The sequence below is a fragment of the Mucilaginibacter sp. genome (genome assembly GCF_025359345.1).
In the GTDB taxonomy this organism is placed as follows: Bacteria; Bacteroidota; Bacteroidia; order Sphingobacteriales; family Sphingobacteriaceae; genus Mucilaginibacter.
Window position 1 is genome coordinate 115,344 of sequence record NZ_JANYGQ010000033.1, and the last position, 115,343, is coordinate 230,686.

General features: G+C 43.5%; 101 protein-coding genes (2 of these 101 cut by a window edge). 55 read left to right on the forward strand and 46 right to left on the reverse strand.

The genetic code is table 11. The features are described from left to right. From Q0R52_RS22960 to Q0R52_RS22970, 3 genes are all read left to right on the forward strand, one after another. Positions 1 to 34: the 3' portion of an SGNH/GDSL hydrolase family protein gene (locus Q0R52_RS22960; protein ID WP_295799084.1), read on the forward strand. It extends 326 nt beyond the left edge of the window; 34 of the gene's 360 nt are visible here — the last part of the coding sequence; the start codon falls outside the window, past its left edge; it ends in the stop codon at positions 32 to 34. Between the two features lie 80 nt (positions 35 to 114). Beyond that, positions 115 to 2,388 carry a GH92 family glycosyl hydrolase gene (locus tag Q0R52_RS22965; protein ID WP_295799086.1) on the forward strand — a complete coding sequence of 758 codons (2,274 nt, stop codon included), beginning with the start codon at positions 115 to 117 and terminating at the stop codon, positions 2,386 to 2,388. A 140-nt stretch (positions 2,389 to 2,528) separates the two neighbouring features. Continuing rightward, positions 2,529 to 3,542 (forward strand): substrate-binding domain-containing protein, encoded by a 1,014-nt coding sequence (locus Q0R52_RS22970; protein WP_295799089.1) that lies wholly within the window; start codon positions 2,529 to 2,531, stop codon positions 3,540 to 3,542. 106 nt (positions 3,543 to 3,648) lie between these two features. Here Q0R52_RS22970 and Q0R52_RS22975 read toward each other — a convergent pair whose 3' ends face one another. From Q0R52_RS22975 to Q0R52_RS23000, 6 genes are all read right to left on the reverse strand, one after another. Next, on the reverse strand, positions 3,649 to 6,003 hold the full coding sequence (locus Q0R52_RS22975; protein WP_295799093.1) for an alpha-L-rhamnosidase C-terminal domain-containing protein: 2,355 nt from the start codon (positions 6,001 to 6,003) through the stop codon (positions 3,649 to 3,651). A gap of 157 nt (positions 6,004 to 6,160) precedes the next feature. Then, positions 6,161 to 6,751 (reverse strand): DUF4202 domain-containing protein, encoded by a 591-nt coding sequence (locus Q0R52_RS22980; RefSeq protein WP_295799095.1) that lies wholly within the window; start codon positions 6,749 to 6,751, stop codon positions 6,161 to 6,163. A gap of 12 nt (positions 6,752 to 6,763) precedes the next feature. Further along, a complete protein-coding gene (locus Q0R52_RS22985) occupies positions 6,764 to 8,194 on the reverse strand; it encodes a rubredoxin (RefSeq protein WP_295799098.1) in 1,431 nt (476 codons plus the stop codon). Continuing rightward, positions 8,194 to 11,718, reverse strand: a complete 3,525-nt coding sequence (locus Q0R52_RS22990) for a nitrate reductase (protein ID WP_295799100.1) — start codon at positions 11,716 to 11,718, stop codon at positions 8,194 to 8,196. The genes Q0R52_RS22985 and Q0R52_RS22990 overlap by 1 nt, the downstream gene beginning before the upstream one ends. A gap of 15 nt (positions 11,719 to 11,733) precedes the next feature. After that, the gene (locus tag Q0R52_RS22995) at positions 11,734 to 13,023 is read right to left on the reverse strand and encodes an MFS transporter (RefSeq protein ID WP_295799103.1); all 1,290 of its coding nucleotides are present in this window, start codon (positions 13,021 to 13,023) and stop codon (positions 11,734 to 11,736) included. Between the two features lie 22 nt (positions 13,024 to 13,045). Next, positions 13,046 to 14,584, reverse strand: a complete 1,539-nt coding sequence (locus Q0R52_RS23000) for an alginate export family protein (RefSeq protein ID WP_295799105.1) — start codon at positions 14,582 to 14,584, stop codon at positions 13,046 to 13,048. Between the two features lie 537 nt (positions 14,585 to 15,121). Between Q0R52_RS23000 and Q0R52_RS23005 the strand changes: the two genes are divergently transcribed. Then, positions 15,122 to 15,757, forward strand: a complete 636-nt coding sequence (locus Q0R52_RS23005; RefSeq protein WP_295799108.1) for a Crp/Fnr family transcriptional regulator — start codon at positions 15,122 to 15,124, stop codon at positions 15,755 to 15,757. Between the two features lie 2 nt (positions 15,758 to 15,759). Here Q0R52_RS23005 and nirD read toward each other — a convergent pair whose 3' ends face one another. Together nirD and nirB are read right to left on the reverse strand one after the other, a co-directional pair. Continuing rightward, positions 15,760 to 16,110 (reverse strand): nitrite reductase small subunit NirD, encoded by a 351-nt coding sequence (gene nirD / locus Q0R52_RS23010; RefSeq protein WP_295799110.1) that lies wholly within the window; start codon positions 16,108 to 16,110, stop codon positions 15,760 to 15,762. A gap of 97 nt (positions 16,111 to 16,207) precedes the next feature. After that, positions 16,208 to 18,697 carry a nitrite reductase large subunit NirB gene (nirB, locus tag Q0R52_RS23015; protein WP_295799112.1) on the reverse strand — a complete coding sequence of 830 codons (2,490 nt, stop codon included), beginning with the start codon at positions 18,695 to 18,697 and terminating at the stop codon, positions 16,208 to 16,210. Between the two features lie 307 nt (positions 18,698 to 19,004). Here nirB and cobA point away from each other — a divergent pair, with 307 nt between their 5' ends. Continuing rightward, positions 19,005 to 19,748, forward strand: coding sequence for a uroporphyrinogen-III C-methyltransferase (cobA, locus tag Q0R52_RS23020; RefSeq protein WP_295799118.1), 744 nt, complete (start codon positions 19,005 to 19,007; stop codon positions 19,746 to 19,748). Beyond that, positions 19,745 to 20,104 (forward strand): hypothetical protein, encoded by a 360-nt coding sequence (locus Q0R52_RS23025; RefSeq protein ID WP_295799121.1) that lies wholly within the window; start codon positions 19,745 to 19,747, stop codon positions 20,102 to 20,104. Before cobA ends, Q0R52_RS23025 begins: the two co-directional genes overlap by 4 nt. 55 nt (positions 20,105 to 20,159) lie before the next feature. Here Q0R52_RS23025 and Q0R52_RS23030 read toward each other — a convergent pair whose 3' ends face one another. Further along, positions 20,160 to 20,525, reverse strand: coding sequence for a nuclear transport factor 2 family protein (locus Q0R52_RS23030; RefSeq protein ID WP_295799123.1), 366 nt, complete (start codon positions 20,523 to 20,525; stop codon positions 20,160 to 20,162). 98 nt (positions 20,526 to 20,623) lie between these two features. On the opposite strand from Q0R52_RS23030, the gene Q0R52_RS23035 reads away from it, so the two are divergent. Continuing rightward, a complete protein-coding gene (locus tag Q0R52_RS23035) occupies positions 20,624 to 21,445 on the forward strand; it encodes an alpha/beta hydrolase (protein WP_295799125.1) in 822 nt (273 codons plus the stop codon). Positions 21,446 to 21,505: 60 nt separating this feature from the next. Here Q0R52_RS23035 and Q0R52_RS23040 read toward each other — a convergent pair whose 3' ends face one another. The 3 genes from Q0R52_RS23040 to Q0R52_RS23050 are packed head-to-tail and all read right to left on the reverse strand — an operon-like array spanning position 21,506 to position 24,367. Then, positions 21,506 to 22,057 carry a hypothetical protein gene (locus tag Q0R52_RS23040; protein ID WP_295799127.1) on the reverse strand — a complete coding sequence of 184 codons (552 nt, stop codon included), beginning with the start codon at positions 22,055 to 22,057 and terminating at the stop codon, positions 21,506 to 21,508. Positions 22,058 to 22,071: 14 nt separating this feature from the next. After that, on the reverse strand, positions 22,072 to 22,659 hold the full coding sequence (locus Q0R52_RS23045; protein WP_295799131.1) for a DUF1543 domain-containing protein: 588 nt from the start codon (positions 22,657 to 22,659) through the stop codon (positions 22,072 to 22,074). Then, positions 22,637 to 24,367: an FAD/NAD(P)-binding protein gene (locus tag Q0R52_RS23050; RefSeq protein WP_295799133.1), complete on the reverse strand. Its 1,731-nt coding sequence runs from the start codon at positions 24,365 to 24,367 to the stop codon at positions 22,637 to 22,639. Before Q0R52_RS23050 ends, Q0R52_RS23045 begins: the two co-directional genes overlap by 23 nt. Positions 24,368 to 24,564: 197 nt before the next feature. Between Q0R52_RS23050 and Q0R52_RS23055 the strand changes: the two genes are divergently transcribed. Beyond that, positions 24,565 to 24,720, forward strand: coding sequence for a lmo0937 family membrane protein (locus Q0R52_RS23055; protein WP_295799136.1), 156 nt, complete (start codon positions 24,565 to 24,567; stop codon positions 24,718 to 24,720). A gap of 138 nt (positions 24,721 to 24,858) precedes the next feature. Here the strand turns inward: Q0R52_RS23055 and Q0R52_RS23060 are convergent, their stop codons facing one another. Then, entirely contained in the window at positions 24,859 to 25,539 is a 681-nt protein-coding gene (locus Q0R52_RS23060) for a M24 family metallopeptidase (RefSeq protein WP_295799139.1), read from the reverse strand. 50 nt (positions 25,540 to 25,589) lie between these two features. Continuing rightward, the gene (locus tag Q0R52_RS23065) at positions 25,590 to 26,207 is read right to left on the reverse strand and encodes a cysteine hydrolase family protein (RefSeq protein WP_295799141.1); all 618 of its coding nucleotides are present in this window, start codon (positions 26,205 to 26,207) and stop codon (positions 25,590 to 25,592) included. A gap of 160 nt (positions 26,208 to 26,367) precedes the next feature. Here Q0R52_RS23065 and Q0R52_RS23070 point away from each other — a divergent pair, with 160 nt between their 5' ends. Both Q0R52_RS23070 and Q0R52_RS23075 read left to right on the forward strand, forming a co-directional pair. Further along, positions 26,368 to 27,231, forward strand: a complete 864-nt coding sequence (locus Q0R52_RS23070) for a LysR substrate-binding domain-containing protein (RefSeq protein ID WP_295799609.1) — start codon at positions 26,368 to 26,370, stop codon at positions 27,229 to 27,231. Positions 27,232 to 27,312: 81 nt separating this feature from the next. Continuing rightward, positions 27,313 to 27,858 (forward strand): hypothetical protein, encoded by a 546-nt coding sequence (locus Q0R52_RS23075; RefSeq protein ID WP_295799144.1) that lies wholly within the window; start codon positions 27,313 to 27,315, stop codon positions 27,856 to 27,858. Positions 27,859 to 27,955: 97 nt separating this feature from the next. Here Q0R52_RS23075 and Q0R52_RS23080 read toward each other — a convergent pair whose 3' ends face one another. The 3 genes from Q0R52_RS23080 to Q0R52_RS23090 are packed head-to-tail and all read right to left on the reverse strand — an operon-like array spanning position 27,956 to position 29,157. Beyond that, positions 27,956 to 28,372: a hypothetical protein gene (locus tag Q0R52_RS23080; protein ID WP_295799146.1), complete on the reverse strand. Its 417-nt coding sequence runs from the start codon at positions 28,370 to 28,372 to the stop codon at positions 27,956 to 27,958. Position 28,373: 1 nt separating this feature from the next. Beyond that, complete coding sequence (locus Q0R52_RS23085) at positions 28,374 to 28,847, reverse strand: SRPBCC family protein (protein ID WP_295799149.1); 474 nt, start codon at positions 28,845 to 28,847, stop codon at positions 28,374 to 28,376. Next, entirely contained in the window at positions 28,840 to 29,157 is a 318-nt protein-coding gene (locus tag Q0R52_RS23090; RefSeq protein WP_295799152.1) for a metalloregulator ArsR/SmtB family transcription factor, read from the reverse strand. Before Q0R52_RS23090 ends, Q0R52_RS23085 begins: the two co-directional genes overlap by 8 nt. 289 nt (positions 29,158 to 29,446) lie before the next feature. Here Q0R52_RS23090 and Q0R52_RS23095 point away from each other — a divergent pair, with 289 nt between their 5' ends. The 7 genes from Q0R52_RS23095 (at position 29,447) to Q0R52_RS23125 (ending at position 37,905) form a co-directional block, all read left to right on the forward strand. Then, entirely contained in the window at positions 29,447 to 32,278 is a 2,832-nt protein-coding gene (locus tag Q0R52_RS23095; protein WP_295799156.1) for a TonB-dependent receptor, read from the forward strand. Positions 32,279 to 32,336: 58 nt separating this feature from the next. Then, positions 32,337 to 33,764, forward strand: coding sequence for a hypothetical protein (locus Q0R52_RS23100; protein WP_295799159.1), 1,428 nt, complete (start codon positions 32,337 to 32,339; stop codon positions 33,762 to 33,764). Positions 33,765 to 33,786: 22 nt separating this feature from the next. After that, the gene (locus Q0R52_RS23105; RefSeq protein ID WP_295799162.1) at positions 33,787 to 34,797 is read left to right on the forward strand and encodes a hypothetical protein; all 1,011 of its coding nucleotides are present in this window, start codon (positions 33,787 to 33,789) and stop codon (positions 34,795 to 34,797) included. A 14-nt stretch (positions 34,798 to 34,811) separates the two neighbouring features. After that, on the forward strand, positions 34,812 to 35,987 hold the full coding sequence (locus tag Q0R52_RS23110) for a metallophosphoesterase (RefSeq protein ID WP_295799164.1): 1,176 nt from the start codon (positions 34,812 to 34,814) through the stop codon (positions 35,985 to 35,987). A 262-nt stretch (positions 35,988 to 36,249) separates the two neighbouring features. Next, positions 36,250 to 36,582, forward strand: coding sequence for a metalloregulator ArsR/SmtB family transcription factor (locus Q0R52_RS23115; protein ID WP_295799167.1), 333 nt, complete (start codon positions 36,250 to 36,252; stop codon positions 36,580 to 36,582). Next, positions 36,572 to 37,033 carry an SRPBCC family protein gene (locus tag Q0R52_RS23120; RefSeq protein WP_295799168.1) on the forward strand — a complete coding sequence of 154 codons (462 nt, stop codon included), beginning with the start codon at positions 36,572 to 36,574 and terminating at the stop codon, positions 37,031 to 37,033. The genes Q0R52_RS23115 and Q0R52_RS23120 overlap by 11 nt, the downstream gene beginning before the upstream one ends. 86 nt (positions 37,034 to 37,119) lie before the next feature. Continuing rightward, entirely contained in the window at positions 37,120 to 37,905 is a 786-nt protein-coding gene (locus Q0R52_RS23125; RefSeq protein ID WP_295799171.1) for an alpha/beta hydrolase, read from the forward strand. A gap of 78 nt (positions 37,906 to 37,983) precedes the next feature. Here the strand turns inward: Q0R52_RS23125 and Q0R52_RS23130 are convergent, their stop codons facing one another. Both Q0R52_RS23130 and Q0R52_RS23135 read right to left on the reverse strand, forming a co-directional pair. After that, on the reverse strand, positions 37,984 to 42,012 hold the full coding sequence (locus Q0R52_RS23130; RefSeq protein ID WP_295799174.1) for a cache domain-containing protein: 4,029 nt from the start codon (positions 42,010 to 42,012) through the stop codon (positions 37,984 to 37,986). A 386-nt stretch (positions 42,013 to 42,398) separates the two neighbouring features. Beyond that, a complete protein-coding gene (locus Q0R52_RS23135; RefSeq protein WP_295799176.1) occupies positions 42,399 to 42,902 on the reverse strand; it encodes a DUF2165 domain-containing protein in 504 nt (167 codons plus the stop codon). 272 nt (positions 42,903 to 43,174) lie between these two features. Here Q0R52_RS23135 and Q0R52_RS23140 point away from each other — a divergent pair, with 272 nt between their 5' ends. Further along, a complete protein-coding gene (locus tag Q0R52_RS23140; protein WP_295799179.1) occupies positions 43,175 to 44,629 on the forward strand; it encodes a S41 family peptidase in 1,455 nt (484 codons plus the stop codon). 53 nt (positions 44,630 to 44,682) lie between these two features. On the opposite strand, the gene Q0R52_RS23145 is transcribed toward Q0R52_RS23140, so the two are convergent. Beyond that, positions 44,683 to 44,946: a hypothetical protein gene (locus Q0R52_RS23145; protein WP_252791062.1), complete on the reverse strand. Its 264-nt coding sequence runs from the start codon at positions 44,944 to 44,946 to the stop codon at positions 44,683 to 44,685. 281 nt (positions 44,947 to 45,227) lie between these two features. Between Q0R52_RS23145 and Q0R52_RS23150 the strand changes: the two genes are divergently transcribed. From Q0R52_RS23150 to Q0R52_RS23160, 3 genes are read left to right on the forward strand one after another with little or no spacing between them, the layout of a single operon-like run. Further along, on the forward strand, positions 45,228 to 46,913 hold the full coding sequence (locus Q0R52_RS23150) for a hypothetical protein (RefSeq protein ID WP_295799185.1): 1,686 nt from the start codon (positions 45,228 to 45,230) through the stop codon (positions 46,911 to 46,913). Between the two features lie 12 nt (positions 46,914 to 46,925). After that, on the forward strand, positions 46,926 to 47,702 hold the full coding sequence (xth, locus tag Q0R52_RS23155; RefSeq protein ID WP_295799188.1) for an exodeoxyribonuclease III: 777 nt from the start codon (positions 46,926 to 46,928) through the stop codon (positions 47,700 to 47,702). A gap of 19 nt (positions 47,703 to 47,721) precedes the next feature. Beyond that, the gene (locus tag Q0R52_RS23160; RefSeq protein WP_295799190.1) at positions 47,722 to 48,108 is read left to right on the forward strand and encodes a VOC family protein; all 387 of its coding nucleotides are present in this window, start codon (positions 47,722 to 47,724) and stop codon (positions 48,106 to 48,108) included. On the opposite strand, the gene Q0R52_RS23165 is transcribed toward Q0R52_RS23160, so the two are convergent. Further along, positions 48,094 to 48,582, reverse strand: coding sequence for an AraC family transcriptional regulator (locus tag Q0R52_RS23165; RefSeq protein ID WP_295799193.1), 489 nt, complete (start codon positions 48,580 to 48,582; stop codon positions 48,094 to 48,096). The genes Q0R52_RS23160 and Q0R52_RS23165 overlap by 15 nt on opposite strands. Before the next feature lie 486 nt (positions 48,583 to 49,068). Here Q0R52_RS23165 and Q0R52_RS23170 point away from each other — a divergent pair, with 486 nt between their 5' ends. Next, positions 49,069 to 49,941, forward strand: a complete 873-nt coding sequence (locus tag Q0R52_RS23170; protein WP_295799196.1) for a glutamate--tRNA ligase family protein — start codon at positions 49,069 to 49,071, stop codon at positions 49,939 to 49,941. Positions 49,942 to 49,962: 21 nt separating this feature from the next. On the opposite strand, the gene Q0R52_RS23175 is transcribed toward Q0R52_RS23170, so the two are convergent. Beyond that, entirely contained in the window at positions 49,963 to 50,763 is an 801-nt protein-coding gene (locus tag Q0R52_RS23175) for a hypothetical protein (RefSeq protein ID WP_295799199.1), read from the reverse strand. A gap of 95 nt (positions 50,764 to 50,858) precedes the next feature. Here Q0R52_RS23175 and Q0R52_RS23180 point away from each other — a divergent pair, with 95 nt between their 5' ends. From Q0R52_RS23180 to Q0R52_RS23225, 10 genes are all read left to right on the forward strand, one after another. Further along, complete coding sequence (locus Q0R52_RS23180) at positions 50,859 to 51,224, forward strand: hypothetical protein (protein ID WP_295799201.1); 366 nt, start codon at positions 50,859 to 50,861, stop codon at positions 51,222 to 51,224. 79 nt (positions 51,225 to 51,303) lie between these two features. After that, positions 51,304 to 52,734, forward strand: coding sequence for a glucoamylase family protein (locus Q0R52_RS23185; RefSeq protein ID WP_295799204.1), 1,431 nt, complete (start codon positions 51,304 to 51,306; stop codon positions 52,732 to 52,734). An 87-nt stretch (positions 52,735 to 52,821) separates the two neighbouring features. Continuing rightward, positions 52,822 to 53,130: a type II toxin-antitoxin system HigB family toxin gene (locus Q0R52_RS23190; protein ID WP_295799206.1), complete on the forward strand. Its 309-nt coding sequence runs from the start codon at positions 52,822 to 52,824 to the stop codon at positions 53,128 to 53,130. A gap of 4 nt (positions 53,131 to 53,134) precedes the next feature. After that, complete coding sequence (locus Q0R52_RS23195; protein ID WP_295799208.1) at positions 53,135 to 53,491, forward strand: transcriptional regulator; 357 nt, start codon at positions 53,135 to 53,137, stop codon at positions 53,489 to 53,491. A 227-nt stretch (positions 53,492 to 53,718) separates the two neighbouring features. Next, entirely contained in the window at positions 53,719 to 56,766 is a 3,048-nt protein-coding gene (locus Q0R52_RS23200; protein WP_295799212.1) for a sensor histidine kinase, read from the forward strand. 57 nt (positions 56,767 to 56,823) lie between these two features. After that, entirely contained in the window at positions 56,824 to 57,456 is a 633-nt protein-coding gene (locus tag Q0R52_RS23205; RefSeq protein WP_295799216.1) for a response regulator transcription factor, read from the forward strand. A gap of 166 nt (positions 57,457 to 57,622) precedes the next feature. Next, positions 57,623 to 59,230 (forward strand): hypothetical protein, encoded by a 1,608-nt coding sequence (locus Q0R52_RS23210; RefSeq protein ID WP_295799220.1) that lies wholly within the window; start codon positions 57,623 to 57,625, stop codon positions 59,228 to 59,230. Positions 59,231 to 59,280: 50 nt separating this feature from the next. Further along, positions 59,281 to 60,048, forward strand: a complete 768-nt coding sequence (locus Q0R52_RS23215; protein ID WP_295799223.1) for a hypothetical protein — start codon at positions 59,281 to 59,283, stop codon at positions 60,046 to 60,048. 291 nt (positions 60,049 to 60,339) lie between these two features. Next, the gene (locus Q0R52_RS23220; RefSeq protein WP_295799226.1) at positions 60,340 to 61,071 is read left to right on the forward strand and encodes an acyl-CoA desaturase; all 732 of its coding nucleotides are present in this window, start codon (positions 60,340 to 60,342) and stop codon (positions 61,069 to 61,071) included. Positions 61,072 to 61,228: 157 nt separating this feature from the next. After that, on the forward strand, positions 61,229 to 61,552 hold the full coding sequence (locus Q0R52_RS23225) for a hypothetical protein (protein ID WP_295799229.1): 324 nt from the start codon (positions 61,229 to 61,231) through the stop codon (positions 61,550 to 61,552). 47 nt (positions 61,553 to 61,599) lie between these two features. Here Q0R52_RS23225 and Q0R52_RS23230 read toward each other — a convergent pair whose 3' ends face one another. Then, positions 61,600 to 63,180: a family 10 glycosylhydrolase gene (locus tag Q0R52_RS23230; RefSeq protein ID WP_295799233.1), complete on the reverse strand. Its 1,581-nt coding sequence runs from the start codon at positions 63,178 to 63,180 to the stop codon at positions 61,600 to 61,602. A gap of 312 nt (positions 63,181 to 63,492) precedes the next feature. Between Q0R52_RS23230 and Q0R52_RS23235 the strand changes: the two genes are divergently transcribed. Further along, positions 63,493 to 64,404: a hypothetical protein gene (locus tag Q0R52_RS23235; protein ID WP_295799236.1), complete on the forward strand. Its 912-nt coding sequence runs from the start codon at positions 63,493 to 63,495 to the stop codon at positions 64,402 to 64,404. An 89-nt stretch (positions 64,405 to 64,493) separates the two neighbouring features. Here Q0R52_RS23235 and Q0R52_RS23240 read toward each other — a convergent pair whose 3' ends face one another. The 7 genes from Q0R52_RS23240 to Q0R52_RS23270 all read right to left on the reverse strand — a co-directional run bounded on the left by Q0R52_RS23240 (position 64,494) and on the right by Q0R52_RS23270 (position 71,027). Beyond that, complete coding sequence (locus tag Q0R52_RS23240; protein ID WP_295799239.1) at positions 64,494 to 65,903, reverse strand: S41 family peptidase; 1,410 nt, start codon at positions 65,901 to 65,903, stop codon at positions 64,494 to 64,496. Positions 65,904 to 65,916: 13 nt separating this feature from the next. Then, complete coding sequence (locus Q0R52_RS23245) at positions 65,917 to 66,342, reverse strand: hypothetical protein (RefSeq protein ID WP_295799242.1); 426 nt, start codon at positions 66,340 to 66,342, stop codon at positions 65,917 to 65,919. 38 nt (positions 66,343 to 66,380) lie between these two features. Then, positions 66,381 to 66,842, reverse strand: a complete 462-nt coding sequence (locus Q0R52_RS23250; protein WP_295799244.1) for a hypothetical protein — start codon at positions 66,840 to 66,842, stop codon at positions 66,381 to 66,383. Then, positions 66,839 to 67,441, reverse strand: coding sequence for a sigma-70 family RNA polymerase sigma factor (locus Q0R52_RS23255; protein WP_295799246.1), 603 nt, complete (start codon positions 67,439 to 67,441; stop codon positions 66,839 to 66,841). Before Q0R52_RS23255 ends, Q0R52_RS23250 begins: the two co-directional genes overlap by 4 nt. A gap of 83 nt (positions 67,442 to 67,524) precedes the next feature. Next, positions 67,525 to 69,000, reverse strand: a complete 1,476-nt coding sequence (locus Q0R52_RS23260) for a M28 family peptidase (protein WP_295799248.1) — start codon at positions 68,998 to 69,000, stop codon at positions 67,525 to 67,527. A 125-nt stretch (positions 69,001 to 69,125) separates the two neighbouring features. Then, positions 69,126 to 69,968, reverse strand: coding sequence for an isoaspartyl peptidase/L-asparaginase (locus Q0R52_RS23265; RefSeq protein WP_295799251.1), 843 nt, complete (start codon positions 69,966 to 69,968; stop codon positions 69,126 to 69,128). Between the two features lie 147 nt (positions 69,969 to 70,115). Further along, on the reverse strand, positions 70,116 to 71,027 hold the full coding sequence (locus Q0R52_RS23270; protein WP_252791081.1) for a cyanophycinase: 912 nt from the start codon (positions 71,025 to 71,027) through the stop codon (positions 70,116 to 70,118). Positions 71,028 to 71,292: 265 nt separating this feature from the next. Between Q0R52_RS23270 and cphA the strand changes: the two genes are divergently transcribed. The 3 genes from cphA (at position 71,293) to Q0R52_RS23285 (ending at position 74,926) form a co-directional block, all read left to right on the forward strand. Then, positions 71,293 to 73,920, forward strand: coding sequence for a cyanophycin synthetase (gene cphA / locus Q0R52_RS23275; RefSeq protein ID WP_295799255.1), 2,628 nt, complete (start codon positions 71,293 to 71,295; stop codon positions 73,918 to 73,920). Between the two features lie 26 nt (positions 73,921 to 73,946). Continuing rightward, a complete protein-coding gene (locus Q0R52_RS23280) occupies positions 73,947 to 74,129 on the forward strand; it encodes a hypothetical protein (RefSeq protein ID WP_295799256.1) in 183 nt (60 codons plus the stop codon). A gap of 155 nt (positions 74,130 to 74,284) precedes the next feature. Beyond that, entirely contained in the window at positions 74,285 to 74,926 is a 642-nt protein-coding gene (locus Q0R52_RS23285; RefSeq protein WP_295799260.1) for a hypothetical protein, read from the forward strand. 309 nt (positions 74,927 to 75,235) lie between these two features. On the opposite strand, the gene Q0R52_RS23290 is transcribed toward Q0R52_RS23285, so the two are convergent. Continuing rightward, entirely contained in the window at positions 75,236 to 76,105 is an 870-nt protein-coding gene (locus Q0R52_RS23290) for a YitT family protein (RefSeq protein WP_252791083.1), read from the reverse strand. Between the two features lie 3 nt (positions 76,106 to 76,108). After that, positions 76,109 to 76,687, reverse strand: coding sequence for an HD domain-containing protein (locus Q0R52_RS23295; RefSeq protein WP_295799263.1), 579 nt, complete (start codon positions 76,685 to 76,687; stop codon positions 76,109 to 76,111). Between the two features lie 142 nt (positions 76,688 to 76,829). Between Q0R52_RS23295 and Q0R52_RS23300 the strand changes: the two genes are divergently transcribed. The 8 genes from Q0R52_RS23300 to Q0R52_RS23335 all read left to right on the forward strand — a co-directional run bounded on the left by Q0R52_RS23300 (position 76,830) and on the right by Q0R52_RS23335 (position 91,720). After that, positions 76,830 to 78,869: an ATP-binding protein gene (locus Q0R52_RS23300; RefSeq protein WP_295799266.1), complete on the forward strand. Its 2,040-nt coding sequence runs from the start codon at positions 76,830 to 76,832 to the stop codon at positions 78,867 to 78,869. Between the two features lie 57 nt (positions 78,870 to 78,926). After that, positions 78,927 to 80,258 (forward strand): ATP-binding protein, encoded by a 1,332-nt coding sequence (locus Q0R52_RS23305; protein WP_295799268.1) that lies wholly within the window; start codon positions 78,927 to 78,929, stop codon positions 80,256 to 80,258. A 212-nt stretch (positions 80,259 to 80,470) separates the two neighbouring features. Next, positions 80,471 to 81,610 (forward strand): FIST N-terminal domain-containing protein, encoded by a 1,140-nt coding sequence (locus tag Q0R52_RS23310; RefSeq protein ID WP_295799271.1) that lies wholly within the window; start codon positions 80,471 to 80,473, stop codon positions 81,608 to 81,610. Between the two features lie 20 nt (positions 81,611 to 81,630). Continuing rightward, positions 81,631 to 86,028, forward strand: a complete 4,398-nt coding sequence (locus tag Q0R52_RS23315) for an ATP-binding protein (RefSeq protein WP_295799274.1) — start codon at positions 81,631 to 81,633, stop codon at positions 86,026 to 86,028. After that, positions 86,028 to 88,154, forward strand: coding sequence for an ATP-binding protein (locus Q0R52_RS23320; RefSeq protein WP_295799276.1), 2,127 nt, complete (start codon positions 86,028 to 86,030; stop codon positions 88,152 to 88,154). Before Q0R52_RS23315 ends, Q0R52_RS23320 begins: the two co-directional genes overlap by 1 nt. A 2-nt stretch (positions 88,155 to 88,156) precedes the next feature. Further along, on the forward strand, positions 88,157 to 90,268 hold the full coding sequence (locus Q0R52_RS23325; RefSeq protein WP_295799279.1) for an ATP-binding protein: 2,112 nt from the start codon (positions 88,157 to 88,159) through the stop codon (positions 90,266 to 90,268). A gap of 25 nt (positions 90,269 to 90,293) precedes the next feature. Next, a complete protein-coding gene (locus Q0R52_RS23330) occupies positions 90,294 to 90,677 on the forward strand; it encodes a response regulator (RefSeq protein WP_295799282.1) in 384 nt (127 codons plus the stop codon). Continuing rightward, positions 90,677 to 91,720, forward strand: a complete 1,044-nt coding sequence (locus Q0R52_RS23335; protein ID WP_295799285.1) for an adenylate/guanylate cyclase domain-containing protein — start codon at positions 90,677 to 90,679, stop codon at positions 91,718 to 91,720. Before Q0R52_RS23330 ends, Q0R52_RS23335 begins: the two co-directional genes overlap by 1 nt. Positions 91,721 to 91,761: 41 nt before the next feature. Here Q0R52_RS23335 and Q0R52_RS23340 read toward each other — a convergent pair whose 3' ends face one another. Beyond that, complete coding sequence (locus tag Q0R52_RS23340) at positions 91,762 to 92,541, reverse strand: DUF1835 domain-containing protein (RefSeq protein WP_295799287.1); 780 nt, start codon at positions 92,539 to 92,541, stop codon at positions 91,762 to 91,764. An 86-nt stretch (positions 92,542 to 92,627) separates the two neighbouring features. Here Q0R52_RS23340 and Q0R52_RS23345 point away from each other — a divergent pair, with 86 nt between their 5' ends. The 3 genes from Q0R52_RS23345 (at position 92,628) to atpC (ending at position 95,679) form a co-directional block, all read left to right on the forward strand. Continuing rightward, positions 92,628 to 93,611, forward strand: coding sequence for an NAD(P)H-quinone oxidoreductase (locus Q0R52_RS23345; RefSeq protein WP_295799288.1), 984 nt, complete (start codon positions 92,628 to 92,630; stop codon positions 93,609 to 93,611). 219 nt (positions 93,612 to 93,830) lie between these two features. Further along, complete coding sequence (atpD, locus tag Q0R52_RS23350; RefSeq protein ID WP_252791093.1) at positions 93,831 to 95,336, forward strand: F0F1 ATP synthase subunit beta; 1,506 nt, start codon at positions 93,831 to 93,833, stop codon at positions 95,334 to 95,336. A gap of 88 nt (positions 95,337 to 95,424) precedes the next feature. Beyond that, a complete protein-coding gene (atpC, locus tag Q0R52_RS23355) occupies positions 95,425 to 95,679 on the forward strand; it encodes an ATP synthase F1 subunit epsilon (RefSeq protein WP_295799291.1) in 255 nt (84 codons plus the stop codon). Between the two features lie 176 nt (positions 95,680 to 95,855). Here atpC and Q0R52_RS23360 read toward each other — a convergent pair whose 3' ends face one another. The 4 genes from Q0R52_RS23360 to Q0R52_RS23375 all read right to left on the reverse strand — a co-directional run bounded on the left by Q0R52_RS23360 (position 95,856) and on the right by Q0R52_RS23375 (position 98,708). Next, positions 95,856 to 96,455 (reverse strand): tRNA-(ms[2]io[6]A)-hydroxylase, encoded by a 600-nt coding sequence (locus Q0R52_RS23360; RefSeq protein ID WP_295799294.1) that lies wholly within the window; start codon positions 96,453 to 96,455, stop codon positions 95,856 to 95,858. A gap of 84 nt (positions 96,456 to 96,539) precedes the next feature. Then, positions 96,540 to 97,115, reverse strand: coding sequence for a nicotinate (nicotinamide) nucleotide adenylyltransferase (nadD, locus tag Q0R52_RS23365; RefSeq protein ID WP_252791096.1), 576 nt, complete (start codon positions 97,113 to 97,115; stop codon positions 96,540 to 96,542). Positions 97,116 to 97,180: 65 nt separating this feature from the next. Next, positions 97,181 to 97,756 carry a guanylate kinase gene (gene gmk, locus Q0R52_RS23370; protein WP_295799299.1) on the reverse strand — a complete coding sequence of 192 codons (576 nt, stop codon included), beginning with the start codon at positions 97,754 to 97,756 and terminating at the stop codon, positions 97,181 to 97,183. Between the two features lie 76 nt (positions 97,757 to 97,832). After that, the gene (locus Q0R52_RS23375; protein ID WP_295799302.1) at positions 97,833 to 98,708 is read right to left on the reverse strand and encodes a YicC/YloC family endoribonuclease; all 876 of its coding nucleotides are present in this window, start codon (positions 98,706 to 98,708) and stop codon (positions 97,833 to 97,835) included. Between the two features lie 173 nt (positions 98,709 to 98,881). Here Q0R52_RS23375 and Q0R52_RS23380 point away from each other — a divergent pair, with 173 nt between their 5' ends. Continuing rightward, positions 98,882 to 99,388 (forward strand): hypothetical protein, encoded by a 507-nt coding sequence (locus Q0R52_RS23380; RefSeq protein WP_295799304.1) that lies wholly within the window; start codon positions 98,882 to 98,884, stop codon positions 99,386 to 99,388. A 169-nt stretch (positions 99,389 to 99,557) separates the two neighbouring features. Further along, positions 99,558 to 100,316, forward strand: a complete 759-nt coding sequence (locus Q0R52_RS23385) for a hypothetical protein (protein WP_295799306.1) — start codon at positions 99,558 to 99,560, stop codon at positions 100,314 to 100,316. 46 nt (positions 100,317 to 100,362) lie between these two features. On the opposite strand, the gene rnc is transcribed toward Q0R52_RS23385, so the two are convergent. Genes rnc through Q0R52_RS23400 form a run of 3 tightly spaced genes read right to left on the reverse strand, consistent with a single transcriptional unit; the run spans position 100,363 to position 102,608 of the window. After that, positions 100,363 to 101,088, reverse strand: coding sequence for a ribonuclease III (rnc, locus tag Q0R52_RS23390; RefSeq protein ID WP_252791101.1), 726 nt, complete (start codon positions 101,086 to 101,088; stop codon positions 100,363 to 100,365). Positions 101,089 to 101,096: 8 nt separating this feature from the next. Beyond that, positions 101,097 to 102,350 (reverse strand): beta-ketoacyl-ACP synthase II, encoded by a 1,254-nt coding sequence (gene fabF, locus Q0R52_RS23395; RefSeq protein WP_252791102.1) that lies wholly within the window; start codon positions 102,348 to 102,350, stop codon positions 101,097 to 101,099. A 21-nt stretch (positions 102,351 to 102,371) separates the two neighbouring features. Next, on the reverse strand, positions 102,372 to 102,608 hold the full coding sequence (locus Q0R52_RS23400) for an acyl carrier protein (protein ID WP_031266521.1): 237 nt from the start codon (positions 102,606 to 102,608) through the stop codon (positions 102,372 to 102,374). Between the two features lie 146 nt (positions 102,609 to 102,754). Here Q0R52_RS23400 and Q0R52_RS23405 point away from each other — a divergent pair, with 146 nt between their 5' ends. The 3 genes from Q0R52_RS23405 (at position 102,755) to Q0R52_RS23415 (ending at position 106,436) form a co-directional block, all read left to right on the forward strand. Next, positions 102,755 to 103,180: an IPExxxVDY family protein gene (locus Q0R52_RS23405; RefSeq protein WP_252791103.1), complete on the forward strand. Its 426-nt coding sequence runs from the start codon at positions 102,755 to 102,757 to the stop codon at positions 103,178 to 103,180. A gap of 66 nt (positions 103,181 to 103,246) precedes the next feature. After that, positions 103,247 to 104,680 carry a pyruvate kinase gene (gene pyk / locus Q0R52_RS23410; protein WP_295799310.1) on the forward strand — a complete coding sequence of 478 codons (1,434 nt, stop codon included), beginning with the start codon at positions 103,247 to 103,249 and terminating at the stop codon, positions 104,678 to 104,680. 463 nt (positions 104,681 to 105,143) lie between these two features. Next, the gene (locus tag Q0R52_RS23415; RefSeq protein WP_295799312.1) at positions 105,144 to 106,436 is read left to right on the forward strand and encodes an HAD-IB family phosphatase; all 1,293 of its coding nucleotides are present in this window, start codon (positions 105,144 to 105,146) and stop codon (positions 106,434 to 106,436) included. An 82-nt stretch (positions 106,437 to 106,518) separates the two neighbouring features. Here Q0R52_RS23415 and Q0R52_RS23420 read toward each other — a convergent pair whose 3' ends face one another. Beyond that, the gene (locus Q0R52_RS23420; protein ID WP_295799313.1) at positions 106,519 to 106,992 is read right to left on the reverse strand and encodes a universal stress protein; all 474 of its coding nucleotides are present in this window, start codon (positions 106,990 to 106,992) and stop codon (positions 106,519 to 106,521) included. Between the two features lie 128 nt (positions 106,993 to 107,120). Here Q0R52_RS23420 and Q0R52_RS23425 point away from each other — a divergent pair, with 128 nt between their 5' ends. Beyond that, the gene (locus Q0R52_RS23425) at positions 107,121 to 108,077 is read left to right on the forward strand and encodes a tryptophan 2,3-dioxygenase family protein (protein WP_295799316.1); all 957 of its coding nucleotides are present in this window, start codon (positions 107,121 to 107,123) and stop codon (positions 108,075 to 108,077) included. 141 nt (positions 108,078 to 108,218) lie between these two features. Then, positions 108,219 to 109,283 carry a branched-chain amino acid aminotransferase gene (locus Q0R52_RS23430; RefSeq protein WP_295799319.1) on the forward strand — a complete coding sequence of 355 codons (1,065 nt, stop codon included), beginning with the start codon at positions 108,219 to 108,221 and terminating at the stop codon, positions 109,281 to 109,283. Between the two features lie 87 nt (positions 109,284 to 109,370). Here the strand turns inward: Q0R52_RS23430 and Q0R52_RS23435 are convergent, their stop codons facing one another. Next, on the reverse strand, positions 109,371 to 109,652 hold the full coding sequence (locus Q0R52_RS23435) for an ATP-dependent Clp protease adaptor ClpS (RefSeq protein ID WP_252791109.1): 282 nt from the start codon (positions 109,650 to 109,652) through the stop codon (positions 109,371 to 109,373). An 84-nt stretch (positions 109,653 to 109,736) separates the two neighbouring features. On the opposite strand from Q0R52_RS23435, the gene Q0R52_RS23440 reads away from it, so the two are divergent. Next, positions 109,737 to 110,570: a hypothetical protein gene (locus tag Q0R52_RS23440; protein ID WP_295799322.1), complete on the forward strand. Its 834-nt coding sequence runs from the start codon at positions 109,737 to 109,739 to the stop codon at positions 110,568 to 110,570. 93 nt (positions 110,571 to 110,663) lie between these two features. On the opposite strand, the gene Q0R52_RS23445 is transcribed toward Q0R52_RS23440, so the two are convergent. The 4 genes from Q0R52_RS23445 to Q0R52_RS23460 form a co-directional block, all read right to left on the reverse strand. Then, the gene (locus Q0R52_RS23445; RefSeq protein WP_295799325.1) at positions 110,664 to 111,632 is read right to left on the reverse strand and encodes a hypothetical protein; all 969 of its coding nucleotides are present in this window, start codon (positions 111,630 to 111,632) and stop codon (positions 110,664 to 110,666) included. A gap of 149 nt (positions 111,633 to 111,781) precedes the next feature. Next, a complete protein-coding gene (locus Q0R52_RS23450; RefSeq protein WP_295799328.1) occupies positions 111,782 to 113,656 on the reverse strand; it encodes a CocE/NonD family hydrolase in 1,875 nt (624 codons plus the stop codon). 178 nt (positions 113,657 to 113,834) lie between these two features. Next, a complete protein-coding gene (locus Q0R52_RS23455; protein ID WP_295799361.1) occupies positions 113,835 to 115,025 on the reverse strand; it encodes a phosphoglycerate kinase in 1,191 nt (396 codons plus the stop codon). A 111-nt stretch (positions 115,026 to 115,136) separates the two neighbouring features. Further along, on the reverse strand, positions 115,137 to 115,343 hold the 3' end of the coding sequence (locus tag Q0R52_RS23460) for a GNAT family N-acetyltransferase (RefSeq protein WP_295799365.1). Its footprint extends 231 nt past the window's final position; only the last 207 of its 438 coding nucleotides appear in the window; its start codon lies off the right edge, out of view; the stop codon is at positions 115,137 to 115,139.

Sequence of the window (115,343 nt, forward strand, 5' to 3'; positions counted from 1 at the left end):
TGCCGACCTGCTTTATAAAACACTAATTAAATAACCGGGGCTTTAGTTGATTGGGAAGGGGGCGGGAGCGCCTCCTTTTCTCTTAATTAACTAGCTGCACTAATTTTAAATACGTTGAAGAAAAAGCTATTTGCCTGCGCCGCCGCTCTATTACTGTCTGCTGCTTTGTTTGCGCAGGAGACTAATTTGGTTGAGTATGTAAATACCCGGCAGGGCACCAATTCAAAATACGAATTTTCGTACGGTAATACTTACCCGGCAACGGCGCTTCCTTTCGGCATGAATACCTGGACCGCACAAACCGGTAAAAACGGCGAAGGGTGGAAGTATCAATATTTTGAGCATACCATCCGTGGCTTTCAGCAATCGCACCAATGCAGCTCCTGGGTAAATGATTATGCGGTGTTTTCGCTGATGCCGGTTACCGGTAAGCTTGCTGTTAGCGAGGATGAAAGGGCCGCATCGTTTAAACACGAAAATGAAATTGCCCAGCCAAGCTATTACAAAGTAAAGCTGGATAACAATATCACTACCGAAATTAGCCCCACCGAATGGGGTGCACATTTACGCTTTACGTTCCCCAAAGGACTGAATTCATATCTCGTACTGGATGGCTATACCAAGATGAGCGGGATAACGATAATGCCGGGGGAACGAAAGATAACCGGCTGGGTAAATAACTGCCGCTGGGCGCCGCAGGGATTTAAAAACTATTTTGTAATTGTTTTTGATAAGCCATTTACCATGTTTGGTACCTGGGAGAATAAGAAAAATCAAGTCTCTGAAAGGAATTTATCTGCCGAAGGCGATGGGGTTGGCGCTTACCTGCAATTTAAAAACGGCGAAACAGTATCAGCTAAAGTTGCGTCATCCTACATCAGCCCCGAACAGGCTGAACTGACTTTGCAAACAGAATTAGGTAGCTACAAGACTTTTGATGATACCCATAAAGCGGCCGATAGAGTTTGGAATACCTTGCTGGGTCGCATGCAGGTTGAAGGTGGAACGGAAGACCAAAAGGCAACTTTTTACTCCTGCCTTTACCACGCAAATTTGTTTTCGCACCAGTTTTTTGAGTATAATAAGGAGGGTAAGCCGTGTTATTATAGCCCGTATGACGGTAAGATCCACGACGGCTATATGTACACCGACAATGGTTTTTGGGATACCTTCAGGGCGCAATTTCCATTAAATACTATTATGCATCCAAAGATGGAAGGACAATATTGCCAGGCATTGCTGGATGCGCAACAGCAATGCGGCTGGTTGCCGGCCTGGTCGTTCCCTGGTGAAACGGGCGGAATGCTGGGTAACCATTCCATATCATTATTGGCCGATGCATGGGCAAAGGGCATTCACACCTTCGACCCTAAAAAAGCATTGGAAGCTTATTATCATGAAGCCACTAATAAAGGTCCGTGGGGTAGTGCCAACGGCCGGCCGGGATGGAAGGAATATTTTGCAAACGGATATGTTCCTTATAGCCAAAAAACGCAGGGAGCAACTGCCTGGACCCTTGAGTTTGCCTATGATGATTTCTGTGGGTATGCACTCGCAAAATCAACCGGGAATAAATTCTATGAAAATGTATTCGGCAGGCAGATGTACAATTACAAAAACCTGCTCGACCCAAAAACACGCTTTATGCGGGCGAAGGACGAGCAGGGTAACTGGATTGAGCCGTTCGATCCGATGGATTGGGGCGGCCCGTATACCGAGGGTAATGCCTGGCACTGGACCTGGTCTGTTTTCCAGGACGTACAAGGTCTGATAAACCTGATGGGGGGCGATAAAAACTTTACTGCAAAAATTGATTCGGTTTTCAGCGAACCTGGCACCATAAAGGTTGGCGGCTACGGCCAGGTGATTCATGAGATGACGGAAATGGCCGAATTTAAAATGGGCCAGTATGCCCAGGGCAACGAGCCTATTCACCATTTGTTGTATTTGTACAACTATGCCGGTCAGCCATGGAAAGCGCAGCAGCATTTACGCGAGGTAATGGACAAAATGTATAACGCATCTGAAAACGGTTATCCCGGCGACGAAGACGAAGGGCAAATGTCGTCGTGGTTTGTGTTGAGCGCAGCAGGATTCTACAGTGTGTGCCCAGGCACCGACCAATATGTTATAGGTAGCCCGCTGTTTAAAAAGATGACCATCACCCTGGAGAATGGCAATAAACTGATAATTGAAGCCAATAATAACAGTAAGCAGAATGTGTACATCCAATCGGCAACGCTTAATGGCAAACCGTACATGCACAATTGGATAAGCCACCAGGATATTATGAACGGTGGTGTACTTCATTTTGAAATGGGCGATAAACCAGCGCTTAACCGCGGCCTTGCAGAAGAAGATAAACCATTCTCGTTATCGGCAAAATAATTAGTCGGGAAGCATTATCGTTCGTGTATTCCAAAGATTAATAAATCGATTTATTATGGAAATAAAACGTTAAAATGCTATTGTGGTGAAACGGTATTAATTGGTATATTACCTTATATTTGATGAGTAAGTATTAGCCAGTGAAAAAGAAATTATCCATAGTCGATATTGCCCAAAGCCTGAACGTGTCAAAAACCACGGTTTCATTTATTTTGAACGGGCGTGCACAGGAAAAACGCATCAGTCCAGAACTTGTTGAACGGGTTTTGAAATATGTAGAGGAGGTAGGATACAAGCCAAATTCGCTGGCAAAAAGCTTGCGTACAGGTAAATCAAATATTATTGGTTTAATGGTTGAGGATATTTCGAATCCGTTTTTTGCGAGCATTGCGAGGTTGATAGAAGATCGTGCCTATAAAAACGGTTATAAGATAATTTATTGTAGTACCGATAATGATACCGGCAAAACTAAGGATTTAATAAACATGTTCCGCGACAGGCACGTTGACGGATACATCATCGCGCCGCCTGAAGGTATTGAGGACGATTTAAATTCGTTAATAAAAGATGGCATGCCGGTAGTAATGTTCGACAGGCACCTGCCACAAGTTAACGCGGACTATGTGGAAATTGACAACCTGTTCAGCACCTATAATGCAACACTGCATCTTATTGACAAAGGGTATAAAAATATTGCCTTTATCACTTTCGCGTCCAGGCAAACGCAGATGGTAGCCCGTGTCCAGGGATACAAAGATGCCCTGGCCTCAAAAGGGCTGACCCCGGTAATTAAGGAAATTGTATTTAACCAGGACGAAGACCTGATAATTGGTCCGATTGAGTCGTTTTTGAAAGAACATACCGGCCTTGATGCTGTTTTTTTTGGAACCAACCATGTAGGTGCGTGCGGATTGAAGGTGATCAGCAGCCTGGGTATAAAAGTGCCGGAAGACTTAGCTGTAATATCATTTGATGATTACGATGTGTTTAAACTATACAAAACACCTGTTACGGCTATTGCACAGCCGATTATAGATATCGCGGACAATGTAATTACCGTTTTATTAAACAAACTTAATAATCCGTTATCAGCTAATAAACCTCAGGGGGTTATATTGAAAACGGAGCTCAGGATCAGGGATTCGTCGAAATAGTACTGTATATTGGATGTAGAGACGCAATATTTTGCGTCTCCTGCTGACAAGTAACCAACAATTCTCGCCCGATATGGTTCGAGACGCAAAATATTGCGTCTACACTTTATATTACAAACGAATTAGCACCCGCTTTAATAGGATAGGTTTTCGCTTTCCAAACAAGTATACCCGTTGTGTTTTTAGGCAGGCCAATCGTTATTTTCCATTTATTCCCATCCAAAACGTAGCTTGCGCTAACCTTGCCCTGCGGATGCGGGATTTCGCCGCTAACCTTCTTTAATGTTCCCAAATGTGGTTCCACCTTTACCTTTTTAAACCCGGGCGCATAGCTATCTATCCCTAACACAGTTCTAAAAAATTCGATGTTTGGGCTGGCGGCCCACGCATGGCAATCAGAACGCGTGGTTTCCACGTCTGAGTATTCTGCCCAGGTGGTTAGTCCCATTTTTATATTTTCGCGATAGATATCGAGCCATTTTGTATAGTTATTGCCTAACCCTGCTTTTACCAATGCCTGGTGCAGGTAGTACTTAAAATAGATGGTGCATTGTGTTAACGAGGTGTCAGTTAAAAGCCTTTTACTAAGCGCGGGCATATCCGCGTCTTTAACCAGTCCTGTAAGTATAGCCAGTGAATTAGCATGTTGCGAATACCCCTTTTTTTCTTTGGTATCAGTATATAATTTTTTAACCGGATCCCAATATTTGCGCTGTATCGTTGCCTTCAACTGTTCCGCTTTTTGATGGTAGATGACGGCATAATCATGCAGGCCAATTTTGCCTTCCATTTCGGCGGCCCATTGATAAGCCCATAATAATTGCAAGTCATAAATAGCGGCGCAGCCGTCTGATCCCTTAAGTCCGCCGCTCATCTTTCCCGACCAGTCGACAAAGTCCCAGTAGGGAGTATCTTTTACTGAGCCATCGGGCAATTGGTACTTGCTGAAAAAATCCAGCACCGCCCTTTCACCGACTAATTTGTCTTTGATGAAATTATCGTCGCCACGGTACATCCAGTAATCATGCAACATACCGATATACCACAACGAAAACGGCGATATGATTTGTGAGCCGTAGGTCGGGTAACAACTTTTGGTTATGCCTTCCGCCAAACGCGAATGGTCTATCAGGATGATGGCGTTGCGGGCCAGGCGGTCGTCATTGGTGTTATAGTAAGAAACCATTGCTTGTATGCGGGTATCACCAATGTATTGTAACTGCTCGTAGTACGGGCAGTCGGTGTATGTTTCCCAGGCATTAAGCCGGGCCGTGCGCCAGCCGATATCCAGCATTTGCTGTGTTTCGCCATCACTGCTGTTAAATATTGCAGTCCGTTTGAAGGGATATCCGGTGAAAGTTCCATAAATGTCGTCGATAACCAGCGGCTCATTTTTAGTTTTTATGAACAGTTTGATATATCGAAAAGTGCGGAAATTTAGCGTTGTAAACGACTGGCTTTTACTCCCGTCAGCAATGAGGCTGTCTATCCGCCCTATAAATTCTTTGCCGTCTACCTCGTTCCGGTTCCCTTTTCGCACGCCGCGGCTGCCTTTTTCGAATAGCGATTCGGCATAGCCTAATGAGATCCCGGCACCCTTGCCGTCGCTAAAATTCATGGTTATGTAGGCGTTGGTTTCAAAAGTTTGATCCAGTAGCAAACTAACAGTGCTATTGGCAGGAATTGTTAGCTGTGTTTTTGTTGCCGGGAATCCCTGTGGAGCACTCATGCCAACCGCGTTCCGCAACAGAGGGATACGTTGATAAGTCATTTCTGTTGGTGGCAAGGAGGAAGGGACTAAAGCCCAGTCGATACCCCATGACATACCTTTGAGCGTGCCATCCATTATTTTGTTTGCCCCTGGCCAGGCGCTATCGTCATAGTTTACCGCGGTCCAGTCGCCTTTAACAGCCTGTGCCATGTCAACCATTTCGCCCTTGCTGGCGGCAAAAAAATATCCCGGCACCGGCTGACGCCCTGCGTCGCGGATGCATTTCCAGGTGGCATTTGTATTTAGTATTTCTTCTGCCGGCAAACTTCCCTGCATAATAAAACCAGTACGTACGGTTATCTGTGCCGCCGGGCGGAATTGTGCTTCGTTCCAAACCAGGGCAGCAATACTGTTTTTGCCGGCGGTTAAGTAAGGTGCAAGATCCACGGTTTCATAATTCCAGTAATAAGTGTCGCAACGGGCCGGGCCAAGTGATATAAGTGCGCCGTTCACATACAATTTATAGCGATTGTCGGCCGAAACATGAATTTTAAACGTGGATGGCTTCGTAACCAGTTCGATGGTTTTGCGGAAATAATAGACACCGTATTCAGTGCCGGTTATATTAGGGGAACTAATCCATTGGGCATTCCATGGTTTATTTCCGGCTGCGTTTGCTACCTGGCTATAGGTTGGTTTTGTCAAGCAGGCGCTAAAAGTAAATAGCGCTAAAACGAAAATGTGTTTCATCAGAAATTACAGGTTAACAGGGATGGTTTTTACTCAAACTTAGCTTCGGTATTAAGTGGAGCTAAAATAGCTAAATTGATTTAGCTATTTTATATTTCCATGAAATAAAAATTTCTTTATACGTTAAAAACGGTTCTAACATATTTCCCTGGCGTCTTCACTCAGCGTTCATTGCCTGTTTAATTAAGTCGAGGCCCTGCGGCGTAAAATTTAAACCTAAGGCAAAACTATGCCCGTGGCTATCCATTTTTAATAGCGATTTACGAAGTATGTTGATCATTTTATCCGGTTCATTCCCGTACTTCTTCCTAAAATCCTCGTACTGGTATTGCAAAAACACCAGGCAAAGCGCGTTTTCCATGGTCTGCACATCAGCATCAACCTTAATGCGTTTTTTCAGGATGATCTGGCTCACACGTTCTATCGAATCGGTGTCATAACCAGCCTGTTTCATTAAATTGCCCGTTATGGTTGCATGGTGTTGTGCCAGGTCTTTTCGCCATTTCAGGTAAGGTTCCCGTCCTTCGGGGTAGCTTTCACGTGGTATTTCCCAACGGCCAATATGCTGACTGCGTGATGCCAGTAGCAGTTCTTCGCTGGCTGCAGGATCCAGTTTTAATATCCAATCATGCAATTTAATAGCGAAGAAATATTCCTGCGGGTAGTTGGTCCCATCCCACTCAAAATTGCGCGGATCTTGCATATTATAAGCATCAAAAAGCTGGAACGCGACGTCTAATTTATTCATCGCCTTAAATTACTATCTTTTCTCCATCAACTCAAAACTATCTTTATCGGCATCGCAAACCGGGCATGTATAAGTGTCAATATCTGCAAAAGCAGTGCCGGCTGGTATGGTGTTTAGTTCATCGCCGTAAGCTTTATCATAAACGGTTAAACAGTGCCTGCATTGGTAAAGCACGTCTACGTTTGCAGGCAAGTCTTCAGCCTCTTTAACCAAAGGGGCTACAATTTTTGTTTTGCTTTGCGACAATTGATAATAGCTGTTGCATAAATCAATTAACTGCTCCACCAGGTTTTGCGCTTTAACCCTCTTTTTATAGGAAATGTAATTTTTTGAGTTCGGGTTAAAATCTGCCGTATGTAACACCTCGAAATTACCCGATGGTTGTGTTTTTATAATTATCGACCCCAGCAAACCGGTTTTGGATTGCGTTTTAATAGCAAAGCTTAAACGGTAGGTTCGCAAATCGGCCTTTTCAAATTCGCGTACCAGGTGCTGCTTCAACGTAAGCCCTTCTTCGCACATATCTTCTATTTGCCAGTTTAACTCGTTCGAGGCATGCCTTACGTTTAGACGGTATCTATCCAGGATAAAACCCCAGTCGTTGCGGTCGCCGGGATTTATGCCTTTTATCAAAATTGATTTCCAGGGCGTGGTATATAGTTGCCCTATCCTTGTTTCAAGACAAAGGCTGCATACTTCTTTTAAAAACGAAATTTCGAAAAGTTCATTGCGGCGATAAACACCCAGCCAGTATTTGTTATCGTATTTATTAAAACCTTCGTAATAAGGCAAGTAAAAATCGGGCAATTGTAATGGTACAGTCATCGGCTGCATATGTGTAGCTGTCCCTTTGGTCACCATATCAAAAAAAAGCTGCTCATCGATATCCGGCATGTCGTAAAACAGGGCCCTGTTTTTCAGGATAACTTCTTCGGCCTTTTTACTGATAACAGGTATATCATTTGAATAAATAAGCGAAGGCCAGCAGTAAAACTGGCTAGTCTTAGGGAACCGGACATGCAAATACCAGTAGTTGCTTACATCTGAGCTGATAAAATTAAAGTTGCCGCCAAAAAACGGTACAAAAGTTTGATGCCGGTCTACCAGGTTTATTTTTAGCCGGGGTTGATAACTAAAGAGGTCGAAAATATCTTTGTATACACCTTCTCTCAACCAACTTTCCTGGCTAAAAATAGTATCGCAAACATAAGAACTGATGACGTTGGGATACTTATCTGCATTAATCTCATAAACAATGCCGGCCTGCAACATTTCCATCTCCATGTCTTCCAGTTCACTACCCGAAATGGAAAAAAATAGTTGTTGCCGGTTGCCGAAGCGGATGTGTTGTGCGCCAGCGTTTTCGGCAATTACTAATATCTCGTAAAGGTCACCGGCCGATACAACGCCCCCAGGCAAGTTTATTTTAATTAAGTACTCCATCAGGCTACATTTTGAGAAACCAGGTTTTTCAATCCTTCTGCCAGCAGGCGCTTCACCTCGGGCCGGCATGAACCGCACCCGGTACCGGCACCGGTGGCCGAACACAGGTCTTTCATATTATCGCAGCCACCAGCAATTTTTTTGTTGATATTTTCGCTGCCTACATTATTGCAACTGCATACCAGTTTGCCCAATACCGGGTCTGCTTTGCTGCCGTTGCGTAATAGTTGCAGGCGCTTTTCACTCAGTTCGGTTTTGTTGGCAATTAATTCCTTAAACTCCAGGAACTCACTTTTATCCCCAATTAATATAGTGCCCACCAGTTTGTCCTGGTGAATGATGCATTTTTTATAATAGCGCTTGGCCTTATCAATAAAAACAACTTCTTCATAGCCCGGTTCATCGGGGCATTCTGGCAAGCCTATGCTGCAAAGGTCGAAACCGTGTATTTTTATAATATTCATGAACAGGCTGCCTTTATAATAACTGGCAATGTCGCCGTTCATGTAACCGGCAACAACAGCTGCCTGCTGTTCGGCGGCAGCGGTAATGCCATATAAGGTGCCTTCAAATTCGGCAATCTCGCCTATCGCGTAAATATCCGGGTCACTGGTTTGCAGGCGCTCGTTTACAACCACACCACGTTTGCATTCCAAACCACAGTCGCGGGCAAGCTCAAGGTTGGGCGTGGTTCCTATGGCAAGAATCATCGCATCGCAGTCGATCTTACGTCCGCTGCGCAAGGCAATACCGGTTAGTTTTGATCGCCCATAATACAATTGCACCTCGTCATCGTAGTAAATATCGCATTCCTGGTCAACCATTTCTTCGTGCAGCAATTTACTCCCCAGGGCATCTAACTGCCGGTTTAAAAAACTGGAAGTCCGTTGAATAATAGTTATCCTGATTCCCATTTCGCGCAATGATGCCGCCATTTCAAGCCCGAGTAAGCCACCACCAACAATTACTACATGCCCGTTTTTTTTGATATGTTTTTTAAAATTATCAGCATCGGTACGGCTACGCATCGTGAATATACCGGGCAGTGAGGGCACATTTTTAGGGATGGCTGCCCGGCTGCCGGTGGCCATAATCAGCACGTCATATGGTGTTTTAATACCCCTCGAATCGGTAACATATTTTGTTTCACGGTCTATCTTTACTACACTTACGCCCCGCAGTAAATTAATGCGATACGCAGGTTCTTCGGAGTCCTTCATCTTCACCAATTGCTCCCATTGCTGTTCGCCGCTGATATAATCAGGCAGCATCACCCGGTTATAAAACGGAAAATTTTCCTTGCTGAAAATGGTAATACGGTCGGCAGAATTCAGTTCCCGGTACGATTTTACAAAACCATAAGCACCTGCCCCCGCACCAATAATTACAACACGCTGAAAGGGCTTTTTATACTTGGCAATATTAACTGCGCAGTATTTAAAGTCGGGTTCTTTCGATATGGGGTCGACCGCATCATTGGTGATATTATTCACCCGGTGCAGGTCGTTACCCAGTATTTTCCCCCAGTGCATCGGTAAGAACACGACGCCCGGCTTAATTTGAGTTGTTACTTTTGCTTTCACCCGCACCTCGCCACGTCGCGAAGTTATTACCGTAACGTCACCCTCTTTTATTTGCAGGCCGGCAGCATCATAGGGGTTTATTTCAATAAACGATTCCTTTAGGTGCTGGGTTAGCTTATTTACCTTGCCCGTTTTGCTCATGGTATGCCACTGGTCGCGGATGCGGCCGGTGGTTAATATGAATGGATAGTCATCGTCGGGCAACTCGCTGGTAAACGCATCAGGCACGGCATGTATTATGGCATTTTGCGATGGGGTGAAGAATTTTTTATCGGCAAAAAGGCGTTCAGTGCCGCCGGGTTTGCTTTTCTTTTTATAAGGCCATTGTACCGAAGATTGCTCTTTCAGTACCTCATAACTTAATCCGCTGATATCAATATTTGTTTTTGCCGTTAGCTTAACATGCTCAGCATAAATTTCGGAACTGTTTTTAAAGTCAAACCCATGGTAGCCCATCTTGCGGGCAAAACGGCAAATAATTTCAGCATCGGGCAGGGCCTCGCCGGGCGGCTCAATAATTTTATTCAGGTAACTGATGCGCCTTTCAGAATTGGTCATGGTGCCCTCTTTTTCAGCCCAGGCAGCGGCGGGCAGTATCACATCGGCATAAGCCAAAGTTTCGGGTTTACTGCTCACTTCCTGCACCACTACAAATTTGGCTTTCTTTAATGCCTGCTCAGCCAAACGTACATTAGGTAAACTGGTGAGCGGGTTGGTGCACATTATCCAGATGGCTTTTAACCTGCCATCATTCAAAGCCTCAAACATTTCAGTGGCCGTTAAACCTGGTTCGGGGTTAATGCTCGTGCCCTTCCAAAACTTCTGTACCTCTTCCCGGTGCAGCGGGTTTTTTAGGTCGCGATGTGCGGGCAGCAGGTTTGCCAGGCCGCCAACTTCGCGGCCACCCATAGCGTTGGGCTGCCCGGTCAGGGATAAAGGCCCTGACCCGGGCTTGCCCACATGGCCGGTTATCAAATTCAAGTTTATAAGGCTCAGATTTTTGTTTACACCAACACTGCTTTGGTTTAGCCCCATGGTCCACATGGAGATAAAGCCTTTGGCTTCGCCGATGTATTTGGCGGCAAGCTGCATGTCGCGCTCGCTTACGCCGCATATTTTTGCCGATTCTGCAAGTGTACGCTTAAATACTAGCGCACTGTATTGCTCAAAACCTTCGGCATGGTTACGGATAAAATCGATATCAATATCCCCGTTCTCGATCAGCAAGCGGCCTATGGCATGATTCAGCGTGATATCCGTACCCGGATTGATTTGTAAATGCAAGTCGGCCAGGCTACAAGTGTCTGTCACCCTAGGGTCGACCACTATGATTTTAATATTAGGGTTAGCCGCCTTATGTGCCTCAACCCTGCGCCATAATATCGGGTGGCACCAGGCCGGGTTGGCGCCGGTTACATAAAAGCAATCGGCGAGTTCAATATCATCATAACAAAGCGGCACACAGTCCTCACCCAACGCCATTTTATAGGCAGCTACTGCGCTGCTCATGCACAGGCGCGAATTGGTATCGATATTATTACTGCCGATGAAACCCTTCATCAGCTTATTTACCACGTAATACTCCTCGGTTAAACATTGTCCGGAGGCATAAAATGCAACTGAATCAGGCCCGTATTTTTCGATAAACGTTTTAAAAACGGCTACTATACGGTCGAGCGCATCATCCCAGCCCACCCTTTGCAGGGGCATGCTTTTGTTGTAGCGCATTTGAGGGTACAGCAGCCGGTCGCTTTTATCATTTACGGTATAATGCAGGTTGATGCCTTTGCTGCACAGCATACCCTTGTTAACAGGGTAATCCTTATTCCCGATAACGGAAATATCACCGTTCTTTTCTTTATTAACCACCACGCCGCAGCCAACCCCGCAATAACAGCAGGTTGAGGTGAGCGATTGGATATTTTTTCCGGGTGATTGCATGTGTTATATCTTAAATTATACCGCCGCTGCTATGCCCGATGCCGGTTGTTCTTCGTTGGCTGTTTGCTTGTAGAAACGGGTAACAAATACAATTGCCGCTACCACCATTACTGTGTAACCGATATAGGTAAAAGCCTGCACATAGGTAATAGCCGATGATTTGAACAGGAAGCCAAAAAGCATCCCGCCCAGGTTACCGCCAGCCCCAACTATGCCACTTACAAGGCCAACATTCTTCTCGTTAACAAAAGGGACAATGCCATAGGTTGCCCCGTTTGACATTTTAAGGAAAAGCGCGAACGACAGCATGGAAATAATGGCAATTAACAAAGTGCCCGATTGTGCAAACAGTACCAATCCGCAGCCTTCTAAAAGTAGTACACCAGCCAGCAATAAGCCTTTACCGCGCAATCCATGTTTTTTGCCAACTTTGTCTGACACAATACCACCCAATGCCCGGGCGAAAATGTTCATGAAACCGAATATCCCGGTCCAAAAGCCAGCTGAACTTTGCGACAAATGGAAATTGTCTACGAAATGCAGTGAAGCCACGTTATCAAAAGTAACTTCCATGCCGAAGCACATTGCGTAGGCCATAGTAAGGGCCCAAATGCGCCAATCGGCCAGTACGCTCCAATCTGTTTTGGTTAATTTGGATTTGTAGCCTATCTCGTCGTAGTTACCATTGGGGGTATCTTTAGTATATTTATAATATAGCCATGCAATTACCAGCATCATTGTGCCGGGAACAATCATGGCGTAGCGCCATGCTTCGGCAGATGTGTAGCCAAAACCAACAATGGCGGCAAATATTAAAGGCATCACCATATTGGTAACCCCGCCGCCCAGGTTGCCCCAGCCGCCGGTAACCGCGTTTGCGGTGCCCTTTATATTGGGTGCAAACATCATTGAGGTGTGAAATTGGGTAATTACAAACGATGCCCCGATAACCCCAATTGCCAGCCTGAACATTAAAAAAGTGGTATAACTATGTGCCAGCCCTACAAAAAATACGGGCAGCGAACCGATGAGCAGCAACCTTACGGCTGTTTTACGGGGCCCCCAGGTATCGCACAGTTTGCCAATAATAAGGCGGGCAATAATAGTGGAGCCTACCGAAGCGATGATGATATTACCTATCTGCGCCTTCGTTAAATGCAGTTCGGCACGGATGGTGGGCATTAGCGGCGCCAGGCCGAACCAGCCAAAGAAACAAACAAAGAACATAAGCCACGTAATATGAAACGTGCGCATTTGTATGCCCTTTGCCGAAAATATATTGAGTTTGGTGAGTTGCTTTTCCATGATCTTTCTTTTTTGAGGATGATTATTTATTTAGAAATTCTGGGGTGATGTTGAGTTGGAGATAGGCCCAAACAGGGTTAAGATGTGCAGTGCCCGGACTGATATTTTTGGCATACTCCATGCTTTGCGTAGCCGACATATACGACAGGCCCAACGTAGCCTGTGTAAACTTATTAAGCTTATAGCCTGTAGTGAGGTCGAATTCGGTGCCGAGGTATTTGCTGACTGCGTTGCCGGTTAAATCTTTTTGATTATCAGCCAGCATAAAATAGTGGTTAGCCAGTTCGGTGCTGAACCGTTTATTGGTCGATGTGTATTTTATTTTAAGATAAGGGTTACTTAGTCCGCCATTTGGCGACCCGCTGCCTGCATAAAAGTAATCCATCAAGCCCCAAAATTTGTGCGGCGTGCCATACAGCGGATCGAAACGATGACTGGTTTTGGATGAAGAGAAGGCATCGTTGCCGGATAGATAATCCCAACCAATGATATAAGCCAGTTGTCCGGAGTTGTAAGCCGCCGAAAAGGTGAGCATGGATGCATCAAGGCCCAGGCCATCCTTATCATGTCCGCCCTGGTAATAGTAACCGCCGGTTAAGGCAAACTGGTTTTTATCACCAAACACAGGATTAACAAGCAGGCCGGTTGTGTAACGCAGGTTTACAGCCGGTTGGTTATAGCGATAGCCATATACATAGCCAACATCGGCGCCGGCGGTATTTTTAACTGAATCGAGCGCGTGTTTGCCAAACTGATCGGTGAGGAACAGGCCTGATATTTTAGTTTTGTTGAATTTTTTTGCAAAGTATAAATACTGTAATGCTTTATAATCCTGGTTCAGCCCGTTTGTACCGGGTGGGTTTAATGCTGCCAGGTTGCCGTTTTTTGCACTGATTCCAGCCCCGTTGATCAATGGAATCATCCCGGCCGGCGTGTTGACCAAATTGCCCTTGCTGTCTTTTACAGTAGCAGGCACATTGGCCGGTGTATAATAGGTGCCGTTGTAATTTATCGCGTCGGTATTTTGATTAAGGGCGCCGCCTAAATCAACCTGCCAGCCACTTTGAATAAGCTTTAGTACAATGGCATCATGACGGCGGGCTTGTTGCAGCCAGTCTGACGGGCCCAACAGGTGCTCATCGTCGTATGTAATTTCCTGGCGGCCTATTTTAATGGCAAAGTAATCGAATGGTGACGTTTTAAAAGATGTGTCTTTTTTGTTGGAGAGGATAATTTCGGCCCAGGCTTCGTGCAAACTTAAACGGCTGCCATCGTTTACAGTTATAGTGGAAGCATCCTGCCCCCAAAGCCGCACATCCTGGATAGAAGTTTGAAAAATAAGGTGGCTCCACTTATAGTTGAGCGTCAGCCGCGTTCGCTGGGAAATAAAGGCGGCATCTTTGTTACCGAGGGTTTGCAGTGTGCCGTAACCGTCGCGCAATTCGCCCCGGGGGCGTAGCTGACCGGTGATTGTTAATTGCGCCCTGGCCGTAAGCGCGGCCAGGCTGAAGCACGACACAAAAAGAACAACCCTGCATTGTTTAAATACATTTTTGTACATTTGGTAAGGTTTTTTAATTTGTTAAAGCAATTGAAAACTGATAACCCTGCCCGGGAATGCGACCTCCCGGCGGGGCTTTTTTTTGAGTGATAATTCTTATTTCTCTGTCATTGTTAGTTATTTTATTAATTAGGTAACTAATACATGTTTTATTTCCATAAATATAGCCATTTTAATAAAAACCTCGAAATAAAAATCAAATTTTGAGTCTTTTTATGATTAATATTAGATAGTAGCATTTTTTTAATAAAAAATTAACAATAAATTATTTAAAACACTCAATAATTCCATTTTAATAATTTTTTTAATCTAAATAGTCTTATTTAAATCATTTATTTTTAAAAATTTGAAGATTAAATTCAATTATTTGATGATTTATTCCATATTTGTTTGAAAATAACGGTTCGTTATTTGATTTTGTTCCTGTAAAAATTACTTTTATCCCATAAGTGATATATAAAATTGAAAGAAGTTAAAAATATTAAGAAAAATACTCCACTTTGCGATGCGCGCACGTGTTTTATGTGTAAAAATTGCATGGAAGAATGGCATCCTGCTATTTGCGCCAATAAAATCAATATCAAATTAAAAAAAGGGGAGGTGTTATTTAATGAAGGAGATCCAGTTAGCGGTATCTATTTTGTGTATAGTGGCGTTATTAAAGTTTACAAACAATGGGACGATGATAAGGAGCTGATAATCCGCTTTGCCGAAAACGGTGCCATTTTGGGGCATCGTGGCATAGGGCCTAATCTTAATTATCCTATTTCGGCAGCGGCGCTTGAGCCATCGGTGGTTTGTTATGTGAGCATGAAGTTTTTTGAAAGCACATTAAAGGTAAATGGTGGACTTACCTACCAGCTGGTTAACTTCTTTGCCAGCGAACTGCGTAAGTCTGAACGCCGGATGCGCGACCTGGCACATATGCCTGTTAAAGGCCGTGTTGCTGGTGCATTGATAAAATTGCAGAAGCAATTTGGAACAACTACCGACGGTTTTATTAATATTACCCTGAGCCGCCAGGACCTGGCATCATTCGCCGGTGCTACTTACGAAACCGTTTTCAGGGTTATCAATGAATTGGTGCAGGAGCAGAGTATCAGGCTATCCGGCAAAAGTATCGCTATTATTAATCCCGATGCTCTCGCTGCTTTGAGGCAACATAATAAGTGAGTTTATGCTACTCCAACGTACACCATTCCATCGGTCACTTTAACCGGGTAGGTTTTTATTTTGTAATCATCGCCGCTTAAGCACTCGCCGCTTAGCAGTGAGAATGTTTTTTTATGAAACGGGCAGGCTACCTTGGGTTCACAAGCTTCGCCGGCGCTGCCTATCATTCCACGTGATAGCGACATTTGCTGCTTGTGCGGGCATAGGTTTTGCGTGGCATACCATTCACCGCGCCTGCTGAAATTGTATATCGCAATTTGCTCGTGGCCATGCTTCATGCAAACGCCGCCATTTTCGGGTACATCATCAACGTAACACGCCAGTACCCATTCTATATCTATTATTGTTTCCATAATTTTTTATTTTTAGTCCGAAAGTCCGCATAGGTCGGGAAATTCGGAAGATTTAGCTTTTTATAACTGTTACATAAATTCAACTTCCGGACTCCTCTTACCACACGGCTTTTACCTGTTCGCGCATTCCCTCAAACTTTACTGTAGGGTCTTTTTCGCCGGGTGCGTTTACGAAGTGGGTAAAACGGCTGCGTAGTGCCGGATTGTTTACAACTTCTTTCCATTCACAATGGAAGCTGTCAACCAGCAATTGCATTTCTTCTTCCAACTGCTCCGCTATGCCCAAGCTGTCATTTATTATTACATTTTTCAGGTAGCTCATGCCGCCTTCCATTTTATTTAACCACGTAGCAGTACGTGTAAGCGGGTCAGCGGTTTTAATATAAAACATCAGGAAGCGGTCGAGGTATTTGATCAGTGTTTTGCTGTCGATATCGGCTGCCAATAGTTGTGCGTGTTGTGGTTTGGAGCCGCCGTTGCCGCATATGTAAAGGTTCCAGCCCTTTTCGGTGGCTATAATGCCAAAATCTTTGCTTTGTGCCTCGGCGCATTCGCGGATACAGCCACTTACCCCGCCTTTTAACTTATGCGGAGATCGTAAACCTTTATACCGTTCTTCTATCTCAATTGCAAATGATACACTATCGTGCAAGCCGAACCTGCACCAGGTGCTGCCCACGCAGCTTTTAACTGTACGCAGGGCTTTGCCATAAGCATGGCCGCTTTCAAATCCTGCATCAATCAACTCCTCCCAAATCAGCGGCAGATCGCTTACGTGTGCGCCGAACAGGTCGATACGCTGGCCGCCGGTTATTTTAGTGTAAAGTCCGTATTTCTGGGCTACCTGGCCTATTGTTATTAATTTTTCAGGTGTAATTTCGCCGCCGGGTATCCGCGGCACTACTGAATAAGTGCCACCCTTTTGAATGTTGGCCAGGTACCGGTCGTTGCTGTCCTGGATAGTATCCTGCTTAACAATCAGGTCGTTCCACAGGCTTGAGAGGATGCTGGCCACTAATGGTTTGCAGGTTTCGCAGCCATCGCCTTTGCCAAAATGGTCGAGTACAAGATCATAGTTTTTTAGTTTGTTGATCTTCACCAAATCATACAGCTCCTGCCGCGAGTAATCGAAGTGCTCGCACACCACATTTTTAATATACTGACCGTTGGCTTTCATGGTGCCCGCAAGTAAATCTTTCACCATTGGCATGCAGCCACCGCAGCCTGTGCCGGCTTTTGTGCATTTCTTTATGGTATCCAAACTCGTTGCGCCATCGTTAACCACGCCACAGATCGTGCCTTTGCTCACTGCCTCGCACGAGCATATTAATGCATCATCGGGCAAACTCATCACGCCGGCACCCTCGCTTTGTTCGCCACCGCGCAATCCCAGTATCATATCTTCGGGGTTAGGCGGCAGGGCGATTTTATTATTTACTGTTTGCAGCAGCATGTTATAGGCATCGGCATCGCCAACCAGGATGCCGCCCAAAAGGAGTTTGCCGTCATTGCTGATATTAATGCGTTTGTAAACACCCTTGTGTGTATCCTCAAACACAATGGTGCGGCAAGCCGGTTCAGCAATAAAGGCATCCCCAAAACTAGCTACATCTACGCCTATCAGCTTTAGCTTGGTACTCATATCGAAACTATGGAAAGCCTTGTCAGTACCAATTAATTGCGCGACTACTACTTCAGCCATTTCATAGCCGGGGGCAACAAGTCCATAAATCATATCGTCAAACAGCGCGCATTCGCCTATTGAAAAAATGGAGTCGTCGCTGGTTTGCATGCGTTCATTCACCATAATGCCGCCACGGGTGCCTACCTGTAGGCCGGCCAGCTTTGCCAGTTCATCACGAGGGCGGATGCCCGCCGATATCACCAGCATGTCTACAGCCAATAACGTATCGTCATTAAATTGGAGCGCTTCTATTTTATGGTCGCCGGCAATGCGAGCGGTGCTTTTATTTAAGTGGATGTTTAAGCCCAGGGCGCTCAGCTTCGACTGCAGCATGGCGCTGCCCGCAGCGTCAATTTGCCGGGGCATTAAGCGGGGGGCAAATTCAATTACGTGTGTTTGTTTGATGTCAAGGTCAATTAATGCTTTAGCTGCTTCCAGGCCCAAAAGCCCGCCGCCCATCACCGCTCCATTTTTAGCGTTGAAAGCATAAGCTTTTATCAGCTCGAGATCTTCGATGGTGCGATAAACAAACACGCCTTCTTTTTCGATGCCCGGAATGTCGGGCACAAAGGCCGACGAGCCAGTGGCCAGTACCAGGTAATCGTATCCGAGGGTTACACCTTTTAAAGAGTGGATAGTTTTGTTTGCGCGATTTATTTCCTGGATAGGATCGTCGAGGTGCAGTTGAATATCGTGATCGGCATACCATGATGCGGATGACATGGATAAGTCGTCTGCGGATTTACCGGCGAAATATTCGCTCAGGTGCACACGGTCGTAGGCGCGGCGCGGTTCTTCGCCAAAAACAATAATATTAAAGGCTGACGATTTAGCTACCAGTTTTTCGCAAAACTTGTATCCTACCATACCGTTGCCAACAACTATAATGGTTGGTTTTGACATAACAGATCTTTTAAATGTTTAAGCAATTTTCTAACATAAACACATCTAATTTGCGACCAAATGTATTTATAGTAACAATTATAACCATTTATCTGATTAAAATAACAACAGGCGATGTTAAATTTTAACTTTTTTCTTAATTGTTATGATATTTACAATATTATATGGATATAAAACACAATTTTTATCAAATTTTTATTAAAAAAATCAGTTATAAATCCGAAATTTGATATCAACTATAAAAAATAGCTTTATATAATTAATACAAAAGCTTTATTTATTTAATTTTTGACTTTTAACTACAAAAATGGCCGATAATCCCATAGTTCCTGAGTTGATTGTAATGGGCGCAGGTCCCGGTGATCCGGAATTGATAACTGTTAAAGGTCAGCGCATATTACGGCAGGCCGATGTGGTGCTTTACGACAACCTGGCCAATAAAGAGCTATTAAGCCTCACCAAAGCCGACTGCGAAACGATATATGTAGGTAAGCAGCCTTACGGCGAGTATACTACGCAAGAAGCTATACACGAAATGATAGCTCATTACGCTTTTGCAAAAGGCAGGGTAGTGAGGTTGAAGGGTGGCGACCCTTTTATATTTGGGCGGGGATATGAGGAGATTATTTATGCACGGAGTTTAGGCATTAAAACACAGTTTATCCCCGGTATCAGCAGTATGCAGGCAGTTGGGTTGGAAGATATACCGCTTACACACCGCTCGGTTAGTGAAGGGATATGGATAGTTACAGGGACAAAAAAAGACGGCGCCTTGTCGGCCGACCTGAAGCTGGCCATACAAAGCAAAGCGACGGTAGTGATCTATATGGGCATGAAAAAGCTCCAGGATATAGCACATACTTATATTGAGTCCGGAAACGGCAATATCCCTGCCGCAATTATTCAACACGCTTCGCTTCCAAACCAAAAATCGGTGCGGGGGCTTGTTAAAGATTTGCCGGAAATGGCTGAAAGTAAGCATTTAACCTACCCTGCAATTATTATAATAGGAGAAGTAACCAACTTATACGAATTAAAAACAGAACAATGAAAATCAGGATAAAAGGAAACTCGCTGCGGTACAGGCTCACGAGGAGTGATGTGGACAAATTTTTAACAGACGGATATATCGCAGAAACAACCGATTTTGGAATGCAAACGCTTGAATATGCGCTTCAGCAAAACCGGCTTAATAATTTATCAGCGATTTTTGAAGGCAATAAAATAACGGTATTTATGCCTAAAACGATGGCGCAGGAATGGTATGTAACTGATAGGGTAGGCTTCGAATGGAAGGACAACGGCTTGAATCTTTTAGTTGAAAAGGATTTTAAATGTTTAGACGAGGTGGCTGAGGATCAGAGCGATAATTATCCAAACCCGTTAGCAAAATTCAGTAAAGTATAAAATTGCGATAATGAATTATTTTATCGTGCAAAAAAGACTCCTTGTTATAGTTTGACTATTTGCCTGAATAATGGGCTCTGACAGCGGTGATTTTACCTTCGGCGGTAAGCTGCATAAATTCGGCGCTCATGGTATTGTTCACGCTTTCATAAAACAAAACAACCGAACCGTGTCCCACCAGCACGTGGTGTAATTTAAACTCCAGGTCGGGGTAGGCAGCCAGTCCCTTGGTGAAATATTCCTTTAAAGTTTGCTTATCGGTTATCCGGCCTTCCGGATTGATATTTAGCTTCACAATAAGCGGTGAATAAAATTCTATCGCATCAGCATAATGGCTCATAATCACATTAAGGTTATGGCTGTTCCACGCAGTTACCCATTCGCGGGCAAAATCCTGGTAAAAGTTTTCGGGTGTTGTCATCGGGCATTGGCATTTACATATATCAATACATAAAGAAAAGGAAATTTATATATATAACGATGATGCTTTTTTATGCTAACTTTTGGCGCTGAAAGCGAATGGAAAATTTAAAGTTTCGAAAAGGTAGTGTAAAGTCGATCGACGGGGCGGAAATTGGGTATTATAGCCTTGGCAGTGGTCCCGGGTTGGTTGTAGTTCATGGATCATTACGCTCAGCTGCTGATTACGAAGTGCTTGGCGAAAGTTTAGCCGATACGTTCACAGTCCATATCGTTAACCGTCGTGGCAGGGGCAACAGCGGGCCGCAGGGTAATGATTACTCTTTTGAAAAGGAAGTTGCCGATGTTACCGCCGTATTAAAAGAGACAGGTTCATCATTATTATTTGGGCATAGCTATGGGGGCACCGTGGCATTGGAAGTTGCTTTAAATAATTACCCACTGCAAAAACTGGCAGTTTATGAACCGGCAATATCGATTGAAAACTCCATCCCCATAAATACATTACCCAAAATTGAACAGGCTTTAAATTCGAAAGATTATAAAAAGGCGTTTGCCGGCATTATGAATGTAGTAAGTAATGGCACCATTCCTGAAAACCAGCTGCCTGATTTTGCGCTGGCAATGAGCCGTTACCCGATATGGCCCTACATTTGCTCGCTGCTTGAAACAGCTCCCGCTGAAATTATTGCTGTACACAACGCCGACAATAGCTATCTTAAATACAGCGCCATCAAAATCCCCACATTGTTCTTAAATGGCAGCAAAAGCCCCCCTCAGCTTGCGATGCAAACAGCTATGTTTGCAGGTGAACTGCCCAATAGTAAGATAATACAAATTGAAGGTGCAAGACATAGCGGGCCTGACATAGATGCGCCGCTGGAGATAGCAAATGAGTTAAAGGGGGGGTTTAGGCACTAACCTGAGTTGACGGAACGCAGCTAAAAATAAGTGTGCTACTAAAACAACTAAGCAGCTTACCTATAACAAGCCTTTCTCAATAATCTCTATCGCCGTTTTCCACAAACTCTTATCTCCGTCAACCATTCCTTTAAGCAGTAATTTCTTTTTTCTAAGATATTCTATTGCGTGCTCCTGGTCGTACTTTATCACCAATGGCATGTTATCAATCAGGTCGCAATATTTAACCGTTTGTGCGCCGGGGCTAATGGTCATCAATCGACGTGCTTCTTTTTCTTTACGCTCTATCCGGCTTAAGTCAGGATATGTGGACGATTTGAAAATATCGGTAAGTTCCACAACGCGTACGGTAATATAATTCGCCTCCATATCGTTATACCCAAACCCCAGCAGGGCTTCGAATAGTTCATTATGGGTTACTTGCGTATCTTCTAAAATATCATGGCAAAGACCAATTTCATAACCCATAAGGGTGACGGGCTTTGCCATTGCTGCCACAGCTTCCAGGTGAATAAAGTAAGGGTCGCCGGTGTATCTCTTCGTTTGCCTCTTATGTTTTTTTGCAACCCATTGCGTGAGTAACTGAGCCGGCTCTTTTGTGCGATTGGTCATATCTTTTTTAATATTTAACCGGCGTTTTCAATTTTATCCAGTTTAAAATAACCAAGATGAATCCGGTCTTCCTCCAAACCCGTAGCGGGTGTTAGCAAAATATTGTAATTTTCTTTTAAACCAGGTGCCAGTATATCTTCCACACGGTAAATGTCGTCAACATCAATGCCATACTTTTCATCGATATGTGAACCGGCACCTTTAATAGTGTTGGTTTTAAAGAATACCGTTTTCTTTGCATGCTGAATTGCATGGGTCCGCTCTTCGTGAACGCTCAAAACAGTATAGTGCTGTTCCTCCAGTTTGCCAGACTGATATCCGCCCAGGTTGATAAAGAATAATTTTTTCTGCGATACTGCGAGATTCTCCTGCTTCAAAACCACTTTAACCGAGTGACCATCTACCTGGGTTATTTCGCGCCACCCATCCAGGTGAATACTGTTTCCTGCTTCAGGCCAGAAAGCGCGGATTGAGGGCACAAGTTCTTTTAAACTCCCCGCAATACCAAAAAAATAATCATGTTGCTCTACATTCCTGTTTGGTGCTTTTGAGCCCAGCAACAACATGTACAATTTATATTCAGGCGGCTGTTGATGATTCATTTAGTGGTAATAGTGTTTTAGCAATGGTAGCCGATGCTTCTTCGCAAAAATCAAGACCCGAATAATCTGGGTTGTAACCCCCTATATACGGTACGGCCATTATGTACACACGGTTATTAAAAGCGCCGTACCTGTCAACAACCTGGAAGTTGTCATTGATGGTTATACCGGGTACGTTTAAATAATACGCCCCGTCGATATCCAATAACACATTCTTTCCATCGGCCATGGCTTTACGGCCTTCATCAGCCGATCTAAATTTAAGACGCGCCGGGCTAACGGTATCTTTGCTGATAAGCCCTTTAAACGGGAACTCTTCGAACGACAGATGAGGCTGGCCCACGCAATCAACAAAGGTATTAAAGTAAACTGATTGATTTTGCCCGGTTTCGTCTGAATAATGATAAGTGGCGCCGCCTTTTTCTTCAGCTGTTACGCTGCTATCCTCGCCCACCTGGATAAGGTCAAGTACACCCGCCTGGTGCAGGGCCATTAGTTCCTCGCTGGAGCTTTGGGGGATATAGGCGATCACTATAGAAATTAATGGTATTAATGATTTTTGCAGCCGCTGCATATCCTCAGCAGATAAGTGTTTGGCCGGGTAATTTAAAGCGAAACTCAACACACCCAGCATTTCTTTCCAGTAAACTGACTCCCGTCGCCTGATTGATTTTTCCGCTTCAGCATATTCTGCCTTTAATAATTGGAAAGCATCCAGTCGTTCGCGCAGTTCCATCATGGAATCTACAAACTCCTCAACCCGCATATCTTTTATCTGTTGATAAAACTCAGGGTCTTTATTGCGGAATATCGCCTTAAAGTCGTTTTCAAAGATATAATCTAATGATAAAAAACCGTTGTTACCGGCTATGTGTGCCGCTATCTCTTCCCGGGTAAGCAACTTATCGTTCGACAAATGCGAATCTTCCAGATGAAAGCGCACTGCAGGGAGCATACCGTTACGGGTGTGCAATACCATTTTAAAATTTTGGCTATCTTCAGCAAGCTTATAAAAGAGCCGGCCGTTTTTATCCTTGTCAAATATTCCGTTATGGCGGGCCAGTGTGCGGATGGCATCTACAGCGGTGAGTGATGACCCCTTAATTGCAACCGGATGATTAAGCTTTAGCGCCAGCTTAACAGGAGGATAGGGTGAATCGAAATAGTTGGGCACCGTGCGTTCGTGTTTAACCGGCCAATTATGGCCAGTACAAATTATTACCTTGTCGAATTCGAACCGGTCTTTCCGGCCAATTTCTACATAAGTGACTTCCTGGGCCGGGTAATCGATAATATCAGTTACCTCGCTTTTGTAATGCACCGTGAATTCAATTCCGGCCTCTTTTGCCTGCTTTTGCAGTACATCAAACTGCGCAGTAAGGTATTGCCCGAATAACAGCCGTGGTAAAACTTTGTATTCATTAAACCGTCCGGCGTCCATATGAAATTTGTTGAGTGTGTCTTTAGGTGCGGTTTTTATCCAATCGGCCAGTGGGGTAACCAGCGACGGAATTTCGTTGCCAGATACATTGGTGATGTGCTCGTCGTTGGCACCTTCGGCACTGTATGGCATACCAGCTCCCAGGCGTTGTTTTTTTTCAAATATGTCGATGGTGATGTCCGTCCTCCCGGATTCTACCAATCGTTTAAACATGAACAAGCCGCCAGGCCCCCCACCCAGTATGGCAATACGCTGTTTATTTTTCAAGCTTTTTAGAATATGCACCTATAACTTCTCGACGGGTACTTTTGTTTATAAAAATTGTCTGTCCTGAATTGTGTTCTCATTCCTGTTAATTGAGACAGTATTTGACCTATATTGCGGTTAAAAGTCGCTTAGAATATCGTTTGGTATTGGATTTGTATTCCACCTGTCACATCTATTTAAAAACTAAAACATCAACCATGAGATCACTACTGTACATTTTAGCTGTTATTCTTATAATAGGATGGGCTATCGGAACTTTTGCTTACGCAGCAGGTGGTATAATCCACATTTTATTGGTAATAGCGGTTATTTCGCTAATCCTGGGATTTTTGAGGCGGGATACTGTTGTATAAGCCCCAAAATATCCGGATAGATAAGTGAGGTGGAATAAAGCCCGGTCTGCAAATGCAGGCCGGGCTTATTTTATAGTAATCAGGTTATAACAGACGCCGTTTGAAAACAACGCATTGTTCTTGTTTCAAATAAAGCAACTATCGATATCCTATCATTTGCTCAAAAAAACCACCGATGCCCTTCGCTTTATCTACAAAGTGTATTTCCAAAATCCAGTGGCGGTCGTTACCCTGCGGGTCTTTACCAAGGATATCGGCATGGTTATCGGGATGTATATCAAGGCCCAGGTTGCCATCGCCCAACTGCTCGTGAGGGTAGGGCCCTACAATATGTCCACCAATATCGCCTACGTATTCCCAGCCGTATTTGCGGGCCAGGTCGTGTAAATAAATAAAGAACTCTGCGCCGGTAAGGGAGCTTTGCGCATCATGCCAGGCTTTGGCATCATGCCAGGCGTCTTCAATATCTCTAAGTAACTTCAGCTTCAAGGGGTCGCTACCTATAATGTAGGTGCGGCCCAGGTCGGCCTCATAGCCTTCAAATATGGGGCCGAAGTCAACTATTACCAGGTCATTTTCCTGTATAACCAGGTCTGGTGGGTTGCCGCTGTAAGGCTGCATTGTGTTGATGCCGGCCCGCACAATTTTCTTATGCCAAAAGCTTTCAGTCCCGAAAAGCTCCTTTGCCAGTTTAACCACATCCTCAATCAATTCGCTTTCGCGTTTTCCCGGTCTTATCAGGCCGCGTTTTTCGAGCGTGGCAAACAGTTCCTTTGCTTTTTGCTCGGCGATAGCCATTTTTTGTTTTACTTCGTTCATTGCTTTTATGTTGGTCTGTTTGTTTTTAAAAATTGATTTTAAATATTACGTCACCAGGTAGCCTGTATGCTTTGTTTTACAAAATCGCTGCTGACTACTGTGGCGAATTCATTATTGAGGCTTGCCAGTGCTGTTTCGTGGATAAGTTCGGCGGAGTAGTTTCGCCCGTTTGTTCCTTTTTTATTGAAGGTGGCAGTAGCATCGGCAACCAAAAAGGTCTCATAACCTAAATTGCCAGCCATGCGTGTAGTTGTTGAAACGCAATGGTCGGTAGTTAGCCCAACAATTACCAGCGTCGTTATTTTAGCATCATCAAGCCTGGCTTTTAAATCGGTGCCGATGAAGGCACTGTTTACATTTTTTTGTATTACCGGCTCGCCTTCGGCCGGAGTAACCATTTCATTAAACCGGTTGCCGGGATTTGTTTCATGCAGCGGAGAAGTTAATGTTGATGAGCAGTGCTGTATGTGAAAGAGTGGCAGCCCATGCTCCCGCCATAATTGTAGAAGTTCACTTGCGCGTAACACAGCGTCCGGGTTGTTTCGCTGACCGCCCCAGTATTCAATATCGTCAAATGCCTGTTGAATGTCGACGAGGATTAATGCCGGGCGGGCTGCTTTAGTTATGATGGTTGATTCTTTTGGTTTATTGCTATCTGTATTTTCCATTCTTTATAACGTTATTCAGGGCGGCGTTCGAAAGTCAAAATGAAATTATTCCGATTTGCCATAGATTTCTTTCGCCGTTTGTTTAAACAAAGCAACACCCTTTTATTGATAAAATAAAATACTTAATTTTGATTGATTAATAACTTATTTTGATTTGAATGTGGATATTCAGCAGCTGAAAAATTTTCTTATTTTATGTGATACCCTCAATTACAGGAAAGCAGCCGAACAGATAAATATTGTACAGCCCGCATTGAGCAGGCAAATACAACTGCTGGAGATCGAGATTGGCGCCCTGTTGTTTAACCGTAGTAACCGGGCGGTTACTTTAACCGATGCCGGTGTGTTTTTCAAAAAGGAAGCCGACAGGATTTTGCAGGATTTGAACAAAACAATTGTTCATACCGCACGGCTGCATAATGGCGAAGCGGGCGAGGTGAGGGTTACTCATTCAAGCTCGGCTATGAATACCGTCGTGCCATCCTTTTTGGTTAAGGTGAAACAAAAATGGCCGCAACTTAAAACCATTGCCCAGGAAACCTCGAACCACCAGCAAATGGAGATGTTGCTGGCACGGAAATCAGACATGGGTGTAGCGCCAAATATCGGCCTTCCGGCTGAGGTAAACTCCAGAGTTTTGTACCGCGAGAATTTTGCATTGATTTTACCGGTTAACCACCCGCTGGCTGGTAAGGAGTTAACAGACTTATCCATATTAAGAGACGAACCGTTTATTTTACCGCAGGCAACCACCTGTGTTAATTATATGGCTACCATATTGCAGTTGTGCCAGGGTTTTGGCTTCAAGCCAAATGTGGCGCACGAGTCGGCGCACTCAACAGGAGTATTGCGGTTGGTTGAGGCTGGCCTTGGTATTTCTATTGAGCCTGTATCTTCGGTAAAAGGTACGGATATGAATGTAAGATTGATCGAATTAAAAAACGTGCCGCAAAAGGCGGAGATGATTCTTTTCTGGTTAAAGGAACGCGAGACAGAGTTGGGCCGGTTTATTGAGATGTTTTGATGGATATGCGCCGGGTTTGCAATTACGCTGCCAATGGTTACCTTAGAGCATAATTTAATTACCCAATTCTAAACCTTACCCATGGACAGAACCCTAAAAATCTACACCAAAACCGACCACCTTTTTGCTGAATTTGTATTTAGCTACAACCACCCGCGACAGGCCACGGCACACTATACCCAATACCACCGCCTGTATAACGATGACGAGGAAGATGAAAACAAATCGGTTTACCCGGGTTTTGATACGGAAACATACCTTGATTTCAGGCAGTTCGACTCAATAGAACAAATTAAAAACTATGATATTGAAGTAGCGAAAAAGGAATTGGGGCGTGATATGACTGATCCGCGCGGGTACAATTATGTATATGACGCCACCCCGGTGCTGCTGCGTTATATTGTTACTAACCGCATTGGCGGTATGGTAAACATTTTGTTCAGCTTTGCAGGAAATACCAAAGAGGTGAAATTTTTGTCGGCTGTTCATCCCAGGTTTGATTTTGATATTTCTTCAAACAGCCTGGAAACCAACATCAATTGCATAACCCGGATTCCGTTGTATGTCGACCGCGATGTTTGGGAGATAAGCAGCCGCGATTTGAAACGGTTGGAGCCGTGGTATTGACAAATTTTTCAATGTAGAGACGCAATATTTTTCGTCTCCCACAGATAGGTAATTAACAATTGTTTACTGGGAATAATGATAACCTATGCGCGGGAGACTAAATCTTGTCCCTAAAATATAATGCCGCCAACGTACACACCCCCGCAAGGGCAGAAAATGCCGCAGCAAACGCAAAAAAGTAAACATATTCTAAAACGGCCATTGCCAGTAAAAACACGCTCAGTAACCCTACAAATCTGCCAAATAAGTTGTTCGCGGCATCCCCGGACAAAAACCATAGCAATGCGCTAATCAGCAATAATACGCCAATCATTATAAAGCCATAACCATTAAAAAACAAAGCCAGCGTTACCTGCCTGCCCATAAATCCAAAATGCACTGTTTCCATTCCTTTAACAACTTGTGCAACGGCCGCGTTGGGGGCATCGTTCCAGGTAAGTGCACCCATTGTGTGCCCTGCGGTATGTAAAAGCATTAGTATTGATGCAATACGCAATAATATTTTTGGTTTCATTTTACAAAGTGTTGGCTTGTTCAGTAACGTTTTTATACAGATTTATAATTAGGCCCCAGCCCTCGTCCATACTCTCGAAAGTTTTGCCGCCACTGCCGAGCCTGTCGAGGTTTCTGTGCTCAAATTTCACCATGGTCTTTTTAGGGCCGTCCGGTATAAAATTTACTTCAACTTCGGTCATTAGTTCCGGGTCGAACTGAAATTCACCATTTATTTGCCAGGCCAAACCGAGAAAGCTATTCGGGTCCCAGTTCAACACATAGCCAATATTGGCTTCGCTACCGTCTTCATGGCGGGTGTACCAGCGACCGTTCAAGCCGGGTTCCACCACCATTTCAATCATCGGTGCTTTGCCGATATGATGTGTGCGTGGCCACCATAAATCCATCTTTTCGCTAAAAACTTTAAAAGCCGTGGCTTGCGAGGCTTCAACAATAACCTCCTTTTTTATTGTTGCGATTTCTACATTATTCATTTTCTTTTTCAGTTTGTTCTGCTGCTAATTTGAATGCGGCCAGCGCTGTATCCCAAAACTTGTCTAAATAGTTACGCATGGCTAAAATCCCTTCCTGGTTAATTTGATAAATGTTTTTTGTGCCCTGCTGATTTATGCTTATCAGCTTTGCCTCGCGCAACACTTTTAAATGTTGTGACACCGCAGGCCGGCTAACTTGTAATCCTTCGGCTATATGTACCACTGCCAGCGGCCGGTCGCGGAGTTTTTCAAAAATCATTCTCCGGGTAGGGTCGCCCAATGCGTTAAATGCTCTCTCACTGTTGCTCATATATTCAAAATTAAAAGTAAGTATTAACTTACCGTTAGTACAAACTTACCAATAGTATTTTAAAATGCAAGAGAAAATTAAAAAAAAATGATCGGCTGCCAACCTGGGTGCTTCTCGCTGTATCTCCATTAATTTAATGTTAATATTAAATTGGCCAGTATTAACAATTAAAGACCTGCCTCCACTAAATATTATCGGCAGATTATTATTGCGTTAAGGAATTATTGGAGGCGCGCTAATTCAGAATTTACACAGAATTCGGGCGGTTCCTTTGAGGAAAATACCCTTAATGAAACTAACGTATACTTGCTTATTCGTCCTCTTTTCCGTTTCTTTTTCTTTCGCATCTACCATTTCAGGCTATATTTTTGATAAAAGCGCTAATGAACAACTGGTAGGGGCTACAGTAACCCTGGCGCCCGGTAATTTCAAAGCATCCTCCATGCTTAATGGCAAATACCAGGTAAATAATGTTACGCCCGGCAGTTATAGAATTAAGGTGTCTTTTATAGGCTACCGGCCTATTGATACCACATTGGTGGTTAGCGCCGGCTCGGATATCAGGCTTAACTTTTACATGGTTTCTGCAAATTCAAGCTTGAACGAAGTCGTTGTAACCGCAAAAAGCAATAAGGAATCTGATCAATATTCAAAACGGGCAGAGCAGCGTGCAAATAATGTGATGAACATTGTTTCGGCCAACTCGATCGCTATTTCGCCTGATATTACAGTGGCTAACGTAATGGCCCGTGTTTCGGGTGTTTCGGTGGAACGCGGCAATACCGGCGATGGGCAATTTGCCATTATACGGGGCATGGACCCACGCTATAATACCACCCTGATAAATGGTGTAAAAATACCGAGCCCGGATAACAAGCAACGGTATGTGCCCCTGGATATATTCCCTTCGGATTTAATAGAGCGTATTGAGGTATCAAAATCGCTAACACCCGATATGGAAGGTGATGCATCGGGCGGGGTAATAAATATGGTGATGAAAACTGCCCCCGACCAATTACGTATCGAGGGAAATTTGGGTGCCGGTTACAGCCAGTTGTTTTCGATGCGGCCGTTCCAGGGCTTTAACAATTCAACGGTAAACTCAAAATCGCCTGCGGAGATATTGGGGATTGGAGTGCCTGCTGCAATTAGCGATTTCCCCTATCAAAACCTGATTACTTCATCAACAAAGACGCCAGTCAACAGCAATTTTAGTTTAACAGTAGGCGACAGGTTTTTAAATAAAAAACTGGGCGTTATTTTCTCAGGCAGCTATCAGAATACTTACGCCGGGAACAACACATCACGCCTGGTTGAAAACGCAACGTTGGGCCCTGCGCATGGTCCGGATGCAGAAATGACTCAAGTTTTCCCCGATTACCTGAATCGGCAGTATTCGTCGTTAACCAACAGACTGGGGTTGGTTTCAAATATCGATTATAAGTTTAATAAGGATAACTCGATAAGCTTGTTTGGCATATACGCGCAACTGAATGAAAACAGGGTGAGGATTACCGATGACCTGCTTTTAGGCAATTATTCGTACCATGGATATACAGGGGGCTTCCAGGAAAGTTATGAAACACAAACCAGGAAGCAATTGCAAAGCATTTACAGTGCCATACTGCATGGGGATAATAAACTCGCCGATTCATTTACTGCAAATTGGTCGGTTGCCTTCTCGCAGGCTAAGCAGGAGTTACCAGACATGGCAACTTTCGAAACTACGCAGCAAATTAGCCCCAATACATCAGGAACGGCCACGTCACTTACTTATGGTCCCCTGGCTGTTCGGCCTGAAAGTCGCCAATGGTCGCACAATACAGATAAGGATATATCAGGTTACCTGAATCTGAAATATGATACTAAAATAAACGACCATAAAACCCTATTTCTTTTAGGAGGAATGGTTAGGCATAAAACGCGCGACAATTTTGATAATACCTATCATTTGAACGCTCCGCCCGATCAGGATTCAACCTACCAAAAATATGTTTCGATACCCGCTTCAAAATTTGCATTTATTCCAACTTCGGATGCTGTAGGTAATGCGGCGAGCAACGCTGGCGTGTACACGTTTACCGAAAATGTGGAAGCTGGCTACGCGGGGGCAAAGTATTTCATAAACGACCGGTTTGATGTGTTATTTGGCCTGAGGGTGGAGAGTACCAGCCAGGTTTACGATTCGTCGCTGCCGGCTACTATTGCAGGAAAAACAGCCAACATCAGTTACCTGGATTTTTTACCGAGCCTGAATGCTAAATACGGTTTGAGCAAAAACCAGGCACTGCGTTTGTCTTATTTTCGATCGATACTGCGCCCGGGTTTTTCTGACCTGATCCCTTACCTGGATAACACAGGCTTTGGTCAGGATAATTTCCCTACCCAGGGTAACCCTGCGCTGCAGCATTCGGTGATCGACAATTTTGATTTCAGGTACGAGGTATTCCCGAGTGGGCTTGATCAATTTATGGTTGGGGCATTTTACAAAAACATAGCGAACCCTATCGAGTACGCCCTGGTGCAGACAAATTTTTCGGCCGATTTGACGCTTAGCCCATACAATTTTGGTACCGCGCATAATTATGGGGTGGAAATGGTTTTCAGGAAATTTTTTGGCGACGTTGGTGTATCCGGTAATTATACCTACACCCATTCGCTCATCAATTCGACCAAAGAATTTGATTACAACGACCCGGCCGATAACACATTTCACAAAACGTTTGTGAACCAGCCCAGGCCGCTGCAAGGGCAGGCTGCCCATATAGGCAACGTATCGCTTTTATATAAAAACACCAAAAACGGATTGGATGCCCAACTTGCCTTTGTTTACACCGGCGAAAGGATCAATACACTCTCGCTTTACAAAGACCTTGATAACTGGGAACGCCCCACACTCAATCTCGATTTTTCGGCTCAAAAAGAGTTTAGCCAACATTACATCATCTACATAAAAGTAAACAACCTGTTAAATACGCCGTACCGGTTAGTAGTTAAGCAGCAAAACAAAGCATACAGCGGCGACAATAAACTGCCCATACAGGATAGCCCTAACTATGCAACTATCGAAAACGATAAATTTTACTCAAGGTACCTGCTTGGCTTCAGGTTCAAGTTTTAATAAACAATCAATTAACAACAAATAGTATATCAATTAAAATTTAACAACCCCACTAAACATGAAAAACTTAAGAAATGCTTTTTATCTGCTTTCTTTGCTTGCATTTGCATCATGCAGCAAGAAGGATAAGGCAGTAATTTCGGTGCCGCTATTGCAGGTAGGCAAGCCGGTTAGCAATGCTGCGCCACTATCGGGCGCAATTAAAGGCACAATGCTAGCTAGCCAAACTTATACAGTATCGGGCGACGTAACTATCAATGCAGGCGATACACTTTTAATACAAAAGGGCGTAAAGGTTAATATGACCAATGCAGCAAATTTTATTGTTAAAGGAACGCTTATAAGCCTTGGGACAAAGGACGCGCCGATAACAATTTCCGATCCTACTAAAACAAAAACTACCGGTAATTCTTCAGCCGCTACCGATCCTGCTTATGTAGGTGGATGGGGCGGAATTTATTGCGATGTAACCTGTCCGTTGCTGGTAATTAAGTGGACGCACCTTGATTTTGGAGGTGCAGGCCTTGCCGCTCCGCCTTTCAATGGCCCATCAACCGGCGATCAGTATATTGTGTACTGGCAAAACCCTAACGGTGTGTTTGTTTTGGAAGATTCATGGTTATATGGCTCGCCGGATGATGCAGTACGTTTCTATGGTGGCCACATTAATATGATGAGGAACACGCTTGAAAAGTGCGGTGGCACAGGAGGCGACGGGTTTAATGCTAAAGGCGGAACCCAGGGCAACATGGCTTACAACCTGATTATCGGTGGCGCAACCAACGGAACCAAATCAGCAAATGATGGTGCTAAAGGCTCAATTCAAACCCAGATAGCCATGTACAATAATACCTATGTGAATGATGGTTTCAGGAATACGGGTACTTATGGCGCACGCAGCGGTTCTATCGAGGTGGAAAATAACTCACGGGCTTATGCATATAACAACCTTATTGTTGACTGTAACTTTGGTGTAAGAATAGCCGGTGGTAATAACGTAACAGCTAAGGTATACCTTGCTGACACATTAAACCATGCCGACGGCCCTATCAACAAAACTTCGTACGGTTACAATTTCTATTATGCTGACAACACGGCGCAGGCTAACCAGATCGTGCCGACTAACGTAGCCCAAGCTGTTGTTACTCATCCGCAATCAACTGATATCCCTAATATGGCATCGTTCCTGGGCGCAACTTATACTTTTGGTTTTAAATATGACGGTACCTCGCTGGTGGGCAAAAACAATCCTATGTTTGTTAATTACCCGCTTCCAAACCTCAATTTTGCAAACCAGGCATCTGTTGATGGCTTTAATTTCCACCTGCAACCTGGCTCTCCTGCAGCAGGCAAAGGTACAACTACTGCGTTTTCGCCTATTACCAGTGGAATCCCTATCAGCGATAATTTCGGATCAAGCGGTATCACTCCTCCGGGAAAAGATATCGGTTGCTTCCAATTAGACGGTACCGGTAATCACCACTAATCAATAATTAAACATAATTAACATGACAACCCGCTTTTATAAAAATATCATCACAAGTTTTATTAAAAGCGGGTTGTTCTGCTTTTTGCTGTTGTTCTTGTTTTCATGCAAAAAGGGCGGTATTGCCGGTAACAATTCCTCTGATACCATTCCGGTTAAAACGCAGCCTGTAGTATTTTTAACGCCTACCTACGACCCGTTGTCCCTTGATACGACAACGGCATTTAATAGTGCACCTGTAGTTAAAAATCTGTCACGTACCGACCTTGTAGAAATTTCGGGCGTAGCGGCAAGCCGTGTTAATCCCGGAATATTGTACATTCATAACGATAGCGGTAACCTAAACCAGGTTTACCTTACCGACGGTACGGGTGCCGACAAAGGCACATTAAACTTAGTACCGGTAAGCAACCGCGATTGGGAAGACATTGCTGTAGGCCCCGGCCCGGTTGGCGGCAAAAGTTATGTATACGTGGCTGATATTGGCGATAATGATTCAAAATACAAATCAATATTTATTTACCGTTTCGTGGAACCTGATCTGGCTGGTAAGATAAAGCCTGTGCTAAACATTGATACCGTTGATAAAATTGAACTAAAATACCCGGATGGGCCGCGCAACGCTGAAACCCTGATGGTTGACCCGCAGACTAAGGATATTTATATTGCCAGTAAAGAAAGCAACACATCAAAAATATATGTGGCCCATTACCCGCAAAATACTTCCGCAGGTACGGTAATGACACCTGTTGTGAAATTACTATTCAATAAAGCCACCGGCGGAGATATTTCGCCGGATGGGACGGAGATATTGCTGAGAAGTAAAGAACTTGTGTGGTACTGGAAACTTTCGGACGGAACAGGCATTAGTGCCGGGCTATTAACAAAACCAGATCACGCACCTTACGCTAGCAATGAGCCACAGGGCGAAGGTATTGGCTTTGCTGCCGACGGTTCTGGTTATTTTACAACTACTGAAGTAAGAGACTACCCCGGAAACCCGGCTACGATTTCATTTTATAAAAGAAAATAATTAATAAGCCCGGTATGTATAAATACAGGATAGCATGTTGTTTAGTTATATGTATTAACTTCTTTTTGTGTCTGCAAACAGGTTACAGCCAAACAGCCGCCTCCGAAGTTATCAATATGGTTTTCTCGTCCGATGCACATTACGGCATTAGCCGCAAAACTTTCCGTGGCGATAGCAACGTTACTGGTACCGTTGTTAATGCAGCAATGATTAAGGAAGTTAACAGCCTGCCTAATGTTCAAATTCCGAAAGATGGCGGCGTTAATGGCGGAAATACTGTGGGCCCGATTGATTTTATGGTTCAAACCGGTGATATAGCAAACCGTATGGAGCCGCCGGTTCAATCTGCAGCGGTATCGTGGGCCCAATTTGAGAATGATTACATGAGAGGCTTAAAAGTTAAAGGCCATAATGGTTTGCCGGCAAAATTATTGCTCGCGCCGGGCAATCATGACATATCAAACGCCATAGGTTTTCCCCGGCAAATGCAGCCATTGACAGACCCAGCGTCAATGGTGGGTATCTACAACGTGATGATGAGGCCGGCTGTACCGCTAACCAGCCAGACTTTTGATTATGCCAGGGATAAAGTAAACTACTCGTTTAATTTGAAAGGCATACATGTAATGTTTATCACTCTTTGGCCCGACTCTGCCGAGCGCATTTGGATGACAAAGGACCTCGATACGGTAAATGCAAAAACTCCGGTAGTCGTCTTTACGCATGACCAGCCAACGAGCGAAGCCAAACACTTTACCAACCCAAAATTGCCATACAAAATAGCTGCTGACAATACATTCGAAGACCTTGTTTCGGAGCACTATAAAGAAGGGTATAATGCTGCAAAGGATGATGGCGCTACCGATATGGAGCAGCGTGGCTTTGCGGCGTTTTTAAAAATTCATCCAAACATAAAAGCCTATTTTCATGGTAACAGCAACTGGAATGAATACTACACCTACACAGGGCCGGACAAAGACGTTAAATTACCTGTTTTTCGGGTAGACTCCCCGATGAAAGGCAAATTTTCAGCAAAGGATGAAAAGCAACTTTCTTTTCAATTGATAACACTCGACCCCCAAGCGCAAAATGTTACCGTACGCGAGTGCTTGTGGAATACTATGCCAGCGGATCCCAATCAAAATATAGTTTTTGGACAAAGTATAACTGTATCGCTTAAGGTGAATTAATGCAGAATAAATAAAACGCCTTAGCAATTTAATTACTAAATCTTCAAAAACAGAGTCACCTTTTTAGGTATTTGCGGCACTAAAGAGTAAGATTTGTAATAATTACCACCGTATAAAGTTACAAACTTTACCACCTTGTATCATTCATTGATACCAAGCGCCTTTGCTTTTTACCAGGCTAAATCCATTTAAAAATAAATTTTACAAGCTATTGCGCAGGTGATTGCTTGCGTATATATTTGCAAGTAGTTACTTGCATATTATGAAAGCCAGAAGAGACGTATACCAGGCCATAGCCGACCCCACCCGCAGGGCAATCATCAGCATGATTGCCAATCAACCCCAAAACGTGAACGCTATTGCCGAGAATTTCGATATCAGCCGACAGGCTATATCGCTGCAGCTTAAAATTTTAACCGACTGCGGCCTGGTGAAGATGAAACAGCGCGGCCGCGACAGGGTTTGTGAGGCGCAGCTGGATAAATTGAGCGAAGTATCGGTTTGGGTTGACCAGTACCGCCAGCATTGGGAAAGAAAACTAGACGCAATGGAAACATATATTGAAAAACTAAAAAAAGAACGCGATGGAAAATAAAAGCAGCACACACGACAGGGAACTTTTAATATCGAGAACGTTAAACGCGCCCGTTGAACTGGTTTGGGAAGTATGGACCAAACCTGAACATATTGCCCAATGGTGGGGACCGGATGGGTTTACCAATACCATAAACACCATGAATGTGGAGCCCGAAGGCATATGGGAATTTATTATGCACAGCCCCAACGGCGCAAATTTCAAAAACAGGAGCATATTTAAAGAGGTGGTGCCATTTAAAAAGATTGTGTATGAGCATGTGGTGCACCCATGGATACGGGCTACTATAACTTTTGAAGAGCGCGGGGAGCAAACTCACCTAACATGGCACATGCTTTTCGAATCGGCAGAGGAGTTTATAAAAGTAATAAAGGCACACAACGCAGCAGAGGGCCAAAAACAGAACGTTGTAAAGTTAGCTGCTTATTTGGAAGGATTGAAAAATAAATGAAAGCGTTAATTATCAAATTGAAAACTTTAGTGTCGGCTGTTTTTTTGCTATTTGCAACCACAGCCGGCGCTCAACAAACAAACCATATGGAAACTTTAAAAAAATCAGGACACGCACCGATAAATGGTATCAGCATGTATTACGAAATACATGGTACAGGTAGCATACCATTGGTATTGATACATGGTGGCGGGTCAACGTTCGAAACGTCTTTTGGCAATATTTTGCCACTATTTGCTGCCGATAATGAAGTGATAGTGATGGACCTGCAGGCGCACGGCCGCACGACAGACAGGGATGCACCCGAAAGCTTTGCCCAGGATGCCGATGATGTAGCAGGGTTGCTTAAATATTTAAAAGTTGATCAGGCCAATATTTTAGGCTTCAGCAATGGCGGTAGCACAACTATGCAAATAGCCACACGCCATCCTGAGGTGGTTAATAAAATAGTTGTTATTGCAGGCGCTTACAAGCGGGATGGTTTTATGCCCGGCTTTTTTGACTTTATGCCAAAGGCTACCTTAGCCAACATGCCCCAGCAATTGCAGGATGCGTTTTTAAAGGTAACGCCCGACAAAAGCCGCCTGCAAACCATGTTTGAGAAAGACAAGGCCCGCATGGTAACATTTAAAGATTGGAGTGATGATGATTTGCGCGGCATAAAAGCACCCGCTTTGTTTATGACAGCCGACCATGATGTGATAACCGTTGAACATACCCAGCAAATGTCGCGACTGGTGCAGAGCGGGCAATTGATCGTTTTACCGGGCGTACACGGCGGTTTCTTCGGCGCATTAGAATCAGGTGCAAAAAAGGGAGACAAGTTGACTGGTGTAACCGCGACGCTGGTTGAGGAGTTTTTGACCAAATAACTGCAGGGTAAAATGCTATCAGCCAGGTTTGCCGCATTGTGCAATAACTGGGCACACCTGGCTGCACAGTGTAATGTTTTAAGTCGCCTTACCGCCGTCGCTCCCAAAAAACGTTGACAGCTTTAATACCATTGGCACGCCAACTGTAATAACCGTTAAATATTTAATCAGCGTTGTGTAGGCTTCCTTCTGCGAGGTGAAAAGAAAGGCCAGCAATGCAATAATTAATATAATAAGCGGCACTTTTAATTTGCTCCAGTTGCCGTTATCCTTTATCTGTTGCTGTATCTGGTTAGCTTCTGAACTGCCTATAGCGGTTAGAATAAAATTCCGGAACCCGTTATTAAATATTTTCAATATGCCATCTTCGCGTATTACCAGCCCTTTGCTGATCAGCAGTATAAGGTTATAGTCGTCGAAAGGGTTTACAAGCCCGTCTTCAGCAAGGTCATATAGCAGGAATTTTTCTTCTTTGGTTAATGATTGCCACATGTACATATAAAAGTAATGCGACGTGATGCCTAATTTTAGCGCTAATCCGTCCGGGCCAATTGTTGTTTGGTCAACATCGGGTTGCTTTAGCCTGTTTTCTAATGGCGCCTTCATCCCTTTTAGGAAGTGGCCGTTCCGGGTTTCATAAAGCAGCGTTTTTTCCCAGTCGGGCGTGTTTATATTAACCGGAGGATTGCTGCTGTCCAGTTTTGCAACTGCAATTTTAAAGTGACCGAGCAAAACATGCCATCTCTCCAAATCGTGCTCGGGTGAACGGTCTGACGCTGCAGCGCCCTGGCTGGCCTGCAGTTGATTGAGCGAGTCGAGAAAGTTAATAGGATGTACAGTTGAAATAATAATAACCTTGCTTAAGTTTTTCTGCAACAGGTCTTCCAAAAAAGTAAGCTTTAGCCGATTGGATGCAGGGTTCTTGATATCGTACTCGAAATGGTTAACTATAACAAGCTTATACTTGTCATTTTGAGCTTCGCTTTTCATATTATCCCAATCGGTTTTACTATTGGCATCCGAAGGCTCGTTTGGGATAAGAATCATATCGGCCACAAAGTAATTTATCTCTTTTGGCTTTCTTTTGTCGAAAATTATAGGGGTTTCATTTATCCCTTTTATCATTTTCTTTTTAACCAGGCTAATCACTTTGGTTAATTTTCCAGAGCCGGGAGCCCCAATCAAAAAAACAAGGGTGTTTAATTTGCCGTTACGGAGCAGCAGTTCGTCAATTTTTTCCCAATAACTATCCGATGGCAGGTTTAAGGCAAAAAGCCGCCGCAATACATTGTATAGCAGATACCAAAAACCGGCCATGGCAATTATAAACAATACCCAGTAAGCCACACCTTTGTACCAGTTACTATCGGCAGTAAAAAACGGCAGGGTATATTTAAGCGGCAACGATTGCACTTTGAAATAATGCTGGTCGGCAAGGCGATGGTAAGTTATTCCTAAGTTACCAGCTGAATTTTCAGTATTAAATAAACTGCTATACAACCACGAGCCGTCCTTAGGTGTTCGGTCAAGCTCAGTAAGTCCGGTAATCAATTTGTCGTTGTCTATGGTTAATAACCCGAATAAGGTGGCCGTACGGTGCTCGTCCTCGTGCAGGGCAATTTTTGGTTTGTCAGTAATAAAGGTATCTCTGTTAACCCAAACGCCATCCTGGTACAGGTTTGCTGCGTTTATACTATCAGGCGTTAGTGCATATTGCTGTTTAATGGCTTTGGTAAACAAGGTGTGGCGATAGCGGCCACTTAGCCTAACCTCGTAATTAAAGCTGGATATATAAAATAGCAGTACCGGCAGGCCGCTGGTAATAATAAGGCGGGTAAATGTCATTATCGAAAAACTTTTGCAAAAGTCGCGGGCGGATTGGCGGTAAACCCATTGCTTAAGCGCGGTGCGCTCATAAACCATCCAGAGCACACCAAGAACGCCAATCAAAATTATCTCAAAAAATACAAGATGCCGGATATTGGTAAGTATTGCCGCTATAATATTAACTATAATAACAATTGCAGCTAATGCTACAATGGCATTGCGCTTGGCGGTATATTGGTCGCTGCCTGCGTTTTTATATGCACGGGCATATAGCAAATTCAGCACCAGGTATGACAGACTTGATGCTGCAAGCAACATAAACAAACCTTCGAAGAAGGATAAGCGGGCAAACCCCAGGAATAAACATATCAGCAGGATTGTTACCAGGTTGCCGAACAAAGCTAGATTATATTCGTGGTTGAATTTTTTATTCGGCCCTATCCATGAGAGATCGAAATAGTGCTTTTTATACGATTGCTTTTTTATCGACACTATAAAAACAATCAATAATTCGGCAGCAAGTGCAACAAAAAATGCAAAAAGCATGGAAAAGCTAAAAACAAAATTATTTGTGGCCCGCACACTGGTGAAGGATTGATCTTCCATTATTACTACCTGGTAAGGAAGGGTTGAAAATGGGCTTACATAGGCAGTATACTTTTTACCCGAGTAATTGGTTAAAAAAAGCTTGTCGGTATGGGCGTCAATTGCGGCTTTAAGTGTTTCATGTTCCGAAAACTCGATAAAGAGATTCTCGTTTAATTGCTTTGTGGTATCTGAATGATAAAGCACTTTTCCCTGGCCATCAATAATGCTATATAAAAAGCCGGGCGTGAGAATAGGGTGGTATAGCGCTTTAATATTAAAAGATATTGCTGTGTAAGGAGCCGTGTTGTTTGCCGAGGGGACAGACAGTACAGTAGTAAAGGTATTGGTAGTACGCGAAGTTACAGGTTCCAGATAAAAAGGTTGCCGGCGGTCGCCATGCATATAAAACGGCTTTTGTGTTTTTAACCTTATAAAATAATCGCGGGTAGAGTAATTACCCGGTGGCGGCGCTTCCGCGCCGGGCGTCCAGTTTTCAATTTCGATACCTTTTTGGTCGAGCTGGTATACCTGGTTTACACTAAGGCCGTTAGTGATAGTTTTTAGTTTTGTGGTATCCCAGGCTCTGATTATTTTATCCACGTTAGGCTGGCCCGGCCGTACCTGTTTTTCCGGGATTTTTCTTGGGGCGCAGGCCGCCGCAGCTTTTGTATGTACGAGGTAAGTGTTTTCTATTTCGGCGCTGAATCTGCCTTTAATGCTGTCAGCGAGGTTTTTAGCCATAATTTCTGAAGCTGGTGTACCATACCGGAATAATGTATTGTACGAAAGGAAGGCAAATACAAGGATTGACATTAGCAGCATAGGCACAGTGAGCGAAAACAGGCCGTCGGCAGCTGTCATCCGGTCGTTGCTGCCCATTTGATATAGTTTAATCCAGGGCAGTGCCAGTATTCCCGAAATAGCCAGCATCAATAAAAATAATACTGCCTGCTCGGGTAATTTGTTCCTTTCTTCGCCGTAGTGTTCTTTGGTAAGCAGGCCCACTATTGTAATTGGAGCCGCTGCCTTAAGATTTAGTTGCTGAGAAAAAAATTTATAGGTGGTACCGCTAAGCGAGATGTCTTTTACTTGTTCGGCATTAAAAGCGCTTTTGTCTTTTTTTAGTGAGTCGGATACCAGTTGTGTAATGCCGCTTTGAAAACTCTGGTAAATCAAATCAGATTCGCGAAAAACAATGTATTCATCAAAAATTTTTTGCGGCAATAAAGGTTCTATGAACTGCTTAAATGTATAGGTGATTCCTATACAAGCATTTTTTTTAACGATGTGGATGGAAAGGGTTCGCTCATTAAAAATAATGGATGTATCACTGATTGTTCCGGGAGCCGGTTCGGGGTTGGTTTTTACCCGTACATAATTGGTATCGATGGTTAAGGTAAAGTTTTTGGTGGGATAATTTTTGATGTAGGCCAGCAATTTGGCATTGTTATGAGCTTTTGAGAATGGCTGGTAATTGCTCAATAAATTATTGAGGGTGGCCAGCGAATTGTCGATTTTATCAGATATGTTTTGCGCTGCGTTTTGGAGGCACCTGAATTGCTTTTCTTCGAGCGCACGCTGATTGTTGGGTACGAAAACAAAAAAATACGCGGCGCCAAGCGTTATTATCACCAAAAGAGTTGCAAAAATTACCCCCCGGTTACGGCCGAATGAAAAAAGGTTCCTGATCATGTGATTGTACTTCCATAAGATGTGCGGTGGAGGTTAGTTGGGTAATTGCCCGGGGAAGGCTTATTATGTTATAAATATAAAAATATATATTTATAAATATTGCCTGTGTGCTTAAAAAAAATAATTTTTACGCACAAGTTTGCTGATATTAAACTGAAGGTTTATTGTTAACGTAATGTGACCAATTGATTAACGTTTTGAATAAGCTTGCCGGAACGACGGGAAGTGTAAACCCAATTTGTTGAGTGTTTTTATTTAAATAATTGATTTATAGATATTTATACATGGTTTACACCGGAATATGTAAACCATACAACGTGTACCCAACTTATGCTCTGAAACTATCACCCAACTGATGATGAACATGCCGTCGGTAAGAAAGTGCTTTAATCCTCTTCTTTAAACTGCAATAATATAAGCACCATAACTAAAAAGGTGACAATCCGTTCGGCGCTGCCCAGCCCGTTCCAAATGCGGCTCTGCCACATGGCAAACCATTCGCCGCCAATTACTTCAAAACCAAGAAACCAGATTACTATGCCGGTAAGTATGCCGGCCACGCCCCAGTTTTTTGAAGCATGAAACACCATACCACTGTTTTTTAAGTTTTTAAATAACTGCCAGCCACCTTTAATGCAGCAAAATGCCATAAAGGCTTCCATTGCTATGATGAAAATATAACCTGCATGATACAGAAATGTGCTATGGATACTTCGGTAATGAATGTTGCTATCAGGAAAAGTTGTATCCATCTTTAGTACATGCTCAACAAAATGGTAGTTTGTAAAATAATCGGTTGTATTGCCGATAACTACCAGTAAAGCCATTAAACCAATTGCCGCTACCGAAATTGTTTTAGTAAGGCGAAGGAGGAATTGAGTTGAATACATGGTTGCGATGGTTTAATAAACAAATATCTAACTATCCGGACGTAAAACCAACGATGTGGCAACAAACGTTTGGCGATTAATAATTTATACGATATATGTCGGTTGGGATTCATAAGTCTTTAATCAATCAAATAGTGTTCGCCGCATATAATCTTTACCACAAAAAGCTTTATTTAGATGCATAAACATACAGTTGGTATACCAATAGCTGTTTTATGTATACGCCGGGAAATTTTAAAGTCCGATTGCTTTTATTTGGCGGGAAATATTTGATGATGAAGAAACTATTTTTATTAATGTGTGGCCTTGTCAGCGGCTACAACATGTTTGCACAAACATGCTCCTGTTCATCCCTTTTAAACCAGGTTATTACAAAAACCGAAAGCAATTATGCCGGCTATATCCACAATGTAAAGGAAAAGGACAGTTCGCAATATGTGCAGTTAAAAGGAATGCTAAGAGAAAAGGCAGTTAAAACCTCGTTTATAGATTGCTATGGCGTGCTGCAACAATATGTCGGCTTTTTTCACGATGGGCACCTGGATATTTTTGAGTCGCCGCCAAAACAACCCGACAGTTTAGCAGCCACTGTTAAAACCCATCCCCTGCCGGCAAATTACAAAGAACTAATTGCTAAAAAAACCGACAGGGATTCGATAGAGGGTATTTGGCGGGCGGCCGGAAACCTGCAATTAGGCATTGTAAAAACAGGGAAAAATACCTTTTCGGGGGTGGTACAGCAAACATCGACCCCTAAATGGGCACCGGGTATGGTGAAAATGGAAATTGAAAAAACAGGAAAAAACACTTATAACGTAGCCGTTTACCGGGGCGATTTTGCCCGGTTGCGTTTCGAGAATGTGCATATTTTTAAAAATGTTTTTTTGGCGATGGGGCTTTATCGTTTAGCAAAGGCCTGGCCGTTAAACGCTGAGTATAGCTATATAAATACAGTTGACCCACAGCTGCCAATATTAAAGGTCATTGATAAAAACAATGTGCTGCTTACAGTCCCCTCGGCATTAATTGATGGCCGTTACCTGGATAGCGTGCTGATAAAAAACGAGGCACTGATTACATCAACCCCTAACTTGATAATTGATGTACGCGGCAATGGCGGCGGCAATTACATATGGGGCGGCATTTACAAAATAGCCAATACTATTGTACACCCCGAGCCGAAAAAGCCGGGCACCGACGACCTGCTGCTGATGGCTTCTGAAGACGATGCCGCCTATCTGTACAACCAGAGCACGTATTACCGGCAAAAGAAAGATAGCCTGGCAATCAAATATTACGATGATATTATCGGCAAAATCAGGGCCAATCCAGGTAAAATAATCGGATTCTCGTTTTATCGCGCGTGGCCAGATACCGGCAAAAGGGTGGTATACAAATACCCTGCACATATTGCTGTTATTACCGACAAAGCAGTGGCAAGCGCCGGCGAAGCATTTATTAATGGCTTAAAGGAAACCAGCTCGAAAGTTACTTTGTACGGGGATAACACTTATGGGATGATTGACTACAGCAGTGTTAATGCCCTGCCAATTGGGGACAAAAGTTGTAAATGGTATTACTGGGGGTACCCTGTATTTTTCTCGACAGATATAAAAACAAAACCCATTAATCCTACCGGTATAAAGCCTGATATCTATATTCCTGCGCAAGAAAAGGACTGGGTGCAATGGGTAGCTGACGACTTAAACAAAAAGTCTATAAAATAACGTTACCATTTCCACAACCCCAACCGTGGTGTTATTGAAATGTTTGCGCGTGTTTACAACGCTGTTGCCTGTGGTGTTTTTGTGTTGGTAAACGTCTGGCGGCGTGTTATTCTGCTGATTTGTTTTCCTATTGTTAAAAGTTGCTGAGCCGGTAACTTTATTCCGGATGTTTGTTGCCAGTGGCCCTGCAGCATTACACTGGCAAAAATAACGCTATTATAGGCCAAATTGAAACACGCATCACCAGGCACTGCCTCGTAATAAGTTATTATTTCATCGTTTATAACTTTTACGTGGAACGAGGTATCTGTTAACATTGGGCTGGTAAGTAAGTGTTAGTTCAATAGATATGTGGATGAAGTATTTGACAACAGCAGACTGAAGACAATAATATATATAAAAACATAGGACTAATCAGTTTGTTTTGTTTTAAAGATTTAATTCTGCCAGGTTAAATTTACCGCGTATTCCAGTAGGAAGTTTGTGGAGCGGCCATTCCTGAACACGGCGGTTAACTGATATAATTCTCATCCACAAGCACCAAAATATTTGTAATTTGCCCAACGTCATATCATTCAACACTACTTAATAAAACGCCATGAATAAAAAGCTGTTGGCCCTTGCAGCATTTGGAATTGCGGTTACAGGTTTGCTTTGCTCGTTCAATTACGGTAGTAAACCTATTGTACCGATAATAAAAAGCAGTCGCCCCAAAATTGTAAATATTGTAAATTTTATCCGCCTGCTGGAACCGCGCGACCCTGCAATTACCGAAGATGTGCTTTACCAGACCGTGGTAAAACAGGTGGAAATAATGAAAAAATATAAGCTGGGCGGCACTTTTTTATTGCAGTATGATGCGTTGATGGATTCACGTTATCAAATGTTGCTCAAAAGTCTGCCGCGCAACTCGTTCGAAATTGGGGGCTGGTGGGAAATACCGCAGCCGCTGGTTGAAAAGGCAGGGTTAAAATGGCGTGGCCGTTATCCCTGGGACTGGCGGGCAAACATCGGCTTCGCAACAGGTTACACACCTCATGAGCGCGAATTGCTGACTGATGTTTACATGAAGGATTTTAAGAAGATATTCGGCTACTATCCAAAGTCGGTTGCATCGTGGTTTATTGATGCGCATACGCTAAATTATATGTACCAAAAGTACCACATTGTGGCATCGGCTAATTGTAAAGATCAATATGGCACCGATGGTTATACGCTTTGGGGAGGCTATTGGAACCAGGCTTATTATCCCAGTAAAATAAATTCTTACATGCCCGCGCAGCACGAAGCAAACCAGGTGCCCGTGCCCATTTTCAGGATGCTTGGTAGCGACCCGGTAAGGCAGTATGATAACGGCCTTGGCACAAACAGGCAGGGCGTAGTAACCCTTGAGCCTGTTTACAAATTTGGCGGCGGCGATTCTACCTGGGTAAACTGGTATTTTAAGCAGTTTGTTGAAGGTCAGGACATGGAATTTGCTTATACCCAAGCCGGACAGGAAAACTCATTTACCTGGGATGCAATGGCTAAAGGGTTTGAAATACAAATGCCATTAATAGCAAAACTGCGCAATGAGCACAAAATAAAGGTGGAAACCCTTGCCGAATCGGGCGCGTGGTTTAAGGCGAAATACAAGGTTACGCCAGCGACATCGGTTACCGTTAATGAAGATATACCTGGTAGTGACCGCAAAACCGTTTGGTTCAACAGTCGTTTTTACCGGGTGAACTTGTTGTGGGAGAACGGCACGCTGCGTTTCCGCGATATTCATTTATTTAATGAGAAGCTGCCTTCGGTTTACGAAACAAAAGTGGCAACGTCGAACGAGTGCACGTTTTTCACGCTACCGGTTGTTGATGGTTACATTTGGAGCAAAGCCCAAAAACTGGCAGGCTTAAGGTTTATGACTGCTGTCGACGGAAAATCGGTTAGCTTAACCGGTGGCAACCCGAGCATAACAAATCCAGCTCCTGGGAGGTTACACATAAGCTGGCCACTGACAACCACAAACGGAACCCTTGTTATGGATATGGACGAGCGAACCTTAAAAATCAAAATCGATGGTGATATCCCCGGCAACTGGTACCTTGATTTGACAACTGCGGACGGTATAAAATTGCCGTTCACCAGCATAAATAATAACAGTATCAATTGTAAATTTGAAGGGATGAACTATGCTGTAAAAGCGGTCAAGGGAAGATTTACTAAACCGGCAGATGGTGCTGTGTTCAGGATTTCACCATCTGGCGATTCAATAGTATTAAATCTTTCGGGTAATAACTAATAAAGCAATGTTATGAAAATAGCAACCTATAACGTAAATGGTGTAAACGGGCGCCTGCCTGTATTACTGCGCTGGCTGGAAGAAACAACGCCTGATGTGGTTTGCCTGCAGGAATTGAAGGCCCCGCAGGATAAATTCCCGGAACAAGCGATACTCGATGCTGGCTATAATGTAATATGGCATGGCCAAAAAAGCTGGAACGGCGTGGCCATACTGACGCGCGGGATGGATATTACTGAAGTGCGCCGCGCTTTGCCCGGCGACCCTGACGATGAGCACAGCCGTTACATTGAGGCTGTTATAAACGGCATTACCATTGGCTGCCTCTACCTGCCAAACGGCAACCCGGCGCCCGGTCCTAAATTTGACTATAAACTGCGCTGGTTTGAAAGGCTGACGCTGCATGCAGCTGAATTACTTGCGTCGGGTATGCCGGTAGTACTAACCGGCGATTATAACGTTATGCCCACTGAGATTGACGCTTACAAAGCCGAGCGTTGGGTTGATGATGCACTGTTTCGCCCCGAAACACGCCAGGCCTTTAAAACACTGGTTGAACAAGGCTGGACGGATGCCATTCGAACGTTATATCCCAACCAGGTTATCTATACATTTTTTGATTACTTCCGCGATGCTTACGGCCGTAATGCCGGGTTGCGTATCGACCATTTTTTGTTGAGCCCTAATCTTGCCAGTCGACTTAAAGCCGGTGCGGTTGACCACAACGTGCGCGGCTGGGAAAAATCAAGCGACCATTGCCCGGTTTGGATTGAGCTGGCAGATGAATGATATTTATTTAAATGGGAAAATGAATATTTCGCTAAACAGGATAATAATTTTCGGTAAAGATGTAGAAGGGCTTAAGGACTTTTACATGCAGCATTTTAATTTTAAGTTGCTTGAAGAAATTAGCAGCGAGTGGGTTGTATTAAGCGTCGGGCAAACAGAAATTGCCTTTCACAAAATCGGAATTGACTTTATAAATGAAAGTGATAATCCGTTCAGGGTGGACAGCAATGCCAAATTAGTTTTTAATGTCGACAGTGATTTGACCGCATTTTGCGCCGGTTTAATGCAGCAGGGCGTGGTGTTAAGGGATATAAAATCTTTCCCTGGATTTAATTATTTGCTTTGCGATGGAGAAGACCCGGAGGGTAATGTATTTCAGCTTTCGCAAAAACTAAACAATATCTAACGGTTTTCGTAAATGGATGTCCTGCGCCTTGAATTGTGTGGGTGTAAGCCCGGTGACTTTTTTAAATTGAGCTGATAAATGCGCAACGCTGCTGTAGCCTAACTTATAAGAGATCTCGTTAAGGTTCATCTCGTTATAAGCAAGCAGTTCCTTAACCCGCTCTATCTTTTGCAGGATTACATAGTGTTCAATCGTCACGCCTTCTGTTTCCGAAAATAACTTACTTAATTGAGAGTATTCTTTGGCAAGTTCGTTTGAAAGCACTTTCGAAAAATTGAACTTTTCATCTTCCTTGTAATGAATGTGATCAATTATTATGGCTTTTATTTTCTCAATTTGCCGCCCGCGCTGATCATCCAGCAATTCAAATCCGACACTTTTTAAACTGGTTTTAAATTGTGCGACTTCTTCTGCCACGAGTGGCCTTTTCAACAGCACTTCGCCCAGGTGCACATAAACTACCTCAGCATTCATGTTTTCCAACAAAAGCGCGACTGCCTTAACGCAGCGCATGCAAACCATATTTTTTATGTAATACTTCAAGGTGATTATAATGGAGATGAATTTAAAAGCGGTTTTTTGTTTTAGTAGCCCGGCCAATAAAACAAAGATAGCCACTTAAATTAAATGGCTATCTTGTTTTGAAAAATGGAATTATTACAGGCAATTTGAGCAGGTGCAATTGTCGCCACATGTGCAGTTTTGACAGGTACAATTTGGGTTGCTGCATTTTTGAGATTTGTTTTTGATTGTATTAATCAATTTGAATAATGATTTCATGATTTTATTTTTTTAATTATTTAATGATACAAATGTAGCCTGGCGATGACCGGCGACCGTTACATTATTTGGGGAAAGATTTACATAATTAAGCGGCTATTTGAAAAAATAACAACCTTATATTTTAGAAGCTAAAACACATATTGTATTTTGGTTGATTACATCCCGTCGCGCCAAGAAATGATAACCCACGACAAGTATTTTAACAAAACCCGCATTGCACCAACACCAAGTGGTTTTCTGCATGTTGGTAATATATTGTCATTCAGCATTACGGCAGCGGTGGCCCGGAAAACAGGGGCTAAAATTTTATTACGGATTGACGATATTGACCAGGCGAGGGCCAACAAGCAATATGTGCAGGATATTTTTGACACCCTTGATTTTTTAGAGATACCCTGGGACGAGGGGCCTCGCAATGTTAAAGAATTTGAGGATAGTTACTCGCAGGTGCATCGCCTCGGTCTTTACAATGAAGCGTTTGAAAAATTGCGTGACGACGGTGCTGTGTACGCATGCACGTGTTCGCGCAGTCAACTGAATGCCTCGGTGTGTAATTGCAAAAATAGGATTGTAACCGGCGATATAATTGATGCTAGCTGGCGTTTGGATACCAGCGGCAACCTGCCACTATCGGTAAAAAGCTATAACGGGGAAACAGTAACGGCGGCTTTGCCCGCAGAAATGGAAAACTTTGTGATAAAACGCAAAGATGGCTTACCCGCCTACCAACTCACATCGGTAATTGATGACCTTTTTTATGACGTTGACCTGGTGGTGCGCGGTGAAGACCTTTGGCCGTCCACGCTTGCCCAACATCGACTGTCGCTTGCATTAGGCGAGGAGAAATTTGCCGAAATTGCTTTTTATCATCACCCGCTGCTGATGGAGGCGCCGGGCAAAAAACTATCGAAATCTGCCGGCTCAACATCAGTAAATTACTTACGCGGACAGGGAAAAAAACCGGCCGATATATTTATGCTTATAGCTAAAATGCTGGGCATAAAAGAACCGGTTGGTAACTGGGAGCAACTTGCGGGACAAATTCTGTAGTATTAGCAATAGGCACAAGGCCTATTCAAATATTTTCAAATATCTTTCCATCGAAAATTCCAAACATTTTTTTGCATCACTTAAAATATAACGCCCAAATGCGCCATACATGGCATCAAACGGTTTGTCAATTACAGACGCCTTTATTTGTAATATCTCTTTTTTGGGCAGTGGCACCAAATTGGGGTAGCTATACATAAACGAAACTGTTTTTTGGTCGGGGCTAACTTGTATGGTATCGCCAACCAGCAACATGCCTTTGTTTTGCGGGCAAAATAAAACACTTGCACCGGGGAAATGCCCGCCGCAGCGAATGAGCTGTATGTCGTCCCATAAATTGAGCGTGTCCTGGTCCCATAATTTAATATTGGCGTCGGCGCGTGCGAGCCATTTTTTGTCAAACGCGTTTATGTATATGGGTACATTGCCAAAAACCCGGCCCCATACCACAATTGAGGAGAAATAATGAGGGTGTGAAATTGCCATAGCCTGTACGCCTCCTAACGCACTGATAGCCTCAATAGTTTCGGTGTCAACCAGGCTGATACAGTCCCATAAAATGTTACCGCCAGGGCTTATTAACAGGTGCGCGCGCTGGCCAATTCCAAAAGCCGGCTCAGTATAAATGGCGTACAAATTGGGGGCAACCTGCTCAATTTTATTTTTATGCCCTTGTTGTAATTCGCTAAGTGTTGTCCAGCTTTGGCCGGCGGGATTTACATATTGGCGGTCGTCTTCGCAAATTTTGCAGTTTTCGGGTGGCGTGCTTAATGACGCATATTGAACACCGCAGGTGGTACAGATATAATGTATCGAGCTCATGTTGGTTTATTATTTTACAAGTTTATAAAACGGATTTTAATCGGGTAAAAAAATGATTAGTTTGGACTAACCAATTACATAAAGCCGACAAAAAGATGGAAACACCTAATAGCAGAAACGATAAAATTGCATTGTACGATAAATTAGTGGCGTTGCATCCTGATGTGGTTAGAAAAGGAGACACCATGCCTTATACTTCGCTAAATGGCAATATGTACAGCTATTTTACAAAAGACGATTATTTAGCGCTAAAGCTACCGGCACAAAAGCGCGAGGAATTTATACTGAAATACGATACCGGCCTGGTATTTCAATATGGTATTGTACAAAAGGAGTACGTGCAAGTACCCAATTCTCTTTTGCAGAAAACTGAAGAATTGAAAACCTGGTTTTTTGACAGCTACGATTACGCAACAACATTAAAACCTAAACCAAGCGCAAAGGGCAAAAAGAAAGAATAAGCGAACTGCTTTTGCATAGCTTATAAAAACCCTAACTTGACCGTCAATTATAAATCGGCTTTCCTGTTACAAAACATTCATGAAAAAAGGATTAATCTGCATGCTTATCGCCTTGTTATTTGCTTTCATGGCATCTGCACAAAAAAATACCGTTGGGCATAAACCAAACCCCGGCAACTCGATAGCGCCTGTAGGGATCATCAAAAATATCAGCGATTCAGCGCTGCTTGACATTGTACAACGGCAAACTTTCAGGTACTTCTGGCATTTTGCCCACCCGGTTAGCGGGCTGGCCCGTGAGCGCGACAATACTGTAAAAGCCGAATATTACTGGGATTATATTAACGAAGCCGACGACGAGCCGAACCTGAGCAAACACACCTTCGGCCCCGAAGCCTGCGCCATTGGCGGTACGGGGATGGGCGTGCTATCAACCGTGGTAGCCGTAAATCGTGGTTGGATTGGCAGAGATACCGCCTTAAGGCGATTGATAAAGATTGTTGACTTTTTAATAAAGGCCGATTGTTACCATGGTATTTACCCGCATTTTATGAATGGTGTAACCGGCAAGACGATCCCGTTTGGCAGGCTGGACGATGGCGCAGATATAGTTGAAACATCGTACCTGATGATGGGGCTGCTTACTGCTAAGGCCTACTTCAATGGCAACACGCTGCCCGAAAGATATTTCCAAAAACGGGTACAGCAAATGTGGGACGCTGCCGACTGGAACTGGCACAGCGCGGGTGGCAATAAAACTTTGTTTTGGCATTGGAGCCCCCGTAATGATTTTGACATGAATTTCCCGGTATTCGGGTATGATGAGGCACTGATTACCTATATTATTTCGGCATCATCGCCGGTACACCCTATATCGAAGGAACTTTATGAAAACAGCTGGGTAAAAAGCACACCCTGGAAAAATGGCAAATCGTATTTTGGCTACAAACTACCGCTGGGTGATTTTGATATGGGCGGGCCGCTGTTTTTTGAACAATACACCTACATGGGCATTGATCCTGCCGGACTAACTGACGATAACGGCATTGATTATGCCGAACAAACAAAAAATCATACCCTTATCAACAGAGCATATTGTATAGCCAACCCTAAACACTTTAAAGGCTACGGCGAAAACTGCTGGGGACTTACAGCCGGCGACAGCTGGAAGGGCTATGTAGCCCATTGTCCGCAAGACGACCGGGGCGTAATACAACCAACGGCCGCGCTATCATCGTTTCCATACACGCCAGAATACTCCATGAAAGCGCTTAAACATTTTTATTATGATTTGGGAGATAAGATATGGGGTCCATACGGTTTTGCCGATGGCTTTAGCGAAACCCATAACTGGTACGCCAAAACCCATTTGGCGATTGACCAGGGGCCGATTGTAGTCATGATTGAAAATTACCGCAGCGGTTTGATATGGAAGCTGTTTATGAGTAATCCGGACATACAAAAGGGGCTGAAGACGTTAGGGTTTAAAAGTAAGTGGGTGAAGGAATAAAAATAACAGTCGTTCCTAATTGCTGTTTTTTTGTTTTCTATTAGAAAACCATCTATCTTTGTTTGCCACTAGAAAACCTTATGGGTAATGTTTAATATCATTAACAGGAAAACACTTTTGGTTTACGGGGAAAAGTACCCGGAGGCTAAAAACGCTTTATTTGAATGGTACCATGAGTTTTTGTCGGCTGATTTTAAAAATTTCCAAGAACTAAAGGCTACTAATGGGAGTGCGAGTTTAGTAGGAGATAATCGTGTTGTGATTAATATAAAGGGAAATCATTATAGGCTTGTCATCCGTGTTATATTTATTTATAAGACTATACAAATAAAATGGTTCGGCACCCACAAAGAGTATGGTATGATTGATGTAGCCACGATTAAATTTAAAGATTAACAATATGGATTTACAAATCATAAAGAACGATAAAGAGTACCAAAATTTACTAGAGTGGATTGACAGTCAATTTGATTTAGAAGTGGCTCCTGAAAGCAAGACTGGCCAAAAGCTGCAAATTGCTTTGTTACTTATAAAACAATATGAAGATGTGCATTATCCTGTTCCCTATCCCGACCCTATCGCAGTTGTAAAACAAAAAATGGATGAAAAAGGGCTTATGAACAAAGACCTTGTTGATTGGATAGGAAGCAAGGGATACGTGTCTGCGTTGCTTAGCGGGAAAAAACCGCTTACATTACGAATTGCAAAAGTACTTCATCAGAAGTTGGGTATCCCAGCAAACGTATTGCTTGCTTAGAAACTCTAATTTGTTCCTTTTTTAAGAACCATCGGCTCGACCCATATTCAACCCGGCATTGTGGAAAATTGCCGCGTCATCCTCATCAAACGAAATATACATCCCCCTTTGTAAATTGTATCTTTTCTGTTACCTTTAGCAAGCAAGCTAATTTGCTGCCGTAATCCGCACGGCAGCAACCTTTTAATTTAAACTATTCAGGTACGCATGATAATCCTTGTAAAGTAATGCGTTTTAAACTCGCACTTATCGGCATGTTGATCAGCCTGGCTGGCTGGTCGCAGCGTATTATTCCCCGTTTCGAAACGCTTAGCAGTAATGATGGCCTGCCTCATAGCTCGGTTTATGGGATTCGCCAGGATAAGAAAGGCTTTATGTGGTTTGGCACGCCTGATGGACTTTGCCGCTACGATGGCAGTTCACTACGCACTTTCAGGTACCAGGCAAAAAGCGATACCGATGCGGTAAATAATTTTATCCGCGGCAGTTTTTTTGAAGACAAACAAGGCAACATTTGGTACAGTAACGAGAGCGGTATTTTTAAGTGGAATGTATTTACCGAGAATGTTGACAGGGTAAAGGCCTTCGGCAAAGACGATTTTGGCAATAGTAATTTCATTTGCCAGTTTATGGATGAGCACGACAATCTTATCATACTAAATATAATTAAAGGTGTTTTTGAATTCGACACCCATACCTATAAACTAAAACTGTACCCGCTTCCTTATAAAATAGACTTCTCGCAGGTGTCATTTGCTCAAAACAGCGCCGATGATGAAGGGAATGTTTGGGTGCGGCTGGTCGGCAAAAACGACCCCTATATATTTTTTAACCGTAAAACCCATCGCTATACTTACCGGCTTCAAAAATATCCGCCACAAAGTGTGTTCTTTGAGAAAAACCGCCACATCTTAGCTTTTGATGACCGCATAATTTTTCGTGATTTAAAAACCGGGCGCGATACAACCATTGTTAAAACGATAGATGGAAAGCCTGCGCCTTTTTATTCGGTTCAAAATACAAGGGACAAGTACGGTCGGGAGTGGTTTACATCAAGGGGCAACGGCCTGTTTTATTATAATGAAAAAACCGGGCAGTTTTATAACTACCACCACGATAACTCGAAGCTGAAATCGTTGCCATTTGATATATCAACATGTTTGTATATTGATAGGGGCGATAACCTGTGGATAGGAATTGACGGTGGCGGGGTTTCGCGGCTTGATTTAAAGGAGCCCAAGTTTAATTTATTCCCCTTGTCCGAAGGAGATTACCCCATATTGAAGGACTATTTTACCAAATGCTTTTTTGAGGACGATGCAGGCAATATTTGGTTTGGCACGCACAACAGCGGTCTTAACATTTATAACCAGCTTACAGGTGCCCTAAAAAACTTTCAGCATAAAGACGGAGATGATACCACTTTGCCCGGTAATATTGTAAGCAGTTTTTTAAAGGATAAAGATGGGAATATGTGGGTGGGCAGCAGCGGAGGCATCAGCTTGTTCGATATGAAAAAGCAAACTTTTAGAACCATACCTATTATACATCAGCCTAAAATATTCCCAAAGCTTAATGTTTTTATTTTTAAACTGATACAACTGCATGACGGAGATATTTTGGCAGCTACACTTTTAGGTTTAGTAAGATTACACAAGGATGAGCAAGGCAATTTCACGGCAAGGTATCTTGACAAGGACCCGTATTTGCAAAGCAATATTATAGATGTGGTTGAAATGCCTGATAATAGTATTTACGCGGCCATATCAAGCATTGGGCTGTTTCACGCAAAACCCGATGGCGAAATGTATGGGCCTTTTGAAACGCTGCTACCCGGGATTGACTTGCGGAGTGTTCGGCATGATGAAAAAGATGCCGGCTGGCTTTGGATCGGTAGCGGGATGGGCTTAATACATTTCAACACTGCCACCAACAAATACCAGGTTTGGGGCGAAAAAAGTAAGCTGCCAAACACTTATGTATACGGCTCGCTGGAAGATGAAAATCATAATCTTTGGATTAGCACCAACAAGGGGTTGAGTTTTTTCAACCGGACTGATAATACCTTTGAAAACTATTCGTTTCTGGATGGCCTGCAAAGTAATGAGTTCAACACACAATCATTTTACAAAAGCAAAACGGGCACTTTTTATTTTGGCGGGATAAAAGGCTTTAACTGGTTTAAGCCGGTAAACAGCGTGAAAAATTTATTGAAGCCGGGTGCGGCAATAACGCGTATTGAAATTAATGGCGAGGCATTCCTGAAAACCAGCCCCCATTTTAAAAACCAGGAAATCACCGTACCGTATAGTAAAAACGATTTTAACATACAGTTTGCGGCCCTTGATTATACACGGCCCGAGGCTAATAAGGTTCAATATATTTTGCAGAACTGGGACAGTAAACCGGTAATTACATACGGTAAATCGGCACGGTACTCGCATTTGTTGCCAGGCAATTATGTTTTCAAATTAAAATCGGCCAATACCTATGGCGTTTGGAGCGACGAGGAAAGAGTATTCATACATATAACGGCGCCTTATTGGCAGCGCGCCTGGTTTTATATTGCCGGAGTGTTGCTGGTGCTGGCTATCATAGTGTATATCACCTATATGCTGTCGCAGGTGAAAATTAAACGCCGTTTAAATGAGCTCGAAAAAATACAGGCCATAGATGCGGAACGTAACCGCATTAGCCGCGATATGCACGATGAAATAGGCAGCGGGCTAACGCATATTGCCCTGCTAAGTGAATTGATACAAACGCACCAGGAGGCCGAACTATCTATTAAAACGGATGTAAACAGCATATCGGCAGCGGCAAGGCGCTTGCTGGAGAGCATAAATGAAATTATTTGGGCGCTTAACCCGCAAAACGATACCCTGGAAAGCCTGCTTGCTTACACCCGCGAACAAATGCAGCAGTATTTTGAGCCATTTGCGCTTAAACTGCAAATTGACTTTCCGGATGAGGTGCCGTATATAAAACTTACCAATGAACAACGCCGCAACCTTTACCTGGTTACCAAGGAAGCATTAAATAATGTGATGAAGCACGCAAATGCAACCAGCGCAGAACTAGGCTGCAGGGTTAACGGTGGCAAAATTGAATTCACTGTAAAAGACAACGGCGGAGGTTTGCCTGAAACGGCAGCAAAGGTAACTTGCAACGGCTTGAAAAATATGCTAAAAAGGATGGAAGATATTGGTGGTGATGTAAAATGGCTAAGTGATAAACAGGGAGTTACGGTAATTTATACGTTTACTGCCGGGTAAAGCCTACTACTTTTTTCACATTTATAAACCGGTAATAAAAGGTTATTTTCACAACTTATGACGCCTATTGTAATTATAGAAGACGACGAAAAAATCCGCAACTACCTGTCGGCCTTGCTGGCAGGGTCGGGCGAGTTTAATTTGCGTGCATCTTTTGTAAGTGCTGAGGAAGCTATAAACTATTTTGAATGCGGTCTGGGCGATGATATTGAACTGGTGCTTACCGACATTCAGCTACCCGGTAAGTCGGGCATAGAGCTTATTGCATGGTTAAAACCGTACCGGCCCAATGTGCAATTGATGGTACTGAGCGTGTACGACGATGCCGACCGTGTATTTAAAGCGTTGCAGGCCGGTGCCACCGGCTACGTGCTTAAAAATATGCCGGCCACCAAGCTCATCGAATCATTGATTGAGCTGCGCAAAGGCGGCAGCCCCATGAGTAGCCAGATTGCCCGCAAGGTGGTAATGGCTTTTCAGCAGCAAACGCCTTATGTTGATGCCAAAGATGTTTTAAGCGACCGCGAGAACGAGGTATTGCTTTGGCTAAGCAAAGGGTTCAGCTACCAGGAAATAGCCGACAAGCTTTTTATATCGATAGATACCGTGCGTACCCATATCCGCAACACCTACGAAAAGCTACACGTGCGTAATAAAAAGGAAGCATTAAGGAAAACGGGGTATCGGTAGTCATTGGTCATTTCGCTTCGCTGTCATTAGTCATTGGCTACTGTACGAAAGTTGACGGCGTTCAGACCATGAACTATCAACCATGAACTTCTTCTCACATTACTACTTATCTCATATTTTTTATGCAGCCGGGGCGGGATAGCTTTACTCCCAAACCCTAATGTATATGAAACGAATATTATTATTGTCCGTAGTGCTGCTGCTGGCTGCCGGCACCCAAGCCCAGGAAACCATCCAGGACCTTTCAAAAAAAGCAGGTAAAGGTTTTTTATACAAAGCCGTAAACGCCGATGGAACCTACACCATCACCTACAAAATTCCCGGCGATAAAAAAGCAAACGAGATATTTTACGAAAACTACAGCTTTGATAATAACATTAAGTTTTTAAAAAACGAGGAAATATCGGAGCCCAAACAAACCCAGGAGGACAAACCCGACAGAACAGTGAGCGGTTTTTACGCCAGTGTTGGCGGCTGCAGTTCGTTCGAGATTTTAAGCATGAAGCTGAAATTTAGCAAGTACACTGAACTGCAAACCTGGGACTATAAAAAGCAACGCTACATCACCAAAAAAACCATTTCGACAGAAACTATTAAACCTAAAAACGAGGATGGCAAATACTACGGCTTCGCTGCCTTTACCAATACCGACCAAACCTTATTTGTGCTGGCGGGAGTTGACAGCAAGGTAAACAAGAAGGGAACGGATTTTTTGATAATGGGCATAAATTCCGATTTGGCGATTAGCTCGAAGCCCGTTGATATAAGCGGTTCGCAATCGCTGGTATATTCTGCACAACTGGAGGATGGGGATATCGTGCTGGTATTTGCACCTAAAAAGGGGGAGCCTGATTTATCGGCCTACACCTATTTGCGGTACTCGCCCGACGGCGGGTTGAAAAACAAAGTAGCTTTTAAAAGCCCTTCAAATAATATGCTGATTATCGATATGGCTGAAAAGGATGGCTCGGTGTTTTTCTGCGCTACCTCAACAAAGTCAAAAGACCCCTACGATGAAGTTTTTGAAAATTATACAGCATCTATATCAAACCCATGTTATACCGATGCAAAAAACAAAACTGATTTTAACTGGGAGAAAAAGGCGAATGAGAAAATGGATAATTTTCACCTGCTAAAATTTACCGGTGGCAACCTTGATTTTGCTTCAACTGCGCCAGTGAGCGACTTTAAGTCGAAATTTAAAACTTCGCCTGCTGATAAAGGCGCCGACCCTTATAAGGGCAAGAAGTTCAGCGTGCAGGACTTTAAGGTTACAGCCAATGGCGAATACCTGATTGCCGGACAGCTTAACGGTAAAACAAACCTTGGCATGGGTAATCCTGTAAAGACCTACGAGGATATTGTGTGCTTCCACTTCGACAAGGGCGGCCAATTAAAAGCTCAGTACGGTGTTGAAAAAATGAATACCGACAAGAAAAGCGAAATATTCCCGGTATCACAATCATTTATTCCTTCCAAGGATGGTTCATCGCTGTATTGGGTTGTGCTTGAGGTTAAGGGCTTTAAAGGCTATGCCGACTTTTTTGATGCCTATAACGGACGCGCAACTTTCTTCCCGCGCTTTTTTCCCCGGATTGCAAAGCTTGATGTACAAAACGCAAATGTTGGCGGCTTTACTGTGCTTGGCAAGGAGAAATTTTATATGACCAAAAGCTTCGAACCCATATATGATACAAAGGAGAACAGTGTAGTATTTGTCGGCAGCGATGAGGATTACAAAAAGCTATGGGTCAACAAATTTGTATTTCAGTAAGCCGGCTAACTGGCTTTTAAAATAAACTTCTTTCCCCGCGGTGGTAAAAAATGAATATTAACCTTCAAAAATCTATAAAAATGAAAAACGTGCTTTACTATGTTGTTGCCCTGGCGCTGATTGTCACGGTAACCTTCAGCTGCTCCAAAAGTAAGGACAGTAACAAAGCCCCGGCCTATACCTGTGCTACCTGCAAAGCCACGCCCGATGCCGTTGCCGCAAATGACACCAAAAACAAGGGGGTTTATAAAGGAATAATAATAGGCTCCAGCGGTACCATTATGTTTAACCTTGCAAATAGTGGAACAACCATTACTGCGGTTTTGGTTATCGATGGCGTTACTGCAAACCTTACCGCCAGCGTTAGTGTGGTTGATGGCGCTACTTACATTGCGCCTTTTACCGGCACATTAAGCGGAACGGCAGTGAGTATTACTTTCTCGGTTGATGCCAATGGTGGCTCGCCAACGGTTACATCGTTTAATATACCCGGGCATGCCAGCGCCACATTCACTATCGCAAAAGAAACGTCAAACGCACTTATTGAATGCTTTGAAGGTACTTATGATAGCACCAGGCCGGAGACAGGTACATTTAATTTGTTGCTGTCGCGCAGTCTGAAATTATTTGGGGGAGCATCCCGTAAAACTGGGTCGTCAGAAAGCCACTCATTTCATGGGGTAATTAATGCAAACAGCGAGCTGGTGGATTCTGATGGGGGTAAAGTAATTGCCAAACTCACCGCGGATGCTTTAGCAGCAACATTTGTTGACGGCAATAATGCAACTGTTACAGTTACCGGTAAACGGACTTTTTAATCAACTGTGAATGTAGGTCCTGTAGGGGGGACTACATTAACGAGGGGCTCCGGACGAATGTCCGGGGCTTTTTTTGTATTTTAAATTAAAGGTAAGGCGGTGTGCTAAATAAATAGCGTCTCCCCTGTAACAAAACAAGTGTTTAATTGTTGTACAAACGGACACTTCATAGCATAGCTCTTCGCAGAATTCAAAGAATATCCATTATCCTCTGTCTTTTCCCGATCAATAGGCCGTGTCTTCATCAAAATGATGATGAAAAGGTGCGTCATTTATATTTAGCTGTTTCCCATGATTATACTTATCTTCTTTATCGCGCACTGGTTCCTGTCGTTGTTTTTTCAAACATTTTTCCAGCACCGCTATGCTTCGCACCGCATGTTTACTACAAGCAAAGGCTGGGAGCGGGTATTTTATTTAATGGCCTATTTTTTTGAGGGAGCCTCGTTTTTAAATCCCCGGGCCTACGCCACCATGCACCGCGAGCATCATGCCTATAGTGATACCGCGAAAGACCCGCATTCGCCGCATTTTTTTACCGATATTTTTCAAATGATGAAAGCTACCATACTAACTTTTGGTGATCATTTGAAAAAAACAAAAGATATTGAAGCCAGGTTTGCCGGGAATTACCCGGAATGGCCATTTATAGACAGGATTGGTTCATCATTGCTTTCGAGGCTGCTTTTTAGCGTGGCTTACACTTGCTTTTATATTGCGTTTGCTACACACTGGTGGATGTTCCTTTTGCTGCCAATTCATTTTATGATGGGCCCTATCCATGGCGCTATTGTTAACTGGTGCGGACATAAATATGGCTACACAAATTTTGATAATAAGGATAAATCAAAAAATACCACGCCGTTTGATTTCCTGATGCTTGGCGAATTGTTCCAGAATAATCACCACAAACATCCCAACAGCGCCAATTTTGGCAAACGATGGTTTGAAATTGACCCGGTTTACCCGGTTATGAAACTGATGCACTGGATGCGGATAATTAAGCTGCGCAAAGCTTATTAATCCAGTGTCATGTCACTCAAAAATTTACGGTTAGTCTTGAGTCGAAAGTCTTGAGTTCTAAGTCAGAAAAGGCAGGAATTCGACTTAACACTAGTGCCACTACTGCTTACCGGCCTTTTTACAAACCGGCAGGTATTGACTTTAAGAAATAAATAATATGAAAAACCCAACCATAGAAAAAGAAACCAGGATGTATTTGTTCGATTTAACAAATACGGCGCTGGAAAACGGCTTCAAAGCCGATGATAGCTGGGAACTGGTACTTGGTACCGAGGCCCAAAAAACAAAAATTCAAAAAGATTATTACCCTGCGGTTACTGCAAAGATATTTGGCGAAATAGCCTTGCCGGTGTATTACACAATTAAATCGAGGCTGCACCAGCCATTAAATACAATTGAACAAGGCCTCGACGTAAAAACTGTTTTAAAAGATCATCTTAACTACGTAATTGCTTATAACCCGAAACGGCAACGCAGGTAGTTGCGGGGATTTAGTAAACATGCAACCAGGTTCAGAATTGTCAGTCCCTATTTCAAAACCGCTGCCACTGTTGGCGATGGCTCACTTTCGTTCTTCAGCCTGTCCAATGCCGTTACTACGTACAAATATGTTTTGCCACGTTTCACATCGTTATCAATAAAATAAGTGTTGCTGTTATATTGAATATGAAGGATATGCCTGGGGTCGTTTAAATTCACCTTTTCATTGCCGTCGAATTTGTAAACCACATAACCATACACAGGTTCTTTGTCCTGTGCAAGTTCAGGTGTGGTCCATTTTAGTTCAACACCTCGTGGTGTTTGCGTTGTAGTGAAGTTTACCGGCGGTTTTGGCGCTACAGAATCCAGCCAAAGCATAACCGGTGGCAGCGCCGGGTATTTATAATAATTTTGTCTTAACGAATCGGCAATACCCAGTGGATTGTTTATCAGTGATTTTGAACTAAAATAAACGCTGCCCTGCACCCTTGGGTTTTTGCGCAGGTAGCGTATTTGCTCAGGCATTTGGCCCGGGTTTTTGAACTTGTTTACTTTTCGCTCGTTTATGCGGTACGCAGCCATCCCGATGTACAGGTGCCTGCCGTAGGTGTTATTGCTCCACCAGTCGAGCAGCGTGTTAAACGCTGCGTTACGGTCGTCCATGGGCCAGTATAGCTGGGGATTAATATAGTCAACCCAGCCCTCTTTAACCCATTTGCGCGAGTCGGCGAACAATTCGTAATATGATGAGCCGCCGTGCGTTGCAGAACCATCGGGATTTTGACGGGTGTTCGCCCAAATTCCAAAGGGGCTAATGCCAAATTTTACGCGGGGCTTATGCGCCTGGATGCTGTCGCTTAGCATTTCAATCAGCGTATCTACATTGTGCCGCCGCCAATCCTTTATATCCAGGTAACCCGCGCCATAAGTGGCAAATGCCTGCGCGTCGTCAATATGCTGGCCATCTATCTGGTACGGGTAGAAATAATCGTCCAGGTGTACGCCATCTATGTCGTAATTATCTACCACATCTAAAAATACCTTAACAATATAGTCGCGTACCTCTGGTATCCCGGGGTTAAAAAGCTTGATGCCGCCATAGGTAAAAAACCACTCCGGTTTTATCCGGGTAATGTGCGAAGGGGCCAGTAGCGAAAATTTGCCATCGTTTGTTGCCCGGTAAGGGTTAAACCAGGCGTGTAGTTCCATCCCACGTTTATGGGCTTCATTTATTGCAAACTCCAGTGGGTCGTAAGCAGGGTCGGGGGCTTTACCCTGTTTGCCGGTAAGCCATTTAGACCATGGTTCGCGGCTCTTAGCGTAAAAGGCATCGGCTGCGGGCCGTATCTGGAACATTATTTCATTTATGCCCTGGCGCTGGTGGGCATTCAGCCTGTCAATCATCTCCTGCTTCTGTTCGCTAACGGGCAGGCCCGGTTTGCTTGGCCAATCAATGTTTTCAACGGTGGCTATCCAAACGCCCCTAAACTCGCGTTTTGGCGGGGTGGTGTCGCTATCTGCGTTTTTTGCGTTTAATATAGAATCGACATTTTGTACCGGCTGGGCGCGTGCCTTTAAACAAATGGTAAATATTAACAAAAAGAAAATCAATAGCCGGTAGATGCGCATCAAACAAATTATTAAAAGCTGCAAAGATATAAACTCAATGCCAAGCCGTTTTAGTATATGTATAATAATTGCCCGTATTTTGTGTTTTAATCATATTGTATTTACTTTTAACAAGCCGTAAAACACGTGTTATAACATTTAGGGCAAAATTTGCGTTATATTTTTCACACATTTACAAAATTTTAATGGGATAGAATCAATAATTATACCGGGAATTAATGCTGAAGCGCCAAAACAAATAAGTTGTAACATTTATTATTATAAAACCGGCTTACTTTAATTATTATTGAACACTTAAAAAATCTAACTGCTATGGAAAACCAAACAAGCCAGCAACCAAAGAAAAATTCAAATGTCATTTACTTCCTGATTGTGGTTGTATTGGCTTTGCTTGCTACGGATGTGTACTTGTACATGCAAAAAAACAAATCGGACACTAAAATAGTTTACCAAAACGACGAAAAAAGCAGACTGCAAACCGAGCTCGACAGCCTCGAGGCCCAAATTGAACAGGTAAATGCAGGTAAAACCCGCATGTCGTCGACACTGATGGCCAAAAATGATTCGCTAAAGGCTAAGATAAAGGTGTTAAGGGCCGAACTGGCAAAAGGCAAAATGACTGTTGCCGAACTAGCTAAAGCACAGGAAGACGTAAAACAACTAAGGTATTTTGTAACCAGCTATACAGCCCAAATTGAAGAGCTTAAAAAACAAAATGCAACATTGGCTGTAGAAAGGGATACGCTAAAAACCAATTTAGCTACTGCTGCAAAAAAAGACAGTGACCTTACTAAACAAAACAAGGATTTAGGCACCAAAGTTAAAGTAGCATCGGCCCTTAAAGTGGCCACTGTAGATGTTGTTGCCTACAAAATAAGGGGCAGCGGCAAAGAGGTCGACACCAAGCGATCGAGCGTTGCCAAGAAAATTAAAATAAACTTTACTATAGCCAGCAACGCCGTGGCTGAGAAAAACATGCACGACGTTTATATGCGGGTAATTGACCCAACCGGCAACCTGGTAACCGGTGCCGATGCGGGCACTTTTAATGCCGACGGCCAAGACTTGCAATACACCTATAAAACATCAATTGAATTTAAAGATGATGGCAGCGGATTTACTATTGATTGGGTAAACCCGGTTGCTTTTCAAAAAGGCTCGTATACCGTGTTAATGTATGCTGATGGGTATACCATGGGAAAAACAAGTTTTGATTTGAAATAAGTCCGGAAAGACGGAAAAGTCGGTAAAGTCGAAAAAGATAAAAGCGCCGTTGTTGATGAAACAGCGGCGCTTTTTCTTTTGAAATTTAGCTAATCCTGTTTTAGCAGCTTAAGGGCGTAATCCATTTGTACATCTTTATGCTCAATATAGTCCGTAATTGTTGGCGTAACCGGGTAATCAGGGATAATCCCCCTGTCTCTATATTTAAGTGGTTTCACGGCAGTGTTGTACTTCCATAAAGGGATATTTACCTTTATTTGAGTGTTAGGCAGATACAGAGTTGTCCTTGCGCCTGAAGTGTTGCCATAATAGCCGCCGCCGGTTTCTTCGCCAATAAATTTTACGTTTGCAAATTGCCGGGCAATACCACAAACATCGGTAGTTGCCGAAAAGCTTTTGCCGTTAATCAGCAAAAAAACAGGGCCTTTGAAATTATCTTCGTGCGGTTGTTGTATTGCAAGCTGGTCGTGATCCTTCGTCTCAAATTTCCTGGTGGTGGTTTCTATTGATGAATAATAGCGAAATGGCTTAGCGGTTAGGTATGATATTAACAGCGCACCATTACCATCATTGCCCCCTGTGTTGTCCCGCAAATCGATAATCAGCTTTTTAATGTGTTTTTCATCCAGTTCTTTAAAGCTTTTTTGCAGAAAGTCGGTGAGGTTTTCGCGTGTTATATCTAACTTTTCATTAAAAAAGCTTTTAATGGTCATTATCGCTACATCGCCGGGCTGATAAGCCAGCTTTAGGTATTGGGTTACCGGGACTGGTGTTGGGTGGCACGCAATATCCTTAAATTGTTTTGCATCAATATGCGTATTCTCAATCTTGCCGTCTGCGGCCTTAAACCATATATCGAACGCTGACTTTTCCCCATAAACCAAGTAATATAAATACAGTAAAGGGCTATCCCCGTTGTTCAGTTCGGCGTATTTTCCGCCCTGCGATTGCCCGTCAGATTGTATATAGGTAAAAAGTTCTTTCCGAAGTTGATTTATCGGGTGAGCATCTATGGCGGTAATTTCCGTTCCCGCAGCCAATCCCTCACTATCGCACGTTGTATAGGCTTTTGAGCCAATAAAACGTACAATTAAAGGGAATAATTTAACATTATTAATTAGGTTTCTATTAAAATCTGGTGGGAGAAAAGCAGAAGTATGGCCATCCTCTATGCCGCTGACTAAATATCGTACTAAGCTGTAAAATTTTGTTAAAGTCATTGGAGCATTCAGCTTCGCTTCGCAGTTGTTAAACAGTTCCGCCATTTGCTCCTTAGTTTTATAGGTATTTAAACCGGCGTGCAGTTTTTGCAGCGAGTCTTTTAATATTTTGAAGTCCTGCCGCAAAAGCCCGGGGGCGATCAATTTTGATTCGCTGGCCGTTTGGGCAAATAAATTGATACTCAATGTAGATACCAATACAAGTGCCGCCAATATTTTCCAAAAGTTAAGGCAATAGTATGCCGGGGCCGCTATCGGGCCGGTTTTAAGTTTTTTCATAAAAATTAATTGTTTACTTCGATGTCGTCTTTATATAAATGAAGAAGGCAAGAAAACTGCCGGCTATACAGAAGCTCATTATTGCCGCCATAGAGATAAACGGTGGATTATAATATCCGATAAAAGAGAGCCCAACTCCCAAACTCATAAGAATGAAAAACCATTTTATTGTTTGATTTTTGGTATCATCGGCCGGCGTTTTCAGAAACTGTTCTACAACTGAATCAGGCACACCCTTTTCAATCATTTTATCTTTAAGTCGATAATCATGAAAGGATTTAACCGCTTTCAATATAAACGACGATGCCAAATAAATAACGACTAGTGCCGTGACATTTAATACCATTTGTCTTATGCCCTCATCGGTTAGGTTACCGTCCGCAGCATTTGCTGCAAATGATATACCTGTAAGGCCGGCAAGTAAGCTTGTCTTTTTCATTTTTGCTGAAATATGGTTGATTAGACCGGTATGATAAATTAATGTTGCAAATTATCAATCATGCTTAAAGTGCTCATTTGTCTTTTGAATTTTTTGCTCAGGCTTGTGCTTTGGTACACTACGACAGTCAGGGCAACTACGATTGCGGTACACAAAACATCAACCTGGGTTTGTTTAACAATACCTGCGAGAACGTCCCGATAAAAATATAACGGGAAAGCCAATAAAATAACTGTAACAAACAGCGGTAAATATTTAGCAAATACCCATCCCGTACGCGCTTGTTCAACTACCTGTAGCTGGCCTAAAACCACTTCGCTTAAGTTAAAATTAAAAGCCGGTACAGGGCTGTTTTTAATCTCGCTAAACAACAATCGGTACTGAACTACCTTGTTTTTACAACTTTCGCAGCTTTCAATATGACTAACCACGCCTTCACTATTTTTTGCATCGGTTGCATAATCCTGGATTTCAAGCTCCGTTAAATGCGTAATGTTCATAAGTCATCCTTTTTATAACTGCCCAATATGTTTTCCTTTAATAATTTTCGCGCCCTAAAAAGGTAGTTTTTTACAGTCCCCGCTGGCAACCCGGTAATTTGGTTTATTTCATCGTAACTCAACTCCTGCTGATGATAAAGTGAAACCAGGGTTTTGTAAACAGGCGGCAGCTTTTCGATTTCATCCCGCAAAATACCCGACAGTTCTTTTTTGAAAACGGTTGTTTCGGCGTCATGGGCAAACGCGCCCTTTAATCTGTTGTGATAAGTATTCAATGTTTCACCTTCCTCGCCGTTATTGCCAGGTAAAACCAGTTTCTTTTTTTCCAGGTAGTGCAAACAGGTATTATAAGCAATTTGCCCAATCCATGTTGATAGTTTGCATTGAAACCTAAACCCGCTTAACCTGTTAAATACTTTTAAGTAAATATCCTGCGCAATGTCCTTACGGTCGTAGGCGTTGGGTATCATTTTAAACACAATCATGGCAACCAGGCCCTCGGTGTTTTTTATGATTATCCCGAAAGCATAGTTATCACCGCCCAGCACCTTAGTAACCAAGCTTCTATCTTCAAGATAATTTTCAGTTTCACTATTCACCTGGATGATTTGACCGGCAAGTTAAAATAATGTTGCAGGCCACCGGTAAAAAATTGGCCTAACCGACCTTAACCTGCTTCGTCTTATTTCTCATACAATGTTTTCCACGCCCCTTCATATACATCCTTCGCTGTCCATTGCGGCTGTATGGGGTCATCGGCAACGTATTTGGCGGCAAGAATATAGGAACCGATAAACTTCATTACATAATTCATATCCATATTGCCGGCTTCGTCGCTTAGCTGGTGGTAGCGATTGGTAATGGTTCCATCAAACGTTTTCATGCCGAGGCTAAACGTTGGAGCGGGTATGCCTTTGCCGGCAAGCGGGTAATTGTCGCTTCCAGAAAATAGTTCGCCACCGGTTGGGTCGCCGCCAACATGCAGCCCGTAAGCCTGGCAAGCTTTAACAATAAGCGGGTCGGCACTGGTGCGGCCAATTCCGACTAACGATATTAAGGTAGTATCGTTGTAGCTGGCGTTATCAATGTTTAAATTATAAACGGTTTGTTTTAACGGCGTAACCGGGTGTGCAGCATAGTAAATGCTGCCCAGCAGGCCTTCTTCTTCGGCGGTGTAGGCAATAAACAATATAGAACGTTTAGCCGGATGTTTACCGAAATATCTTGCGGCGGCAATTATAGCGGTGGTGCCCGAAGCGTTATCCCTGGCGCCATTATAAATACTATCCAGTTTGCCTTCTTCCATCCTGGGTACTGCGGCTACACCCAAATGGTCGTAATGCGAGGACAACAGTAAGTATTGTTTGCTAAGCTGCGCATCGGTACCAGGGATGTAAGCCATTACATTTTTCAGGGCGATGTCTTTTACCCCGGTGCCCGAAATATTGATGCTGGCTTTGGCGCCGGCAGTTTTTACGCCATCATCCAGCTTTGCTGCATTAATAATAAGTGTTGGCAATTGATTTTCATCTGCCGGGCCGGCTGGTTTACTGCCGCCAAGATAGCCCGCTACTTCGCCCCAAAATGTTGCGTCGGTATTCCAGCGTTCAATTAATGCAGCCGCGCCTTTTTCGGTGAGTGTTTTTTGAAGTGCCGCCATTCCGCGGAAATATTGTGAGCCGTTGCTTTGATTAACCTTTCCCATATCAACCAGTACCACTTTGCCTTTTACATCGGCAGCCGGCAGTCCGGCAGCTATATCTTTATCAGCGTAAATAACAGGGGCATCAAGTTTAATATCTTTTGCTTCAGGCTGCAATGCGTCAATTGTCGTTTTAAAAGTCATCGAACCAAGAGATACAGTACCGGTTGCAGAGGGCGTAACAAACCTCAGGCTGAACAGTTGAAAATAACCGGTAGCACCGTCTACCGGCTTTGCGCCGGCCGCTTTAAATTGGTCGGCAATATATTGGGCGGCGGTGTTTATTTCGGGGCGCTCAATGTTACGGCCTTTCAATTCGTCGGACGCTAAATAACGTAAGGGCGCTAAAGCAACATCAGGCGGGTTGGTTGCCGCAATGTTTTTCATATCGTTTTGCTGTGCAAAGGCAAAGCCGCTACCAACAAGCAGACATGCTAAGGTGAGTTTAAGTTTCATGGGTTTAAAGATAGGGAATAGGATGAATGGTTTTTTGTAGAAACGCAATACTTTGCGTCTCTATAAAAAATCGAGAAATATAAATGCGGGTTACCTGTCAGCGTAGAGACGCAAGTATTGCGTCTCTACGCGAATACTTCAACCTCATCATCATACGATGCCCACACCATATAAGGGTGCGTATCCGCATGATAAATTTCGCCGGTGGCAGATATGCCGATGATGCCGGCAAAGCCATCGTAGGGTTTCAGTTCGTTCAAGGTTTTTTCGGTTGCAAGGGCTAATGGCATGGCATCGGTAACGCGGGTTACTATATTTGATGCGACTGCACCACTAACAATGTCCTCGCCTACACCAGTACATGATATTGCTGCAAAAGCATTGGCGTAATTACCGGCCGTAGTTGCCGAATCACTTACGCGGCCGGGTATTTCAAAGCCTTTGCCGCCCGTTGAGGTGGCGGCTGCCAGGTTGCCGTAAACATCGAGCGCCACACAGCCCACAGTGCCAAGGCGGATGGAATCGCTTAGTTTCTTTTCATATTCTTTACGGCGCTGCGGTGTTTCGGGGTTGTAATATTTAAAGCCGTTTTCGCGGGCGAAATTAAGGGCGCCCCTGCCGCTCAATACGCGGTCGTCATAAGGTAAAAGTTTCTCGGCAATGCAGATAGGGTTTTTTACATCTTCGATATTTATCACGCCCGAAAAACGCATGGTTTTGCCATCCATCAACGAGGCGCTTAAGCGTATCTTACCATCACTTTGTATTTGTGAGCCCGTGCCTGCGTTAAACAGTTCGCAATTTTCGAGCAGGCAGGTAGTATAAACCACGGTTTCGACAGCGGTATGGCTTTGCAGGTACTTATGGCCCAACTGCACTATTTCGGCAAGCGCATCCTGCTTGGCTTTTTTTACTTTCTGGTTAGTTTGCGATTCGCTAAAAAAACCACCGTGGATTATTATTTTCATTGGTAAACACGTATTATGGTAGAGAATTAAGAAGTCAAGAATCAAGAGCCAAGATGAAAAACGTGGCGCGGCGATTTTCTCTCAAATTTCGAAATTTCTTGGTTCTTGACTTCTTGGTTCTTGCCTTCTTGATTCTTGACTCTCTTCTTAGCTTCCTATACCCGGCACATGCGCTACGGTATCTTCGGCCTTCACGCTTTTCTTTATCATTAACTGGTTGGTCAATAAATCGTATTTGTCAAAAATCGACATCACACTTACCCGCATATTTTTTATGGATACCGGCGAGCCCATTTCCACGTCATAAATATTGGTTTCGGCCATTTTGCGGCCATTAACCAAAATAGTAAGGCCTGAACCGATTGCTTCCATCATGGTGCCTTCGGTTATCAGCAAACCGGCATCCTCGCCCAAGCCGATACCCAGCATGCCCGGATTACTGGCTACCGCATATAACAGCCTGCCGATACGGCCGCGCTGCACAAAGTGAGTATCAATAATAACAGAATCAATAAAACCAAGTCCTGCGGTTATCTGCACCTCGCCTTTAATCAGCGCCTTGTTGCTTTGGCCGCGATAAATCATATTGGTTGATGCCGCTGCTGCCCCGGCTGATGTGCCTGCTATAACAAAATGCTCTTTTTCGTAACGGCTCTTCATGATCTGCAAAAATTCCGTGCCGCCAAAAATCGAACTTAATCTTAACTGGTCGCCGCCGCTAAACATCACCACATCGCATTTGCGTATGCGCTCCAGGTATTCAGGGTTTGACGCATCCTCGCGCTTGCGGATATCCATCACCCCAATAGGGTTTGCCAGCAAATAATTAAAGGCCTCGGTATATTCCTCGCCCACAAGGTCGGGGATTTGCGATGCCGTAGTAATAACTTCAACAATTGAACCTGATTGCTTTGCCGATTCGGTAATTATCCGCCTCAATATTCCCTGTTCAAAAAATTTAAGGTGATCAGGTTTTATCAATTGCTCCTGTGCGCCCAAATTTGTGTTCATGTCAACGGCGCCGCCAATAATTATTAATTTACCTTTCGGGACAGTCATTTTTAGTTAATTAAGTTAGATTAGGCTGAATGATTGCTTCAGTTGACAATGTTCATTAAGTTTAACTATATTAACTCAATTCAACGTAATCAACTTACTCACGTAATCAACCTTCGCCTATCGCACTACAAATTAAAATAAAAACCGCCATAAACACAGGTTGTTGTAAATAATAATGCCTTTTTTGTGGCAAAAGTTTTATTAAACGCTTAAGTTATTTAGTTTTAAAAGAAAATTACCCCCAAACATTGATAGCATCATCTTTATGAAGATAGAAAATATACAAGTATTGCGCGGCCCGAACATCTGGAGTGTTAGTCGTAAAAAATTAATACAAATGCGGCTGAACCTGGAGGACATGGAAGATCGCCCAACTAATACTATTGAGGGTTTTTATGATCGACTGGAGAAACTGATGCCCAGCCTTTATACGCATCGTTGTTCGCCGGGTGTTGAGGGGGGCTTTTTTCAGCGGGTTATTGCCGGTACCTGGATGGGGCATGTAATTGAGCATATTGCGTTGGAGATACAATCGCTTGCCGGTATGGAAACCGGTTTTGGCCGCACCCGCGAAACAAAAACAAAAGGGGTTTACAATGTTGTATTCACCTACCTCGAGGAAAAGGTGGGCATTTTTGCTGCCGAAAGCGCTGTGGCCATTGCCGATGCTGTTATTAATGGTGAAGATTATGACCTTGACCGCGACATACAGAAAATGCGCGAAATACGCGAAAATACCCGCCTGGGCCCAAGTACCGGCTCGATAGTGGAAGAGGCCATAGCAAGGGATATCCCCTGGATTAGGCTGAACAACCAGTCGCTGGTGCAATTGGGCTACGGCAAAAACCAGGTGCGTTTCCGCGCGACCATGACGGAGAAAACCAGCAGCATTGCCGTTGATATTGCCAGTAATAAGGACGAAACCAAGCGTTTGCTTTTGGAGCAGGCCATACCCGTTGCCAAGGGGATTACTATATCATCGCTTGAAGGTGTGGACGAAGCTATCCGCAAAGTTGGCTTTCCGCTGGTATTTAAACCATTGGATGGGAATCACGGTCGCGGTATCTCCATCAATATCCGCACCCGCGAAGATGCTGTTGCCGCTTACGAGTTTGCAGCCAAAATATCGCGCCGGGTAATTGTGGAGCGATTTATAACCGGGTACGATTTTAGGGTATTAGTGATTGATAACAAAATGGTAGCTGCCGCTCTGCGCGATCCTGCTCACGTTAAAGGTGATGGTGTATCGACAATACAACAGCTTATCGACAAAGAAAATACCGACCCGCGCCGTGGTTACGGTCACGAGAATGTGCTTACCTTAATCTCGATAGACCGGGACACACTGGATTTGCTGGAAAAGAAAGGCTATACTTTAGAAACTGTGCCAAAAAAAGGCGAAAAGGTTTTTGTAAAGTCGACCGCTAATTTGAGCACCGGCGGCACATCCGTTGATGTTACCGACCATGTGCACCCGCAAAACATATTTATCTGCGAACGTATCTCCAAAATCATCGGGCTGGATATTTGCGGCATCGATATTATGGCCGAAAACCTTACCGAACCGCTTACCGAAAATGGGGGTGTGGTTTTAGAGGTGAATGCCGCGCCTGGCTTCCGGATGCACATCGCGCCAAGCGAAGGCTTGCCGCGCAACGTTGCCGGGCATGTGATAGATATGTTATACCCACCGGGAAAGTCGGCACGTATCCCGATCATCTCGATAACAGGCACCAACGGAAAAACCACTACGACACGACTGATAGCCCATATTGTTAAAAATAATGGTCATAGGGTGGGTTTCACCACATCCGATGGGGTGTATGTGCAAAACACGATGATGCTGAAGGGTGATACCACCGGCCCCGTAAGCGCCGAGTTTATTTTAAAGGATCCGACCGTTGATTTTGCGGTGCTTGAAACTGCCCGTGGCGGTATCTTGCGTGCTGGTTTGGGCTTTGGTTTTTGCGATATTGGCGTAGTAACCAATATACAGGAAGACCACCTTGGGCTTGCTGATATCCACACACTGGACGACCTTACCCGCGTAAAGGGTGTAGTGGTTGATGCCATTAAAAAAGATGGCTGGGCCGTGCTGAATGCCGACAACGAATACTGTGTGCGAATGGGCAAAAATGCGCATTGCAAAGTAGCATACTTTAGCATGCACGAGAATAATCCCATTATTAAATCGCATTGCAAAAAGGGCGGAATTGCCTGCATTTACGAAAATGGCTTTATCACCATACAGAAAGGCGATTGGAAAATACGTGTGCAGCGTACTACCCTTATCCCCGTAACGTTTGGCGGCACCGTGCCATTTATGATCGAGAACGTGCTGGCGGCTACGCTGGCAACCTACCTTTACGACTTTAAAACCGACGATATCAAAATATCGCTGGAAACGTTCATACCATCCGCAGCGCAAACGCCGGGAAGAATGAACATCTTTAATTTTAAAGATTTCCGCTTTATGATCGACTTCGCCCATAACCCGGCAGGCTTTAGGGGCATCAAAGCGTTTTTAGACCATATAGATTCGCCACTAAAAATAGGCATCATTGCCGGTACCGGCGACAGGCGCGACGAAGATATCCGCGAGTTGGGCAAGCTATCAGCCGAGATGTTCGATTATATCATCATCCGCCAGGAAAAACACCTGCGCGGCCGTACGGCAGAAAATATTGTGGGCCTGCTTATTGAAGGCATTAACTCCGTTGATAAAAATAAGACCTACGAAATTGTGCCGAATGAGATTGACGCCATTAAACACTCAATGAGTTTGGCACGGCCGGGGACGTTTATAGTTGCTTTAAGCGATGTGATTGATAACGCAATTGAAACCGTGCAGAATTACCAGGAACAGGAGAGGAACGGAACGTTTAATATGTAGTTATTTGCCAAGATAATAATTACATTATGGATAATAACTATGGAGGAATGACGGTAAACGAACGTCTGTGGGTTAGTGGCTTAATGGAACAATTTGATTCTGCAGTTCGCGAAAAAAATGCAGATAAAATCATAAAAATATTGAAGAAAGTTGAATTAACCGAGCCGAACATAACCGACATTCTGAGGCAAAAAGGTTTGATTGAATAAACATCGTTTGTTTAGCTGCCGCTAGCTTAGTCCAAATGAATCCTTCTGAACGATTTGGCGTAAACTCGCGGCAGCGTTAATTGTAACTTTTTTATTCCACCCCTTATAAAATTCATTAAAAGTTAAATTTTGTTACTTTTGCGCAAATTTAACAAATGAGAGAGATTTACAAGATCGGGATTACATTCGCAATAATTTTAATTACCGTATTAACATCGTGCAAAAAAGAAACCACGCCAATACAACAATCAACTACACTTTATCTTAAAAGCATTACACCCAAGGGGACGGTAGCCTATACGAAATATGGGCAGATAACCGGGCAACCGTTTGTGGACAGGTCGGCAGAAGCGGTTGGCCTTAATGTGTTTTATCCCCCGCAATTGAGTAAGGATTATGTAACCTTTAGGACAGACGGGCTTTTTCAGTGGGGCAGTGATTCTTTCCACTATGTAAAAACAAACGATCGTTTTGTGTTTAGCGCTTATACAGAACCAGTGGATTCAACGAACCTGGCGGTTGTATACGCTCCGTTTTTCAAGGAGCCGGCGACATCCGTTCTTCCCAATGGAAATGTTTATGCTTCGCGTATAGTTGTTGCCAATGGGGACATGTCGGTGTTGCATATAAGCTACATGGTACTTGGAATTTTACATAGGGATAGTTTAACCAACGTGATAACACGCCGGGAACAAACTATTGTTCATAATGAATTTAACCGGGATGGCGCCAAAACACTCGGGAAAAACGACACGCTTGCTGTGAGGAACTATACGTTTGACTATGTAAAAAAATAGATGTTGCATACATGGGCGGCAGCAATGCATGGCGGACGGATTTTCTTGTTTTTATAACAACTCATGGACGGCAAAACAGAAGAGTAAGCAGTTTTTATCAAAAGTGCTGACACTAATTTGTCAGCACTTTTCGCATTTTTTAGCATCGCAGATAGGGTAAAAGGTGCCTTATTAATGCGGAAAGAGGTTTTTTGCTGTCCTGTGCACACTATTCACTGTTCCACCCTGTTCCTTATGTTCCACTGTGAACAGGAACGCAAAACTATACTATAGCACTGGAATAGAGTTACAGGCGGACATCGGTTTCAGTTAATGCCTCGCCCTCTTCTTTAACACACCACCGGCAGCTTCTTTTATAGTGCTGGTAAACACAAATGCCTTAGCATCAATTTCGTAAACCACGTTGCGCAGGCGCCGAACCTCGAGGCGGGTTACTACGGTGAAGATAATATCAACCGGGGCGCTAACGTCGAAGCTGTCTTTTAAAAAGCCGCGCTCGCCTTTGTAGATGGTTATGCCACGGCCAAGAGTCATTACCAGTTCGCGTTTTATTTGCTCGCTCTGACCCGAAATGATAGTCACGCCGGTATATTCCTCCAGCCCCTCGATAACAAAACTGATGGTTTTAGATGCAGTATAGTAAGTTAATATAGAATATAGTGATGTTGGCAGTCCGAGCTTAATGGCAGCTATCAGGAAGATAACGATATTGATGCCTAATATTATTTCGCTGATGGTAAAGGCAATCCGCTTGCCGGTATAAAGGGCCAGCACTTCGATGCCGTCTAGTGCACAGCCGCCTCGTATGGCCAACCCAACACCGATTCCCATAAATACCCCGCCGAAAATTGACGTAAGCAACTTATCGGAAGTTACCAGCGGATAATTTATAAACGACAAACAAAGCCCAAGGCCTATGATCGCGATAACTGTTTTTATAGCATACGTTTTGTTTATCTGGAACGCCCCCATAATAATAAATGGGATATTGGCTATTACGATTACATAGGCGATGTTCCAGTGGTAAAGCTCGTGCAACAGCAGCGATATACCCGTTACCCCGCCATCAAAAAAACTGTTGGGGACTAAAAAACTTTTTAGTGCAAAGCCGCAAAATAAAATACCGATAACAACATAAAGTGTGTCCTGCAACCATGATGGCAATTGTAAATTCTTCATCTGTTATTTTACCTGTGCTTTTATGCGCCCTAAGTTAGCATCCTTTTTAGCTTGCCGCAAATTATTGGCGGTTTTGGTAAAATAATGATGCCTTTCCATAAATGCTACCTGTTTACGGTTCCATTCGTCCATATCGCCGACTGTACCAAAAAACGAGTTCTCTAAAAAAAGCTGGTTGGCAATAAAAGAAAAATCATCCCGGCCAAGATAATCCAAATCAGCATCGGCCAAGATTTCTTCCAGGTGATTTTTTGGTGATTGCGGTAAACGGGTTGCCATTATCATTCCGCAAATTTTATCTATTTCGTTGGTGTCATAACCAAATTTCGGCAATGTTTCGCGGGCAATGCGGCACGATTCTTCTTCGTGCCCGGTTGCCTTAATTAAAAAACCGCTATCGTGATAATAGGCGGCAGTTAAAAGTAGGGTCATTTCGTCGCCGGAAATTCTATCGGCAAGGGCAAGGCGCTTAGCGGCTTCATACACGTCAATGGTGTGTGATGCATTATGATAATTCAGATACTCCGGTAGCTCGTCATTCAATTTATTAATAATATAGTTACCGGCATCATCCAATTGCATACAATAAGGGTTTTTGCGGCTAATATATTAAATGTTTTATTTGCCCTGCACCCCTATATTTGTTTATTAGCCGATTATTTAGTTACTTGATGGAAAATGTACATCGATGGTATATTTACTCACTACCGACAGATTTAATTTAATGAAGATATTTTACCTGGTTTTATTTTTTATACTATCCATCGCATCTGCAAATGCACAAAAGATTGATACGGCCAACATAAATGTGGACAGCCTTGTACGTGTCGCCCTGGCTGATACTACCAAAATAAACCCTACACCAAATAAGGACAGCCTTTTCAGGTTGCTGCCTTCGGCAAAACCTATTGCCAAAAGGTTAAAGCTTGTTTATCAAATTATCAATAATGGCATTGATTTTTCGGTACAGGGGTTAAACTATCATTATAAAATACTCAATTGGGCAAAAAAAAATAACGACCTGGTAACCGAGGCCGTTATTACCGCCGAGCTAGGCTATAACATTGTTGAAAATGGCGACAAGGATGCAGGCGTAAAAATGTGCTTTGCGGCATTAAAAACTGCCGAACAAACCGGCAATAAACAGGCCATTGGCATTGCGTACGGTAACCTGAGCATTTGCTACGGAGACAATAACCTGGCGCTGAGCAAAACATATATAGAAAAGGCGCTTCGTTTTTCGCAGGCTGCCAACGATACCATGAGCACTGCCTACGCGCTGGGGAATTTAACGCTCTACTATTTGCAGCTTCATCAGCCAGGGCCCGCTAAAAAATTTGCTTTAACGTTTATCAGGTGGTGTGTTGATAATTACAAAAGCGAGGTGCCGCGTGCGCTGATAACCTTAAGCTGGTTTATGCCCGATGAAACTAAGCTTAAGTATTACAGGGCCGCAGCCACAATCGCCGCAAAAAGGCGCGACACTTCAAATACTACAGAAGCTTTGATTAATATTGGGCGCTACTACTTAAAGAGCAACACGCGCGACTCGGCATTGTTTTATGCGCGAAAGGTTTATCAAATGTCGAAAGGCTCATCGTTGGGCACCTTGCTTGCTCCAACGCTGTTACTTTCAAAATGCTTTCCCGGCAAGGCTGACAGTACACTTAAATACACAGTTGAATATTACACCATACGCGACAGCCTGAAAAACTTTAACAAAGCCCAGCGCGCCCAGGCGCTGGCGTTTGCCGACGAACAAAACCGGCGTGAAGTTGAAGCTAAGCAGGAAAAATACGTTGCCGACCTTGAGCTTTATGGCCTTGGCATTGTAGCCGTCTTTTTGATTTTGCTGGCGATTATTTTATGGCGCGGCAGCAGGCGAAGAAAAATAGCCAATGAACTGCTTCAGGAGCAAAAAGACCAGTTAGAGGAAACCTTAAACGAACTGGAAGCTACGCAAAACCAGCTCATCCAGTCCGAAAAAATGGCCTCACTTGGCGAGCTTACTGCGGGAATTGCCCACGAGATACAAAATCCGCTGAATTTTGTAAACAATTTTAGCGAGGTGAGTATGGAACTGGTTGACGAAATGGAGTTGGAGTTAAGTAAAGGCGATAAAGATGAAGCGATTTCAATTGCCGCTGACATTAAACAGAACCTGGAAAAAATACGCCACCACGGCCTCCGCGCCGATAGCATTGTAAAAGGCATGCTGCAGCACAGCAAAGCCGGCAGCGGTACCAAAGAGTCCACCAATATAAATAACCTGGCATCCGAATTTATGCGCCTGGCCTACCACGGCCTGCGGGCAAAAGACAAAAGCTTTAACGCCGAAATGGTAATGCACCTTGACTCCGACCTTCCACTGGTAAATGTTGTTCCACAGGATATTGGCCGGGTATTGCTTAACCTGTTTAATAATGCTTTTTATGCGGTTCAGCAAAAGCAAAAAACAGCCGGCGACGATTATAAACCCACTGTGGAAGTATCAACCAGCTTGTTTACGCCTCCGTCAGGCAGCCAGGGTATTTATTTGCGGGTTAAAGACAACGGCACAGGCATAGCTGATGACATCAAAGAAAAAATAATGCAACCCTTTTTCACCACCAAACCAACCGGCGAAGGCACAGGTTTGGGCCTTAGTTTAAGTTATGATATAATGGTAAAAGGTCATGGTGGCAAAATTGATGTTGACAGCGAAGAAGGCGAATACACCGAGTTTGCGGTTTGGCTGCCCTTAAATAAAGTTACAAACGCATAATAATAAACAGTTAAAGTTTTAATATTTAACTTTAGTTCGTAATATCTACATAACAACATGAATGTTTTCTATTTCCTGGCAGCTTTTTTACTGGTACGGCGCTTAGTAAAGCGTTATAAATTCACGCCATTGTTCCCCAAATGGCAGGGAATGTTTAAAACAGCCACCTGGATTTTACCCGTGGTTTATATTGCAAACGCCATTTGGCTTGATAACTATGAAGCTTTTGCAGATATTTTGGGCGCAGGGATGCTGTTCGGGATGCTATGGTATATAGACAACGAACCGGATTTTGTTACACAAAAACCATACTTGCAAGCAAATTATCCGTTGGTAGCGGTTGGCGTTATCAACGGGCTTACCCTATTAATTGCCGAAAGCTTTCACGACAAACATGAGAATTATTTTCAATTTGCCACGCTTGCGGCTTTTGTTTGGATTTTTGGCAAATGGGCTACCTCAAACAAGCAGGATGAAGCCCTCCGCATAGCGGCAGAACGCAAGGCAGAACTGGAAGCATTGGTAAATGAACGCACCGCAGAGCTTGTTAAACAAAAAGAAAACCTGCAGGATATTGTTGAGGAACTGAAAGCCACCCAGGACCAACTGATACAATCAGAAAAAATGGCATCGCTGGGCGAGCTTACCGCAGGGATTGCCCACGAGATACAAAACCCGCTGAACTTCGTAAATAATTTCAGCGAGGTAAGTATGGAGTTGATTGACGAGATGGCCGAAGAGCTGGAAAAAGGCGACAAAGATGAAGCTATGGCTATAGCTGCCGATATTAAACAAAACCTTGAAAAAATACGTCACCATGGGCAGCGTGCCGATGGGATTGTGAAAGGCATGTTGCAGCATAGTCGCGCCAGCAGCACCACCAAAGAACCAACCGATATAAACAAGCTGGCCGACGAATACCTACGCCTATCGTACCACGGATTGCGGGCGAAAGACAAATCATTCAACGCGCATTTGGAAACCCACCTGGCGCCCGATTTGCCTATGGCTAATTTAGTGCCACAGGATGTGGGCCGCGTATTGCTGAACCTTTTTAACAATGCCTTTTACGCTGTGCAGCAAAAGCACAAAGCCTTAGGGGGCGATTTTAAACCCACCGTTGAAGTAAGCACCTTAGCCCCACCACCTACCAAAGGAGCGGCGCCAACGCTGGTGATAACCGTTAAAGATAATGGTACCGGCATCCCCGATGATATTAAGGAAAAAATAATGCAACCGTTTTTCACTACCAAACCCACGGGCGAAGGCACTGGGCTTGGCCTGAGTTTAAGTTACGATATTGTGGTAAAGGCACATGGCGGCAAGCTTGATATTGAAAGTAAGGAAGGCGAGTATACCATATTCACCATAAGGTTGCCTTTGAAATAATATTGATTTGATGAATTATGATATGCCCTCGTTATTTAGGTGAGGCAAAGTGCAGGTTTGGGTTATATGCAGCAAGCGTTCCATTTTTTTTAGCGGAACACCCGGAACGCTGTGAAACATGTTGATTATCAGTTGTTTTAAATTGCTCCGATTGGTCCTTATACTAAACTCATGTTATTTTAGCTAATCAAATTAATAGTGCGCCCTATAATATGAAAGCAAAATCGATAAAAGGAACATCAACCGAAGAAATTGAAAGGGCCCTGGCGCACAGCCTGCTCGACGGTTTTAAACCAACACTGGCTATCGTTTTCCTTTCCATCAGGCAAGACCACCTTGCCATCTGTAAATTATTGAGCGATGCAGGTATCAGCATTTTTGGTGCCACAACTAACGGCGAATTTATTGATGAAGAGCCGGGAAGCGGTTCGATAGCCATACTATTAATGGATATGGACCGGGACTACTTCACCATTATGTTTGATGAATATCCCGAAAAAAACTACAGGGAAAAAACAGCTTCAATGGCAAAAAAAGCGTTAGAGCGGTTTGCCCGCCCGGCGTTTCTTATTTCATGCAGTCATACAGAAACCGATGCTGAAGCGCTGCTGCTTGGTTTTGAGGATATTGTCGGCAAGCATGTAAACGTATTTGGCGGGGCGGCCGGCGATGATTATTCGTTTTCAGAGCAATTAGTTTTTGCCAATTCGGCCGAAAGTAAAAGGGGTATGGTTGTGCTGGTGCTCGACGAAGATAAAATAGCCATTAAAGGGCGGGCAACCTGTGGCTGGAAACCCGTTGGCACTTTAAGGACCGTTACAAAAAGCGAGGGCAATCACGTTTACACGGTAGACAACATACCCGTATTGGATCTTACTGCAAAATATGGCGGTATCGAAAATGTCTCGCCCGATAACAAAACCCTGATAATTGAGATCGCGTCGACACTGCCCCTGCAATTGCAACGGGAAAATGGTGACCCTGTTATGCGGCCTGGGCTGTTGATCGACTGGGCCGACCATTCCTTTTATTGCAGTGGTACGGTACCGCAAGGCAGCAAAGTGCGGTTTTCGTTGCCGCCCGATTTTGATGTAGTTGAAGAAGTGATCAAAAATTGCGAGGACTTGAAAGCCAAAGAAATGCCCGAAGCCGATGCCGTAGTGGTTTTTAGCTGTGCCGGCAGGTTAATGGCCCTGGGCCCCATGATACAAAAGGAGATTGAAGGAATAAAAAATGTATGGAATGCACCCATGGCTGGATTTTTTTCAAATGCAGAGTTGGCAAGGGCAACCGGCGGGAATTTGGAGATGCATAATTGTACTACATGCTGCGTGGCATTAAAAGAAAAATAAATTATCAGTTTGTACAAAAAATGAACCAGCATTTACAAAAGATCCAGGACTATATACAGCAGGCAGAAAGCCTAACCGCCGAAGAAAAAGCAACCCTTGGCAATGCTGTAAAGGCCACAGACTCTGAATTGACCATTACGGAATTTAAACTTGAAAGAACCGAGAAAGTAAAAAGAACAACGGCCATCCTGCTGGAAGAAACCATCGAGGAGCTTGAACATAAAAGAAAAGCTGTTGAAGATAAAAATCATGAACTGGAGATAGAAGCTGCTTTGGAAAAAGTACGGTCGTCGGCATTAGCCATGCGGGTGCCGGGCGATATGCTTGACGTTTGCCGTATAATTTGTGAACAGCTAACGATATTGCAAATCAATGATATCCGGAACGTGCAGACGGCAATATTTAATGATGCAAAAAATACTTATATAAACTATGAGTATTACCGGCTATACGATAAAACGTTTATTACGGAGATCGACTACGGCCGTCATCCGGTTCAAAACGCATTCGCAAAAAAAATGCTTGCCGGCCCCGGATTGCTTTTCACTCACTCATTTGAAGGGGCCGAACTTAAGAAGTGGATAGCTTATCAAAAGGAAAGCGGCCAGTTTGTCGACCCGCATCTCGACGAAGTAACTGCATTAAACTATTATTGGTTTTCGCTGGGGTTGATAGCCTGGGGCATAACGTTCTATACCCCTATAAATGAAGCCGAGCTCGAAATAATAAAGCGCTTCCGCAATGTTTTCGACCTCGCCTATCGTCGTTTCGCTGATATACAGTTGGCGGAGGCACAAGCCCGTGAGGCACAAGTTCAATTGGCTTTAGAACGCGTTCGGGCACGTACCATGGCTATGCACAGCAGTAATGAGCTGGCTGAAGCATCGCGTTTACTGGAACAGCAGGTAGCAGCTTTGGGAATAAAAACCTGGGATTGCGCTTTTAACATTTTCAGAGAAAATGACTCCCTGGAATGGTTTAGTAATTTGCCCGCATACATTGTACCAAGGGAAAATGTGTGGAAACGGTACTATGACGCGTGCCTAAGAGGCGAAACGCTTTATATAAAGGAATTTGCAGGTGAGGCCTGTACCGCACACTACGAATACATGGCTACTATACCTATTGTAGGTGAAGCCTTGTTAAAAATGAAAACTGCGGGCACCCCTTTTCCAACTTACCAGCTGGACCATGTAGCCCCGTTTAAATACGGCTACCTGATGTTTATTACGTTTGAGCCGGTGCCCGAAGCCCACGATATTTTCAAACGTTTTGCCAGGGTTTTTGAACAAACCTATACCCGCTTCCTCGACCTGCAAAAATCCGAAGCGCAAACCCGCGAATCGCAAATTCAATTAGCCCTGGAAAGGGTTAGAGCCCGGACTATGGCTATGCACCATTCCGCTGAGTTGGCCGATACAGCTTCTGTTCTTTTCGAACAAATAAAAGAGCTGGGATTTGAAACCTGGTCGTGTGGGTTTTGCATCTGGAAAAAAAATGACCTGTCTGAAGTATGGATGGCTGCGGATTCCGGTGGCCTGCTACCCCCAATGCTGATCCCGTACAAGGAAGAACCCACGCATCGTGATATATATATAGCCTCATTACGCGGAAAGGCTCATCACGAAAAAATATGGGAGGGAGATGAGCTGGCTGAACACTATAAGTTCCTGCGGACTATACCTTCTGTTAAGGAAGCAATAGAGATATTGGAAGAGTCTGGGCTGGCGCTTCCGTCCAGGCAGTGCTATTATGTCGGCTTTTTCAATCAGGGTTATTTACTTCTTATCACCAAAGAGCCAGCACACGGTATTGGTGATTTAAGCAAACGATTTGCTTCGGTGTTTGAGCAAACCTATACCCGCTTCCTCGATTTGCAAAGGGCCGAAGCGCAGGCAAGGGAAGCGAAAATAGAAGTAGCGCTGGAACGTACCCGTACCCAAAGCATGATTATGCAGCACTCCAGCGAACTGGACGATACCTTGCGTGTTTTTCACGAACAGGTTTTACACCTCGGTATCCATTCTGCGTTTTCATTCTTATGGCTGCCTGATGAGGAAAAAGACCGCCACGTATTTTGGGCGGCATGGGCCGAAAATGATTCAAAAACTTTTGAAAGCAAAGCGATAGATTATCCGCTCGACCGGAGTGAACCGGCTACGGCCCAATGTTTAATTGATTGGAAAGGTGATGAGTCTGTTATTTCCTACCATGTGCCCCCTGCGGGCGTGAAGAGTTATTTTGCCGCTTGGCAAGAACTTATAGCTGGAGTGGAGCAATTAACGCCACGGCATTTTGACGGGGGCTTGTACTACGTTGAGGCCTTTATGAAATATGGCTGCTTTGGGGTATTGGTTAAAAATGAGTTACAGGAAGAGCAGAAAAAAATATTAGCCCGGTTTGCTATTGAATTTGAACGAACCTACACCCGTTTCCTCGATCTGCAAAAGGCAGAGGCCCAGGCTCGCGAATCGAGAATTCAATTGGCGCTGGAGCGTGTACGCGCCCGTACCATGGCGATGCAGCGCAGCAAAGAGCTGGCCGAAACGGTGTTTGTTTTGTTTCAGCAGTTTAAAGAGCTGGGTGAAAATCCCGACCAGGCCACCATCGGAATTATTAACGAAGAGGAGGGTGTAATTGAGTATTGGGTTACCATGCATGGCAACCTGAATAACCTTGCGTATAGATTCTCTATCGACGAGCCCAATGTAACGCGCAAAATATACGATGCCTGGAAAAAGAACCAAAGATCGCTCACCATCGACCTGAGTGGCAACGCACTCATTGATTTTATGCACTACCGGGCCGGTACCGGGGGCGCACCTGTTAATGCCAATGAAAAACGTCGCGTTATTAATGTGGCAATATTTTCAAAAGGCCTGATTAATGTGCAATATGCCGAACCCCGTCCGGCGGAGAGCATTATGCTCCTGGAGCGTTTTGCAAAGGTGTTTGAACAAACCTACACCCGTTTCCTTGATTTGCAAAAAGCAGAGAGCCAGGTAAGGGAGGCCCAAATTGAAGCAGGCCTGGAACGTGTACGCAGCCGCACCATGGCTATGCAAAAGAGCGATGAACTGGCACAAACGGCGGTGGTAGTTTTTAAACAGCTCATCAGCCTTGGCATTCAACCCAATCGTTTATTTATCGGCATAATTCATGATTATAGCGGCGATATAGAACTGTGGGCAACTGCCGAAGATGGCAGTAAAATCAGCACAAAATTTATGGGAAATATTAACCGTAATAAATCGGTTAATAAAATGTATAAAGGTTGGAAGGCGCATAAAAAATCCATCACCATTGATATGCAGGGAAAAGAGTTGAAAGAATACTTCGATTACCTTGGAAATGAGCTCAAAGTGCCTTTTAAACTTGGGCTTTCGCAAAAAAGAAGAGTGCAGCTTATAACCTATTTTTCGCAGGGCCTTATCGGCATAGCTTCGCCTGAACCTCAGCCTGCCGAAACGGTTAATTTAATGGAGCGCTTCGCTGGCGTGTTTAACCTTACCTATACCCGCTTTAACGACCTTAAAATAGCCGAAGCCCATGCTATACAGGCCGAAGAAGATCTGATTAAATTACAGACAGAAAAAAAACGCGCCGAAGAAGCCTTAACCAATTTACAGTCCGCTCAAAAGCAACTCATCCAATCTGAAAAGATGGCTTCGCTTGGTGAACTTACAGCCGGCATAGCCCACGAGATACAAAACCCGCTCAACTTCGTAAATAATTTTAGCGAAGTGAACCGCGAGATGATAGACGAACTGGCGGAAGAGCTGAAAGCGGGCAATATTGATGAGGCCCTGGCTATTGCCGCTGATATCAAACAAAACGAAGAAAAAATAAATCACCACGGCAAACGCGCTGACAGTATCGTAAAAGGTATGCTCCAGCACTCACGCTCAAGCGCCGGTGAAAAACAGCTTACCAATCTTAACGCCATTGCCGATGAGTTTTTTAAACTATCCTACCACGGTTTGCGTGCAAAAGACAAATCGTTCAACGCGGAACTCATCACCAAATTTGATGAAAGCCTGCCGAAAGTATACGTTATTCCCCAGGATATCGGGAGGGTAATGCTCAACCTTTTTAACAATGCTTTTTATGCTGTAAATCAAAAAGCAAAGACCGCAGGCCCTGATTATAAGTCGACCGTTGAGATAACCACTTTTGCTCCCCCTTCAGGGGGCTGGGGGGCTATAGTGCGCGACAACGGCGTGGGTATGCCGCATCATATCAAAGAAAAGATAATGCAGCCATTTTTTACCACTAAACCTACGGGTGAAGGGACTGGGTTAGGCTTAAGTTTAACTTATGACATGGTTGTAAAAGTGCACGCCGGCACCATTAACGTTGAAACGGCAGAGGGTGAATTTTCTGAATTTACAGTTACACTACCGCTAAACCAAGGCTGATGAAAAAAATATACCTCGCGTTATTACTGTTGTTGATTTTGCCGGTAAACGCCCTGGCCCAGCAAGTGCCGGACAAGGTTTTTAAGCTGGATAAATTATCCCAACAGGATATTTTGCCACAGGGTTGGAAAATTAGCCCCGGCGATAACCCGCAATGGGCACAGCCCGGGTTTGATGATCATAAGTGGGCAAATTGCGATTCATTATTGGAGCAAATAATACTGGATAGTAAAAGTGACCACTTCTGGCTCAGGCTGCATTTATTTATTGACAGTAGTTTAAAGACAACGGATTTTGCATTTGTAATTTACCAGAACGTCGCTTCTGTAATTTACGTTGACGGTAAGCCCGTTAAAAGCTATGGTTCCCTTGTTGAGCCGGTAAAAATGTATGACCCACTTGGTTATCCTTTACCGGTAAAACTGTCCGCAGGCAGCCATGTTGTTGCTGTTCAGTTAGTCGCCAGCAAATTCCTTTTAAAATACAGGGATATTGGCAGCCTTTATCTCACTTTTAGCCTTGAGATTAATGTCAAAACAAACGCCGAAAATAATCATGCGATAGTTACCGCTATAGACAGGCAATTTAGTGATCATAACTTGCTGCTTATTGGCATGTTCTTCATCCTTACCATTACGCATCTTGCCTCATATCTGTATTATCGTAAGCAAAGGGCACACCTCTATTATGCCATAATAACCTTCATATTGCTTTTTGCCACCTATACCAATTTTACAGTCACTGGTCAGCATTCGCCCGTGGTGATATTTTGGCTTAGTTTGATCGCCTTTTTGGGCTTTATTGGTTTCGTTTTCCTGCCCTTAACCATTTATGAGTTATTTGATTACCGGGGCCGACTGGTTATTAAAATAATTTTATCTTTTTCCGTTATTTGCGTTTCTTTTATTTGGATAAACACTACTTACGCCTATTACCTGCTTTTTTATGTTACGCCGCTGGTTAATGCACTGGAGTGCCTGCGCATTGGAATTTGGGCGTTAAAAGCTAAAAAAAGCGGAGCGCTTTTTATAATTGCCGGAAGCTTATTGTTTCTGTCGTTGCTGGTTTTGTCAAATTTAATTCCGGGCGATTGGGGCGAACTGCTGTTTATGTTTTCGCAGATAAGTCTGCCGGTTGGGATGACAGTTTTCCTGGCAATAAGGACAGCAATCACCTATCGCTCACTCGAAACAAAGTTGATAGAAGTGCAGGAACTATCTCACCAAAATACAAAATACCAGCTCGAAAAGCAGGAACTGCTGGCAGGGCAAAACGAAAAGCTGGAACAACAGGTAGGTGAGCGCACTGCACAGTTAAGTCAATCGTTAACTGAACTTAAATCGGCCCAGTCCCAATTGATACAATCGGCAAAAATGGCTTCTCTAGGCGAGTTAACCGCAGGCATAGCGCACGAAATTCAAAACCCGCTAAACTTCGTAAACAACTTTAGCGAAGTAAATACCGAGTTAATAGATGAAATGCAGGAGGAAATTGACAAAGGCGATTTTGAAGAAGTAAGGGCGATAGCAAACGATATCAAAGAAAATCAGCAAAAAATAAACCAGCATGGCAAGCGTGCGGATTTTATTGTAAAAGGGATGTTGCAACACAGCCGCACCAGTACAGGCGAGCGGCAATTAACCAATATAAATACGCTTGCCGATGAATTTTTAAAACTGTCGTACCACGGTTTGCGGGCGAAAGACAAGACCTTCAACACCGAATTAGTTACGAATTTTGATGATAAACTTCCAGGTGTAAACGTTGTGCAACAGGATATTGGGCGGGTATTACTTAATTTGTTTAACAATGCCTTTTATGCGGTAAGCCAAAAACAAAAAAAAGCAGGTAATAACTATAAGGCTGAGGTGTCGGTAACCACCTCTTTAGAAAACGGGCAGGTAATTGTTAAAGTAAAAGACAACGGCATTGGCATTCCAGATGACATTAAAGAGAAGATCATGCAGCCATTTTTTACAACCAAACCAACGGGTGAGGGCACAGGATTGGGATTGAGTTTAACTTACGATATGGTGGTGAAGGGGCATGGGGGACTTATAAAAGTTGATAGCATTGAGGGCGAAGGCTCGGATTTTATTATTTATTTACCAGTTAACACACATTGAAGTTGAAACAAAAGCTATTCCTGTTGTTGATATTACTCCCAATTGTAATGTTTGGTCAAAAAAACAGCACAATAAAAGTAGACTCCTTAAATGGTAATGGGTTTTTACTGGATAAAGGCTGGAAATATTTATTGGACGACAAACCGGAATATGCTAATATCGACTTCAACGACACCTCATGGAAGTCTGTTGATCCTACCCGGGATATTTTTGATTTGCCACAAATTCCAAAAACAGGAAAGATATTCTGGCTTCGCCTGCATCTGTCTATAGACAGTTCCCTTAATAATCAACTGGTGATGCTAATTAAGCAGTCGGGTGCTTCGGCGATATATTTAAATGGAAAGTTAATTCACCATTTCGGAATTTTGAGTAACAACGCGGAAAAAGTAGAGGCTTTTGCTCCTGCTAACAACCCAGTATCATTCCCGGTTTTAAATCAAGAAATTCAAGTATTAGCAGTACGGTATGCATTTCAGCCGGGCATTCGCTATACAACCATTTTTCAGGTTTCAAACAAATGTTTGGCAATCAAATTGGTATCCATCGACAATGGCACGCAAACGCTATCTGAAGGGCCTGTTAACCTGCAATATAACATAGCACTTGCATGTATATTTGCTGTTCTCTCCTTGCTTTATTTTACCTTTTATTTGTCGTATACCAAACAAGTAATAAATCTGTATTTTTCGATATACGCATTGCTTTCGGTCGTTAACTACGTACTCGCAATCATAATAATGAATTCCCATTACATTGCTTCATGGTATTGGGCCGAAAACTTTTCACTTGGTATAAATGTTGTAAGTCTTCTATTTCTATTGGTTGCCATTTATAAACTCATTGATCAAAAAGCAGATGTGTTTTTCTTCGGCTTGCCTATATTCGGTGTTATATGCATACCATTTGCATTGTTTGAATATAAATGGGGATGGCTGGTTTTTGGCGGTGGATTTATCCCATGTATGAGTGCTGATGTGTTAAGAATAGCGATCAAAGCCGTCAGAAAAAATAAAAGGGGAGCGTGGATCATTACTGTCGGGGCCTTCATCTTCTTCTTTTTTTGGCTGCTCTTTTTAGGGGCATCTGCAACTGGTTCAGGAGAGTATCTTCCTTATTTTTTCGCTATATCACAATTAGGTATCCCTCTCTCTGTTTCCATTTATATCGGTTTTGATTTCGCCCAAACTAACCTTGTATTAGAAAGAAAATTGGTTGAGGTAGAAAACCTTTCTGCCGAAAAACAGCAAATACTTGCTACGCAGAATGAAACCCTGGAGCAACAAGTAACCGCGAGAACATCAGAACTTGAATACTCATTTAACGAACTGAAAGCGACCCAAACCCAGTTGGTGCAACGTGAGAAAATGGCCTCACTGGGCGAACTCACCGCCGGCATAGCCCACGAAATACAAAACCCGCTGAACTTTGTAAACAACTTTAGCGAAGTAAATACCGAGTTGATAGATGAAATGCAGGAGGGGATTGATAAAGGCGATTATGAAGAGGTCAAGGCGATAGCAAACGACATAAAGGAAAATCAGCAAAAAATAAACCAGCATGGCAAACGGGCCGATGCCATTGTGAAAGGCATGCTCGAACACTCCCGTAACAATAGCGGGCAAAAGGAACCTACCGACCTGAATGTGATAGCTGAGGAGTTTATGCGGCTATCCTACCATGGCTTAAGGGCAAAAGATAAATCCTTCAATGCTGAATTGATCACTCATTTTGATCCAGGTCTGCCCAAAATAGAAGTGGTGCAGCAAGACATTGGGAGGGTGATGCTCAACCTGTTCAACAATGCTTTTTATGCAGTAAACCAAAAGGCAAAAACTGCAGGCTCAAATTATAAACCCACTGTCGAAATAAAGACTTTTGCTCCCCCTTCAGGGGGCTGGGGCGCTATAGTGCGCGATAATGGCATTGGCATACCAGACGCGATCAAAGAAAAGATCATGCAGCCGTTTTTTACCACTAAACCCACAGGCGAAGGAACCGGCTTAGGTCTGTCATTAAGTTATGAAATTGTAGTAAAAGCGCATGGAGGCAAACTTGAAGTGGAGAGCGAGGATGGAAAGTACACTGAGTTCAAAATATCGATACCCATATAAATTTTAATACCTATATTTAACAGCCATGAAAATATTAGTAGTTGACGACGAAGCCGATGTGCAACCCCTTTTTATACAGCGCTTTCGTAAAGAAATAAAAAACAACGAAATTGAATTTACCTTTGCCCAATCGGGAGAAGAAGCGCTTAATGTTTTACATAATGCACACTCAGAAATTGTGCTGATCTTATCGGACATAAACATGCCGGGTATGAGCGGGCTTGAATTGCTTACCCATATACGTCATGATTTTCATAATCCGCCGCCCCCGCCGGTTGTAATGATGATTACTGCTTACGGCGATGAGGAAAACCACAGGCAGGCTATGGAAAATGGCGCCGACGATTTTTTAACAAAGCCCCTGGATTTTAATTTATTAAAAGAAAAACTTAAAACATTTGGTGAATAATGGCTAAGATATTAGTGGTTGATGATGAGGCCGACTTGGAGTTATTAGTAAAACAAAAATTTCGCCGTAAAATACGCGAAAACGTTTATGAGTTTGTGTTTGCCCAAAATGGTGAAGAAGCCCTTGAGCGCGTAAAAGAGCACCCGGACCTGGATGTTATATTAAGCGATATAAATATGCCCGTAATGGATGGGCTGACGCTGCTAAGCCGCCTGCCCGAAGCCAACCCAATGGTGAAAGCGGTAGTGGTATCGGCCTATGGCGATATGCAGAATATACGCACCGCCATGAACCGCGGGGCTTTCGACTTTGTGTGCAAGCCCGTTGACTTTGAAGACCTTGACCTTACTATGGAAAAAACCATAGTGCACGTGCGCCAACTGCAGGAGACCATGAAGGCCATTAAAGAAAACAACATCCTAAAGATGTATGTTGACGAAAACGTGCTGAACTTTATGAACCACAAGGAGTTTGAAGGCAGCCTGATGAAAAACGAGCTGATTGACGCTACCGTAATGTTTATTGACGTGTGCGGTTTTACCGCCATTACCGAACAGGTTCCTGCCAACACTGTGGTTACGTTGCTTAATGGCTTGTTTGATAATATTGTTAAGGAAATTCTTGCCCAGGGAGGTCATGTCGATAAATTTATGGGCGATGCCGTAATGTCGGTTTTTCGGGGCGATTACCATTTAGATAAAGCAATAGATGTGGCACTGGTGGTGCGCGAACAGCTAAAAAACATGCCTGAAATAAAGCTTGGGGATATATCCTATAAACCGGAAGTATCGATCGGCATCAATTCCGGCGAAATGGTATCGGGGAATATCGGTTCTGCCTCGTTAAAACGGCTTGATTACACTGTAATAGGCGATACCGTAAACCTGTCGCAGCGCCTGCAGTCAGCGGCTAAAGCCGGGCAGATAATTATTACTGAAGAAGTTTACCACAAAGCCAAAGAATCGTTCAAATGCGAGAAGATTGGCGAAGTTGTGCTTAAAAATAAAGCTAAACCGGTTACCATTTACGAGGTGATTGAATAATTTGCTTCAAAAAGTTTCTGTGTTGTGCTTTTGATAGGACTCTACTTTAGTTCAAGGTTTAATTTCTTGATATAAATATCTATCTCGGCATCGCCCATCCCATATATTTTTTCGGTTTTCCAAAACTCCAGGTAAATTTCAGGTTTGGTTCTTATCCCGGATTGGTAGATGTCAAGCAATGTTTGTTCTATATAATTTAATCCGTTTTCGTTTATCTCGAGCCGATTAAGCTGTGCCTGTAAAGCAGGCTTTAAAAAATGATGGCTGCCCCAAAATTCAGTGGTGTCAATAAATTTACGCAGCACTTTCGCATCCTTACTTACATAAGCTTTCCACGCGGCTGCTGCTATGGTAAAGTCCTCCTGACTAAGTTGTTCCTGTATGTTATCAAACAGGTATTCCAATTCTTCACCATTTAGTTCGCCCATGCCCCTGAAATCTGCTTTGCCGGGAAAGTCGCCGGGGCAAATCAAATACACAGCGGGTAATGACAGGTCTGTTTTTTGTTCCATGTAAGCCAGTACGCCCAATAGGTTGGCCTGGCAATGCAAATCAAACTCAAACCATAGATTTACTTCATCATATTGCCCGTTAAGTTTGCTTAACTCGTCGAGCATTTTATGTTGATAGCCTTCGGTTTGTTCGTTAAACGTTTTGTTGATCCATTCTTCGCGGTTATGCCAGAAACTGGCTGCTGAAATATTTTCTTCAACCGGGCCCTCTGAAAGCACCTCGCGCCAAACCATAATATTGCCTTCAATACCTGTTTGCTCGAAACCATATCGCGTAGAATCGCCGTTGAGAATGTGGAGAATGCTCATGTTTTTTAATATTTAAGGGGGCAATAACAAAACTATGATTTTGAAATGAAAAACATTCTGAAAGTGTTTAAAGTTATATTAGCCTGATGAAAGCCATAGTAATAACCCAACCCGGCGGCGCTGATGTTTTGCAGCTTGCAGAACGACCGGTGCCCGAATATGCGCCAACCGACGTCCTGGTAAAAGTGCACGCAGCGGGCGTTAACCGGCCCGATGTTTACCAGCGGAAAGGAAACTACCCGCCGCCACAAGGCGCACCGGCTGATATTCCTGGTTTGGAAATAGCCGGGGTGGTTGAGAAGGTTGGGGCCGAAGTTAGCCGCTGGAAAGTTGGCGACAAAGTTTGTGCGCTGGTAATAGGCGGCGGCTATGCAGAATATTGCAGCGTGCCCGAAGGACAATGCCTGCCGGTGCCGGGTAATTTAACGTTTGAAGAGGCAGCATCGCTACCCGAGACATTTTTTACCGTTTGGAGCAATGTTTTTGACAGAGGGCAATTAAAAGGCGATGAAACGCTGCTGGTACACGGCGGTTCAAGCGGCATTGGGGTTACTGTTATCCAAATGGCAAAAGCTTTGGGACATACCGTTTATACAACTGCCGGCAGCGACGAAAAGTGCCGGTTTTGTGAGAAACTGGGCGCCGCAAAAGCCATAAACTATAAAACAGAAATCTTTCCGGATGTTATTAAGCAGCTTACCAACGGCAAAGGGGTTGATGTTGTTTTGGACATGATTGGCGGTGACTATACCCCGGGTAACCTTGCTTCATTGGCTGATGAAGGCCGCCTGGTGTTGATTAACGCCATGAACGGCAAGGATGTACAGGTTGATCTGTCAGTTGTGATGCGAAAACGATTAACTATAACAGGTTCTATGCTGCGCTCGAGGGAGGTGGCTTTTAAAGCAGAGATTGCTAATAACCTCGAAAAAAATATCTGGCCTTTAGTTTTATCGGGAGATATAAAGCCCGTAGTTTATAAAACTTTCCCTGCCGAAAAGGCTGCTGATGCGCACCGGCTGATGGAAAGCAGCGGGCATACCGGGAAGATAGTGCTGAGTTGGTATTAGTGCTGGTTTGCAGCATTAAAAACAAAAAAAATCTCCATATTTAACAAAAAAAAGTTGCGAACTAATAGCCGGAAACTGCCTGCTAAATATTCAGTCAAAAAATCTTACTTCTCCTATTTTAATATTTGTTTATAAATCATAACTTTGCGCTCCGAAACAGGCGGTATTTTTATGATATCTTTTGTTTTGTAATAAATACTTAAAATTACCAGGTAATATATGCCAAACATTGGAAAAATATCACGGATCATCGGTCCGGTAGTTGACGTAAGCTTCGCTGATGACGCTCATCTTCCTAAAATTTATGATGCATTAGAGATCACAAAGGAAAATGGTCAGAAGGTTATTTTAGAGGTTCAACAGCATTTAGGTGAAGATCGCGTTCGCGCAATCGCCATGGATTCAACTGACGGTCTGCTTCGCGGAATGAAGGTTTTGGATTTGGAATCGGCGATAAAAATGCCGGTTGGCGAAGATATTAAAGGACGCGTATTTAACGTGGTTGGCGATGCTATCGATGGTATCCCTAACCTGGATAATACCAATGGCCGCCCTATTCACGCTGCCCCTCCAAGGTTCGAAGACCTTTCTACCGAAACCGAAGTGTTATTTACCGGTATTAAAGTTATCGACTTGTTAGAGCCTTATGTAAAAGGTGGTAAAATTGGTTTGTTCGGTGGTGCGGGTGTAGGTAAAACCGTACTGATCCAGGAATTGATCAACAACATTGCAAAAGCATACTCTGGTTTATCAGTATTCGCCGGTGTAGGCGAGCGTACCCGTGAAGGTAACGACTTACTGCGCGAAATGCTTGAATCAGGCATTATAAAATATGGCGATGCATTTATGCACTCCATGGAAGAAGGTGGATGGGACTTATCTAAAGTAGACCCTGAAGCATTAAAAGACTCAAAAGCAACTTTCGTTTTCGGACAAATGAACGAGCCTCCTGGTGCACGTGCACGTGTGGCGCTTTCTGGTTTAACTATTGCCGAATATTTCCGTGATGGTGATGCTGAAGGTAAAGGCCGTGATATCTTATTCTTTATCGATAACATCTTCCGCTTTACACAGGCAGGATCTGAAGTATCGGCGTTGCTTGGTCGTATGCCATCGGCGGTAGGTTACCAGCCAACACTGGCAACAGAGATGGGTAACATGCAGGAGCGTATTACATCAACCAAACGTGGTTCAATTACATCTGTACAGGCCGTTTACGTACCTGCGGATGACTTGACTGACCCGGCGCCGGCTACAACCTTTGCCCACTTAGATGCTACAACAGTACTTTCGCGTAAAATTGCCGAGCTAGGTATTTACCCTGCGGTGGATCCTTTGGATTCAACCTCGCGTATCCTTAGCGCTGCTATTTTAGGTGATGAGCACTACAATACTGCACAACGCGTTAAAGAAACTTTGCAGCGCTATAAAGAGCTTCAGGACATCATCGCCATCCTGGGTATGGATGAGTTGAGTGAAGAAGATAAATTGGTTGTATCGCGTGCACGTCGTGTTCAGCGTTTCTTATCACAGCCGTTCCACGTTGCTGAGCAGTTTACAGGCTTAAAAGGTGTATTGGTTGATATTAAAGAAACCATAAAAGGCTTTAATATGATTATGGATGGTGAAGTGGATGAATATCCTGAAGCAGCGTTCAACCTTGTAGGAAGCATTGAAGAAGCAATAGAAAAAGGCAAGAAGATTATAGAAGAAGCGAATAATTAAGAATTAGAATCAAGAGCCAAGAGTCAAGAACCAGGAAGAAAACTCCAAGTCTTGATTCTTGACTCTTGGCTCTTGACTCTATAAAAATATGACATTAGAAATCCTTACTCCCGATAAAACTGTTTACGAAGGTGAAGCTACCTCGGTAACTCTTCCTGGTACTTTGGGATATTTTGAAATACTGAATCACCACGCGCCAATTATCTCTACTTTAGAGGATGGCAAAGTAACTATACGTGGCGGCAGTGCCGGCAAAGAGGAAACTTTGTTTATAAAAGGCGGTGTTGTTGAGGCTTCTAACAATAAAGTTGTTATCCTGGCCGAAGGGATTCAGCAAAAATAATTGCCCTTTCCCTAATTTAAAATATAAAATCCCTGGTCGTTTGGCCGGGGATTTTTTTTTGATGTGTAGATGACGCGTCGATTTGAAGATTTGAAAATGTGCTAATTTGAAGATTAAGACTTTGGCCATATATGAATTCAGGAGCCTCATTTTCAAATCGACGATCATCAAATCATTCATCCATGTATCGTCTCCGCCTTTCCGTAATTCTTTACCACTTGTGCCTCAAATTCGAGGTATTGTTTCCATCGTGCATCTACATCAATATCCACGGCATATTTTTTTGCCAGGCGGATGAACATGGCATAATGGGTAGCTTCGCTTATCATCAGCTCGTGGTAGAAGGTGGATAGTTGTTCGTCATTAATGTTTTCAGAAAGTACTTTAAACCGCTCGCAACTGCGGGCTTCAATCATCGCGGAAAACAGAAGCCGGTCTATCAGTTGCGCTTCGCGACCACCACCAATTACAATGAACTTACGCAACTCGTTTACATAATTATCCTTGCGTTCGCGGCCCAATACAAAGCCACGTTGGAGTATTATGTCGTGTACGCGTTTAAAATGATCCATTTCCTCCATCACCAGCATGGTCATGTCCTGCACAAGGTCTGATAGATTGGGGTTCTGCACAATAAGCGTTATGGCGTTACTGGCAGCCTTTTGTTCGCAGAAGGCATGGTCGGTCAGCAACTCTTCTATATTGCTTTCCACAACGTTTTTAACCCACAGTGGGTCGGTCGGCAATTGCAGCTTAAGGATTGTTTTCTCGCTCACAGGGTAAAGATAAGCGTTTGAATTGAATGGTTGATTGGGTTAGATCAGGTTGATTAAGTTAAAACGGAAACACCGGCTTATTATTTACCGTCCATAAAGGTTCTTGCTCTCAATAAAGTCCAACACAACATCAGGTACAAAATATTGCACGTTTTTTTTGTCTTTAAGCGATTGCCGGATAAAGGTCGCCGATAGCTCCATCAACGGGGTCATGGTGATGGTTACCGATGGGTGTGTGGCCAAATCGGTGTTTTCATAGCCGGGGCGGGGGTAAACAAATATCTGGTAGTCGCGCAGTATCAGCTTGTAGTTTTTCCATTTGGGTAACGACACCAGGTTGTCTGAACCCATAATCAGCGCAAACTCATGCTGCGGGTACTTTTCTTTTAAATGGGCAAGGGTGTCAATGGTATATGATGGTTGGGGCAACTTTAACTCCACATCGCTAACCTGTATGTTTTTAGAGTTGTCGGTAGCCAGTTTACACATCTCCAGCCGGTCGTAGGTATTTATCAGGTCGCCGTACTTTTTTAGTGGATTTTGAGGAGATACAACCAACCACACTTTATCAAGTGTTGTGTAATTTGCCATGTAGTTGGCAATAATAAGGTGCCCTACATGCACCGGGTTAAATGAACCAAACAGTAGTCCTATTTTCATTCTTGTTCATGGTTAATTGTGTTAAATGTTACCGGATGATTCAATGATAAACCATCAACTATGAACTATCTCACCGAAAGAAAATCGCCCACCAATTTCTCCGCCTCTGCACACGCCGTTTGAAGATCGTAATTTTTCAGGATAATATCAAATTGAGGCGCGTAATTCAATTCTTTTTCGGCTTTTATAAAGCGTTCGGCAAGTTTTTCCTGGCTGTCGGTGCCACGGCCGGCCAAGCGTTCTTTCAGCACTTCTAATGAAGGCGGCTGCACAAATATCGCCAACGCCTGTTCTTCGTACTTGCGTTTAAGGTGGAGACCACCCTCTACATCGATATCAAATATCACTGTTTTGCCTTTTTGCCAAATCCGTTCAATTTCTGTGCGGAGGGTGCCATAAAAAGTGCCGTTATACACTTCTTCAAACTCAACAAACTGTTTTTTGGCAATACGGTGCAAAAATTCCTCTTTGCTTATAAAGTAATAGTCTTTGCCGTTTACTTCTTCGCCGCGGGCATTACGTGTAGTTGCCGAAATGGAAAACTCAAGTTCAGGCACTTTTTTAAGCAGGTGGTGTACTATAGTTGTTTTGCCTGCGCCCGACGGTGCCGAAAATATAATGAGTTTACCTGAAGGGTTCATATTTGTTGTAAAGTTTGAATGTTGAAATGTTGTAAAGTTGATTTTTTTAACATTTCAACCTTACAACGTTGCAACATTACAACACGTTTAGTAGTTGTTCTTTTATTTTTTCAAGCTCTTCTTTCATCCCGACTACCAGCTTTTGCATATTGGCGTCGTTAGCTTTTGAGCCGAGGGTGTTTACCTCACGGCCAATTTCCTGCGATATAAAGCTCAGTTTTTTGCCATTTGCGTCATCGTTTTTCAACGTTTCAATAAAGTAGTCGCAGTGCGTACGGAGGCGTATTTTTTCCTCGGTGATATCAAGCTTATCTATGTAATATATCAATTCCTGCTCAAAGCGGTTTTGGTCAATGGCTTCGCGGCCAACTGCTTCACTTAAAAACTGGTTAAGTCGTTCCTTTATTACTGGTACGCGTTTCGGCTCTTCAATTTCAACCAGTTCCAGGTTTTTCATGATGATACCTATGCGGTATTTCAAATCTTGTTCAAGTACATTGCCTTCGTCGCTTCTGAACTGTTGAAATGCAGCCAGTGCCTGTTGGTATGCTTTTTCGGCAACCTTCCATTCTTCCTCCGATGCTGTTTCCTCTTCGTATTTTACAACTTCGGGAAGGCCAAGGGCAAGCTGTAATAAATTACTGGTGGGCTCATTCAAATCAAGACTAACAGCCTTTAATTGTTCAAAATAATGCTTAAGCAATTCTTTGTCAATTCCGGCTGCATTGCTGGTGGTGTTTGCCTTTTCAACATTTACCGACAGGTTTACCTTGCCGCGCTCAATTTGCTTGCTGCAGTCATTACGCAGCTGGAATTCTTTTTCAGCAAAAGTTTTTGGCAAGCGAAGCGATAGCTCAAGGAATTTACTGTTCAGGGATTTTATTTCGACAGTATATTTTGCCCCATCAGCGTCGATGCTGGCAATTCCATAGCCGGTCATGGATTTTATCATGCGCAAAGATAGGTGTTTTAGTCGGAAACTCCGAGTAGTCATGGCCACCTGCCACAAAATTGTAATTCTCAACTGTATATTCTTAGTCGCCAATTGCCCATCTATAAAAAGCTAAGTGTTTGATTGAATGATAATTTCAATTAACTTTATTTTAAACTTTAACCCGCACAGCAATGAAAACCACGCTAATGTTGGCACTGCTGCTTTTAACAAGCGTAGTCCAAACTAAGAGAGATGCCGCCACATTTATTACTACCGCTCAAATTAACCAGCTTTTGGGTTGCGACGTAAAAGATGCCCCCAGCAAAATGGGAGGTAAGTATTGTTCACGCCGGTCGGCGGACAATAAAACTGAAGTTATTGTACAATATGTTGACTTCTATACGGTTAATGGAGCCGCGTCTATGTTGAAAAGTGCATACGATGGTAATACGCAGAGTATTGCAAAAGGGGGAGTAGCAACGGGTTTTTATAAGGATATAAAAGGATTTACAGAGGGGGGTGAATCAGCATTTTACATGACAGCCCCCGGCGATCAGTATTCGCCCGGTAACGCGGTACGCACCCAATTTGTGCTTGGTACATGCATGATAACCTTTGATACCAAAGGCATCGAACGCGGCAAAGTGATTCCTAAACTTGGTGAGATATACAAGATAATAAAAGGGAATTTTAAATAATTGCTCAAACTCCGGCAGTTGTTTTAACGTGGTTTGAATTTAACCTGGTCAAATTTGGTACGGTTAATGCTATTACGCTGGCATGTTGCTACAATTAGTGGGTCTCTTTAACATTTTTTCACATTTGCTTTCAAATACAATCTTTAAGTTTGCGGCCGGAATAGTTTACATGCGCTGCAGATATATCATATTGGCATTTATTTGTTTGTGCCTTGGCCTTAATGCCTCGGCGCAGGATAGCTTTGTGCTTAGGGGGGTAATATCCCGTAACATAAGTGTAGAGCGACTTGCGCAGGTATTAATTACCAACTTACGCACAAAAAATGTGATGATGAGCGATGAGCTGGGGTGGTTTTCTATTAACGCTGCTATTGGCGATACGCTGCTGTTTAATAAAAACAACTATACCGATCTGAAGGTGGTAGTTAAAGAAAAAGGCGACATCCCGGTTTATATGCAGCCGGTTATTCAGCTCGACCAGGTAACAATTAACGGGCAATCGAAAAAGCAGGAGTTGAATGATGTAATGAAGGACTACCACAGGCAGGGAATTTATTATAACGGGAAGCCGCCGGTACTGTCATTTCTAACATCGCCATTAACAGGCTTATATGAATTATTTGGAAAGGGCCCCGGCCAGGCCCGCCGCTTTGCAGCTTTCTCAAAAGGAGAGCTCGAATTTGCTGAAGTAAGGCGCCGCTATAACAGGGCAATGGTAATGCGGGTAACCAGTACCGATAGCACTACTGCTAAAGGTTTTATGGAATATTACACCCCAAGCTACGAAGATCTGAAACAGTGGAACGATTACGAACTGATAAAACAGGTTAAGAAAAACTTCGAATATTATGAGAAGGCGCCTGACAGGAAGCAGTTGGAGCAATTGAACCGCCCGTCTTTAACACCAAAAGAAGAAAAACCTTTATAAACCGAAAGAAATTTCTTTTTACTATTCTTTAGGGTTGGGTTGCTGATCAGATCCCTAAACTTTCACAGGCCTTTTCCGCAGCTAGTTTTTCCGCGTTCTTTTTACTGAACTCTTTACCCTGGCCCATTACCTCGCCATCAATAATGGCCTGTATGGTAAATAACTTACTATTTTCGCCTTCAAGGTTGCCAACCAGGTAAAATGTAATGTCTTTACCGTGACGCTGGCACCACTCAATCAACTTGCTTTTAAAGTTTGTTTCGGTTTGCTCAAGTGTGCGGATGTCAACATGCGCTTTGATGATGTGATTCACCAAAAAGTTCCTGGTAAAGTCGTAGCCTTTGTCGAGGTATACAGCACCTATAAGCGCTTCAAAGGCATCGCCAAGTAACGAACCCTGGCGCGATGAGTTGAGCATGCGGCTATCGTATTCAATCAGCTTATCAAAGCCCAATTTTCGTGCAAGCGCGTTAAGGTTATTGCGGCTAACTATTTTGGAGCGCAATTCGGTTAAAAAGCCTTCGTCCTCATAAGGATAAAGTTTAAAAAGTACTTCGGCAACAACACTGCCGAGCACTGCATCGCCTAAAAACTCAAGCCTTTCGTTGCTGTTTTTAACTCCCTTTTTTATGTTTTGGGCAACAGATTTATGACGAAAGGCAAGTTTGTATAACGACAAATTGCCCGGTACAAAACCGAGCAAATTTTTTAAAACCTTTACGTATTTTCTGTTGGGAGATAGGTATAGTTTGTAAAAACGACTTATAGGCATCCAGTTAATTATTCTTCGTACTTTTTAAATATCACAGAAGCATTGTGCCCGCCAAAACCAAATCCATTGCTTTGTGCTATTCTCACTTCGCGTTTTTGTGCCTTGTTGAACGTAAAATTAATTTTTGGATCAAAAGCCGGATCGTCGGTAAAATGGTTAATGGTTGGTGGAATTATACCGTTTTTAACAGCTAAAATAGCAGCAATTGCCTCAACAGCGCCAGCAGCTCCCAAAAGGTGCCCGGTCATTGATTTGGTTGAGCTGATATTTATGCGGTAAATGTCGTCGCCATAAACATCCTGTATAGCTTTCACTTCCTGCGGATCGCCGATAGGGGTTGATGTGCCGTGAACGTTTACATAGTCAATGTCGGCCGGTGTAATACCTGCATCTTCCAAAGCGTGGCGCATTACCAGCGCAGCACCTAATCCTTCAGGATGGGGAGCCGTCATATGGTAAGCATCTGCACTCATGCCACCGCCAATCATTTCGGCATAAATTTTCGCACCGCGTCTTTTTGCGTGCTCCAATTCCTCCAAAATAATGGTTCCTGCACCTTCGCCAGCTACAAAGCCATCCCTGTCCAGGTCAAACGGACGTGAGGCTGTTGCCGGGTCGTCATTACGGGTCGAAAGGGCATGCATGGCATTGAAACCGCCTATACCAGCTTCATTAATAATAGCTTCAGAGCCACCGCTGATAAACATATTAGCTTTACCCAGGCGGATATAGTTAAATGAATCTATCAGCGAATTATTTGACGATGCACAGGCAGATACAGTTGAAAAATTTGGTCCCCGCAAACCGTATTTGATAGAGATATGCCCGGGGGCTATATCAGCAATCATTTTTGGGATAAAGAACGGGTTAAAACGTGGTGTGCCGTCGCCTTTGGCAAAATTCACAACCTCGTCTAAAAACGTTTTTAAACCACCGATACCTGAACCCCAGATAACCCCAATGCGGTTAACATCAAGCTTGTCAAAATCCAGTCCGGCGTCTTTTACCGCTTCTTCTGTAGAAAATAATGCGTATTGAACAAAAGGATCAAGCTTCCGGGCGTCTTTGCGACCCAAAAAAGCGTCTGCATCGAAGTTTTTTACTTCACATGCAAATTTGGTTTTGAACTTTTCGGTATCAAAACTCTTAATTAAGGCAGCGCCACTCACACCATTTATCAATGATTCCCAATATTCGGGAACGGTATTGCCAATTGGGGTGAGTGCTCCAAGCCCGGTTACAACAACTCTTTTAAACTCCATTTACTAGGTTTGGGGGAGTTCTTATTTAACGTTTTTTTCAAGGTAAGCAACAGCCTGACCTACTGTACCGATAGTTTCGGCCTGGTCATCAGGTATAGCCACGTTAAATTCCTTTTCAAACTCCATGATTAATTCCACGGTGTCCAACGAGTCAGCACCAAGATCATTGGTGAAGCTAGCTTCGGGTGTTACTTCACTTTCGTCAACACCTAATTTTTCTACGATAATAGCTTTTACTCTTGAAGCGATATCAGACATAGTCTTACAGTTTAAATGATTAAATAAAATTCAGTGCAAAGGAAAAATAAATTCTGTTAATTATCAAATCTAAAAACATTTGCATTATATGCAACAATATTTTATTGCATCTGTTTCGATTTTGTATTTTTACCGGCGCAAAAGTAATGATTTTGAACAGGAAATTTTTAAAGTTTGAGATCGATCTTGATTTTGTTCTCATTGCGGTTACCACATCACTAAAAGACTATCGCGTTTGTTATCTCATTAACAAGGCTTTAAGCTTTAATTTGATAAAAATTCCCGACCTTGAAGTTGATATTCATCATGGTGCTGAGCCTGTTTTATTCTCCATATACCACTATAATTGGGAGGCCAGCGAGACGGATTTTTACTTTATCGGCAATAAAGGGTCGGATGGTTACCTGGTACCGGAGATGCGAAAGGCGGATTATTTTTTGTTGATAAAAAATTATATTGATGAAAATGATCTGGAAAGCCTTATTTCGGCCATTAATAAGGTGCCCGAAATTGTTGCCGCAGTAAAGATTGATCCTAAAAAAATAAAATCACGCGAAAATCTCTTATTTTAGCGCAAATTTTTAAAAGTGTTATAGGTACACTCAACACGCCTGTAAGCCAGTATTAACCCTACAAATATGAAATTATATTATAACCGAACTAAAATTGTTGCCACAATGGGCCCCGCTTCGGCAAAAAAAGATGTTTTGCTGGCCATGATCCAGGCTGGTGTTAACATTTGTCGCTTAAACTTTTCGCACGGTAAAGCGCAGGACCATAAAGCAGTAATTGATACTATTCGCGAAATAAATGCAGAATATAAAACCAACGTTGGCATATTAGCCGATTTGCAGGGCCCAAAAATCCGCATTGGCCTGGTTAAAGATGGCGGCATACACCTGGTTAACGGAACCTCAATAAATATTACCACCCACGAGCTTATAGGTGACGATAACCAGATATACATTACCTACCCCACATTTCCACAGGATGTAAAAGCCGACGAAATTATTTTGCTGGATGATGGTAAAATACAAATGCGGGTTATCAGCACCAACAGGGTGGACACGGTTGTTTGCGAAGTGGTGCATGGTGGCATTTTAACATCGCGCAAGGGCGTTAACCTGCCAAATACCAAGGTGTCGATCCCAAGCTTAACCGAAGAAGATATTGAGAACCTTAAGTATGCGTTGGAATGGGATGTTGATTGGGTGGGTCTTTCGTTTGTGCGTACCGGCCAGGATATACTGGAACTTAAAAAGATTATTGCCGAAAGCGGTAAAGCCGCCAAAGTAATTGCCAAGGTTGAGAAGCCGGAAGCTATTGATAATATAGATGAAATTATAGCTGCTACTGATGGCGTTATGGTTGCCCGCGGCGACCTTGGCGTTGAAATGCCGCTTGAAGAAGTGCCTTTGTTACAAAAAATGATTGCCCGCAAATGCCGCCTGGCATCAAAACCGGTAATTGTGGCAACGCAGATGCTGGAGTCGATGATAACCACCCCGCGCCCTACCCGTGCTGAAGTGAATGACGTGGCCAACTCTGTGCTTGACGGTGCAGACGCAGTAATGCTAAGCGGTGAAACGTCAGTAGGGGAGTTCCCGGTTATAGTTATTGAAACTATGGCCAAAATTATACGTAACGTTGAAGAACTGGGGTATCCTTTCAACAGCAAGAGTGACGTTACAGATGCTTCGTCGCCCGATTACCTGAGTAATGCGCTTTGCGGATCGGCAGTGTACCTGGCCGAGCACACCAATGCAGCCGGTATCGTTTCTATGACTACCTCGGGCTATACTGCCTTTGAAATATCGAGCTATAGGCCAAAAGCAGGTACCTATATCTTCACTGCCAACAAGCACCTGTTAAATGCATTAAGTTTGTTATGGGGTGTACATACTTTTTATTATGATAAAGATGAAAGTACCGACCAAACTATTGCTGATGTAAACAATATGCTTAAAGAAGCCAGCCTGGTACAGGAAGGTGATGTGGTAATTAACACAGCGTCGGTGCCAATTTCGAAAAAGGCGAAAACAAATATGCTGAAGGTTACTGTGGTTGATTAAGGCTGTTGTAAGAGTTATAAATATTATAAAGGTTGTATAGTTTAAGCTATACAACCTTTCTTTTTTAACGCCTGTAACGTTTGAAATTTTTACAATCTTAGTAAATCTCAGCCTTGCAAGCTTTTACTTTAAGCTTATCTAATTTGGCGAAATAGTAATCCCAGCAAATTCTTAATGTTGTCATATTGTAACTTTTTTGTTATCAAATAGACTACAATAACGAAGCCAAAGTTTAATTAGTATTAACAATTATAAATGGATTGTACCAATCAACCGGCATTGTGTGATTTGAATCGCTATGGTGTTTGGTATTTATAGACAGTGAATTACATTCCTGCAAGGTGTTTTTTCCACATTACACTACCCATCCTATCAACTTTATAAACAACTTTAAAAATCAATTTAAAAAATCTGCACATTTGCATATCTGCATTCCGCACGTGCGGGATGCATCAAATCAAGAATGGATCAATACTTTATTATAGATTTCGACAGCACCTTTACACAGGTTGAGGCTTTGGACGAACTGGCCCGCATTTCACTGAGACACCACCCCGACCGCGAAATCATATACAAACAAATAGAAGACTTAACCAATGCCAGCATGGAAGGCCGGCTGTCTTTTACCCAAAGTTTGGAAAATCGGGTTAAACTTCTGCAAGCCAACCGCGAGCATCTGAAGCAATTAATTACTCACTTAAAGAAAAAAGTTTCCACGTCGTTTAGCCGTAATACCGTATTTTTCAAAAATCATGCAGATGAAGTACTGATTGTGTCAGGCGGATTTAAGGAATTTATAATACCTGTGGTAACTGAGTACCACATAAAAAAGGAAAATATTTACGCCAATACCTTCGTGTTTGATGCCGATGGTAACATTATCGGCTACGACCGCGAAAACCCGCTAAGCCAGGAGGGCGGCAAGGTTAAGCTGCTAAAAGAATTAAACTTACCGGGCGATATATACGGTATAGGTGATGGCTATTCGGATTTTCAATTGAAAGAATCTGGAATGATTAAGAAGTTTTTCGCTTTCACCGAAAATATCGAGCGCAAATCCGTTGCGGAAAAAGCCGACCATATTACACCCAGTTTCGACGAGTTTTTGTTTATCAATAAGTTGCCGCGGGCAATATCATACCCTAAAAATCGCATTAAATGTTTGGTGGTGGGCGATGTAGAGGAAGAGGCCCTGGCTCAAATGAAAAAGGAAGGCTATAACATCCGCCATCGTGATAGCATAGACGAAAAATACCTTGAAGAAGCCGGCATATTATTTTGTGACGAGGCACATCAGCCTACGCCGGACCAAGTGCAAAATGCAGGCCGGTTGAAGGTAATCGGTATTTTCGGTAGAATAAATAGTCGCAAACTTGCCGAAACTGCATGCGAAAACGGCGTTATCATTTTTGACGACCCCAAGAACAATCCGCGTAATGATGACTTTATCCCCAAAAGGGTAATGGCATTTATGAACGAGGGAAAAACCCATACCAGCTGCAATTTCCCAGATTTGCAGCCGCCGCGCGTAAGCAATGCACACCGCTTAATACACATTCACAAAAACGTGCCGGGTATATTGGCTAAAATCAACGACGTGTTTGCCCGTCACAATATTAATATAGTAGGCGAGTTTTTGGTGACCAACCCGCAAATAGGCTACGTTATCACCGATGTTAACACAGGATATGATACAGAAGTGTTAAACGAATTGAAAGCGATAGAACATACCATTAAGTTTAGGTTGCTATATTAGAGTTCATGGTTGATAGTTCATAGCCGTTACAGCCAAACTGCATATTGCCGCGTCGGTTTTGCCATGAACTATGAACCATAATCTATGAACTAAATGGCACCACCAGCACCGGTACTTCTGAATGACGCACCACGTGTTCGGCTACACTTCCCATTAGCAACCTGTCGAGCCCGCTGCGGCTGTGGGTACCTATAACTACCAGGTCGGCGCCAAATTCTTTGCTGCAATTGATTATGCCATCGGCGGTGGAGCCATATTCCGTAAAGTGTGTTACCGGCATGTCGGCGCCAAATTTTTTAATAATGTTTTCTACAATCGTGCCCGCATGACTTTTCTGGATGTCCATTATTTCCATATCTTCAGCTATTGTAGAGGCCATACCTGCGCCCAATAAAGGGTCGATTCCTGCGGAGGTTTGAGGTATCAGCATTGGTTCAATAATATTTACCACACCAACTTCGGCATTAAATTTATGTGCTAAATCAAAACCATATTCGGCGGCATGGTCGGCGTACTTGCTGTCGTCTATGCCTATAAGTATTTTGCTGATTTTCATATCTGGAAGGATTGGCTATAAATATAACAACAAACGGGCAACAATAAGTTTTGTTTATACTGATATTTTAACCCAGTCGCTTAAGCCTATCGACTCCCGACTTAGAACTTTTCTTCCTACATTTGCCCATGCATTTCTCTCCCGAAATTGAAGAACGCCTGGCACAGCTGCAGGAAAAATATGAAGCCATGGGACAGGACATGGTGTCCTATCTTGATGGCTTGCTTTTCGCCGACTTTTTAACTTATTGGGATTATATCCACCTGGATACCCTTTTAAGCTTGCAAAGCCCAAAAACGCCGTTCCCGGATGAGGAGATTTTCATCATGTACCACCAGATTACCGAACTATATTTTAAGCTGGTATTGCATGAGTGTAAGCAGATCACGGCAGCGCAGCCTTTAACCCCGGTATTTTTTACAGCCCGGCTGAAGCGCATCAACCAATACTTTGAGGCTTTAACAACATCGTTTGGTATTATGGTTGATGGTATGGAGAAGGAACAGTTTTTAAAGTTCCGGATGTCACTCCTTCCGGCAAGCGGCTTCCAGTCAGGCCAGTACAGGATGATTGAAATTTATGCCACCGACTTCATAAACCTGGTTGCTAAAGATAAACGCGCGGAGTTAGGGGCCGCATCTATTGAAGAGCAGTTTGAGTATATCTACTGGAAGTTTGGAGCAACGGAACTTTCAACCGGTAAAAAAACCTTAACGCTTAAACAGTTCGAGAAAAAATATGCTGCAACCTTCATCAGTCTCGGCAAGGCCAATGCCACGAGTAATTTTTATTCGTTATATCATCAATTAAAAGCCAATGGATTGGCTACGCCGGAACTTGAGGCGGAGTTAAAACAGCTTGACGTAAATGTAAATGTAAACTGGCCGCTGGTGCATTACAAATCGGCCGTACGGTACCTTAACCGTGAGCCGGAAGAAATTAAAGCAACTGGCGGCACTAACTGGCAGAAATACCTGCCTCCCCGTTTTCAGAAACGTATCTTTTATCCATCGCTTTGGAATGAACAGGAGTTTGAAAACTGGGGGAAGGCCTGGGTCGAGAAAGTGCTCAAAGAATTCAGGTAGATTAACTAATGGATTTTAACCGGGCATCCTGACAAAATTCATTTTCCAATTGTAAAAAAAATCGGCAATGGCTTGTGAATCATCTACTATGAGCAAAAATTTTCCTACCTTGCCATTTTTCGAATTAAATACACTAAGGCCATGACCGAAACGCTGGACATCAAAATCACTAAAACCAATCATTCCCGTTTACAAGAAACGGATTTCAGTAACTTGCCCTTTGGGCGCACATTTTCAGACCATATGTTTGTTGCCGATTATATTGACGGCGAATGGAAGAATTTTGAAATTGTGCCTTACGGCGAAATTGGTTTAAGTCCTGCTATTTCGGCATTACACTATGGCCAGGCATTTTTTGAAGGTATAAAAGCTTACAAGCATGCCGATGGGCAGGTTACTATTTTCCGCCCGGAAAAAAACGCTATCCGCTTTAACAAATCAGCTGAGCGTTTGTGCATGCCTGCGCTGCCCGAAGAAATATTTATACAGTCAATAGCCGCAGTTGTAGATATCGACCGCGATTGGGTGCCGTCAAAAGCACATCACGCTTTGTATATAAGGCCGTTTATGTTTGCTACCGACCCTTATTTGGGTGTAGCACCATCAGCCACCTATAAATATATGGTATTGATTGGTCCGGTTGGTCCGTACTTTTCAAAAACCCTGAGGGTTAAAATTGAAACACATTACACCCGCGCTGCAGAGGGCGGTATGGGTTATGCAAAGTCGGCCGGAAACTATGGCGGCAGTATGCTGCCAGCCAAAAAGGCCACAGAAGAAGGCTTTGACCAGTTGATTTGGACCGACGCCAAAAACCATGAATATGTGGAGGAAATGGGTGCTGCAAACGTAATGTTTGTGCTTGACGGAAAACTGATAACACCATCAACCCGCGATACCATTTTAGATGGCGTAACCCGCGATACTGTATTAACCCTTGCCCGCGAATGGGGTATGGAAGTTGAAGAACGCCGTGTATCTGTTGCTGAAATTATTGAAGGGGCGAAGACCGGCAAACTACAGGATGCTTTTGGCGCAGGTACTGCCGCTACCATTGCTCCGGTAGGATCGATAAGCTACAATGGTGAAGAATATTTTTTAAGCGATCCAAAAACCCGCGAATTTTCGCAAAAAGTATTAAGCGAACTTGATGCCATTAAATACGGTCGCGCTGCTGATACACATGGATGGAATTATATGGTGTAATTAGCACCAATGATTAGAGACCAGAGGTCGGAAATCAGGAAAGAACAATCCTGGTTTCTGACCTTTTCTTTTTCATAGCCTTAAACGCTACTCTACGCTTACGGTTAAACCTTCCTGCTGCAAAATTTTGCGGTAAACTTCCACTTCGGTAAACGAGCCTTCCAAAACCGCGCATTTACCTTCGTTGTGAACTTTCCACGCGATCTTTTCGGCCTGCGATTCTGAGTAGTCGAGGTACTTCATCATACAAAAAATCACGTGGTCGAACGTATTGTGGTCGTCGTTCCATAAAATGAGGCGGTGCATTTCCTTTAGCCCCGCCAAAATTTCCTCAAGGGTGAGGGTTTCTTCCTGTACTTCAGTTGGCATACGTAACTACAAATTTACTCAAAATCTATAATAAAGCAGTCATAATAATGTTCTATTGCGGCTTTAAACCCATAATTTTATTTCATGAAAGCATATATCCCCTACATTGCCTATAGCCTGCTTTTACAGGCAACAACTTTACGGCTAAACGCCCAGCCAATTACAACGTTACAAGCTCCGCCCACTAATATTATGATAGATGGCTCCATCAAAGAGTGGGGCGATAGCCTGCGGTATTATAATACCGAAAAGCGGATTAACTATGCCATTGCCAACAGCAAAGACACCTTATATATGGCCATGCGTGTTAACGATCGTAGCGAGCAAATCCGAATATTAAAGGCCGGTGCTACCTTCAGTATTAACACCAAAGGGAAAAAGAAAGAAAGCTTTAGTATTACATTTCCGCTGGCAACAAACGGAAATGTATCGCCATTAAATCCCCCAACAGATGGCGATGGCAAGCAAAATCATGAGGCCTTAATGCAGGCTGTTTTGACCGTGTTGCGCGGTATAAAAGCCGATGGCTTTAAGGATATTGAAGATGATATGATTACCACCAGCAACACTTATGGTATAAAAACAGCCTTGGATTACGACGATAAGGGTTACCTTGTTTGTGAAGCAGCTATTCCGCTTGCGCTTTTTCACGCAGCAGCCGATGCAGAAAAAAACGAATGGGCATTCAACTTTAAAATAAACGGCATAACCAAGCCTGCAACGCAGGGCGAAGGAGAGGGCGGTGGCCGCGGCGGCCGCGGTGGCGGTGGAATGGGTGGCGGAAGTCGTGGAGGTCACGGCGGCGGTGGCGGCAGAGGGAGCCGTGGCGGAGGTACGGGGGGCGCCGGCGGAAGCTCAGACCGTAGTGCATTGTTTGCATCTGAAGATTTTTGGGAGAAGTTTTATTTGTCGAAATGAAATTGATGGTCAGATGGGTGAATATGCTGATGTCTCAGCTGTTTAATAATATCATTATCATGCCGGCTGTGTCGTCACAGCCTTTTTTTATCGTTAACTGCTTATCCCCACCCGCGTCGCTTCAAAAATAAACCAGGCGTTGAGCAAGAGGTAACAGCCCAGCAAAACCTGGGCACTAATAAAATCGAACCTTTGCGATTTGGCCAATTCGTTGCGTTTAACAAGTTTTAGCGACCATGCTGTACAAATGATAACTGTGAGGATAAAGAACAGCGTAATTCCATGCAGCATATCAACTAAAGTAAATGTGGTTGATTCGGGCAGCGATGAGTCTACAATATATTTATTACCGATGACAGCAAATAGTGCTCCTACGCTTAATCCAAAACGAGAGTCGATACTGTCGGCATGGATATAAAAGCACATATAGGCAATCAGGAAGGCCACGTACATGCCGAGGAACATTTTCCAGAACAATCCCATTGCCGCCCGGTCGATTTGCACCCTTACTTTGAAGTTGCTGTATTCGGTATGGGGCTTTGGTTGGCTGTCATCGCCAAACGCTGTTTCATATTTTTTTATGCCGGTTGAAATGTCGAGGCTGTCTATATCCCATCCCCTTAATGTAAAACGGGGATCGAAATGCTTGCCCAGTGTGTCGGCGGCAAACACCAGCGATTTGGAATCATACTGTGAGTTTTCGATGGAAAAGCGAAGTTTTTGCTTGTCGAACGGAAAATTATTAACCGCCCACGAATCTTTCATCACACACTGAAGTTTCATCAGCAGGTATATTTTATTGTCGGATGAATCGACGGTTGAATAGGAGGTAATGACAGACTTTGCCTGCGGCACCTCCAGGTTATGCAGAAAATCAAAACTCTTGTTCTTGTATTTTAGCCACAACCAAAGGGTAATGTTATACTCTTTATCTTTAAAATTGATGTCGTGAATGCTGGTGATGTAAACGCCGGTGCGTACCGTGTCGGGATGTTGGGCGAATACTGTTGAATAGGACAGCAACAACATCGCCAGCGTAGTTGCAGCAATAAACTGTTTCACAATTAGTTTTTTAACTTTTAGCTGAAGTGGCATCAGCTAAAAATAGCCTTTTTATTTGAAAAGTAATGTACACGGGACCGCGCAGCTATCTTATGAGCCCCAAAGTTGGCAAATCTAACCTGGTCAAACTTTCCTTACTCATTCGTACCTTATTCCACCACTCTTACTTTCAAAAAGCTTGGGTTTGCCTTTGATGTGTAAACCCGGTGTGTTGCTTTTTTAAAGGCAGCGCTGTCGCATTTCATAATATCCACAAAAGTTTGCGGGTTGCGGTCAATCAGTGGGAACCAGGTGCTTTGTACCTGCACCATTATTTTGTGGCCTTTTTTAAAGGTATGTAATACATCCTGCAGTTCCCAATTTACCGGGGTAACTTTGCCCGGGGTAAATGGTTCCGGTTTTTCAATTGAGACACGATACTTGCCGCGGATAGGCTCGCTGCGCACCATTTGCTGGTACCCGGCCATCTTTACGTCCTTGCCGGTAAATTTATTGTTGCTGGCGGTATCAGGATAAACATCCAAAACTTTCACCACAAAATCGGCATCGGTGCCGGTAGTTGATACTTTTAGGTTTGCCCAAATGTTGCCGGCTATAGTAACGTCCTTGTCCAGTACATCTGTTGTATAGTTTAGCAAATCTTTACGGTCGGCTAAAAAGCGTTGGTCGGCGGTCATGTATTCGCGGTCCATGTCCATGCTTTTATGATTCAGGAACGGTATCGGGTTGCTAGGATCTGATACATATTCATCATAACTCTCTTTGCTGTCTGCAGGGGCATTAAACGACAGTTTCCCGCCGGGCAGTAGATACAGTTGCTTTTCTTCGGCCTCTTTTGGTGGCCAGGTTTTATACTCTTTCCATTTGTTTACGCCCGTTTCAAAAGTATTGACCGGGGCAATGTTCATATCTGTACCTTTCAGGTAATGACTAAAGAATTTAAATTCGATATCGTCCCTATAATGCGGGCCGGTTGGGCCGCCAAAATCAACGTCGCCCAGGTGGTCGCCTGCGCCGCGTGCCCAGCCGCCGTGTACCCACGGGCCCATGGCAAAGTAAATTGGTGTTTTAGGATTTCGCTTTACCAGTGTTTTGTAGGTGTTTATAGCACCGTATAAATCCTCGGCATCGTACCAGCCGCCCGTAACTAACACAGCGGTTTTAATATCGTGCAGGTGATATAACACATTGCGGTCTTTCCAATGCTGGTCGTAATCCGGGTGGTCCATCATTTCGTTCCACAGGCGGATGGTATCTTTATAATACTTGTCGTTGGTGTTTTTCATTGGACCCATCTTCAAAAAAAAGTCGTATCCGTCATTAGTGCCCGGGTTAAACCGACCGCCGCGACGTTGGGTTGGTTTATCATCCTGCTTGTTGGTAAAACCTGGGTAAAACCCAAAGTTGGCTACCAAAAAGAATGCACCATTGTGCCAGCCGTCATCGCGCCATAAATCAGACATAGGCGCCTGGGGTGATGCCGCTACTAAAGCCGGGTGGCGGCTTAACAAGGCAGCGGTTGTATAAAAACCAGGGTACGATATACCCCAAACACCCACTTTCCCGGTATTGTTCGGTATGTTTTTTAGCAGCCAGTCGATGGTATCGTAAGTGTCGGTGCCTTCATCAACATCGGTATTGCTGCTGTGGTCTTCCTTTTCGGGCATCATTTCCTCAAACATACCTTCGCTCATATAGCGGCCGCGCACATCCTGGTAAACAAAAATATAACTGTCGTGCATAAAGGCAGGGGAAGGACCCAGGTTGCCTTTATACTTATCGGCGCCGTATGGGCCCACGCTGTAAGGGGTCCGGTCCATCATAAAAGGATATTTCTTCGATTGGTCCTTAGGTACGTAAACCGAAGTGAACAGCTTTTTGCCATCACGCATCGGGATTTGATATTCGTATTTTGTGTAGTTGTCCTTTACGTACGTGGCTTCGGCGTTGTTGCCGCTTGGCTGGGCGAAGGTTATGGAGGCTAAAAGCGTAAAGCAAAAAGCAAGAAGTAAAAGTTTTTTCATTGTCAGTTATTAACGCTTAAAAGTAAGCATTAAAACAAAAAAGACAACCTCTTTGGGTTGTCTTCATAAAATCGTTACGAACCTGATGTGTTAATTTGATGATTTGTCAATTTGAAGATTAGAAAGACAGACTATTCAATCATCATCTTCAAATTAGCTCATTTTCAAATTATCAAATTCAATCATTAATCGCCTTCACTCCAGGTAATTCCTTACCTTCCATGTACTCGAGCAGGGCGCCGCCGCCGGTTGATACATAACTCACGTCGTCAGTCATGCCAAACTTGGCCACTGCTGCGGCAGAGTCACCACCGCCGATAAGCGAAAATGCGCCATTGTCTGTTGCCGTGGCTACCGCATCGGCAATTGCTTTTGTGCCCACCAAAAATTTCTCCATTTCAAAAACACCCATCGGGCCGTTCCAGAGTATGGTTTTTGATTCTTCAACAACTTTGCTGAATAGTTTAATAGTTTCAGGCCCGATATCAAGTCCCATCCAGTTGTCCGGGATTTTGCCTGTTTTTGCAATATCAGTTTTTGCATCGTTCGAAAATGCATCGGCAATAACATTATCTACAGGTAACAAAAGGGTCACACCTTTTTCTTTTGCTTTTTTAACCAGGCTAAGTGCCAGGTCAAGTTTGTCGGCTTCAACTAATGATGTACCAATGGTACCGCCATCGGCTTTAGCGAAAGTGTAAGCCATGCCACCGCCTATTATAAGGTTATCTACTTTATCCAGGAGTTTTTCTATCAGCTCGATCTTGTCAGATACTTTTGAACCACCCATAATGGCCGTAAATGGCTTTGGGGCATTGTTTAATATTTTTTCAGCGTTTTGTAATTCGGCAGCCATCAGGTAGCCAAAGTATTTGGCATTAGGGAAAAATTGTGCAATTATAGCTGTCGAAGCGTGCGCGCGGTGCGCGGTGCCAAATGCATCGTTAACGTATATGTCGCCCAGCTTTGAAAGCTTTTCGGCAAAATCCTTGTCTCCTTTTTCCTCTTCTTTGTAAAAGCGCAGGTTTTCGAGCAACAGCACTTCACCTTTACCCAGGGCCTTTGCTTTGCTTTCGGCGGCAGCGCCAATACAATCATCAGCAAACTGAACTTGTTGGCCCAACAAATCAGATAAATGCGAAACTATATGCTTCAGTGAATATTTTTCCTCAGGTCCGCCTTTTGGCCTGCCCAAGTGCGACATCAGGATAACTGCGCCGCCATCGTTCAATATTTTTTTTATCGTTGGCAATGCTGCCGTCATCCGGTTATCATCGGTAATGTTATAGTTTTCATCAAGAGGAACGTTAAAGTCAACCCTTATGAGGGCTTTTTTTCCTGAAAAGCTAATTTGATCTACTGTTTTCATAATGTTTGATGCAAATGGTTAATGCAAGCGATTTTTCGAGCCGCCAAATTCAGCATTTTAATTCCAAATTGGAAAGTAAATGTTAAAAAGGTGTTTTAATTAATAAAAACATCACTGAATTTTAACATACATTACATAATGAGGACCTATGTTGGGTACTTCAAACTCAGAGGAAATTGTTTCAAACCCCATATTCAAATAAAATTGGCGGGCACTTTTACGCGCATTACACCACAAATAATTTGCTTTTTGCCCGCGCAGATAAACTATGGCAAAATTTAACAACTGGTTACCCAGGCCTCTGCCCCGGTATTCATC

What these genes read in the sequence shown, in the direction of transcription:
- Q0R52_RS22975 (WP_295799093.1), bottom strand. Translation starts at nt 6,003, where the DNA reads ATGAAACACATTTTCGTTTTAGCGCTATTTACTTTTAGCGCCTGCTTG.
- Q0R52_RS22980 (WP_295799095.1), bottom strand. Translation starts at nt 6,751, where the DNA reads ATGAATAAATTAGACGTCGCGTTCCAGCTTTTTGATGCTTATAATATG.
- Q0R52_RS22985 (WP_295799098.1), bottom strand. Translation starts at nt 8,194, where the DNA reads ATGGAGTACTTAATTAAAATAAACTTGCCTGGGGGCGTTGTATCGGCC.
- Q0R52_RS22990 (WP_295799100.1), bottom strand. Translation starts at nt 11,718, where the DNA reads ATGCAATCACCCGGAAAAAATATCCAATCGCTCACCTCAACCTGCTGT.
- Q0R52_RS22995 (WP_295799103.1), bottom strand. Translation starts at nt 13,023, where the DNA reads ATGGAAAAGCAACTCACCAAACTCAATATATTTTCGGCAAAGGGCATA.
- Q0R52_RS23000 (WP_295799105.1), bottom strand. Translation starts at nt 14,584, where the DNA reads ATGTACAAAAATGTATTTAAACAATGCAGGGTTGTTCTTTTTGTGTCG.
- Q0R52_RS23005 (WP_295799108.1), top strand. Translation starts at nt 15,122, where the DNA reads ATGGAAGAATGGCATCCTGCTATTTGCGCCAATAAAATCAATATCAAA.
- nirD (WP_295799110.1), bottom strand. Translation starts at nt 16,110, where the DNA reads ATGGAAACAATAATAGATATAGAATGGGTACTGGCGTGTTACGTTGAT.
- nirB (WP_295799112.1), bottom strand. Translation starts at nt 18,697, where the DNA reads ATGTCAAAACCAACCATTATAGTTGTTGGCAACGGTATGGTAGGATAC.
- cobA (WP_295799118.1), top strand. Translation starts at nt 19,005, where the DNA reads ATGGCCGATAATCCCATAGTTCCTGAGTTGATTGTAATGGGCGCAGGT.
- Q0R52_RS23025 (WP_295799121.1), top strand. Translation starts at nt 19,745, where the DNA reads ATGAAAATCAGGATAAAAGGAAACTCGCTGCGGTACAGGCTCACGAGG.
- Q0R52_RS23030 (WP_295799123.1), bottom strand. Translation starts at nt 20,525, where the DNA reads ATGACAACACCCGAAAACTTTTACCAGGATTTTGCCCGCGAATGGGTA.
- Q0R52_RS23035 (WP_295799125.1), top strand. Translation starts at nt 20,624, where the DNA reads ATGGAAAATTTAAAGTTTCGAAAAGGTAGTGTAAAGTCGATCGACGGG.
- Q0R52_RS23040 (WP_295799127.1), bottom strand. Translation starts at nt 22,057, where the DNA reads ATGACCAATCGCACAAAAGAGCCGGCTCAGTTACTCACGCAATGGGTT.
- Q0R52_RS23045 (WP_295799131.1), bottom strand. Translation starts at nt 22,659, where the DNA reads ATGAATCATCAACAGCCGCCTGAATATAAATTGTACATGTTGTTGCTG.
- Q0R52_RS23055 (WP_295799136.1), top strand. Translation starts at nt 24,565, where the DNA reads ATGAGATCACTACTGTACATTTTAGCTGTTATTCTTATAATAGGATGG.
- Q0R52_RS23060 (WP_295799139.1), bottom strand. Translation starts at nt 25,539, where the DNA reads ATGAACGAAGTAAAACAAAAAATGGCTATCGCCGAGCAAAAAGCAAAG.
- Q0R52_RS23065 (WP_295799141.1), bottom strand. Translation starts at nt 26,207, where the DNA reads ATGGAAAATACAGATAGCAATAAACCAAAAGAATCAACCATCATAACT.
- Q0R52_RS23075 (WP_295799144.1), top strand. Translation starts at nt 27,313, where the DNA reads ATGGACAGAACCCTAAAAATCTACACCAAAACCGACCACCTTTTTGCT.
- Q0R52_RS23080 (WP_295799146.1), bottom strand. Translation starts at nt 28,372, where the DNA reads ATGAAACCAAAAATATTATTGCGTATTGCATCAATACTAATGCTTTTA.
- Q0R52_RS23085 (WP_295799149.1), bottom strand. Translation starts at nt 28,847, where the DNA reads ATGAATAATGTAGAAATCGCAACAATAAAAAAGGAGGTTATTGTTGAA.
- Q0R52_RS23090 (WP_295799152.1), bottom strand. Translation starts at nt 29,157, where the DNA reads ATGAGCAACAGTGAGAGAGCATTTAACGCATTGGGCGACCCTACCCGG.
- Q0R52_RS23095 (WP_295799156.1), top strand. Translation starts at nt 29,447, where the DNA reads ATGAAACTAACGTATACTTGCTTATTCGTCCTCTTTTCCGTTTCTTTT.
- Q0R52_RS23100 (WP_295799159.1), top strand. Translation starts at nt 32,337, where the DNA reads ATGAAAAACTTAAGAAATGCTTTTTATCTGCTTTCTTTGCTTGCATTT.
- Q0R52_RS23105 (WP_295799162.1), top strand. Translation starts at nt 33,787, where the DNA reads ATGACAACCCGCTTTTATAAAAATATCATCACAAGTTTTATTAAAAGC.
- Q0R52_RS23110 (WP_295799164.1), top strand. Translation starts at nt 34,812, where the DNA reads ATGTATAAATACAGGATAGCATGTTGTTTAGTTATATGTATTAACTTC.
- Q0R52_RS23115 (WP_295799167.1), top strand. Translation starts at nt 36,250, where the DNA reads ATGAAAGCCAGAAGAGACGTATACCAGGCCATAGCCGACCCCACCCGC.
- Q0R52_RS23120 (WP_295799168.1), top strand. Translation starts at nt 36,572, where the DNA reads ATGGAAAATAAAAGCAGCACACACGACAGGGAACTTTTAATATCGAGA.
- Q0R52_RS23125 (WP_295799171.1), top strand. Translation starts at nt 37,120, where the DNA reads ATGGAAACTTTAAAAAAATCAGGACACGCACCGATAAATGGTATCAGC.
- Q0R52_RS23130 (WP_295799174.1), bottom strand. Translation starts at nt 42,012, where the DNA reads ATGATCAGGAACCTTTTTTCATTCGGCCGTAACCGGGGGGTAATTTTT.
- Q0R52_RS23135 (WP_295799176.1), bottom strand. Translation starts at nt 42,902, where the DNA reads ATGTATTCAACTCAATTCCTCCTTCGCCTTACTAAAACAATTTCGGTA.
- Q0R52_RS23140 (WP_295799179.1), top strand. Translation starts at nt 43,175, where the DNA reads ATGATGAAGAAACTATTTTTATTAATGTGTGGCCTTGTCAGCGGCTAC.
- Q0R52_RS23145 (WP_252791062.1), bottom strand. Translation starts at nt 44,946, where the DNA reads ATGTTAACAGATACCTCGTTCCACGTAAAAGTTATAAACGATGAAATA.
- Q0R52_RS23150 (WP_295799185.1), top strand. Translation starts at nt 45,228, where the DNA reads ATGAATAAAAAGCTGTTGGCCCTTGCAGCATTTGGAATTGCGGTTACA.
- xth (WP_295799188.1), top strand. Translation starts at nt 46,926, where the DNA reads ATGAAAATAGCAACCTATAACGTAAATGGTGTAAACGGGCGCCTGCCT.
- Q0R52_RS23160 (WP_295799190.1), top strand. Translation starts at nt 47,722, where the DNA reads ATGAATATTTCGCTAAACAGGATAATAATTTTCGGTAAAGATGTAGAA.
- Q0R52_RS23165 (WP_295799193.1), bottom strand. Translation starts at nt 48,582, where the DNA reads ATGAATGCTGAGGTAGTTTATGTGCACCTGGGCGAAGTGCTGTTGAAA.
- Q0R52_RS23170 (WP_295799196.1), top strand. Translation starts at nt 49,069, where the DNA reads ATGATAACCCACGACAAGTATTTTAACAAAACCCGCATTGCACCAACA.
- Q0R52_RS23175 (WP_295799199.1), bottom strand. Translation starts at nt 50,763, where the DNA reads ATGAGCTCGATACATTATATCTGTACCACCTGCGGTGTTCAATATGCG.
- Q0R52_RS23180 (WP_295799201.1), top strand. Translation starts at nt 50,859, where the DNA reads ATGGAAACACCTAATAGCAGAAACGATAAAATTGCATTGTACGATAAA.
- Q0R52_RS23185 (WP_295799204.1), top strand. Translation starts at nt 51,304, where the DNA reads ATGAAAAAAGGATTAATCTGCATGCTTATCGCCTTGTTATTTGCTTTC.
- Q0R52_RS23190 (WP_295799206.1), top strand. Translation starts at nt 52,822, where the DNA reads ATGTTTAATATCATTAACAGGAAAACACTTTTGGTTTACGGGGAAAAG.
- Q0R52_RS23195 (WP_295799208.1), top strand. Translation starts at nt 53,135, where the DNA reads ATGGATTTACAAATCATAAAGAACGATAAAGAGTACCAAAATTTACTA.
- Q0R52_RS23200 (WP_295799212.1), top strand. Translation starts at nt 53,719, where the DNA reads ATGCGTTTTAAACTCGCACTTATCGGCATGTTGATCAGCCTGGCTGGC.
- Q0R52_RS23205 (WP_295799216.1), top strand. Translation starts at nt 56,824, where the DNA reads ATGACGCCTATTGTAATTATAGAAGACGACGAAAAAATCCGCAACTAC.
- Q0R52_RS23210 (WP_295799220.1), top strand. Translation starts at nt 57,623, where the DNA reads ATGAAACGAATATTATTATTGTCCGTAGTGCTGCTGCTGGCTGCCGGC.
- Q0R52_RS23215 (WP_295799223.1), top strand. Translation starts at nt 59,281, where the DNA reads ATGAATATTAACCTTCAAAAATCTATAAAAATGAAAAACGTGCTTTAC.
- Q0R52_RS23220 (WP_295799226.1), top strand. Translation starts at nt 60,340, where the DNA reads ATGATTATACTTATCTTCTTTATCGCGCACTGGTTCCTGTCGTTGTTT.
- Q0R52_RS23225 (WP_295799229.1), top strand. Translation starts at nt 61,229, where the DNA reads ATGAAAAACCCAACCATAGAAAAAGAAACCAGGATGTATTTGTTCGAT.
- Q0R52_RS23230 (WP_295799233.1), bottom strand. Translation starts at nt 63,180, where the DNA reads ATGCGCATCTACCGGCTATTGATTTTCTTTTTGTTAATATTTACCATT.
- Q0R52_RS23235 (WP_295799236.1), top strand. Translation starts at nt 63,493, where the DNA reads ATGGAAAACCAAACAAGCCAGCAACCAAAGAAAAATTCAAATGTCATT.
- Q0R52_RS23240 (WP_295799239.1), bottom strand. Translation starts at nt 65,903, where the DNA reads ATGAAAAAACTTAAAACCGGCCCGATAGCGGCCCCGGCATACTATTGC.
- Q0R52_RS23245 (WP_295799242.1), bottom strand. Translation starts at nt 66,342, where the DNA reads ATGAAAAAGACAAGCTTACTTGCCGGCCTTACAGGTATATCATTTGCA.
- Q0R52_RS23250 (WP_295799244.1), bottom strand. Translation starts at nt 66,842, where the DNA reads ATGAACATTACGCATTTAACGGAGCTTGAAATCCAGGATTATGCAACC.
- Q0R52_RS23260 (WP_295799248.1), bottom strand. Translation starts at nt 69,000, where the DNA reads ATGAAACTTAAACTCACCTTAGCATGTCTGCTTGTTGGTAGCGGCTTT.
- Q0R52_RS23265 (WP_295799251.1), bottom strand. Translation starts at nt 69,968, where the DNA reads ATGAAAATAATAATCCACGGTGGTTTTTTTAGCGAATCGCAAACTAAC.
- Q0R52_RS23270 (WP_252791081.1), bottom strand. Translation starts at nt 71,027, where the DNA reads ATGACTGTCCCGAAAGGTAAATTAATAATTATTGGCGGCGCCGTTGAC.
- cphA (WP_295799255.1), top strand. Translation starts at nt 71,293, where the DNA reads ATGAAGATAGAAAATATACAAGTATTGCGCGGCCCGAACATCTGGAGT.
- Q0R52_RS23280 (WP_295799256.1), top strand. Translation starts at nt 73,947, where the DNA reads ATGGATAATAACTATGGAGGAATGACGGTAAACGAACGTCTGTGGGTT.
- Q0R52_RS23285 (WP_295799260.1), top strand. Translation starts at nt 74,285, where the DNA reads ATGAGAGAGATTTACAAGATCGGGATTACATTCGCAATAATTTTAATT.
- Q0R52_RS23290 (WP_252791083.1), bottom strand. Translation starts at nt 76,105, where the DNA reads ATGAAGAATTTACAATTGCCATCATGGTTGCAGGACACACTTTATGTT.
- Q0R52_RS23295 (WP_295799263.1), bottom strand. Translation starts at nt 76,687, where the DNA reads ATGCAATTGGATGATGCCGGTAACTATATTATTAATAAATTGAATGAC.
- Q0R52_RS23300 (WP_295799266.1), top strand. Translation starts at nt 76,830, where the DNA reads ATGAAGATATTTTACCTGGTTTTATTTTTTATACTATCCATCGCATCT.
- Q0R52_RS23305 (WP_295799268.1), top strand. Translation starts at nt 78,927, where the DNA reads ATGAATGTTTTCTATTTCCTGGCAGCTTTTTTACTGGTACGGCGCTTA.
- Q0R52_RS23310 (WP_295799271.1), top strand. Translation starts at nt 80,471, where the DNA reads ATGAAAGCAAAATCGATAAAAGGAACATCAACCGAAGAAATTGAAAGG.
- Q0R52_RS23315 (WP_295799274.1), top strand. Translation starts at nt 81,631, where the DNA reads ATGAACCAGCATTTACAAAAGATCCAGGACTATATACAGCAGGCAGAA.
- Q0R52_RS23320 (WP_295799276.1), top strand. Translation starts at nt 86,028, where the DNA reads ATGAAAAAAATATACCTCGCGTTATTACTGTTGTTGATTTTGCCGGTA.
- Q0R52_RS23330 (WP_295799282.1), top strand. Translation starts at nt 90,294, where the DNA reads ATGAAAATATTAGTAGTTGACGACGAAGCCGATGTGCAACCCCTTTTT.
- Q0R52_RS23335 (WP_295799285.1), top strand. Translation starts at nt 90,677, where the DNA reads ATGGCTAAGATATTAGTGGTTGATGATGAGGCCGACTTGGAGTTATTA.
- Q0R52_RS23340 (WP_295799287.1), bottom strand. Translation starts at nt 92,541, where the DNA reads ATGAGCATTCTCCACATTCTCAACGGCGATTCTACGCGATATGGTTTC.
- Q0R52_RS23345 (WP_295799288.1), top strand. Translation starts at nt 92,628, where the DNA reads ATGAAAGCCATAGTAATAACCCAACCCGGCGGCGCTGATGTTTTGCAG.
- atpD (WP_252791093.1), top strand. Translation starts at nt 93,831, where the DNA reads ATGCCAAACATTGGAAAAATATCACGGATCATCGGTCCGGTAGTTGAC.
- atpC (WP_295799291.1), top strand. Translation starts at nt 95,425, where the DNA reads ATGACATTAGAAATCCTTACTCCCGATAAAACTGTTTACGAAGGTGAA.
- nadD (WP_252791096.1), bottom strand. Translation starts at nt 97,115, where the DNA reads ATGAAAATAGGACTACTGTTTGGTTCATTTAACCCGGTGCATGTAGGG.
- gmk (WP_295799299.1), bottom strand. Translation starts at nt 97,756, where the DNA reads ATGAACCCTTCAGGTAAACTCATTATATTTTCGGCACCGTCGGGCGCA.
- Q0R52_RS23375 (WP_295799302.1), bottom strand. Translation starts at nt 98,708, where the DNA reads ATGATAAAATCCATGACCGGCTATGGAATTGCCAGCATCGACGCTGAT.
- Q0R52_RS23380 (WP_295799304.1), top strand. Translation starts at nt 98,882, where the DNA reads ATGAAAACCACGCTAATGTTGGCACTGCTGCTTTTAACAAGCGTAGTC.
- Q0R52_RS23385 (WP_295799306.1), top strand. Translation starts at nt 99,558, where the DNA reads ATGCGCTGCAGATATATCATATTGGCATTTATTTGTTTGTGCCTTGGC.
- rnc (WP_252791101.1), bottom strand. Translation starts at nt 101,088, where the DNA reads ATGCCTATAAGTCGTTTTTACAAACTATACCTATCTCCCAACAGAAAA.
- fabF (WP_252791102.1), bottom strand. Translation starts at nt 102,350, where the DNA reads ATGGAGTTTAAAAGAGTTGTTGTAACCGGGCTTGGAGCACTCACCCCA.
- Q0R52_RS23400 (WP_031266521.1), bottom strand. Translation starts at nt 102,608, where the DNA reads ATGTCTGATATCGCTTCAAGAGTAAAAGCTATTATCGTAGAAAAATTA.
- Q0R52_RS23405 (WP_252791103.1), top strand. Translation starts at nt 102,755, where the DNA reads ATGATTTTGAACAGGAAATTTTTAAAGTTTGAGATCGATCTTGATTTT.
- pyk (WP_295799310.1), top strand. Translation starts at nt 103,247, where the DNA reads ATGAAATTATATTATAACCGAACTAAAATTGTTGCCACAATGGGCCCC.
- Q0R52_RS23415 (WP_295799312.1), top strand. Translation starts at nt 105,144, where the DNA reads ATGGATCAATACTTTATTATAGATTTCGACAGCACCTTTACACAGGTT.
- Q0R52_RS23420 (WP_295799313.1), bottom strand. Translation starts at nt 106,992, where the DNA reads ATGAAAATCAGCAAAATACTTATAGGCATAGACGACAGCAAGTACGCC.
- Q0R52_RS23425 (WP_295799316.1), top strand. Translation starts at nt 107,121, where the DNA reads ATGCATTTCTCTCCCGAAATTGAAGAACGCCTGGCACAGCTGCAGGAA.
- Q0R52_RS23430 (WP_295799319.1), top strand. Translation starts at nt 108,219, where the DNA reads ATGACCGAAACGCTGGACATCAAAATCACTAAAACCAATCATTCCCGT.
- Q0R52_RS23435 (WP_252791109.1), bottom strand. Translation starts at nt 109,652, where the DNA reads ATGCCAACTGAAGTACAGGAAGAAACCCTCACCCTTGAGGAAATTTTG.
- Q0R52_RS23440 (WP_295799322.1), top strand. Translation starts at nt 109,737, where the DNA reads ATGAAAGCATATATCCCCTACATTGCCTATAGCCTGCTTTTACAGGCA.
- Q0R52_RS23450 (WP_295799328.1), bottom strand. Translation starts at nt 113,656, where the DNA reads ATGAAAAAACTTTTACTTCTTGCTTTTTGCTTTACGCTTTTAGCCTCC.
- Q0R52_RS23455 (WP_295799361.1), bottom strand. Translation starts at nt 115,025, where the DNA reads ATGAAAACAGTAGATCAAATTAGCTTTTCAGGAAAAAAAGCCCTCATA.